The 115,343-nt window shown below is 71.4% G+C and carries 89 protein-coding genes and 1 riboswitch (2 of these 90 only partly in view); of the genes, 35 read left to right on the top strand and 54 right to left on the bottom strand.

The features are described 5' to 3' along the window. The 9 genes from B5D60_RS08465 to B5D60_RS08425 form a co-directional block, all read right to left on the bottom strand. On the bottom strand, positions 1 to 1,491 hold the 5' portion of the coding sequence (locus B5D60_RS08465) for a sugar ABC transporter ATP-binding protein (protein ID WP_078699747.1). 153 nt of this gene lie to the left of the window's left edge; the window shows 1,491 of its 1,644 coding nt (coding positions 1-1,491); the start codon lies at positions 1,489 to 1,491; its stop codon lies beyond the left edge, outside the window. A 13-nt stretch (positions 1,492 to 1,504) separates the two neighbouring features. After that, complete coding sequence (locus tag B5D60_RS08460) at positions 1,505 to 2,470, bottom strand: sugar ABC transporter substrate-binding protein (RefSeq protein ID WP_078699746.1); 966 nt, start codon at positions 2,468 to 2,470, stop codon at positions 1,505 to 1,507. Further along, the gene (locus B5D60_RS16940) at positions 2,467 to 2,658 is read right to left on the bottom strand and encodes a hypothetical protein (protein WP_078699745.1); all 192 of its coding nucleotides are present in this window, start codon (positions 2,656 to 2,658) and stop codon (positions 2,467 to 2,469) included. The genes B5D60_RS08460 and B5D60_RS16940 overlap by 4 nt, the downstream gene beginning before the upstream one ends. Further along, a complete protein-coding gene (locus B5D60_RS08450) occupies positions 2,655 to 3,464 on the bottom strand; it encodes an SDR family oxidoreductase (protein WP_078699744.1) in 810 nt (269 codons plus the stop codon). The genes B5D60_RS16940 and B5D60_RS08450 overlap by 4 nt, the downstream gene beginning before the upstream one ends. Further along, the gene (locus tag B5D60_RS08445; RefSeq protein WP_078699743.1) at positions 3,461 to 4,969 is read right to left on the bottom strand and encodes an AMP-binding protein; all 1,509 of its coding nucleotides are present in this window, start codon (positions 4,967 to 4,969) and stop codon (positions 3,461 to 3,463) included. Before B5D60_RS08445 ends, B5D60_RS08450 begins: the two co-directional genes overlap by 4 nt. Positions 4,970 to 5,195: 226 nt before the next feature. Beyond that, positions 5,196 to 6,179, bottom strand: a complete 984-nt coding sequence (locus B5D60_RS08440; RefSeq protein ID WP_078699742.1) for a sugar ABC transporter substrate-binding protein — start codon at positions 6,177 to 6,179, stop codon at positions 5,196 to 5,198. Positions 6,180 to 6,336: 157 nt separating this feature from the next. Beyond that, positions 6,337 to 7,095, bottom strand: a complete 759-nt coding sequence (locus tag B5D60_RS08435; protein WP_078699741.1) for an SDR family oxidoreductase — start codon at positions 7,093 to 7,095, stop codon at positions 6,337 to 6,339. A gap of 16 nt (positions 7,096 to 7,111) precedes the next feature. After that, on the bottom strand, positions 7,112 to 7,780 hold the full coding sequence (locus B5D60_RS08430) for a histidine phosphatase family protein (protein WP_172806305.1): 669 nt from the start codon (positions 7,778 to 7,780) through the stop codon (positions 7,112 to 7,114). Between the two features lie 4 nt (positions 7,781 to 7,784). After that, positions 7,785 to 8,756, bottom strand: coding sequence for an NADPH:quinone oxidoreductase family protein (locus B5D60_RS08425; RefSeq protein WP_078699739.1), 972 nt, complete (start codon positions 8,754 to 8,756; stop codon positions 7,785 to 7,787). Between the two features lie 71 nt (positions 8,757 to 8,827). On the opposite strand from B5D60_RS08425, the gene B5D60_RS08420 reads away from it, so the two are divergent. Beyond that, positions 8,828 to 10,228: a hypothetical protein gene (locus tag B5D60_RS08420; protein WP_078699738.1), complete on the top strand. Its 1,401-nt coding sequence runs from the start codon at positions 8,828 to 8,830 to the stop codon at positions 10,226 to 10,228. Positions 10,229 to 10,316: 88 nt separating this feature from the next. Then, the gene (locus B5D60_RS08415; protein ID WP_078699737.1) at positions 10,317 to 12,131 is read left to right on the top strand and encodes an endonuclease/exonuclease/phosphatase family protein; all 1,815 of its coding nucleotides are present in this window, start codon (positions 10,317 to 10,319) and stop codon (positions 12,129 to 12,131) included. Here the strand turns inward: B5D60_RS08415 and B5D60_RS08410 are convergent. The 7 genes from B5D60_RS08410 to B5D60_RS08380 all read right to left on the bottom strand — a co-directional run bounded on the left by B5D60_RS08410 (position 12,118) and on the right by B5D60_RS08380 (position 18,239). Next, positions 12,118 to 12,867 carry an enoyl-CoA hydratase-related protein gene (locus B5D60_RS08410; RefSeq protein ID WP_078699736.1) on the bottom strand — a complete coding sequence of 250 codons (750 nt, stop codon included), beginning with the start codon at positions 12,865 to 12,867 and terminating at the stop codon, positions 12,118 to 12,120. The genes B5D60_RS08415 and B5D60_RS08410 overlap by 14 nt on opposite strands. Next, the gene (locus B5D60_RS08405) at positions 12,864 to 13,730 is read right to left on the bottom strand and encodes an alpha/beta fold hydrolase (RefSeq protein WP_078699735.1); all 867 of its coding nucleotides are present in this window, start codon (positions 13,728 to 13,730) and stop codon (positions 12,864 to 12,866) included. Before B5D60_RS08405 ends, B5D60_RS08410 begins: the two co-directional genes overlap by 4 nt. Next, entirely contained in the window at positions 13,727 to 14,404 is a 678-nt protein-coding gene (locus B5D60_RS08400) for a nitroreductase (RefSeq protein WP_078699734.1), read from the bottom strand. Before B5D60_RS08400 ends, B5D60_RS08405 begins: the two co-directional genes overlap by 4 nt. A 67-nt stretch (positions 14,405 to 14,471) precedes the next feature. After that, on the bottom strand, positions 14,472 to 14,915 hold the full coding sequence (locus tag B5D60_RS08395) for an OsmC family protein (protein WP_078699733.1): 444 nt from the start codon (positions 14,913 to 14,915) through the stop codon (positions 14,472 to 14,474). Between the two features lie 41 nt (positions 14,916 to 14,956). Then, a complete protein-coding gene (locus B5D60_RS08390) occupies positions 14,957 to 15,214 on the bottom strand; it encodes an HPr family phosphocarrier protein (RefSeq protein ID WP_078699732.1) in 258 nt (85 codons plus the stop codon). A gap of 11 nt (positions 15,215 to 15,225) precedes the next feature. After that, complete coding sequence (locus B5D60_RS08385; protein WP_078701348.1) at positions 15,226 to 17,286, bottom strand: PTS fructose transporter subunit IIABC; 2,061 nt, start codon at positions 17,284 to 17,286, stop codon at positions 15,226 to 15,228. Positions 17,287 to 17,297: 11 nt separating this feature from the next. Next, entirely contained in the window at positions 17,298 to 18,239 is a 942-nt protein-coding gene (locus tag B5D60_RS08380) for a 1-phosphofructokinase family hexose kinase (protein WP_078699731.1), read from the bottom strand. Positions 18,240 to 18,404: 165 nt separating this feature from the next. Here B5D60_RS08380 and ptsP point away from each other — a divergent pair, with 165 nt between their 5' ends. The 4 genes from ptsP (at position 18,405) to B5D60_RS08360 (ending at position 25,226) form a co-directional block, all read left to right on the top strand. Further along, complete coding sequence (gene ptsP, locus B5D60_RS08375) at positions 18,405 to 20,054, top strand: phosphoenolpyruvate--protein phosphotransferase (RefSeq protein ID WP_078699730.1); 1,650 nt, start codon at positions 18,405 to 18,407, stop codon at positions 20,052 to 20,054. 219 nt (positions 20,055 to 20,273) lie between these two features. Then, positions 20,274 to 21,230: a hypothetical protein gene (locus B5D60_RS08370; RefSeq protein ID WP_078699729.1), complete on the top strand. Its 957-nt coding sequence runs from the start codon at positions 20,274 to 20,276 to the stop codon at positions 21,228 to 21,230. A gap of 176 nt (positions 21,231 to 21,406) precedes the next feature. Next, positions 21,407 to 22,867, top strand: a complete 1,461-nt coding sequence (locus tag B5D60_RS08365) for an SDR family oxidoreductase (RefSeq protein WP_078699728.1) — start codon at positions 21,407 to 21,409, stop codon at positions 22,865 to 22,867. A gap of 259 nt (positions 22,868 to 23,126) precedes the next feature. Then, the gene (locus B5D60_RS08360) at positions 23,127 to 25,226 is read left to right on the top strand and encodes an MMPL family transporter (RefSeq protein ID WP_078699727.1); all 2,100 of its coding nucleotides are present in this window, start codon (positions 23,127 to 23,129) and stop codon (positions 25,224 to 25,226) included. A gap of 22 nt (positions 25,227 to 25,248) precedes the next feature. Here the strand turns inward: B5D60_RS08360 and B5D60_RS08355 are convergent, their stop codons facing one another. Next, positions 25,249 to 28,518, bottom strand: coding sequence for a BTAD domain-containing putative transcriptional regulator (locus B5D60_RS08355; protein ID WP_172806303.1), 3,270 nt, complete (start codon positions 28,516 to 28,518; stop codon positions 25,249 to 25,251). Positions 28,519 to 28,679: 161 nt separating this feature from the next. On the opposite strand from B5D60_RS08355, the gene B5D60_RS08350 reads away from it, so the two are divergent. Next, positions 28,680 to 30,101, top strand: coding sequence for an FAD-binding oxidoreductase (locus B5D60_RS08350; RefSeq protein ID WP_231948686.1), 1,422 nt, complete (start codon positions 28,680 to 28,682; stop codon positions 30,099 to 30,101). 100 nt (positions 30,102 to 30,201) lie between these two features. Then, complete coding sequence (locus B5D60_RS08345) at positions 30,202 to 31,659, top strand: amino acid permease (protein ID WP_078699725.1); 1,458 nt, start codon at positions 30,202 to 30,204, stop codon at positions 31,657 to 31,659. Here B5D60_RS08345 and B5D60_RS08340 read toward each other — a convergent pair. Both B5D60_RS08340 and B5D60_RS08335 read right to left on the bottom strand, forming a co-directional pair. Then, complete coding sequence (locus B5D60_RS08340; protein ID WP_078699724.1) at positions 31,638 to 32,501, bottom strand: aldose 1-epimerase family protein; 864 nt, start codon at positions 32,499 to 32,501, stop codon at positions 31,638 to 31,640. The two genes, B5D60_RS08345 and B5D60_RS08340, sit on opposite strands and share 22 nt — an antisense overlap. A 68-nt stretch (positions 32,502 to 32,569) precedes the next feature. Continuing rightward, entirely contained in the window at positions 32,570 to 34,006 is a 1,437-nt protein-coding gene (locus tag B5D60_RS08335; RefSeq protein WP_078699723.1) for a polysaccharide biosynthesis tyrosine autokinase, read from the bottom strand. A gap of 83 nt (positions 34,007 to 34,089) precedes the next feature. Here B5D60_RS08335 and B5D60_RS08330 point away from each other — a divergent pair, with 83 nt between their 5' ends. Further along, positions 34,090 to 34,608 (top strand): arsenate reductase/protein-tyrosine-phosphatase family protein, encoded by a 519-nt coding sequence (locus B5D60_RS08330; RefSeq protein ID WP_078699722.1) that lies wholly within the window; start codon positions 34,090 to 34,092, stop codon positions 34,606 to 34,608. Here B5D60_RS08330 and B5D60_RS08325 read toward each other — a convergent pair. After that, positions 34,605 to 36,386, bottom strand: a complete 1,782-nt coding sequence (locus B5D60_RS08325; RefSeq protein WP_078699721.1) for a DUF4012 domain-containing protein — start codon at positions 36,384 to 36,386, stop codon at positions 34,605 to 34,607. The two genes, B5D60_RS08330 and B5D60_RS08325, sit on opposite strands and share 4 nt — an antisense overlap. Positions 36,387 to 36,441: 55 nt before the next feature. Beyond that, positions 36,442 to 37,023 (bottom strand): LPXTG cell wall anchor domain-containing protein, encoded by a 582-nt coding sequence (locus tag B5D60_RS08320; protein WP_172806301.1) that lies wholly within the window; start codon positions 37,021 to 37,023, stop codon positions 36,442 to 36,444. Positions 37,024 to 37,202: 179 nt separating this feature from the next. Between B5D60_RS08320 and B5D60_RS08315 the strand changes: the two genes are divergently transcribed. Next, positions 37,203 to 38,708 (top strand): sugar transferase, encoded by a 1,506-nt coding sequence (locus B5D60_RS08315; RefSeq protein WP_172806300.1) that lies wholly within the window; start codon positions 37,203 to 37,205, stop codon positions 38,706 to 38,708. Between the two features lie 61 nt (positions 38,709 to 38,769). On the opposite strand, the gene B5D60_RS08310 is transcribed toward B5D60_RS08315, so the two are convergent. From B5D60_RS08310 to B5D60_RS08300, 3 genes are all read right to left on the bottom strand, one after another. After that, a complete protein-coding gene (locus tag B5D60_RS08310) occupies positions 38,770 to 40,962 on the bottom strand; it encodes a 3-hydroxyacyl-CoA dehydrogenase NAD-binding domain-containing protein (protein WP_078699718.1) in 2,193 nt (730 codons plus the stop codon). A 32-nt stretch (positions 40,963 to 40,994) separates the two neighbouring features. Continuing rightward, positions 40,995 to 42,209, bottom strand: coding sequence for an acetyl-CoA C-acetyltransferase (locus tag B5D60_RS08305; RefSeq protein ID WP_078699717.1), 1,215 nt, complete (start codon positions 42,207 to 42,209; stop codon positions 40,995 to 40,997). A gap of 118 nt (positions 42,210 to 42,327) precedes the next feature. Next, a complete protein-coding gene (locus B5D60_RS08300; protein ID WP_078699716.1) occupies positions 42,328 to 42,843 on the bottom strand; it encodes a VanZ family protein in 516 nt (171 codons plus the stop codon). 50 nt (positions 42,844 to 42,893) lie between these two features. Between B5D60_RS08300 and B5D60_RS08295 the strand changes: the two genes are divergently transcribed. The 5 genes from B5D60_RS08295 (at position 42,894) to B5D60_RS08280 (ending at position 47,989) form a co-directional block, all read left to right on the top strand. After that, positions 42,894 to 43,607, top strand: coding sequence for a MerR family transcriptional regulator (locus B5D60_RS08295; protein ID WP_231949004.1), 714 nt, complete (start codon positions 42,894 to 42,896; stop codon positions 43,605 to 43,607). 96 nt (positions 43,608 to 43,703) lie between these two features. Further along, positions 43,704 to 44,792, top strand: a complete 1,089-nt coding sequence (locus B5D60_RS08290; protein ID WP_078699715.1) for a polysaccharide pyruvyl transferase family protein — start codon at positions 43,704 to 43,706, stop codon at positions 44,790 to 44,792. A gap of 37 nt (positions 44,793 to 44,829) precedes the next feature. Further along, positions 44,830 to 46,140, top strand: coding sequence for a lipopolysaccharide biosynthesis protein (locus B5D60_RS16720; protein ID WP_153302934.1), 1,311 nt, complete (start codon positions 44,830 to 44,832; stop codon positions 46,138 to 46,140). Continuing rightward, positions 46,137 to 46,766 carry a CatB-related O-acetyltransferase gene (locus B5D60_RS16715; RefSeq protein WP_153302933.1) on the top strand — a complete coding sequence of 210 codons (630 nt, stop codon included), beginning with the start codon at positions 46,137 to 46,139 and terminating at the stop codon, positions 46,764 to 46,766. The genes B5D60_RS16720 and B5D60_RS16715 overlap by 4 nt, the downstream gene beginning before the upstream one ends. Further along, complete coding sequence (locus tag B5D60_RS08280; protein WP_153302932.1) at positions 46,766 to 47,989, top strand: hypothetical protein; 1,224 nt, start codon at positions 46,766 to 46,768, stop codon at positions 47,987 to 47,989. The genes B5D60_RS16715 and B5D60_RS08280 overlap by 1 nt, the downstream gene beginning before the upstream one ends. Here the strand turns inward: B5D60_RS08280 and B5D60_RS08275 are convergent. From B5D60_RS08275 to B5D60_RS08240, 8 genes are all read right to left on the bottom strand, one after another. Then, positions 47,972 to 49,018: a CgeB family protein gene (locus tag B5D60_RS08275; RefSeq protein ID WP_078699713.1), complete on the bottom strand. Its 1,047-nt coding sequence runs from the start codon at positions 49,016 to 49,018 to the stop codon at positions 47,972 to 47,974. The two genes, B5D60_RS08280 and B5D60_RS08275, sit on opposite strands and share 18 nt — an antisense overlap. Then, the gene (locus B5D60_RS08270) at positions 49,015 to 50,151 is read right to left on the bottom strand and encodes an NAD-dependent epimerase/dehydratase family protein (RefSeq protein WP_078701344.1); all 1,137 of its coding nucleotides are present in this window, start codon (positions 50,149 to 50,151) and stop codon (positions 49,015 to 49,017) included. The genes B5D60_RS08275 and B5D60_RS08270 overlap by 4 nt, the downstream gene beginning before the upstream one ends. A gap of 142 nt (positions 50,152 to 50,293) precedes the next feature. Next, complete coding sequence (locus tag B5D60_RS08265; protein ID WP_172806299.1) at positions 50,294 to 50,722, bottom strand: VanZ family protein; 429 nt, start codon at positions 50,720 to 50,722, stop codon at positions 50,294 to 50,296. A gap of 80 nt (positions 50,723 to 50,802) precedes the next feature. Continuing rightward, on the bottom strand, positions 50,803 to 51,366 hold the full coding sequence (locus B5D60_RS08260) for a hypothetical protein (protein ID WP_078699711.1): 564 nt from the start codon (positions 51,364 to 51,366) through the stop codon (positions 50,803 to 50,805). A gap of 90 nt (positions 51,367 to 51,456) precedes the next feature. After that, positions 51,457 to 52,446, bottom strand: coding sequence for an alpha/beta hydrolase (locus B5D60_RS08255; RefSeq protein ID WP_153302931.1), 990 nt, complete (start codon positions 52,444 to 52,446; stop codon positions 51,457 to 51,459). 19 nt (positions 52,447 to 52,465) lie between these two features. After that, on the bottom strand, positions 52,466 to 52,831 hold the full coding sequence (locus tag B5D60_RS08250) for a VOC family protein (RefSeq protein ID WP_078699709.1): 366 nt from the start codon (positions 52,829 to 52,831) through the stop codon (positions 52,466 to 52,468). Between the two features lie 39 nt (positions 52,832 to 52,870). Further along, complete coding sequence (locus B5D60_RS08245; protein WP_078699708.1) at positions 52,871 to 54,013, bottom strand: acyl-CoA dehydrogenase family protein; 1,143 nt, start codon at positions 54,011 to 54,013, stop codon at positions 52,871 to 52,873. Continuing rightward, on the bottom strand, positions 54,013 to 55,176 hold the full coding sequence (locus B5D60_RS08240; protein WP_197684430.1) for a CaiB/BaiF CoA transferase family protein: 1,164 nt from the start codon (positions 55,174 to 55,176) through the stop codon (positions 54,013 to 54,015). The genes B5D60_RS08245 and B5D60_RS08240 overlap by 1 nt, the downstream gene beginning before the upstream one ends. Positions 55,177 to 55,346: 170 nt before the next feature. On the opposite strand from B5D60_RS08240, the gene B5D60_RS08235 reads away from it, so the two are divergent. Further along, positions 55,347 to 56,180, top strand: coding sequence for an alpha/beta fold hydrolase (locus B5D60_RS08235; protein WP_172806298.1), 834 nt, complete (start codon positions 55,347 to 55,349; stop codon positions 56,178 to 56,180). 73 nt (positions 56,181 to 56,253) lie between these two features. Here the strand turns inward: B5D60_RS08235 and B5D60_RS08230 are convergent, their stop codons facing one another. From B5D60_RS08230 to B5D60_RS08220, 3 genes are read right to left on the bottom strand one after another with little or no spacing between them, the layout of a single operon-like run. Then, positions 56,254 to 56,985: an amino acid ABC transporter ATP-binding protein gene (locus B5D60_RS08230; protein WP_078699705.1), complete on the bottom strand. Its 732-nt coding sequence runs from the start codon at positions 56,983 to 56,985 to the stop codon at positions 56,254 to 56,256. Further along, a complete protein-coding gene (locus B5D60_RS08225) occupies positions 56,985 to 57,848 on the bottom strand; it encodes an amino acid ABC transporter permease (protein ID WP_078699704.1) in 864 nt (287 codons plus the stop codon). Before B5D60_RS08225 ends, B5D60_RS08230 begins: the two co-directional genes overlap by 1 nt. A gap of 4 nt (positions 57,849 to 57,852) precedes the next feature. Then, on the bottom strand, positions 57,853 to 58,728 hold the full coding sequence (locus B5D60_RS08220) for an ABC transporter substrate-binding protein (RefSeq protein WP_153302930.1): 876 nt from the start codon (positions 58,726 to 58,728) through the stop codon (positions 57,853 to 57,855). A 94-nt stretch (positions 58,729 to 58,822) separates the two neighbouring features. Between B5D60_RS08220 and B5D60_RS08215 the strand changes: the two genes are divergently transcribed. Next, positions 58,823 to 59,362 carry a PadR family transcriptional regulator gene (locus B5D60_RS08215; protein WP_078699702.1) on the top strand — a complete coding sequence of 180 codons (540 nt, stop codon included), beginning with the start codon at positions 58,823 to 58,825 and terminating at the stop codon, positions 59,360 to 59,362. Here B5D60_RS08215 and B5D60_RS08210 read toward each other — a convergent pair. Next, the gene (locus B5D60_RS08210; RefSeq protein WP_078699701.1) at positions 59,331 to 59,561 is read right to left on the bottom strand and encodes an SCO4848 family membrane protein; all 231 of its coding nucleotides are present in this window, start codon (positions 59,559 to 59,561) and stop codon (positions 59,331 to 59,333) included. The two genes, B5D60_RS08215 and B5D60_RS08210, sit on opposite strands and share 32 nt — an antisense overlap. A 33-nt stretch (positions 59,562 to 59,594) precedes the next feature. Between B5D60_RS08210 and B5D60_RS08205 the strand changes: the two genes are divergently transcribed. From B5D60_RS08205 to B5D60_RS08185, 5 genes are all read left to right on the top strand, one after another. After that, complete coding sequence (locus B5D60_RS08205) at positions 59,595 to 60,008, top strand: nuclear transport factor 2 family protein (RefSeq protein WP_153302929.1); 414 nt, start codon at positions 59,595 to 59,597, stop codon at positions 60,006 to 60,008. Next, positions 60,005 to 62,026: an NADPH-dependent 2,4-dienoyl-CoA reductase gene (locus B5D60_RS08200; RefSeq protein ID WP_078699700.1), complete on the top strand. Its 2,022-nt coding sequence runs from the start codon at positions 60,005 to 60,007 to the stop codon at positions 62,024 to 62,026. The genes B5D60_RS08205 and B5D60_RS08200 overlap by 4 nt, the downstream gene beginning before the upstream one ends. A gap of 35 nt (positions 62,027 to 62,061) precedes the next feature. After that, on the top strand, positions 62,062 to 62,586 hold the full coding sequence (locus tag B5D60_RS08195) for a DUF1697 domain-containing protein (protein ID WP_078699699.1): 525 nt from the start codon (positions 62,062 to 62,064) through the stop codon (positions 62,584 to 62,586). Between the two features lie 71 nt (positions 62,587 to 62,657). Next, complete coding sequence (locus B5D60_RS08190) at positions 62,658 to 63,122, top strand: hypothetical protein (RefSeq protein ID WP_153302928.1); 465 nt, start codon at positions 62,658 to 62,660, stop codon at positions 63,120 to 63,122. Further along, positions 63,119 to 63,901 (top strand): Sir2 family NAD-dependent protein deacetylase, encoded by a 783-nt coding sequence (locus B5D60_RS08185; protein WP_078699697.1) that lies wholly within the window; start codon positions 63,119 to 63,121, stop codon positions 63,899 to 63,901. The genes B5D60_RS08190 and B5D60_RS08185 overlap by 4 nt, the downstream gene beginning before the upstream one ends. A gap of 4 nt (positions 63,902 to 63,905) precedes the next feature. Here B5D60_RS08185 and B5D60_RS08180 read toward each other — a convergent pair whose 3' ends face one another. The 3 genes from B5D60_RS08180 to B5D60_RS08170 form a co-directional block, all read right to left on the bottom strand. Beyond that, a complete protein-coding gene (locus B5D60_RS08180) occupies positions 63,906 to 71,048 on the bottom strand; it encodes a DUF5979 domain-containing protein (protein ID WP_153302927.1) in 7,143 nt (2,380 codons plus the stop codon). A 90-nt stretch (positions 71,049 to 71,138) separates the two neighbouring features. Next, positions 71,139 to 72,383 (bottom strand): phosphoglycerate dehydrogenase, encoded by a 1,245-nt coding sequence (serA, locus tag B5D60_RS08175; protein WP_231949003.1) that lies wholly within the window; start codon positions 72,381 to 72,383, stop codon positions 71,139 to 71,141. A 51-nt stretch (positions 72,384 to 72,434) separates the two neighbouring features. Further along, positions 72,435 to 72,522: riboswitch (ZMP/ZTP riboswitch) on the bottom strand. Between the two features lie 53 nt (positions 72,523 to 72,575). Further along, the gene (locus B5D60_RS08170; protein ID WP_078699694.1) at positions 72,576 to 73,004 is read right to left on the bottom strand and encodes a PaaI family thioesterase; all 429 of its coding nucleotides are present in this window, start codon (positions 73,002 to 73,004) and stop codon (positions 72,576 to 72,578) included. A gap of 94 nt (positions 73,005 to 73,098) precedes the next feature. On the opposite strand from B5D60_RS08170, the gene B5D60_RS08165 reads away from it, so the two are divergent. The 4 genes from B5D60_RS08165 to B5D60_RS08150 all read left to right on the top strand — a co-directional run bounded on the left by B5D60_RS08165 (position 73,099) and on the right by B5D60_RS08150 (position 76,337). Continuing rightward, on the top strand, positions 73,099 to 73,392 hold the full coding sequence (locus B5D60_RS08165; protein ID WP_078699693.1) for a metal-sensitive transcriptional regulator: 294 nt from the start codon (positions 73,099 to 73,101) through the stop codon (positions 73,390 to 73,392). A 2-nt stretch (positions 73,393 to 73,394) separates the two neighbouring features. Continuing rightward, positions 73,395 to 73,622, top strand: a complete 228-nt coding sequence (locus B5D60_RS08160; RefSeq protein WP_078699692.1) for a heavy-metal-associated domain-containing protein — start codon at positions 73,395 to 73,397, stop codon at positions 73,620 to 73,622. Next, entirely contained in the window at positions 73,622 to 75,775 is a 2,154-nt protein-coding gene (locus tag B5D60_RS08155; RefSeq protein WP_078699691.1) for a heavy metal translocating P-type ATPase, read from the top strand. The genes B5D60_RS08160 and B5D60_RS08155 overlap by 1 nt, the downstream gene beginning before the upstream one ends. Before the next feature lie 145 nt (positions 75,776 to 75,920). After that, a complete protein-coding gene (locus B5D60_RS08150; protein WP_078699690.1) occupies positions 75,921 to 76,337 on the top strand; it encodes a hypothetical protein in 417 nt (138 codons plus the stop codon). 73 nt (positions 76,338 to 76,410) lie between these two features. Here the strand turns inward: B5D60_RS08150 and B5D60_RS08145 are convergent, their stop codons facing one another. Beyond that, positions 76,411 to 83,940: a DUF5979 domain-containing protein gene (locus B5D60_RS08145; protein ID WP_078699689.1), complete on the bottom strand. Its 7,530-nt coding sequence runs from the start codon at positions 83,938 to 83,940 to the stop codon at positions 76,411 to 76,413. A 228-nt stretch (positions 83,941 to 84,168) separates the two neighbouring features. Here B5D60_RS08145 and B5D60_RS08140 point away from each other — a divergent pair, with 228 nt between their 5' ends. The 3 genes from B5D60_RS08140 to B5D60_RS08130 are packed head-to-tail and all read left to right on the top strand — an operon-like array spanning position 84,169 to position 87,847. Beyond that, positions 84,169 to 84,459, top strand: a complete 291-nt coding sequence (locus tag B5D60_RS08140) for a YbaY family lipoprotein (protein ID WP_153302926.1) — start codon at positions 84,169 to 84,171, stop codon at positions 84,457 to 84,459. 4 nt (positions 84,460 to 84,463) lie between these two features. After that, a complete protein-coding gene (locus tag B5D60_RS08135; RefSeq protein WP_197684429.1) occupies positions 84,464 to 86,440 on the top strand; it encodes an ABC transporter ATP-binding protein in 1,977 nt (658 codons plus the stop codon). 60 nt (positions 86,441 to 86,500) lie between these two features. Then, entirely contained in the window at positions 86,501 to 87,847 is a 1,347-nt protein-coding gene (locus B5D60_RS08130) for a nitrogen regulation protein NR(II) (protein ID WP_078699687.1), read from the top strand. A 66-nt stretch (positions 87,848 to 87,913) separates the two neighbouring features. On the opposite strand, the gene B5D60_RS08125 is transcribed toward B5D60_RS08130, so the two are convergent. Further along, positions 87,914 to 93,940: an Ig-like domain-containing protein gene (locus B5D60_RS08125; protein ID WP_078699686.1), complete on the bottom strand. Its 6,027-nt coding sequence runs from the start codon at positions 93,938 to 93,940 to the stop codon at positions 87,914 to 87,916. A gap of 317 nt (positions 93,941 to 94,257) precedes the next feature. Continuing rightward, positions 94,258 to 95,655 carry an NAD-dependent succinate-semialdehyde dehydrogenase gene (locus tag B5D60_RS08120; RefSeq protein ID WP_078699685.1) on the bottom strand — a complete coding sequence of 466 codons (1,398 nt, stop codon included), beginning with the start codon at positions 95,653 to 95,655 and terminating at the stop codon, positions 94,258 to 94,260. Positions 95,656 to 95,708: 53 nt separating this feature from the next. On the opposite strand from B5D60_RS08120, the gene B5D60_RS08115 reads away from it, so the two are divergent. After that, positions 95,709 to 97,385 carry an alpha/beta hydrolase gene (locus B5D60_RS08115; RefSeq protein ID WP_078699684.1) on the top strand — a complete coding sequence of 559 codons (1,677 nt, stop codon included), beginning with the start codon at positions 95,709 to 95,711 and terminating at the stop codon, positions 97,383 to 97,385. Positions 97,386 to 97,459: 74 nt separating this feature from the next. Here the strand turns inward: B5D60_RS08115 and B5D60_RS08110 are convergent, their stop codons facing one another. Further along, positions 97,460 to 100,444: a purple acid phosphatase family protein gene (locus B5D60_RS08110; protein ID WP_172806297.1), complete on the bottom strand. Its 2,985-nt coding sequence runs from the start codon at positions 100,442 to 100,444 to the stop codon at positions 97,460 to 97,462. A 149-nt stretch (positions 100,445 to 100,593) separates the two neighbouring features. Further along, positions 100,594 to 101,235 carry a DedA family protein gene (locus B5D60_RS08105; protein ID WP_231949036.1) on the bottom strand — a complete coding sequence of 214 codons (642 nt, stop codon included), beginning with the start codon at positions 101,233 to 101,235 and terminating at the stop codon, positions 100,594 to 100,596. A 68-nt stretch (positions 101,236 to 101,303) separates the two neighbouring features. On the opposite strand from B5D60_RS08105, the gene B5D60_RS08100 reads away from it, so the two are divergent. Together B5D60_RS08100 and B5D60_RS08095 are read left to right on the top strand one after the other, a co-directional pair. Then, positions 101,304 to 102,674 carry a hypothetical protein gene (locus tag B5D60_RS08100; RefSeq protein ID WP_153302925.1) on the top strand — a complete coding sequence of 457 codons (1,371 nt, stop codon included), beginning with the start codon at positions 101,304 to 101,306 and terminating at the stop codon, positions 102,672 to 102,674. Positions 102,675 to 102,704: 30 nt separating this feature from the next. Further along, positions 102,705 to 103,061, top strand: coding sequence for a hypothetical protein (locus B5D60_RS08095; protein WP_153302924.1), 357 nt, complete (start codon positions 102,705 to 102,707; stop codon positions 103,059 to 103,061). A 77-nt stretch (positions 103,062 to 103,138) separates the two neighbouring features. On the opposite strand, the gene B5D60_RS08090 is transcribed toward B5D60_RS08095, so the two are convergent. The 4 genes from B5D60_RS08090 to B5D60_RS08075 form a co-directional block, all read right to left on the bottom strand. Further along, positions 103,139 to 104,212 (bottom strand): cohesin domain-containing protein, encoded by a 1,074-nt coding sequence (locus tag B5D60_RS08090; protein WP_078699679.1) that lies wholly within the window; start codon positions 104,210 to 104,212, stop codon positions 103,139 to 103,141. Further along, a complete protein-coding gene (locus B5D60_RS08085) occupies positions 104,209 to 106,047 on the bottom strand; it encodes an amidase family protein (protein ID WP_197684428.1) in 1,839 nt (612 codons plus the stop codon). The genes B5D60_RS08090 and B5D60_RS08085 overlap by 4 nt, the downstream gene beginning before the upstream one ends. Before the next feature lie 172 nt (positions 106,048 to 106,219). Next, positions 106,220 to 106,972, bottom strand: a complete 753-nt coding sequence (locus B5D60_RS08080) for a hypothetical protein (RefSeq protein ID WP_078699677.1) — start codon at positions 106,970 to 106,972, stop codon at positions 106,220 to 106,222. A gap of 53 nt (positions 106,973 to 107,025) precedes the next feature. Further along, positions 107,026 to 107,601, bottom strand: coding sequence for a uridine kinase family protein (locus B5D60_RS08075; protein WP_078699676.1), 576 nt, complete (start codon positions 107,599 to 107,601; stop codon positions 107,026 to 107,028). Positions 107,602 to 107,694: 93 nt separating this feature from the next. On the opposite strand from B5D60_RS08075, the gene B5D60_RS08070 reads away from it, so the two are divergent. Further along, positions 107,695 to 108,168 carry an SRPBCC family protein gene (locus B5D60_RS08070; protein ID WP_078699675.1) on the top strand — a complete coding sequence of 158 codons (474 nt, stop codon included), beginning with the start codon at positions 107,695 to 107,697 and terminating at the stop codon, positions 108,166 to 108,168. A 171-nt stretch (positions 108,169 to 108,339) separates the two neighbouring features. On the opposite strand, the gene B5D60_RS08065 is transcribed toward B5D60_RS08070, so the two are convergent. Together B5D60_RS08065 and B5D60_RS08060 are read right to left on the bottom strand one after the other, a co-directional pair. Beyond that, the gene (locus tag B5D60_RS08065; protein WP_078699674.1) at positions 108,340 to 108,999 is read right to left on the bottom strand and encodes a helix-turn-helix domain-containing protein; all 660 of its coding nucleotides are present in this window, start codon (positions 108,997 to 108,999) and stop codon (positions 108,340 to 108,342) included. Then, entirely contained in the window at positions 108,996 to 110,177 is a 1,182-nt protein-coding gene (locus tag B5D60_RS08060) for a sensor histidine kinase (protein WP_078699673.1), read from the bottom strand. Before B5D60_RS08060 ends, B5D60_RS08065 begins: the two co-directional genes overlap by 4 nt. 67 nt (positions 110,178 to 110,244) lie before the next feature. Between B5D60_RS08060 and B5D60_RS08055 the strand changes: the two genes are divergently transcribed. After that, entirely contained in the window at positions 110,245 to 111,087 is an 843-nt protein-coding gene (locus B5D60_RS08055; RefSeq protein WP_078699672.1) for an MOSC domain-containing protein, read from the top strand. A gap of 24 nt (positions 111,088 to 111,111) precedes the next feature. Here B5D60_RS08055 and B5D60_RS08050 read toward each other — a convergent pair whose 3' ends face one another. Genes B5D60_RS08050 through B5D60_RS08035 form a run of 4 tightly spaced genes read right to left on the bottom strand, consistent with a single transcriptional unit; the run spans position 111,112 to position 114,405 of the window. After that, the gene (locus tag B5D60_RS08050) at positions 111,112 to 111,801 is read right to left on the bottom strand and encodes an NAD-dependent deacylase (RefSeq protein ID WP_078699671.1); all 690 of its coding nucleotides are present in this window, start codon (positions 111,799 to 111,801) and stop codon (positions 111,112 to 111,114) included. Next, positions 111,798 to 112,577: an inositol monophosphatase family protein gene (locus B5D60_RS08045; protein ID WP_078699670.1), complete on the bottom strand. Its 780-nt coding sequence runs from the start codon at positions 112,575 to 112,577 to the stop codon at positions 111,798 to 111,800. The genes B5D60_RS08050 and B5D60_RS08045 overlap by 4 nt, the downstream gene beginning before the upstream one ends. 35 nt (positions 112,578 to 112,612) lie before the next feature. Further along, the gene (locus tag B5D60_RS08040) at positions 112,613 to 113,227 is read right to left on the bottom strand and encodes a GyrI-like domain-containing protein (protein WP_078699669.1); all 615 of its coding nucleotides are present in this window, start codon (positions 113,225 to 113,227) and stop codon (positions 112,613 to 112,615) included. Then, complete coding sequence (locus B5D60_RS08035) at positions 113,224 to 114,405, bottom strand: PucR family transcriptional regulator (protein ID WP_078699668.1); 1,182 nt, start codon at positions 114,403 to 114,405, stop codon at positions 113,224 to 113,226. Before B5D60_RS08035 ends, B5D60_RS08040 begins: the two co-directional genes overlap by 4 nt. A 90-nt stretch (positions 114,406 to 114,495) precedes the next feature. On the opposite strand from B5D60_RS08035, the gene B5D60_RS08030 reads away from it, so the two are divergent. After that, a protein-coding gene (locus tag B5D60_RS08030) for an FAD-binding dehydrogenase (RefSeq protein ID WP_078701341.1) crosses the window boundary here: on the top strand, positions 114,496 to 115,343 show its 5' portion. The gene runs 817 nt beyond the window's last position; only the first 848 of its 1,665 coding nucleotides appear in the window; it begins with the start codon at positions 114,496 to 114,498; its stop codon lies beyond the right edge, outside the window.

Raw genomic sequence — 115,343 nt, 5'->3', positions numbered from 1 at the left:
CTCGAAGTCGCTGGAGATGACCAGGACCGAAGTCCCCTCCGAGGCCAGTCCGGTGATGATGCGGTAGATCTCGGCGCGCGCGCCGACGTCCACCCCGACGGTGGGCTCGTCCAGGACGAGCAGTCCGGGATTGGTCCGGACGTACTTGCCGACGACGACCTTCTGCTGGTTGCCGCCGCTCAGGTGGTGGGCCGTGTCCCGGATGGAGCGGGCCTTGACGGAGAAGCGCTCCATCAGGGCCTGCCCCGTGGACCGCGACGACTTCGGCCGGAACCGCGCCCGCATGCTCGGCGCCGATCCGTGCTCGGCCATCGCCAGGTTGTTCTCGACCGTGTCGGTCAGGACCAGACCCTGGCTGCGACGCTCCTCCGGCACCAGCGCGATGCCGGCCCGCAGGGCGTCGTGGGGCGACTTGGGCGCGTATGGCTCTCCACCCAGCGTCATGGTGCCGGCGGTCGCCCGATCGGCGCCGATCAGCAGCCGCGCCAGCTCGGTGCGGCCGGCGCCGACCAGGCCCGCGATGCCCACGATCTCGCCCTCGTGGACGTCGAACGAGGCACCGAGGACCCGCGGGGCGCGGCTGAGGCCACGCACCCCCAGGCGCACCGGACGGGTCTCGGCGACGCTCTCGTCGGCCTCGGCCTCCAGGCGCGACACCAGCTTCTCGACCTCGCGGCCGACGATCTGGGTGGTCAGCTCCTGGCGGTCGGTCTCGGCCGAGTCCAGCGTGGCGACCTTCTGCCCGTTGCGGAACACCGTGATCGTGTCCGACACCTGCAGGACCTCGTCGAGGCGGTGCGAGACGTACAGGATGCCCACCCCGTCGGAGGTCAGCTCCTCGATCACCGCCATCAGCTTGCTGGCCTCCTCGTCGGTGAACGAGGCGGTGGGCTCGTCCATCGCGATGAACCGGGCGTCGCGCATCAGCGACCGCCCCAGCGACACCATCCACCGGTCGGACACGGAGAGCTGCTCGACCTCGATGTCGAGCGGGATCTCGAAGCCCAGCCGCTCCTGCACCGCCTTCGCCTCGCGGCGCAGGCGGCGCAGGTCCAGGATCCCGAACCGGCCGGGGTGGCCCGATCCCATCGCCATGTTCCGCAGGACCGAGAACTTCGGCACCAGGTTCAGCTCCTGGTGGATGAAGCTCAGGCCCAGGTCGGCGGCGTCACGCGGGTTGGCGACCTCGACGCGCGCGCCGTCGAGGAGGATCTCGCCCTCGTCGGCGCGCTCCAGGCCCGCCAGGATCTTCACGAGGGTCGACTTCCCCGCGCCGTTGGCGCCGCACAGTGCGTGCACCGAGCCGGGTCTCACCTCGATCGAGACGCCGTCCAGAGCCCGACTTCCGCCGAACGACTTGGAGATGCCTCGCATCTGGAGCAACCCGGACGTCACGGGTGCCGGGTCTGGCCCGACGCCTGCTGTGGAACCGGTCATGGTCTCCTCCTCGTCGCCCTGCGCGGGCACGTCGAGCTCTGGACGGATCGTCATGTCAGCCAGCCCCTCAGGACGCGTCCGCGCCGGGGTTCTCCGCCAGGTACTCGTCCAGCGTCTCCGGCGTGATGATCGGGAAGGGGATCTCCTCGGTCTTCGGCTCGGCACCGGGGCCGCCCTCGATGACGTCCGGCGTCGCGTCGAAGAGCATCTGGGCAGCACCGGTGGTGTCCGGAGCGGCGGTCGCCGCGAGCTGACCGTCCTTGAGCGCCTTCAGCGCGGGCGGCGTGCCGTCGTAGCCGTAGATCTTCACGTCGTCACGGCCCGACTGCTTCGCGGCCACGATGGACCCCATCGCCGGGTCGTCGAAGCACGCCCAGATGGCGAGCGGCTCGGAGCCCTTCGGGTTCTTCGCGAGCCACGTCGTGGCGAACTTCTGGCCCGACTCCAGCTGGCCCGGGATCAGGACCTCCTGGCGATCGACCGTGATGTCGGTGCCCTCGACGGTCTCGTTGAAGGCGTCCTCACGCAGCTGGCACGGCAGGCCCGGCTTGTAGCCGAGGGCCAGGACGCGGCCCTTGCCGCCCATGTTCTCGACCATCGCCTCGGGGACCTCGACGCCCGGCGAGACGACGAGGTCGAAGGTGACCCCGTCGGCGCCGCCACCGGCGATGGAGGCCACGGGGATCCCGGCGGCCTCGGCCGACTTCAGTCCGGCCGTGAGCGACTTCGACTCGATGACCGAGACGATGATCATGTCGACGTCCTTCTGCACGAAGTCCTGCATCGCGCCGATGGCCTTGTCGACGGCCCCGTCGGGGTTGGCGGTCGTGACCTCCCAGCCCTCGTCCTCGGCCATCTCCGTGTACTTGTTGATCACCGCTTCGGTCGTCACCTCACTGGGTGCGAAGCGGACGATGCCGACCGAGAAGGCGTCGTCGCCACCGTCGGAGCCGGAGGACGAGCCTCCACAGGCGGCGGCTGTCGCGAGGGTGAACGCCAGGGTGGTGCCGAGTGCAACGCGTCGAAAATTCATCGAGCCTCCTCAAGCTCAAGCCCACTCGAGGTTGAGTGGTGCTTCTGGTCCCCCGAGAGTCGCCCGCGGGCGACTGTGGCGGCGGCGGCGTCCGCGTGGACCCCACCACCCATCACGAGGCGTGGTGCCACGGCGATGTTCTGGGTGAGCTCGCCGGTGGCGACGAGCTCGCTCTTCCTGGCCGTCATGCCAGGGAGTCCTGGTAGCGGCGCATGCCACGCAACCAGCGGTCGTAGTCCGATGCCTTGCGGCGGTAGAACTCGAGGACGTCGGGGTGCGGCAGGATCAGGAACTCGTCGGTGGCGAGCGAGGCGACCACGATGTCCGCCACCTCGAGTGCCTCCAGGACGAGCCCGGCCTGCGTGACCGCCTTGGCGCCCTGACGTGCCGCCTCGCTGTCGGAGTCCGCACCGCTGTTGAGCATCGCGGTGTTGACGCCCATCGGGCACAGGCAGCTGACGCCGATGCCGCGCGACCCGTAGGTCACGGACAGCCACTCCGCGAACGCGACGGCCGCGTGCTTCGTGACCGAGTAGGTGGCCGAGCCGATCTGCGTGAGCAGGCCCGCGGCCGAGGCGGTGGACAGGAAGTGACCGCTGCCCCGCTCCAGCCAGCCCGGCACGAGCAGCTCGGCGGCCCGCACGTGGGCCATGACGTTGACGTCGATCGAGGTCTGCCAGTCCGACGGCGTCGCGTCGAGGTTCTCCCCCAGCCCGACGCCGGCGTTCGCGGCGTAGAGGTCCACCGGACCGAACGCCGACTCCGCCAGGGCGATCGTCGCGCGGATGTGCTCGACGTCCGAGCAGTCGCCGGCGAGCGCCTCGATCGTGCCGGGGTGGTCCGCGGCGATGGCCTCGACCTCGCTCTTCAGGCGCCCCTCGTCGAGGTCCGTGGCGACGACGCGCGCACCCTGCTCGACGAACCGGCGGCACAGCGCCGCGCCGATCCCGCCTCCGGCGCCGGTGACGATCGCGACGCTTCCCTCGAGGTTCATGCGCGGCCGCCCTGAGCGGCCACGGAGCGCAGCTCGTCCCGGTCGATCGCCCGCTTGAGGATCTTCCCGGTGGCGCCCTTCGGCAGGGCGTCCACGAACGCGAACAGACGAGGCACCTTGTAGGCCGACAGGCGCTCCTTGGCCCAGGTGCGGATGCTCTCGGGCGTCGCGTCCGAGCCTTCGGTCAGCACCGTGACGGCGGCGATCTCCTCGCCGTAGTGGTCGTCCGGGACGCCGACGACCGCGACCTCGACGATGTCGGGGTGCTCGTACAGGACCTCCTCGACCTCGCGCGGGTAGACGTTGTAGCCACCGCGGATGATCAGGTCCTTCACGCGGTCGACGATGCTGAGGTAGCCGTCCGCGTCGATCGTGCCGATGTCGCCGGTCTTGAGCCAGCCGTCACGCAGGTCCGCGGCCGTGGCGTCGGGCCGGTTCCAGTAGCCCTTCATGATCGTGGGACCGGTGACGTAGACCTCGCCGGGCTGGTCGGGACCCAGGACGTTCCCGTCGGGGTCGCGCACCTCGATGCGGGAGCCGGGAAGCGCGGGCCCGACCGTCCCGGTCCGCTGCTCGCGGGTGATGTCGTTGAACGTGGCCGCGCCCGTGGACTCGGTCAGGCCGTAGCCCTCGAGGATCGCGCAGTCGAAGCGGTCCTTGAACGCCCGGATCACCTCGACCGGGAGGCTGGCGCCGCCCGACGTGGCCAGCCGGAGCGCCGCGAAGTCCTCGGGGGTGTGGTCGCCCTCGGCGTGCAGCATCGCGTTCCACATCGTCGGCACGCCGGCCATGGTGGTGAGCTCGTCGGCCACCATCACGTCGAGCATGACCCGGGGGTCGAACGGGTGGACCAGGGAGAACGAGGCGCCCGTCGCGAGCGCCGTGTTCATGCACACGGCCTGGCCGTAGACGTGGAACAGGGGCAGGCCCGTGCCGAAGCGGTCGTCGGGGCTGATGCTGAGGACGGGCTGGAACGACGTGACGGTGTCGACGAGGTTCGCCGCGGTGAGCTCGGCGCCCTTCGGCCGGCCCGTGGTGCCCGACGTGTAGAGGATCAGGGCGGTGTCCTGCGGCGCGTGGTCGTGCGGCTCGGTGAGCGGCTCGGCATCGAACGAGAACCCGGGATCGAGCTGCCAGAAGTCGAGGCCTCGGTCGGCGGCCGCCGCCCGGGCGTGGCCTGCGCACTCGTGCCAGGCGATGACGAGCGTGGCGCCCGAGTCGTCGAGCACGTAGCCGATCTCCGGCTCGGTCGACATCGTGTTCATCGTGATGACGGTGACGCCGGCGGCGTGCATGCCGTAGTAGACCTCGGGGAACTCCGGGATGCTCGGCGCGATGAACAGCACCCGGTCCAGCGGCGAGAGTCCGGCGGCCCGCAGGGCTCCGGCGACCTGCTCGTTGGTGCGGCGCAGCTGACCGAAGGTGATGGTGCGCGGCGAGCGGATCGCGACTCGATCGGGCTCGGAGCCGGCGTGGGCCCAGACGTCTGAGGCGATGTTGACCATGTGGGGGACCTTCCGATGCTGCGTGTGACCTATGTCACCGAGCAACGTATGTGAAACCGATCACAGGTTCAATAGGAATCTGAACTCAATTTCAGAATTCTTTTCGGGCCATCCCTGGGGGCCCGATGGGCCATGGCGCACGCCGGGACACGCGGAAAGGCCCGGCACCGCAGGGCGGTGCCGGGCGTTCCGGTCGAGTCACGGACGTGACGGAGCGAGCAGTGACCTACTTCACCTCGTCCGGGTACTTCTTCGCGAACTCGTCGTAGGACTCCTTCGTGACCACGAAGGTGGGGATGGGGATGTCCTCGGGCTCCGCGTCGACGCCGCCCTCGATGACGTCGGGCGTGCGCTCGGCCAGCTCGCGGCCGGCCCCGGCGACGTCGATGAACGCCGTGGCGCGCATCGCGCCGGACTGCACCGCGGTCACGGCGGCCGGCGTCCCGTTGATGCCGTAGACCTTCACGTCGTTCCGGTCCGCCGACCGCAGAGCGCTGACCGCACCGAGCGCCGGGTCGTCGAAGCACGCCCAGATGGCGAGGTTCCCGCTGCCCTCGGGGTTCTTGGCCAGCCACGCCTGCGTGAACTTCGTGCCGCTCTCGACCTGGCCGGGGATGGCCACCTCCTGGCGGGTGACGGTGATGTCGCTGCCCTCGAGGGCGTCGTTCAGCGCCTCCTCGCGGCCGATGCACGGCAGGCCGCTCTTGTAGCCCAGCAGGAGCAGCTCGCCCTCGCCGCCCATGTCGTCGACCAGCTGCTTCGAGACGTCGGTCGAGACCAGCGCGCCGGAGTCGGCGTTGAGCGGCACGCCCTCGCCGGAGCCGCCGCTGAACGAGATGATCGGGATGCCGGCCTCGGTGGCCGCGCGCACGCCGCCGGTGATCTGGTCGGTCGGGAAGACGGTGACGATGATCAGGTCGACGCCCTTCTGCACGAAGTCGTTCACCGCGCTGATCGCCTTGTCCACCGAGCCCTGCGGATCGACCTTGGTGGTGTTCCAGCCCTGTTCGTCGGCGTAGTCCACGTAGGAGTTGATCGCCTTCTCGGCGGTCTCGTCGGTGGCCGAGAACTGGACGATGCCGATGTCGTAGGACTCGTCTCCCCCGCCCCCGCCGTCCCCGTCACCGTCACCATCTGAGTTCCCACAGGCGGCGGCGGTCATCAGGACCGCGGCCATCGTCGCCCCGAGCGCCATGCGTCGAATGTTCATCGAGCCTCCTCAAGCTCGAGTCCGCCACCGACGGGCGGACTCACGACCTCCTCCGAGGACGTCGGAGCGACGTCGATGTGAGGTAAGTCACGATGAACTTAAGTGAAGCCAAACTCAACTTCAATAGTGCCGACGGGTGATACGCCGTCTCGTCGTCTCAGACGAGCTTGCGCACCACCGACAGCGGCGCGTGCTTCATGACCTGCCCGATGGGGGCCCAGGGCCACGCGGGCACGGCGGCGTCGACGACTTCCTTCTCGATGTACTTCACCATCGCGGCGGTGCCCGTGGCGGTGTCGACCATGAGCCTCTGCTCCTGCTCGACCTGCGCGTTCATCTCGCTGGCGATGTAGCCCGGGTAGAGCGTCGTGACCTTGATGTCGTGGCCCTTGCGGCCGATCAGGTCCGAGCGGATCCCCTCGGCGAGGTGCGCGACCCCGGCCTTCGTGGCCGCATAGGTCGTCATCGACGACGGCATGCCGCGCATCGCCGACATCGACGAGATCAGCACGAGGTGACCGGCCCCGCGCTCGTAGAAGTGCTCCATGGCCGCCTCGGCCTGCGCGAGCGCGGCGACGAAGTTCGTCATCGCGGTCTCGCGGTTGGCCTCGAACTTCCCGGTGCCGATGCGACCACCCTTGCCGAGACCGGCGTTGACGATCACGCGATCGAGACCACCGAGGGCGGCGGCCGCCTCGCCGAAGACGCGGAAGACGGCGTCGTGGTCGTTGACGTCCAGCGCGTGCACCGAGACCTCGATGCCCGGATGGGCCGCGACCAGCTCGGCCCGCAGCGACTCGAGCCGCTCGACCCGCCGGGCCGTGATCGCCAGGTGGTGCCCCGACGCGGCCAGGTGGCGGGCCATGCCCTCGCCCAGGCCCGAGCTCGCGCCCGTGATCAGCGTGTTCCGTCGCATGTCGCTCCTCGTGGTGTCAGCGGAAGGTGACGTCCGCGGCACGCAGGTGACTGTGGTCGTTGAAGGTCAGCACCCGCGGCCCCGTGCCGCCCACCATGAGGGTAGTGACACTGCTGTTGACCACGACGTCGTTGAGCTTCTGGAACGCCGAGTCGTCGCCGGTGATGAGGTGCGACGCGACCATCGCGATCGGCCCGCCCGAGGTGAACACCAGCACCCGGCGTCCCTTGCCCGACGCGAGCTCGACGGCCTCCTCGAAGCCGGCCATGACCCGCTCGCGGAACAGCGCGTACGGCTCGGCGAAGTCGCCCTCGCCGCGGCGCCACACGTCGATCGCCTCGTTGAGCGCGGCCTGGAACTCCTTGGAGTTCTTCGTCAGCGCACCCGGGTCGAAGGCCGTGGCGACGGCCAGGTGGTCGTACTCGTTCCAGCGCGCGTCGACCTCGTAGCCCGAGAGGCCGGGATCGGCGTCCTCCTCACCGAGTCCGCTGGCGTCGATCGCCGCGATGGCGGTCTGGGCGTGGCGCAGCATCGCACCGGCGACGGCATCGGTGAAGACGGCTCCGCCCGCCTCCCAGCCGGCGCCGAGCGCCGCGGACTGCCGGGTGCCCAGCTCGCTGAGGCGGTCGTAGTCGTCGGTCCCGAAGGACGCCTGGCCGTGACGGACCAGGTGCAGGGTTCCCACGTGCTCAGAACTCCAGCACGAGCTTGCCGGTGGCCTGCGCCCGGTCGAGCGTGAGCAGCGCCTCGGAGGCCTGCTCGGGGGTGAACGACTGGCCCACGACGGGCTTGAGCGCACCCGACGCGAGGTGCTCGGCCATGGCGTCCCACTGCTGCTTGATCAGGCCCGGGCGCTTCATCGCGTACGCGCCCCAGCCGACGCCGACCGCCGACAGGTTGTTGAGCAGCAGGCGGTTGGCGGCGATCTTGGGGATCTCGCCCGCGGTGAAGCCGATGACCAGGATGCGGCCGTCGTCGACGAGGCAGCGCAGCGAGTCGGTGAAGCGGTCGCCGCCGGCCGGGTTGCCCACGGGGTCCACGACGATGTCGACGCCACCGGACGCCTTGACCGCGTCCTTGAAGCCCTCGGAGAGCACGTACTCGTCGGCGCCCGCGGCCACCGCGATCTCGCCCTTGGCGTCGGTGGAGGTGACGGCGATGACGCGACCGGCGCCGAACGCCTTGGCCACCTGGATCGACGCGGTGCCGATGCCGCCGGAGGCGCCGTGCACGAGCACGCGCTCACCCTCGGCGAGGCCGCCGCGGTTGACCAGGCCGAAGTACGCGGTGCCGTAGTTGAACATGAAGGACGCGCCCTCGGCGAACGACACCGAGTCGGGCAGCTTGAACGTGAGGAGCTGGTCCGCGACGACTTGCTCGGCGAACCCGCCGAGCATGGGCAGGGCGGCCACGCGGTCGCCCGGCGCGAACTCGGAGCCGGCGGGAGCCTCGACGACGACGCCGGCCACCTCGGCACCCGGGGTGAAGGGCAACGGCGGCTTCAGCTGGTAGAGGCCGCGGCTCTGCAGCAGCTCGGGGAACGCCACGCCGGCGGCCTTGACGTCGATGAGGACCTGGTCCTCGCCACGCTTCGGGGCCTTGACGTCGACGAGTTCGACGGCCTCGGGACCGTCGAGGGATGTGATCTGGATCGCTCGCATGCCCTGAGCGTAGCGGATATCTAAGCGCTTGCTTAGTGCCTGTCCGTGAACTTGAGGATATCCTCAGGTTCATGGCCACCGGAGTCCGCTTCCCCACCGACAGTTCCACCGCCACCGCGCGCCAGGTCGTGGCCGACGCGCTGCGCAAGGTCGACCCGGTGGGCGCGCAGGCGGCCGAGCGCGAGACGAACTGGCGCCGTGGCTACCTGATCCACTTCTCCCGACTCCTCGAGGCGGGGCTCGCCACGCCCGAGGACGCCGTGACGATCGCGACCGAGGGCCTGCGCAGCATCCGCGAGCAGATGCGCTGCGGCGACGGCTCGCTGGCCGACGCGCTCGACTCCCGCGCCGCCGGTCACGACTGGTCCACCGTGGACATCACCGGCGAGGCCGAGCCGGAGACCGAGCTGAGCGTCCCCTATCGCGGCCGGAGGCTCACCGGCGCCGATCTGGACGACCAGCTCGACGACTGGGTCCAGCGCGGTGTCGTCGAGCCGACCTTCTCCGAGGCGATCCGCGAGGTCGCCGCCCATCCGGAATGGCTGCGGCTCGAGGGCGACACCGTGGTGGTGCTGGGCGCGGGAGCCGAGATGGGGCCCTACCGGTCCCTGCTGCGCTGGGGCGCCGACGTCATCGCGGTCGACCTGCCGCGCGCCGACATCCAGAAGCGCATCCGCGACCACGCCCGCGAGGGCGCGGGCCGGGTCAGGCTGCCGGTGGGCGGCAAGGAGACGGGCGCCGACCTGCTGCACACGCTGCCCGAGCTGGGCCGCTGGCTGGATGACCTCGAGGGTCGCCTCGTCCTCGGCACCTACTGCTACGCCGACGGGGCCACCCACGTGCGCGTCTCGGCCGCCGCCGACACCCTCGCGGCCCGGCTGCTGTCGCAGCGTCCCGACACGGCGCTGGCGTACCTGGCCACCCCGACGGACGTCTTCGCCGTGCCCGCCGGGGCCGTCACGACCTCGAACGACGCCTACGAGAACGGCCGCCGCCTGCTGCGTGCGCCGTTCCGGACCCTCAGCGGCGGACGCCTGCTGCAGCGCAACTACCCGCCGGACGTGGAGATCGGCGTGTGCGACTCGCTCGTGCCGCAGCAGGGCCCGAACTACGCCCTCGCCAAGCGCGTGCAGCGGTGGCGCGCGGCGGTGGCCCGTCACGACGGCGCGACGGTGTCGTTGAACGTCGCCCCGGCGACGCGGACGGCATCGGTCGTCAAGAACCGGGCGCTCGCCGCGGCCTACGCCGGGGCGCACCGCTTCGGCGTCGAGGTCTTCGAGCCCGCCACGAGCAACGTCCTGATGGCCGCCCTGCTCGTGCACGACCTACGCAGCGACCGGGTGCCTGCGGAAGAGCCTTGGCGCGAGGAGGCGTACGCCGCCGCCCACGGTGGGCTCTGGACCGCCGGCTACCACCCGCGGTCCGCCCTGGGGCTGGCCGCGGTCCTGGGCTTCGCCGGCTCCCGCGCCTGACCGACGCGGCGCCGGCCCTGCCACTCGCCGAGCGGCGGGCGAATCTGCGCCCTCGCGGGGAGGGGTGGGGAGCCGGTAGAACGGGGACATGAGTCGCCTCGGTGCCGCCCCCGTCGTCCACCTCGCCGCCGGGACGTGGCTGCTGATCGACCTGTGGCGGGCGTGGACCCCCACCCTCATCACGATCTTCGGGCAGGCCGCGTCGACGCCGCCCGAGCTGATCGGCGCGTTCGCGTTCGGGTGCGTGCTCGTCCCGGTGGTGCTCGTGGCCGTCGCGCGGCGCCTCGGCCGCGAGGGCGCCCTCGCCCCGGCGGTGCTGGTCGTCGCACTGGCGGGCCGGGTCGCGCTCCAGCTCACCGACGGCGGCCACCTGCACCTGGTCGTCGCCTCCGTCGCGGGGATCGCGGCGATGACCTGGCTCGCCCTCGCCCTCCCCCGGCGCCGGGAAGTGGCCGTCACCGGCGTGGTCGCCGGCCTCGCCGTGTCGGTCACCACCCACGCCGCGCTCGGCACGTGGGGCGCGGTCTGGCGCGACGACGCGTGGGCCTGGGTGCTGCTGGCCGTCCAGCTCGTCGCCTGCCTCGCCACGCTGCGGCACTCCGCGGACGGCCGAGGCGTGGGGCGCCGGTTCGCCCTGACCGTCATGCCGGGCCTGTTCCTCGCCGGCGTGATCGTCGCGAACGCCGGCCGCGCCTCGGCCACCCTGGACGAGGCGGGTCTCGCCGCGGTGGCGTTCGGCGCGACGGTCGCGGTCGCCGCCACCCTCGTGCCGGCCACGCGGGCCTCGGCCGTCGTGGCAGCGGTCGTGCTGACGGGTGCGGTCGCGGCCTCCGCCGTCGTCACCGACGCCGACGGGCTGCTGCCCGCCTGGACCGTGATCGCGTTCGTCGTGGGGATGCCGGCACTCGCCCACCTGTGGCGCGCCGCCGACCACGGCGAGCGCGGCACGTCACTCACGCTGGCGCTCGGCGGTCTCGTCTGGGTGGCCCTGCTCTTCGCGTACTACGCGGGCTACGACCTGGGCTATCGCGCCGACTGGCTGCTGGTGGGCGTCGCCCTGCTCATCGGCGTCGCCGCCGTGACCGCTCCCCCGGCGCCCGCCACGGTTGCGTCACCCCGGGTGCTGGCCGCCATCGGCGTGACGGCCCTCGCGGCGGGGCTCGTGGCCGCGACGGCGCCCGCACTCACGGTGCGCCCGTTCGACACCACCGAGCCGCGGGACGACGAGGTGCGCGTCGTCGCCTACAACCTGCGGATGGGCTACGGGATGGACGGCGTGTTCCGCCCGAAGGCCGTCGCCGCGATCCTCGTCTCGGCCGACGTCGGGCTCATCAGCGAGATCGACCGCGGCTGGTTCCTCAACGGCGGCCAGGACCAGCTGGCGATCCTCGAGCGACTGACCGGACGGACCGCCTGGTTCGGCGCCGCGGCGGACCCGGTGTGGGGCGACGCCGTCATGCTCGACGCGAGCCGGGCCCGCGTCGAGCGGCGCGCCCTGCCGTCACACGGTGCGGTCACCGGTGCGCAGGCGATCGCCGTGCAGCCGGAGGGCCCGTGGGAGTCGACCTGGTTCGCGTCGACCCACCTGCAGCCCGTGGGCAGCGACGAGGGCGTCACCGCGCAGTCGGCCGACCTCGCCGCGTGGCTGCGCGAGCTCGGCGGCCCGATGATCCTGGGCGGAGACTTCAACCTGCAGCAGGGCAGCGCCGCGTACGACACCGTGACCGACGTGGGGCTCGTCGACGCCGCTCCCGGCGGCGCCGACACGAGCCCGGCCGACGCCCCCGTGAAGCGGATCGACTACCTCTTCTCGACGCCCGACCTGGTCGCCTCGGACGTCGAGGTGCCGGGCCTGCGGGCGTCGGACCACCTGCCGGTGGTCGCGACGTTCACGCGCCGGTGAACTTGGCCTGACGCTTCTCGGTGAACGCGGCGACGCCCTCGGCGAAGTCGTTCGAGGCGCCCAGGACGCCCTGCTCGACCGTCTCGGCCGCGAGGGTCTCGTCGAGGTGCGCCAGCGCCGCGGCGTTGATCGTGGACTTGATCCGCGCATAGGCCATCGTGGGGCCGGACTTCAGCCTGTCGACCAAGCCGTCCACCGTGGGCTGCCACTCGCCGGCGGGCACGCAGTGCGTGATCAGGCCGGCGGCGTACGCCTCGGAGTTCGGCAGCTTCTCGCCCAGCATGAGCAGGCGCGTGGCGCGGGCCCTGCCGATCGAGGCGGCGATGAGCTCGTGCGCGGCGCCGTCACCCATGAGGCCCACGTTGACGAACGCCTGGAGGAAGTAGTCGTCCTCCTGGGCCACCTGGAAGTCCGAGGCCAGCGCGAGCGAGGAGCCGATGCCGGCGGCCAGGCCGTTGAGCGCCGCGACCACCGGGAACGGGGCCTGCGTGAGGGCGTGGATCAGGCGGTCGGCAGCCTCCAGGATGCCGGTGTTCGTCGCGCCCGGGGCCATCACGGCACCGGAGCAGAACGCCCGGCCCTCGCCGGTGATGACCGCCACGCGGACGCCCTCGGCGTCCTCGAGCGCGTCGCTCATCTGCTCGAACATCTCGGTGGTGACCGAGTTGAGTCGCTGCGGGGCGTTCAGGGTCAGCGTCAGGACGCCGTCCGTGCGGTCGACCAGTAGGTCGGTCATCGTCTCCTCCATTGTCCGAGCAGGGTCTGCAGCACCGCGATGAGCGCGGTGGGCTGGTCCAGCATGATGTGGTGTCCCGAGTCGGGGATCACGGTGACGGGCACGTTGCCGCCGAGCCGCGACCGGATCTCCTCGGTGATGTCGGTGGTGGCCATGCCCCGCTCACCGCGCAGCAGCGCCACCTCGCACGCGCTGCGGGCGACGTCGCCGGGCTCCATCATCGATCGCAGGAAGACGCGCGGGTCGAACTTCCAGGTCCAGCCCGAGCCCTCCTCGCGCACGACGTGCTGGATCGAGCCGCGCGCGATGTGGTCGCGGATGTACGGCAGGCAGGACGGGTCCTCGGGCAGCGTGCGGAAGCGGGCCACCATCGTGCGCGCGTCGGGGTAGAGCGGCATCGTCAGGTCGGCGCGGTCGGCCCGCCACGAGCGGGCCTCGGGCGACACCGCCTGGACGGGCGAGTCGATCGCAGCCGCGCCGAGCATCCCGGCGCCGTGCTCGCGGGCGGCGGTGAGCGCGACGAAGCCGCCCATGCTGTGCCCGAAGACCACGGGCCTGTCGGTGGACTCCGAGGTGGCGACCGCCATGACCTCGCGGGCCCAGGCCTCGAGCGTGTAGGCCTCGCGACGGCCGCTGTCGCCGTGCCCGCTCAGGTCGAGCGCCAGGACCCTGTGGTCGACCGCGAGGTGCGGGGCGACATGGTCCCACCAGCCCGCGTGCGCAGCGCCGCCGTGCACGAGCACCACCACCGGGTCGCCCGGCCTGCCCCAGGCGCGGTACGAGATCGGCACGCCGTCGACGTCGATCTCCAGGTGCTGGGGCTTCTGGTCGAGCGCCCACGTGAACCAGTCGGGAACGGTCATCGGTGGAACCTCGTCACGTCGTCCAGGCGGGCTCGGCCGGCCCGGAACGAGTTCGCCGGGTGGTCGGGGTCGGCGTGGCCGAAGGAGATGCCGCAGACGATCAGCCGGTCCAGCGGGAGCTCGAGCCACGTGCGCAGGAAGTCGGACTTCTGGGCCAGCGCGGCCTGGGCCACGGTGGCGACGTCCCGCGCCTGCGCGGCGAGCAGGAACGACTGGACGAACAGGCCGCAGTCGATCGCGGCGTAGACACCGAGCGACTCGGGTGCGGAGATCACCGCGACGTGGGGGGCGCCGAAGAACTCGAAGTTCCGCAGCATCTCGCGGGCCGAGGCCTCGCGGTCGCCCTTCGCGACCCCCACGGCCTCGTAGAGCTGCCAGCCGACCTCGCGGCGACGCTCGGCGTGCACTCCCTCGTAGCCCGGCGGGAACGGGTAGTCCGAGCCGAGCGAGGCGTCGGCCATGAGGTCGCCCCTCAGCCGGGTGAGGGCCTCGCCGGAGACGACGTCCACGTGCCAGGGCTGGACGTTGCACCACGACGGCGTGCGCGCGGCGGACGCCAGGATCGCGCGGATCTCGTCCTCCGGGACGGGCTCGTCGGTGAATCCGCGACAGCTGAAGCGGGAAGCCAGCAACTGGTCCAGGACCTGCGCCTGTGCCGGTGCCTCGTCGATCATGGGGACACCGTACCGGCCGGGAAACTCCCGTCGACCGTGACGTTTGCTCCCGAGGTGACGGGTGGGCTCACGCCTCGGAGGAGCGGACCTGCACCACGCGGACGGGCGAGGGCAGCTCGACCGTACGGCTGACGGTGCACAGCTTCTGGTGCGACTTCTCCATCGCATCGGTCACGCGCTCGGCCATCTTCTGCCCGATCTCGTCGTTGTCGAACGCGATGTCGAGGGTGACCAGCAGCTTCTCCAGCAGGTTCGCCCCGCTGGGATCCTTGACCTTGTGCCCCTCGACGGCGATGTCGAACCGCCTGGGCTCGGCGCGCTTCGTGAGGGCCTCGACGGTCAGGCCGGTGCACCCGCCGAGGGCGACCAGCAGCAGCTCCACCGGGGTGAAGTCGGTGTTCTGGCCCTCACCGATCGAGATGACGCCACCGCGCCCGTTCTCGGCGCGGTACTCCATCGCGCCGGTGCGGACCAGGTGGACACTGCGCAGGGTGGAGGATTCGTCGCTCATGCCTCGACAGTAAGCGCCTGCGCACCGGCGCGCTCAGCGGGTCAGGCGTCGAGATCGGCCTCGACGAGGGCGGCGATCTTGGCCAGCGCCGCCTCGTCCTCGCTCTCGACCGTGACCTCGGCACCCTGGCCCGCGCCGAGCGTCATGATCATCAGGGCGGAGCCGGCGTCGACAGGCTCGCCGCCGGCGGTGGCGAGGGTGACGGGCACGCCGGACTCGGCGACGGCCGCGGCGATCGTGGCGGCCGGACGGGCGTGGAGGCCGACGGCCGATCCGACGGTGACGGTCTTGCTGGGCATGGAGTGTCCTCTCAGACGGTGACGGGTTCGTCGGCGGTCTCAGCCGCCTGCTTGGAGTAGCTGACCTGCTTGAGGGCGGTCACGAGGAATCCTGCCACCAGCGTCCCGACGATGAGGGACACGAAGAACCACAGGACGTTGTCGACGGCGAAGAACACGAAGACTCCGCCGTGCGGAGCCACGCAGGTGACGCCCAGCGCCATCGACATCGCGCCGGTGACGACGCCGCCGGCCATCATCGCCGGGAGCACGCGGAAGGGGTCGGCGGCCGCGAACGGGATGGCGCCCTCGGAGATGAACGAGGCACCGAGCAGCCACGCCGCCTTGCCGTTCTCGCGCTCGGCCGGGGCGTAGAGCTTCGGGCGCAGCGCCGTGGACAGGGCCATCGCCAGCGGCGGCACCATGCCGGCCAGCATCACGGCCGCCATGATCTTGGACTGCGAGGAGCCCGGATCGAGCGCACCCGTGGTGGACAGGCCCGTGACGGCGAAGACGTAGGCCGCCTTGTTCACCGGGCCGCCGAGGTCGACGCACATCATCAGGCCGAGCAGGCCGCCCAGCACGATCGCCGAGCCGCCGGTCATCCCGTTCAGCCCGTCGACGAGAGCCTCGTTGAGCCACGCGAGCGGCTTGGCGAGCACCAGGATCATCGCCATGCCCACGACGAGCGTGGAGACGAGCGGGATGATCACCACCGGCATCAGGCCAGCCAGCCAGCGCGGCACGGGTCGGCTGGCGAACCACGCGGCGACGAGTCCCGCCAGCAGGCCGCCGATGATGCCGCCCAGGAAGCCCGCGCCGCTCTGGTTGGTCTCGGTGACGCCGATCTGGGTCGCGGCGTAGCCCATGACGAAGCCGGGGGCAATGCCCGGACGGTCGGCGATCGCGTAGGCGATGTAGCCGGCCAGGGCGGGCACCAGGAAGCTGAAGGCCCAGGAGCCGAGCAGGTAGACCAGCGCTCCGACGTAGTAGAGGAACGCGCTGTCGAACAGGGCGTGGTCGCCGGCCGCGGGCAGGTTCGTCAGCGAGTTGGTCGCCAGGATCTCGTTGGCCGTGTCCGTGATGTCGTAGCCGGCCAGCAGGAAGCCGAGCGCGATCATCAGGCCGCCCGCCGCCACGAACGGGATCATGTAGCTGACGCCCGTCAGCAGCCAGCGCTGCAGCTTCTTGCCGACGTGGTCGTTGTCACCGGCCCCAGCACCCGCGCTGGCGTCGGCGTCGCCCTCGACGCGGCGGGCATTCGGGTCGCTCGCGGCCGCGAGGGCCTCGTCGATCATCTTCGCCGGCTCGTTGATGGCGCGCTTCACGCCGCTGCGGATCACCGGCTTGCCGGCGAACCGCGACTGGTCCTTGACGCCCACGTCGGTCGCGAAGATCACGGCGTCGGCCGCGGCGATCTGCTCCGCGGTCAACGGCGTCACACCGGAGGAGCCCTGCGGCTCCACGGCGAAGTCCACCTGGGCGTCGCCCGCGGCCTGGGCCAGGGCGTCGGCGGCCATGTAGGTGTGCGCGATGCCGGTGGTGCAGGCGGTCACGGCGACGACCCGCCGACGCGGCGCCTCCGTCGTGGTGGTGTCCTCGGCGGGCGCGGGCGCGGCGGGAGCGGGCTGCTTGACGTCGACCCCCGAGGTGGCGTCCTCGACGAGCGCGATCACGTCGTCGGGGGTCTGCGCGTCACGCAGCGCCTGGGTGAAGTCGGCCCGCACGAGCGCCCGGGCGAGCGACGAGAGCAGCTTCAGGTGGGCGTTCCCCGCGCCCTCGGGCGCGGCGATCATGAAGACGATGTCGGCGGGGCCGTCGGGCGCGCCGAAGTCGGCGCGGTTCGTCAGCCGCGCGAACGCCAGGGTGGGCGCGGTGACGGTGGCGGTGCGGCAGTGCGGGATGGCGATGCCGCCGGGAACGCCCGTGCCGGCGAGCGCCTCGCGAGCCTTGGCGGCGTCGGCGAGCTCCTCGACCGAGCCGGCCCGGCCGGCGGCGACGACCTGCGCGGCGAGGGCCTCGATGACGTCCGACGCCCCAGCGCCGAGGTCGACGTCGAGTGACACCAGCTGAGGGGTGATGAGCTGTTCCATGTTGGCCTCCATCAGGCGGGATCCACGGTCTCGACGTGGGGTGCTTCGGGCAGGTCGGAAGGACCGGGCAGGCGCGATCCGGGCAGGGCGGCCGCGGCGGCGCCGTGGACGGCGGCGCTGGCCAGGCACTCGGCGGGCGAGCGACCCGCGACGTGGGCCACCAGGTAGCCGGCGAGCGAGGAGTCGCCCGCGCCCACGGTGCTGCGCACGGTGACCGGTGCCGGCGGGCAGAACCACGAGCCCTCGGCGCTGGCGAGCACGGCACCCGCTCCCCCGAGGGTCAGCAGCACGGTGCCGACGCCGTGATCCTCGCGCAGCTGGTGCGCGCGGGCGGCGGCGTGGCGACGGTCGCGCTCGATCTCGTCGGGGTCGCAGTCGAGCAGCTCGGCCAGCTCGTCGGAGTTGGGCTTCATCAGGTCGGGCGAGGACTGCTCCACCGTGAGGCCCAGTGCCGCGCCCGAGGTGTCCACCGCGACGCGTGCACCCGCCTGCTGCAGCCGGCGGGTGGTGGTGGCGTACCAGTCGAACGGCACACCGGGCGGCAGCGAGCCGCTCAGCACCGCCCAGTCGCCGGGGCCGACCGCCGCGGCCAGCGCGTCGGTCAGTGCGGCGAGCTCGGCGTCGTCCAGGCGCGGGCCCGGGGAGTTGACCTTGGTGGTGACGCCCTCGGGCTCGGCCAGCGTGAGGTTCACCCGCAGGCGTCCACTCACGGAGACGGCGCGGTGGTCCAGGCCCAGCGCGACGAGCGCGGCGAGCAGCGGCTCGTCGGCTGCGGCGGGGAGCACGGCGGTGACGGGCACCCCCGCGGCGTGCAGCACGCGGGCGACGTTGATGCCCTTGCCACCGGGATCGTCGTGGGCGATCTCGCTGCGCACGACGGCGCCGCGCTCGAGCGGCTCGAGGAGGCTCACGAGCCGGTCGATCGCCGGATTCGCGGTGACGGTGACGATCACAGCCCGCTCCTTCCGATCCTGGGTACCAGCGTCACACGTCGGGGGTGCACGTGCGATGTGGGTTTGTGTGGCTTTGAATGTTGTCTTGTATTGATTTACGTCACATCGTGGGACATTGTCAAGACCCCGGTGTCGCGTGGATCACGCGGGCGTTACGGTCGAGACGTGACCAGCGTGTACTCCGGAACCGCCGTCGTCCCCGGGATCGGGGTCGGCCCGGTGGTCCGCCCGGCCCCCCGTCCGACCGCTCCGGAGCACGAGGAGGCCGGTGACCCGAGCGTCACCACCGTCGCCTTCGGCACGGCCGCCGCCGAGGTGGCGCGTCGCCTGCGCGCCCGGTCCAAGGCGGCCAGCGGTGCGGCCTCCGAGGTCCTCTCCGCAACCGCCACACTCGCCGAGGACCGCGGCCTGGCCACCTTCGTGACGAAGCACGCCACCCAGGGCGCCGGCCCCGCCACCGCCACCACGGCGGCCATCGAGGAGCTCGCGGCCATGTTCACCGCGGCGGGCGGCCTGATGGCCGAGCGCGTCACCGACCTCTACGACGTCCGCGACCGCATCGTGGCCGAGCTGCTGGAGCTGCCCGAGCCCGGCATCCCCGTGCCCGACGAGCCCTCCGTGCTGCTGGCCGACGACCTCGCCCCCGCCGACACCGCAGGTCTCGATCCCGCGCGGATCGTCGCGATCGCCACCGAGCTCGGCGGGTCCACCAGCCACACCGCGATCATCGCCCGCCAGCTCGGGATCCCCTGCGTCGTCGCCGTCACCGACCTTCACGACGTCACCGCGGGCGATCGCGTGGCGGTCGACGGCAGTCGCGGCACGGTCACCGTCGATCCCGACGAGGCCCAGGTCGCTGCGCTCGTCGAGGAGGACCGTCGCACCCGCGAGGCCGCAGCCGGCTGGACCGGACCCGGCCGCACCGCCGACGGTCACGAGGTGCAGATCCTCGCGAACGTGCAGGACGGCGCGGGCGCCCGTGTCGCCGCCGAGCAGCCGATCGAGGGCGTCGGCCTGTTCCGCACCGAGCTGTCCTTCCTCGACCGCTCCACCGAGCCGACCGTCGACGAGCAGGCCGACATCTACGCCGCGGTCTTCGAGGCGATGGGCGACAAGAAGGTCATCGTGCGCACGCTCGACGCGGGCTCGGACAAGCCCCTCGCGTTCGCCAACCAGCCCGACGAGCCCAACCCGGCGCTCGGCGTGCGCGGCCTGCGGATCGGCCTGGCCGACCCCGCGATGCTCGACCGTCAGCTCGACGGCATCGCCGCCGCGCAGGCGCGCACCGGTGCCGACGTGCGGGTGATGGCGCCGATGGTGACCACGGAGGCCGAGGCGCAGTGGTTCGCCGAGCGCGTGCGCGCCCGCGGCCTGCTCGCCGGGATCATGATCGAGACCCCCTCCACGGTGCTGCTCGCCGACCGGATGTTCCGCCACCTCGACTTCGTCTCGATCGGAACGAACGACCTCTCGCAGTACACGTTCGCCGCCGACCGCATGGCGCCGACGCTCAGCGACCTCACCGACCCCTGGCAGCCGGCGCTGCTCGCGTCGATCAAGCTCGTCGCCGACGCGGGCCGCAGGGCCGGCAAGCCGGTGGGCGTGTGCGGCGAGGCCGCGGCGCACCCGCTGCTCGCGTGCGTGCTGACCGGACTCGGCGTCACCTCGCTGTCGTGCGCCGCCACCGCGGTGCGCCCCGTGGGCGCCAAGCTCGCCCAGGTCACGCTGGCCCAGTGCGAGGCGGCCGCCGAGGCCGCCCTCGCCGCCCCCGACCACGCCCGCGCGGCCCAGGCCGCCGCCGAGCACCTCGCCTGAGCTCCACTGTTCACCGTGGCCAGGGGTTCAGCCGCCCCGAGCCAACTTTTGTGACGGGATTCCGCCGCCGAAGGGCTAGCCGGCCTAACAGCGTCACAAAAGTTGCGTCAATGGGCGTTAGCAGCGCCACCGTCCACAGGCTCGGGCGATGGATCGCGTCGTCCACAGCCGCTCGGCGAGGGGTTCTCACCGGCCCCCCTCGAATCGCAGGGTTCAGCGATGGCGTCAATCCCTCCCGCACTGCGCGGCCGCCCCTTCACCACCTCCGAGGCGTTGGCGCTCGGCGTCACGAAGCATCGGCTCTACGGGCCGGCGTTCAAGCTCTTGCACCGCGGCCACGGCGTCTGGTGCGCGGCCGACGAGCCGCGCACGCTGGCACTTCTCCTCGCTGCCGACCGGCTGATGCTCCCACGTGACGCCGCCGTCAGCCATGTCACGGGGTTGTACCTGCACCTGCCTGCGGACTTCCCTGAGTCACCAGGGCTGCACGCGCCGCGCCATTGGTCGACGAACTCCGCCACGCAGGTCCGATCCCCTGCCGTCACGCTGCATCGCCGACAGTCCGGACTGCGCCCCGGAGCGGTCGGTCACCTTCCCGTGCTCAGCCCGGAGCGCTGCCTCGTGGACGCAGCGATCTCGCTCAGCCAGGCCGAGATCGTCCGCTTCGGCGACGCCCTCGTCAGGGCCGGTCACCTGACGCCGGAGGGCTTCGCGGGGTTCGCGTGGACGCACCACCTCCACGGCGTGCGGCGATCGCGGATGACCGCATGGCGCATGCGGGAACGCGTCGGCTCGTTCATGGAGACCGACGCGCGGTTGATCATGGCGGCGTGCGGACTTCCCGAGCCGGAGACCAACGGCGCGATCACCGTCGCGGGTGGCCCCACCTGGCACGGCGACCTCGTCCTGAGGCGGTGGCGCATCGTGGTGGAGTACGACGGCTGGTACCACGAGCGCTCCTCTTCGCAACGGCGGATCGACATCATCCGGCGCGAATCGCTCGAGGCCGACGGTTGGCTCGTCGTCGTCCTGACTGCCGACGACCTCCGCTCCCCGCCCACGCTGGTCGCCCGGGTCTGGCGCGCCCTGGTGTCGCGCGGCTGCACCGCTCCCGCGCCCACCCACGCCACCGCGGAGCTCCGCGAGCTGGCGCGCTTGCCGAAGCCTCGCCTCTGACGGACCTGCCGGCTCCCGAGCGCAACTTTTGTGACGGGAATCGGTCAGCAGGGGGGCGGCACGCCGAAACGTGCCACAAAAGTTGGGCGAGGAGGAGCAGGCGGGCGGGAAAGCGGGCGGGAGGCAACCCGTCTCAAAAGTCGCGGGGGCGCGCGGCGCACCGTTGACTGAGGGGCATGCGCACTCTCGTGACGGGATCCACCGGGTACGTCGGCGGCAGGCTCGTGCCACAGCTGCTCGACGCCGGCCATGTGGTGCGCGTCCTGGTGCGCGACGAGCGCAAGGCGCGGGCGCACCCGTGGGCCGACCGCGTCGAGATCGTCGTGGGCGACGCGACGAAGGCCGAGGACGTGCGCCGCGCGTGCGAGGGCGTCGACGTCTTCTACTACCTGCTGCACTCGATCGGCTCCGGCGGCGACCTCGTGCGCACCGAGCACGAGATGGCCGCGACGATCGCCGAGGCCGCGAAGGACGCGGGCGTCGGGCGGATCGTCTACCTCTCGGGCATGGTGCCGAAGGACGAGGAGATGTCCGAGCACCTGCGCTCGCGCGACGAGGTGGCCCGGGTGCTGCTGGACTCCGGCGTGCCCACCGCGGTGCTGCAGGCCGGCATCATCATCGGCTCGGGCTCGGCGTCGTTCGAGATGCTGCGCTACCTGACCGAGCGGCTGCCCGCGATGATCACACCCCGCTGGGTCGACTCGCGCACCCAGCCGATCGCGATCCGCGACGTCCTGCACCTGCTGGTGGGCTGTGTCGACCTGCCCCCGGACGTGAATCGTCGCTTCGACATCGGTGGCCCCGACGTCCTGACCTACCTCGAGATGATGCAGGGCTACGCGAAGGTCGCGGAGCTGCCCCGACGCCGGATCCTGCGCGTCCCGGTCCTGTCACCGAGCCTCTCGAGCCACTGGGTCGGCCTCATCACTCCCGTGCCCGCGGACCTCGCACGGCCTCTCGTGGAGAGCCTGCGCAACACCGTGGTCGCGCAGGAGGACGACATCTGGCGCTACGTCCACCTCCCGCCCGGAGGGCTGACCGGGTTCGAGCGGGCCGTGGAGCTCGCGCTCACGAAGATCCGGAACCTCGACGTGCCCACGCGGTGGACGTCGGCGGCCACCCGCGGCGCCCCCTCCGAGCCGCTGCCCGAGGACCCCGACTGGGCCGGCGGCTCGCTCTACACCGACGAGCGCACCCGCGAGGTGGCTGCGTCGCCGGAGAACCTGTGGGCCGTCATCGAGGGCATCGGCGGCGACCACGGCTGGTACTCGTGGCCACTGGCCTGGGAGGTGCGCGGCCTGATCGATCGCGCCTTCGGCGGTCCGGGCTTGCGTCGCGGGCGCCGCGACCACAGCAGGCTGGTGGTGGGCGACGCCGTGGACTTCTGGCGGGTCGAGGAAGAGGTCGAGGGAGAGTTCCTGCGGCTGCGGGCCGAGATGAAGGTGCCCGGCCTCGCGTGGTTGGAGCTGCGTGTGGGCTCGGACGACTCGGGCACGACCTCGTTCCACCAGCGCGCGCTGTTCCACCCGCGCGGCCTGCTGGGGCACCTGTACTGGTGGGCGGTCGCGCCCTTCCACGGCTTCATCTTCGGAGGCATGCAGCGCAACGTGGCCAAAGCCGCCGAGTCGCGCTCCTGAGGTTCGGAACCGACCCCCCGGCCCGACTTTTGTGACGCCAGTCGGCCCGCGGGCGCGCTGGCGGCCGAACCGCGTCACAAAAGTGGGGAGAGGCGGCACAAAAGTGCGGCGCGTGGGGTGCGCGCGTATCAGGGCGGGGGCCCGCGGTTCATGGGAGGTCGTGCCCGATCGGGCTCCAAGTCACCCCCAAGTCGGGCGCAAGGTCTCGGGCCGACTCTCGGTGGCAGGAACCATCCCCCCACTGAAGGAACCGAGACAGATGTCCTCCCTCCTGTACCGCTTCGGCCGCACGACGGCCCTGCACCCGTGGCGCACGCTCGTCGGCTGGCTGATCCTGGCCTCGCTCGTGTTCGCCGCCAGCTCCGCGTTCGGTGGCTCGACCCAGGACGACTGGAACGTCCCTGGCGCCGAGTCCCAGCGCGGGATCGAGCTGCTGCGCGATCACCTGCCCGACGCCGGCAACGCCTCCGCGAACGTCGTGGTCCACGATGACCGCGCGATCCCAGCGGCCGTCCTCACCACGCTCGGCGAGCGTCTCCAGGACGTCGCGCACGTCTCGAGCGTCAGCCCGCCCCGCATCAGCGCCGACGGCCACACGGCCGTCGTGCACCTCGCGTACGACACCGAGGTCACCCACCCCGACCTGATGGGCGACATCGAGCCGCTGGAGAAGGCGGTCGAGGCCACGCAGGACGCCGGCTACCAGGTCGAGCTCGGCGGCGACCAGCCGGCGACCGCCAGCGCCCCGATCAAGGGGTACGGCGAGCTTATCGGCGTGGGCGCGGCCGTGCTGATCCTGCTGATCGCCTTCGGCTCGGCCGTCGTCGCGGGACTGCCCGTCCTCGTCGCGGTCGCCGGACTCGCGGTCGGCTCGGCCGGCGTCACGCTCCTGGCCGCCACGATGGACGTCTCGACCTCGGCCCCGATGGTCGCGTCGATGGTCGGTCTCGGCGTCGGCATCGACTACGCCCTGCTGCTGGTCAGCCGGCACGCCGAGTTCCTCGCGCAGGGCCACTCCGTCGAGGAGGCGGCCGGGCGCAGCCTCGCGACCGCCGGCAAGTCCGTGGTGTTCGCGTCGCTGACCGTGCTGATCTCGCTGCTGGGCCTGGGCCTGACCGGGCTGCCGACGTTCGCGACGTTCGGCTGGGCCACCGCGATCGCCGTCGTGGCGGTCATGCTCACGGCGCTGACGATGGTGCCCGTGCTGTGCCGGTTCGCCGGACGCAAGGTGCTCTCCCGCGGCGTGCGCCGTGGCCGGGCTCGCACCGGGCGGCCCCTCACGGCCCGCTGGGCCGAGGGTGTCACGCGGCGCCCGCTGCTGTGGGCGCTCCTCGGCACGACCGTGATGATCGCCCTGGCGGCCCCCGTGCTCGACATGCGCACGTGGCCCCAGGACGACGGCAACCAGACGACCGAGGCGACCACGCGGCGCGCGTACGACCTGACGGCCGACGCGTTCGGGCCGGGAGCCACCGGGCCGATCTCGATCGTCGTCGACCACGCGCGGCTCGCCCCGTCCGAGGTGGCTGCCGTGCGCGAGACCCTCGAGGGCAACGACCAGCTGGTGTCCGTCTCCCCGGCGATGGCCTCGCCGGACGGAGCGATCACCGTGCTGACCGCCGAGCCGGCGTTCGGTCCGGCCGACGCCCGCACCTCCGGGCTGGTGGACGACCTGCGGGCCGACCTCCCGGCCGGGGTCGAGGTCACCGGCCAGACGCCGATGTTCGCCGACCTCGCGGAGATGCTGTCGCACCGGCTGTGGATCGTCATCGGGTTCGTCGTGGCGGTCTCGGTGCTGCTGCTGATGCTCGTGTTCCGCTCGGTCGTGATCCCGCTCAAGGCGGCCGTCATGAACCTGCTGTCGATCGGCGCCGCCTATGGCGTCATGACGGCGGTCTTCCAGTGGGGCTGGGGCGCGAGCCTGCTCGGCATCGACCATGCCGCGCCCGTGTCCAGCTGGGTGCCGATCCTGATCTTCGCGATCCTGTTCGGCCTCTCGATGGACTACGAGGTGTTCCTGCTGAGCCGCATCCGTGAGAAGTGGCTGGACACCGGCGACGCGACCGCGAGCATCGTGCACGGCCTGGCCGCCTCGGGCAAGGTCATCACCGCCGCAGCGGCGATCATGGTCTTCGTGTTCCTCGGCTTCGCGACCGAGGGCGACCTCGTCGTCAAGATGCTGGGACTGGGCATGGCGACCGCCGTGTTCCTCGACGCGACGGTGGTCCGGATGATCCTCGTGCCGGCCACGATGACTCTGCTCGGGAAGTGGAACTGGTGGCTGCCGGCGTGGCTCGACCGCGCCCTGCCGCAGGTGGACGTCGAGGGCGACGAGCGCGAGCTCGTCACCACCCGGTGAGGTCGCTCAGAATCCGCTCTGCTCAATAGCCGAAGTGGTCCCGCTGGTCGCGCAGTCGCTGCGCGGCCAGCGGGATCTGCCACTGCTCGCACAGCTCCTCGGCCCGGTCGGCGTGGGCTCGCGCCGCCGCGAGGTCGCCGAGCGCCGCGTGGGCGCACGCGATGTAGTGGTCGACGGGGCCCGAGGCGTTGCCCGACCCCGCTGAGCAGCTGAAGCCGGGGAACGGCGCGATCCGCGCCAGCGCGTCGGCGGCCAGCGTCCGGTCGCCGACGTACAGGGCCGCCTCGGCCGCGTTGCACCACGCCAGCATCGAGAACCAGTCGTCGTGGTCGAGGTCCACGGTGTACCGCCGCAGGTGGTCGCGCGCGTCGTCCACCCGGCCGGCTCGGCAGAGCAGTGCAGCGGTCACGGAGGTCAGGGGAAGGGGGTCGGTCTCCTCCATCGCCACGAGGAGGTCGACGACGTCCTCGGCGTGCCCGCTCCACACGGTGAGGACCAGCTCGGCGCCGAGGATCGCGACGTCCGACTGCGGGAGCGTGACCGTGCGCTCGAGGCGGCGCATCCGCTCGAGCGCCGCGGCGCACGCCTCGAACTCGCCCGCCATCGCGAGCCACGGGATCTCCAGCCCGTCGAGGACGAGCTGCGCGTAGGCCAGCCGCAGCCGGTCGGCCTCGACACGGGCCGGCGCGATGACCTCGCGCATCTGCAGCGGACGGCCCGCCTCGCCGAGTGCGACGGCCTGCAGGGTCGTCGAGATCACCACGTCGCGGTCGCGGCCGAGATCGCGGGCGAGCCGGGCGGACTCCTCGGCCCACGCGGCGCGCTCGAGGGCCGTGCCCGCCGTCCACAGGGCGGCCACCCCGACCTGCGCGACGTCGACCACGAGGCCGGGGTCGCCCAGATCGTCGGCCATGGCCCGCGCCCGGGCGACCAGGTCGGCGCGCTCGGCGAAGGGCGCGGTGTAGTACTGCTCGCTAGCCAGCGCGGCCATCACGCGACACCGCAGGGCCGACGGATCGGGAGGCAGGTCGGCGAGCGCCTCACGCAGGGCCGCGACCACGTCCTCGTTCACCTGCCCGTGGTGGCTGGACTGCCACAGCGCTCCCTGGGTGGTGGCGAGCGCGGCCCGCGCGAGCAGCTCGGGGTCGCCGAGCGAGCGGGCCTCGCCGATCGCCTCGGCGACGTCGGCCGCGAGCTCGGTCCAGCGCGCCGACCAGCGGTGGGCGTCGGCCAGCTCCATCAGCGCGTCGAAGCGGTCCCGGGTCGTGGCACCGGGGTCGGCCGACATCGCCCCGAGGGCTGCCGTGAGCAGCTCGGCGCGGTCCTCGTGGGCGTGCAGCGCGCGGGCCGCCTCCGCCGCGCGCTCGGCCGCGCGCCAGGCGGTGGCCGCATGGGCCGGACCGGCGGCCAGCCAGTGCCGCGCCTCCTCGGACGGGCGGTCCGCACCCGCGATCGCGGCGGCCACGATCGCGTGCCGGCGGGCGCGACGCGACGCCGAGAGTCCCGCGTAGAGGCTGTCGCGCACGAGCGCGTGGGCGAAGGAGTACCGGTCGATCCCCTCCTCCCCGACGAGACCGGCCTCGACGGCCGGCTCGAGCAGGTCCAGCACGCCCTCGTCGTCCGTGCCGAGCACGGCACGGAGGGTCGGACCGTCGAACTGCCGGCCCACGACCGCCGCGGTGGCCAGCGCCGCCCGGGTGTCCTCGGGCAGCCGGGCGAGCCGGCGGGTGAGCACGTCCTGGACCGCTCGGGGTGTGTCGTCCTCGGCGAGCAGGGCCGCCAGGTCACCGCGCTCACCAGCCAGCCGCGCGTACTCGACGAGGAAGAAGGGGTTGCCGTCGGTGCGCTCGTGCAGCGCCTCCACCTGGGCTGGCGAGGGAGCCGAGTCCGCGACCCCGACGACGACCTCGGCGACCTCGTCGGGACCGAGGCCCGACAGGTGCAGCCGCACCGCGTGGCGGCGGGCGAGCGCCTCGGCCGCGTCGGCGAACAGGCCCGACGGCTCGGGATGGTCGCGCCACGTCGCCACCACCAGCAGGCGGGCGTCCGTGACCGACTCGGCGAGCAGCATCAGGCAGCGCAGGCTCGCGGGGTCGGCCCAGTGCAGGTCCTCGAGGACCACGACCACCGCGTGCCCGCGGGCCTGCTCGCGCACGGAGGCGAGGATCGCCTCGCGCACGCGGAAGTCGTCGGCGGCGTCGGTGACGTCGGGGAAGTCGAGTCCGAGCTCCTCGAGCACGGACCGCCACGGCCACAGGGGTGGCGCGCCCTCGTCGCTGGAGCACCGGCCCACGGCGACCACGGCACCCGCCGCCGCGGCCCGAAGTCCGAGCTCTGTGGCGAGCCGGCTCTTGCCGATCCCGGGCTCACCGGTGATCGCGGCGAACGAGGTGGTGCCGGCGAGAGCGGCGTCGAGACTGCGCGCGAGGGCCGCGAGCTGCTGGTCGCGCCCCACCATCGGCCACGGCGCTGAGGCCGGCGAGCCCTCGTCCGCGGGCTCCGGGGGCGGATTCCAGTCCAGCGCGGAGTCCTGGCGCAGCAGTGCCGTCTGCAGGTTTCGCAGCTCCGCCCCCGGCTCGATGCCGAGCTCGTCATCAAGCACGGAGCGCACCCGGCGCAGCACCTCGAGCGCCTCCGCCTGACGCCCGGATCGCGCGAGGGCGAGCGCGCGCAGTGCCCAGAGCCGCTCCCGGAGGGGATGGGCCGTCGTCAGCGCCTCGAGCTCGGCCGCGGCCGTCGCATGGCGGCCCAGGGCGAGCGCCGCGACCGCGCGGTCCTCCAGCGCGACGAGCCGCAGCTCCTCGAGCCGCGCGCGCTCGGCCACGGCGGCCGGTGCGTCACCGAGTTCCGCGTAGGGACGGCCACGCCACCGCGCCAGCGCCGTGCCGAGCATCGCGTCCACCTCCTCGAGCGCGGCGCGGGTCGGCAGGGCCGACTCCAGCAGTCGGTTCGCGTCGGCGACCTCGCGCTCGAAGGCGTGGGCGTCGACGTCCTCCTCCGACACGTGCAGGGCGTAGCCGGGCGCGACCGTGACGAGCACCTCCGCGGGCGCGCGGCGCGCACGGCCGGGCTCGAGCACCTTGCGCAGGCCCGAGACGTAGGCCTGCAGCGTCGTCGCGACACCGGCCGGCGGGGCGTCGCCCCACACCAGGTCGACGATCGTGTCGACGCCGACCGGCCGACCGCCGGAGAGCGCGAGCGCGGCGACGAGCGTGCGCTGCCGGGGCGTGCCGAGATCCAGATCGACACCGTCCGCCGAGACGGCCACCGGCCCCAGCACCGTCAGCTCCACAGTCGAAGCATAGGGACGCTCCCGGGCCACCGACAGGGATCGGCGGAATGGGCGAATCCCCCGCAGTCCCGGGACTCCAAGCCAGATCCCAGTCCGTATCAAGCGCTGCGACCGATGCTCTCGGGGACAGGAAGCGAATCCCCCCACCAAGGAGCACCACCGTGTCCATCAACGAAACCCTCGACCAGCTCGAGCGCCCGGCCGACCGCCTGCGCGGACTGGCCGGCGGCGCCATCCACCTGCCCGGCGATCCCGGGTACGACGCGGCACGCGCCGCCTGGAACCTCGCCGTCGACCAGCGTCCCGCCGCCGTCGCCGTCCCCCGCGACGCCGACGACGTCGCCCGGATCGTGCGCGCCGCGCACGCGGCGGGCCTGCGGGTCGCACCGCAGAGCACCGGCCACAACGCGGGCCCCCTCGCGGCCGGCGGCCTCGACGACGTCGTCATCGTCCGCACGAGCGAGCTGAACGACGTCAGCGTCGACCCCGAGCGCCGGATCGTCCGCGTCGGCGGCGGCACCGTGTGGCTGCCCGCCGTGAAGGCGGCGGCCGAGCACGGGCTCACCGTCCTGCACGGCTCCTCGGTCGACGTCGGCATCGCCGGCTACAGCCTGGGCGGCGGCATGGGCTGGTACGCCCGCAAGCTCGGGCTCGCGGCGAACAGCCTCACGGCCGTGGAGATCGTCCTCGCGAACGGCGACCTCGTGCGCGCCGACACCGAGCACCATGCCGAGCTGTTCTGGGCGGTCCGCGGAGGCGGCGGCAACTTCGGCATCGTCACGGCGCTGGAGTTCCGGGCGTACGACTTCAGCACCGCCTACGCCGGCCTGCTGATGTGGGACGTCGAGATGGCTCCGCGCGTGCTCGACATGTGGCGGGCGTGGGCGCCGGTCGCCCCCGACGAGGTGACCACGTCGTTCCGCATCCTGCGGATCCCCCCGATCCCCGAGATGCCGGACTTCCTCCGCGGCCGCACCATCGTCGTGATCGACGGCGCGGTCCTGGCCGACGACGAGCGAGCCGCCGACATCCTGGCCCCGCTGCGCGCGCTGGAGCCCGAGCTCGACACGTTCGGACGGGTCCCGAGCGAGACCCTCGTGCACCTGCACATGGATCCGGAGGAGCCGGCGCCCGGCATCATCCGCTCGACGATGCTGCGCGAGCTGGACGACGCCGGCGCGGAGGCGTTCCTGGGGCTGTTCGGCCCCGGCGTCGAGACGCCCCTCATGATCGCCGAGCTGCGCCAGCTGGGCGGCGCGCTCGGCCGGCCCCACGAGGGCGGCGGCGTGCTGACGCACCTCGAGGGCGAGTTCGCCCTCGTGTGCGGGGGCATGGCGCCCACGCCCGAGCTGGGCTCGATGATCGCCTCGGCCGGCGAGCGCGCCGTCGCGGCCCTCGGGCCGTGGTCGAACGGGCGGTCGTACCTCAACTTCGCCGAGGAGCCGACCGACACCCGCACGGCCTACGCGGACGAGGTATGGCTCAGGCTGGCCGCGGTCCGCTCCGCGGTCGACCCCGACGGCGTGTTCGTCGCGAATCACGCGATCCCGCGGCTGTACGAGAACGGTCGGCCCACCCGCTGACCCGCCACGCCGCCCGAGCCCGCCGAGACCCCCAGTCCCGGCGGGCTCAGGCGGTGGGCATCGGTTGCAGGCGCGTGGGCGGAGGGCCAGAGTCGTGGCCATGAGCCTGTTCCGCACGAAGACCGTCGAGCAGTCGATCGCGGAGACCGACGAGCCCGAGCACCGCCTCAAGCGGGACCTCAGCGCCCGCGACCTGATGGTCTTCGGCATCGGCGTCATCATCGGCACCGGCATCTTCGTGCTGACCGGCCAGGAGGCGCACAACCACGCCGGGCCCGCGATCGTCATCAGCTTCCTCATCGCCGGAGCCGTCTGTGCCCTCGCCGCGCTCTGCTACGCCGAGTTCGCGGCCACGGTCCCGGTGGCGGGCAGCGCGTACACGTTCAGCTACGCCACCCTCGGCGAGTTCATCGCGTGGATCATCGGCTGGGACCTGCTGCTCGAGCTGGCCCTCGGAGCGGCCGTGGTGGCCCGCGGCTGGTCGGGCTACCTCCAGGAGCTGCTCGAGCTGCCCACGCAGGTGGCCGGCGACGAGGCGGTCGTGGACGTCGCCGCCATCGGCATCGTCATCCTGCTGTCGTTCCTGGTGATCGCCGGCACGAAGCTGTCCAGCTCGGTCACGAGCGTGTTCGTGCTGATCAAGGTCGCGGTCGTGCTCTTCGTGGTCGTGGCCGGCCTGTTCTTCATCAAGGCCGCGAACTACAAGCCGTTCATCCCGCCCGCGCAGGAGCAGGAGCTGGCGAAGGGCGCCGACCAGCCGCTCATCCAGGCCGTCTTCGGCATGGCCCCGACCGCGTTCGGCGTCATGGGCATCGTCGCGGCGGCCTCGGTGGTGTTCTTCAGCTACATCGGCTTCGACGTGGTGGCCACCACCGCCGAGGAGACCAAGAACCCCCAGCGGGACGTGCCTCGCGGCATCCTGGGCTCCCTGCTGATCTGCACGGTGCTCTACATGGCCGTGTCGTTCGTCATCACCGGGATGCTGCCCTACACCGACGACCGGATGAACACCGGCGCCCCGCTGGCCGAGGCGTTCTCGGCGAACGGGATCGAGTGGGCGGCCAACCTGATCTCGCTCGGCGCGGTCGCCGGCATGACCACGACGATCCTCGTGCTGCTGCTGGGCCAGTCGCGCATCCTGTTCGCGATGTGCCGCGACGGGCTGCTGCCGCGTGGCCTGGCGAAGGTGCACCCCACCTTCGGCACGCCGCACCGGATCACGATCATCACCACCGCCTTCGTGGCGATCCTCGCGGGCTTCGTGCCGCTGGCCGAGCTGAGTCACCTGGTCAGCATCGGCACGCTGTTCGCGTTCGTGCTGGTCTCGGCGGGCGTGCTGATCCTGCGGCGCACCCGGCCCGACCTGGAGCGGGCGTTCAAGGTCCCGTTCGCGCCGCTCGTGGCGGGCGGGTCGATCCTGACCTGCATCTGGCTCATGCTGAACCTGTCGCTGCTCACGTGGGAGCGCTTCGCGATCTGGATGGCCATCGGCATCGTCATCTACTTCGCCTACGGCCGCCGGCACTCGCGGCTGGCTCAGAGCAGCTCGACGCGGTAGGACAGCTCCTCGCGCCCGCCCGGCGCCACCACGGCGTTGCCCGGCTTGCCGGCGAACTGGCCCACGTAGTCGGTCGGCGCGGGCCGGCCGCGCCACGGCTCGATGCACACGAAGCGTGCGCCGGGCACCGACCACAGCGTGATCCCGGTGAACCCCTCCCACGTCAGCCGCACCTGGCGACCGGCCCCGGAGGAGTAGACGAGGCCGCGACTGGCGACCTCCGGCATGATCACGGCGCCGTCGGTGAACCAGGCGTCGTTGAGCGTCATCACGCGGTCCCAGGCGGGGTTGTCGAAGCGCTCGTCGGTGAGCAGGTTGTCGACGACACGGCGCACGGGGGCCGTCTCGGGTTCGTCGAACCGGACCTGGTGCATCGAGCGGGGCTGGTCGTCCTCGAGCGGCCAGACGAACGCCGGATGGGAGCCGAGGTCGAACGGCATCGGCTCGTCGCCGCGGTTCTCCACGGTGTACTGCACCGAGAGGCTGCGCCCCTCCACCGAGTAGGTCACCGCCAGCGCGAAGTCGAAGGGGTAGTACCGCCGCGTCTCCTCGTCGGCGACCAGCACGAAGGACGCACGATCGTGGGCGCTGTCGACCACGCTCCACTCGCGATCGCGGGCGAAGCCGTGCTGGGGCATCGGGAACGTCTCGTCGCCCACCCGGATGCGGTCGTCGGGCACCCGGCAGATGACGGGGAACAGCACGGGGGCGTGGCGACGCCACGGATCGTCGCCCGACCAGAGGTACTCGTGGTCGTCCTGGTCGCGGATCGATACGGGCTCCGCCCCGTGGTGCGACAGGGCGACGGTGATCTCGCGGTCGTGCAGGACGAGGGGGGTCATGTCACCGACGGTAGACACCGAACCCCTCCCGCCGCACGCCAAACGAACCCGACATCACCAAGGTCACATCAGACGGAGGCGTCGCCACGGTCGCGGAGCAGCGACCGCTTCCGGGCCCGGCGCGCGGTCTCCGGCTCGTAGCCGTACCCGTATCCATAGCCGTATCCGTAGCCGTATCCGCGCCGGCGCTTCCTCGGCTTCGGGGACATCGTGACGACGGCGCCGCACAGGCGCGCGTCCACGCTGGAGAGGCGGTCCAGGGCCGACGCGTACTGGTCGGTGGTGGTGGATCCGTGCTTGATGACCATGATCGCGCCGTCGGTCGCGGCGGCCAGCGGAGCGGCGTCGGTCACGGGCAGCAGCGGCGGGGCGTCGATGAGGACGATGTCGTAGTCCTGGCGCAGCCGCTCGATGAGCTTCAGCATCTCGGGCGACCCGAGCAGCTCCGCGGGGTTCGGCGGGATGCGGCCCGACGGCAGCAGGTCGAGCGTCCCGCTGACCTTCTGGATGGCGTCCTCGGGGTCGACGCGGCCGAGCAGGATCGTCGTCACGCCGACGCTGCCCTCGAGCTTCAGGTACTCCGCGAGCTTCGGGCGGCGCAGGTCGGCCTCCACGAGCAGCACGCGCTGGCCGCTGTCGGCGATCACCTGGGCGAGGTTCGCGGCGGTCGTGGACTTGCCCTCCGACGGCACGGCGCTGGTGACGACGTAGCACTTGTGGCTCGTGCCGGCGTCGATGAACTGCAGGTTCGTGCGCAGGACGCGGAACGCCTCCACGCGTGGATCGTGGCCGGACCGCCCGCGCACGAGCGGCTCCTTCACGGCGTCGCGGTCGAAGTTGATGTCGCCGAGCACGGGCACCTCGCGGCCGGAGACGGCCGTGATGTCCTCCTGGGTCCGGATCCCGTTGTCCATGAGCTCGCGCAGGATGGCCAGGCCGAAGCCGAGCAGCAGTCCCAGCACGAGGGCGAGCCCGAGGTTGAGGAGGGGCTGGGGCGAGACCGGCGAGTCCGACACGGTGGCGCGATCGACGATCGACGCCTTCACCGGCGCGTCCTCCTGGCCGTCGGGGGTCTCCAGCTCGCGGACGTAGCCGGCGAACGTCTCGGCAACGGTCTGGGTGAGCTCCTGGGCGCGCTCCGGCGAGGGGTCGCTGACCGAGACCGACAGCACGACCGTGTCCAGCTCGACGCTCGTCTCGATGCGGTCCATCAGCTGCTGCGGGGTCTCCTCGAGGCGCAGCTTCTCCACGACGCGGCTGGCCACCTCCTCGCCGCGGATCAGGGTCGCGTAGGACTTCACCCGCTGCTGGCTGAACTGGCCGCCCTGCTGCAGCTCGCCGCCGTCGGCGCTCTGCGGCGTCTTGACGAAGAGCCGCGCGGTCGACTGGTACTGCGGCGTGATCGAGACCGTGTAGACGGCGGTGGCCGCGAGGGTCAGCAGCACCACGCACGCGACCAGCAACCACCGGTCGCGCGCGATGCGCAGGTAGTCCTTCACGTCCATGCGGGCCTCCTGGTGGCGGAACGGGAACTGGTGCCGAGGTCGAGCGGGTCGGGCGTGCGGGAGCCGGGGCTAGGCTGCACCGCGTGGGCCACCGCATCCTCGTCGTCTGCACGGCGAACGTCTGTCGCTCCCCGATGGTCGCCGCGATGCTCGGGCACCGGCTCGATCCCCAACTCTTCACCATCGACAGCGCGGGTGTCCGGGCGCCTCGCGGCCGCCCGATGGATCCGGACTCCGCCGACCAGCTGCGCGCCCGCGGCGTGCCCGTCCCGCAGCGCACGGCGCAGCAGCTGACGCGCGACCTCGTGCTCGGGGCCGACCTCGCGCTGACCGCGACGCGGGCGCACCGCGCCGACGTCCTCGACCTCGACCCCCGCGCGCTGCGCCGGACCTTCACGGTGCTGGAGTTCGCCGCCCTGGCCCAGCTCGCGGAGACCGGCGGCGTCGACGACATCGTCAGGGCGGCCGCAGGGCTGCGCACGCAGGGCCCGGCCGACACCGACCTGCAGGACCCGATCGGGCGTCCCCCGGCCGTGCATGCGGAGGTCGCCGAGCGCGCCGGTGGCGCGGTCACCGCGATCGTGGCGGCCTTCGGCGGCTAGGAACATGCGCTCGGCACCTTGACGTCGTTGCTCGACGTGGCGATGCCCGGGGTCTCGAAGTACCGCGCGTCCGCGTCGGCGCCCGGCGCGGTGCGCACCCGCCACGTCACCGAGATCTCGTCCCCGGGCGCGATGGTGAGGGTGCCGTACTGCACCGCGCGCTCCTGGTAGGTGACGTCGCTGGAGGCGAGCGGCTTGTCGGTGCCGTCGATCGTGAAGCCCACGACCTGTCCGCCCCGCGGCGCCAGCAGGCGGTAGGTCAGGAGCTGGTTGCCCTTCTGCGTGCGGTTGCCGCGGCCCGTCACCGACTGCGGCGCCTTCTCCGGGTTCCCGCTGAACTGGTTGCGGAACGAGGTGGTCACGACGATCACCTGGCTGCGATCGGCGGAGCACGTCGTCGCCTTCACGCGCGTGTCGTAGCGCAGGTGGTACTGCATCTTCGACTGCGAGGAGTCGGTGATGTAGAGGCCGACGTACGGTGACGAACCGGGCTGGGCGACCTCGCCCGCGACGGGCGTCCGCGCGATGACCTGCTGCCGCTCGGGGTCGCGGAACCAGATCTGGACCCGGCGCTCCGAGGCGGCCTCCGAGAGCGCCCGGACGATCTTGACCCAGTTGCCGCTGCCGTTCATGACGGCCTGGAAGGTACGGCCGGTGGCGGTCTCGAAGTACTCGTTCTGGTCTTCGGGATCCTCGTGGTCGACGTAGACGCCGTTGAGCAGGCGCGACATCGCGTTGTCGGCGGTGAGGCGGTCGCCGTCGACCTCGATCGCCCCGATCCCCCGCAGCACGTAGGACAGCGCGACGGCGTCGAGGCTGATCACGCCGTCGATGTCGACGTCGTAGGTCCGCTCGGCGCGTCCCGCCCAGATGGACGCCACCCGAGGGAAGTCCGGGCTGATGTTCGTCGAGCGCACGTCGTGACCCATGATCGTGCCGAACGCCGCCCGCTCGTCGCGGCTCAGCCTGGCGTCGGGCAGCCGGGTGCCGTCGGCGGCCAGGTTGAGGTCGCCGGCCGCCGACTGCTCGCTCAGCGTGATCCGGCCGTTCTCGGTCCGCAGCAGGACGAAGGCACCCGCGAGGCCACCCGTGGAGCGGATCTCGGCATTGGTCTGGAAGGCCAGCAGGTAGTGCTGGGCGCCCTCGACGCCGAGCGACTGCACCGCGAGCCGCATCACGCGGTCGGCGGCATCGGCCGACCGGTTCGCGTCCTCGACCTGGCGCTGGAGCTCCAGCACGGGGCGCACGAGGGGACCCACCAGCCCCTCCGCCTCGATCCGGCGGATCCGCTCGGCGTTCTCGCCCAGGACGTCGCCGGCCGTGGAGACCGCGGGCGCCATCGTGCCGAGCGTCTTCACGTCGAGGCGGCCGTCGCTGGGGCGGAAGCTGTCGACGGACAGGGCCGAGCCCGCCTCCACCAGTGGCGGGAGACCACGCACGGCGATGTCGTCGATGGCCGCGGAGGTCACCTGCACGGCCTCGACGTTGCGGCCCAGCCACGGGACCCGAGAGGCCAGGTCCCACGTGCCGCCCCGGCTGACCCGGTGCGCCCGCTCGGTGTCGGCCTGCATCCGGCGCAGGGTCACCGCGGCACCGTCGGCGTCGCCCGAGGCCATCTGCTGCTTCAGGGCCACCGCGCTGTCCTGGGCGCGCACCAGGCTCGAAGCCACGGACCTCGCCTCGAGCACGAACGGCACGAGGGCGAAGCCGGCGACGGCCAGGGCGAATCCGATCGAGAGCCACAGGACTGCGGACCTGCGGGAGATGCGGTTCACCACGGCCGCCGCCGTCCGACGTGCCGGGCGGACCGGCTCGCCGACGTGCCCACTGCGGTCAGGCGGACTTGCGGCGACGAGCCGCGACGGCCACGCCGCCGCCGATCACGACGAGGCCGGCACCGAGAGCGAGCAGCTCCCAGTTGGAGCCGCCCGTGTCCGCGAGCGCGCCGTTGTCGGCCGAGGCCGCGCTGTCGTCGCCGGCGCCCTCGTCGTCGCCGGCAGCGGCGTCGCCGTCCACCACGACGGTGAAGGTCTGCGTCGTCACCTGGTCACGCGCGGCGGCCTGCGTGGCGTCGGCGCTGTAGGCGATCGGACGGAACGGACCCGCCGTGGAGTAGCGGCAGACGACCGTGCCCTCGTACGTGCCGGGATCGGTCGGCGCGTCGAAGGTGGCGGTGTAGTCGAAGCCGATGGCGCCGGGGGCCGTGTCGCCGTTGAAGCGGGCGGACCACGAGCACTCGACGTTGGAGGAGAACGAGACCGAGAACGGCTCGCCCGGCTGGACGACGGTGGTGCCGTCACCGTCGGTGACGATCGCGGGATCGCCGTATCCCTCGGAGGTGGCCGGGGTGGCGAGGGCCAGCAGCAGCAGCGCCCCCAGGCCCAGGACGTAGGAGATGGGTCGGAGCAGTTTCACGAACATGTGGTGGGTTCCCCTCGAAGCGACCAACAGAATGGTGACGCCCTGCAAATGTAAACAGTTACTTACCAGTCTGTCGAACCATCGCCCGATAGTTCTTCGGAACCAGGGTCATATGGCCCAAGGGGTGAGACCCGTGTACGCCGCCGCACCCAAACGCCCCTATCGTGACTCCTGTGGCTGTGGACGACCGGTCCATCGGGATCATTGGCCCATCGGGGGGCCTCACCTGGCCTCGGCTGTTCAAGGCCGAGGGGACTCGCGCTGCCCGCCGTCAGTACGCACGCCGCGTCGCGGTCACCGACCTGCTCGTGCTGCTCGTCGTCATCATCTCGTCGGAGTACATCTGGCTCGGTGGCAATGCCGGCACGATCGGTCCCCAGCTCGGACTGGGCTACACCAAGTTCGGCGTGCTCCTGACGTTCGGCTGGTGGCTCGCCCTCCGCCTGGGTGGCACGCGCAACCGCAACGTCCTCGGGTCCGCCGACGAGTACCAGCGGATCGTGCACGTCACGGTCACGGTGTTCGGCGTCATCGCGATCGTCACGCTGCTGATGAACTTCAACCTCTCGCGCGGCTACCTGGCCATCGCGTTTCCCCTCGGGCTGATCGGGCTGCTGTTCACCCGACGCATCTGGCGACGGTGGCGCCGCCGCGAGATCCTGCGCGGCCGCCTGGTCGAGAACGTCCTCGTCGTGGGCCAGCCCGAGAACGCCCGTGAGATCGCCGGCTGGTTCACGAACCATCCCGCCGAGGGCCTCCGGGTGACCGGGGTCTGGCGGCCGGTCCACGCCACCGAGAGCCAGTGGCTGCGGGTCGGCGAGAACTTCGTCCCCATCATGGGCCAGGCGCGCTCGCTGAAGTCGGCGGTCAAGATGGCCGGCGCGGACGCGGTGATCGTCTCGGCCACCGACGAGCTCGGGCACCACGGGCTGCGGGACCTCACGTGGGAGCTGGAGTCCGCCGGCATCGAGATGCTCGTGTCACCCAATCTCGTGGCGGTGGCCGGCTCGCGCATCGGCATGCGCGAGGTGGCCGGGATGCCGTTCGTGGCCGTGAAGGAGCCCACCTACGCCGAGGCCGGGAACTGGCCGAAGCTGGTCTTCGACTGGTGCGGCGCGATGGCGATCCTGCTGCTGAGCTCGCCGATCCTGCTCGCCACGGCCGCCGCGATCAAGCTCTCCAGCCCGGGTCCGGTGTTCTACCGCCAGGAGCGGATCGGCCGCGACGGCGAGCCGTTCCAGATGATCAAGTTCCGGTCCATGCGCGTGGGCGCCGACGCCGACCTCGCCCGGCTGCTCGAGGAGCAGGGCACCGCCGGCCAGCCGCTGTTCAAGGTCGAGAACGACCCCCGCATCACCGGGGTGGGGCGGTTCATCCGCCGGTACTCGATCGACGAGCTGCCGCAGCTGCTCAACGTCCTGCACGGCGACATGAGCCTCGTGGGCCCCCGCCCCCAGCGCGAGGGGGAGGTCGCGCTCTACGACCAGACGGCCCGGCGGCGCCTGCGGGTGCGCCCCGGCATGACCGGCCTGTGGCAGGTCTCCGGCCGCTCGAACCTCTCGTGGGAGGAGGCGATCGCCCTGGACATGCACTACGTCGAGAACTGGACCCTCATGGGCGACCTGCAGATCCTGGTGCGCACCGTCAGGGCCGTCGTGGCCAAGGACGGCGCCGTCTGACCCACCCACGACGAAGCCCCGGTCCAGGTGGACCGGGGCTTCGTCATCATGCGGAGTGCGATCAGGCGAACTTCTCGCCCTTCTCGGCCTTCTCGAGCAGCAGCGCGGGCGGGGTGAACCGCTCGCCGTACTTCTCGGCCAGCTCCTGGGCGCGCTCGGCGAACGCCTTGACGCCGATCTCGCCCGTGGCGGACTCGTAGCCGTTCACGTACTGCAGCGCGCCACCGTGGACCGGCGGGAAGCCGATGCCAAAGATGGAGCCGATGTTGGCGTCGGCCACCTGGCGGATGACGCCCTCCTCGAAGCAGCGGACCGTCTCGATCGCCATGATGAACGTGAGGCGCTCCTTGATGTCCTCGAGCGGCACGTCCACATCGTCCTTGACGAACAGGTTCCACAGCTCGGGCCACAGGAACTTCTTGCCGCCCTCGGGGTACTCGTAGAAGCCGGCGCCGGCCGCCTTGCCCGGACGACCGAGCTCGACCAGCTTGTTGACGACCTCGGACGCGGGCGTGACGGGCAGCTCCTTGCCCTCGGCCGCGGCGGCCTTGCGGGCCTCGCCCTCGATCTTCTGCTGCAGCGTCAGCGAGACCTCGTCGGACATCGCGAGCGGCTGGCCCGGGAAGCCGGCCAGCTGCGCGGCGCGCTCGATCGTGACCGGGTCGACGCCCTCGGCGAGCATCTCGACGCCCTCCATCACGAGCGTGCCGAACACGCGCGAGGTGAAGAAGCCGCGGCTGTCGTTGACGACGATCGGGATCTTGCGGATCTGCTTCGTGAAGTCGATCGCGCGGGCCAGGGCCTCGTCCGACGTCTTCTCGCCCACGATGATCTCGACGAGCTGCATCTTGTCGACCGGGCTGAAGAAGTGGATGCCGATGAAGTCCTCGGGACGCTGGACGCCGTCGGCGAGGGTGGTGATCGGCAGCGTCGACGTGTTCGAGCCCAGCAGGGCGTCGCCGTTGACGATCGGCTCGAGCTCGGCGAAGACGCTGTGCTTGAGCTCGACCGACTCGAAGACGGCCTCGACGACGAAGTCGCAGCCGGCGAGGTCGGCGTAGTCGGCCGTCGGCTGGATGCGGGCCAGGATCTGGTCCTTCTTCTCAGCCGTGAGGCGACCCCGCTCGACCTGCTTGGTCAGCAGGTTGTCGGAGTAGCTCTTGCCCTTCTCGGCGGCCTCGACGCTGACGTCCTTCAGGACGACCTCGATGCCCGCGCGCGCCGCCTCGTAGGCGATGCCCGCGCCCATCATGCCGGCGCCCAGGATGGCCAGCTTCTCGGCCTTGCGCTCGGCGACGCCCTCGGGGCGCGACCCACCGGCGTTGATCGCGCCGAGGTCGAAGAAGAACGCCTGCGTCATGTTCTTGAACTGCTGGCCGATCAGCAGGTTGACCAGGTAGCGCGACTCGATCCGGCTGGCGGTGTCGAAGTCGACCTGGGCACCCTCGACGACGGCGCTCATGATGTGGCGCGGCGCGATGTACGGCGCGCCCTTGAGCTGCTTCTTGAGGTTGGCCGGGAAGCTGGGCAGGAAGGCCGCCAGCTTGGGGTTGCTGGGCGTGCCGCCGGGGATCTTGTGACCGTGACGGTCCCACGGTTGGGTGGCCGCTTCCTCGTTGCCGGCGTTGGCCTCGACCCACGCACGCGCCGCGGACAGCAGCTCGTCGGCGGGGACGATCTCGTCGATCAGGCCGATCTTGAGCGCCTTCTCGGGCTGGTTGCGCTGGCCCTGCAGCAGGACGTTCATCAGCGCGTCCTGGATGCCGAACATGCGGGTGGTGCGGGTGACGCCGCCGCCACCGGGCAGCAGGCCGAGGGTGACCTCGGGCAGGCCGATCTCGTAGCGACCCTCCGCCGCGATGCGGTGGTGGCACGCCAGCGCGATCTCGAGGCCGCCACCGAGGGCGGCGCCGTTGATCGCCGCGACGACGGGCTTGCCGATCGTCTCGAGCTGGCGCAGCGTGGCCTTGATCGACTCGACGTTGTCGAACAGCGTCTGGGCGTCGTCCGGGGTGGCCTGGGTCATCAGCTTGAGGTCGCCGCCGGCGAAGAAGGTCTTCTTCGCGCTGGTGATGACGACGCCCTTGATGGCGTCGCCGTCCTGGGCGATCTCGTCGGCGAGACGGTTCACCGCCGCCTCCATGGAGGCGCGGTAGGTCTCGTTCATCGTGTTGGCGCTCTGGTTCGGGTCGTCGATCGTCAGGGTGACGATGCCGTTCTCGACCTCGTAGCGCACCGCGTCGGTTGCAGTCATACGTATTCCTTCGTGGTCTGGGGTCGGACGGATCAGATGCGCTCGACGATGGTCGCGATGCCCATGCCGCCGCCGATGCACAGCGTGGCCAGGCCGTAGCGCTTCTCGCGGCGCTCCAGCTCGTCGACGAGGGTGCCCAGGATCATCGCGCCGGTGGCACCCAGCGGGTGGCCCATCGCGATCGAGCCGCCGTTGACGTTGGTGCGGTCGTGCGGGAAGTCGTCGAGGTCGCGCATGAGCTTGAGCGCGACGGCGGCGAACGCCTCGTTGATCTCGAGCAGGTCGATGTCCTCGATCGACAGGCCGGCCTTGTCCAGCGCCTTGCGGCACGCGGGGCCGGGGCCCGTCAGCATGATCGTGGGCTCGGAGCCGATGACGGCGGTCGAGACGATGCGGGCGCGCGGCGTGAGGCCGTGGCGCGCACCGGCGTTCTCGTTGCCGATCAGGACCAGCGAGGCGCCGTCGACGATGCCCGAGCTGTTGCCGGCGTGGTGGACGTGGTTGATCTTGTCCACGTCGACGTAGCGCTGGAGCGCGACGGCGTCGAAGCCACCGAGGTCGCCGATGTCGGCGAACGACGGCTTGAGGCCCGACAGGGACTCGACCGTGGTGCCCTCGCGCACGAACTCGTCGTGGTCGAGGATCGTCAGACCGCTGAGGTCCTTGACCGGCACGATCGACTTGTCGAAGTAGCCGTTGGCGATCGCCTTGGCCGCCCGGGCCTGCGACTCCGCGGCGAACGTGTCGACGTCCTCGCGGCTGTAGCCCTCGATCGTGGCGATGAGGTCGGCGCCGATGCCCTGCGGCGCGAAGCCGGTGTCGAGCGAGGTCTTGGGGTCCATCGCCCAGGCGCCGCCGTCGGAGCCCATGGGCACGCGGCTCATCGACTCGACGCCGCCGGCGATGATCAGGTCCTCCCAGCCGGACTTCACGCGCGAGGCGGCCTGGTTGACCGACTCCAGGCCCGAGGCGCAGAAGCGGTTGAGCTGCACGCCGGCGACCTGCTGGCCGAAGCCGGCGGCGAGCACGGCGGTGCGGGCGATGTCGGCGCCCTGGTCGCCCACGGGCGACACGACGCCGAGGACGACGTCGTCGACCTGGTTCGGGTCGAGGTCGGGGTTGCGCACCTTGATCTCGTCGAGCAGGCCGGTGACCAGCGAGATCGGCTTGACCTCGTGGAGCGACCCGTTCTTCTTGCCGCGCCCGCGGGGGGTACGGATGGCGTCGTAGATGAATGCCTCGGTCATGGATGTCCTCACAACGGATGGAAGCGTTGGCGATGATTCTGACACCATTACTGTCAGAGTCGCCACATACCCCCAGTATTTCATTGCAGGCAAGTGGAATCCACGCCTGCGAACGGCCTCAGTCCCCCGGGATCACCAGGCCGGCCAGGAGCACGCCGAGCACCACGAGCACGACGGCGGCGAGCATCGCGACGGCCGCACGGGCCGCCGGGGAGCCGCTCGATGCGGCCCGCACGGCTCCGAACCCGAGCACCGCGCCCGCCACGTCGGCGACCACGTCGAGGAGCGACGCAGTCCGGTCGAGGGGTCCGAGACCCTGCACCAGCTCGATCACGACGGCGATCGCGAGGCCGGCGGCGACGGCGAGCAGCACCGAGGCCCGAGGCAGCGCCACGGCCACCACCGCACCGACCGGGACGAAGAACAGCGTGTTGGCCAGGACCTCGGCACCGTCGACCACCCGCGAGGCCGGCACGGAGAGCACGTCGGCGATCGTGGTGGTGAGCGGCCAGGCCTCGACGCCGAGCCCGGAGTCGACGTGGCGCGGCCACAGGCCGATCGCGGCGGCCAGCACGACGTAGAGCACGGCGAGCACGAGCACGGCGCGGGGCACCCGGGGCCGGGGCTCTTCCATGGGCCGAGCGTAGGACAGCACCCGTCCGGATCGGGGCTAGTCTCGTGACCGTGAACGACGCCCCCGAGTCGATCGGCATCGAGCAGCTGGCCGAGCGGGTCGGCATGTCCGTGCGGACCGTGCGGTTCTACGCCGGCCGCGGCCTGATCCCGCCGCCGCGACGTGAAGGGCGCAACGGCTACTACGGCGCCGACCACATCGTCCGCCTCGAGCTCGTGCGCGAGCTGCAGGCCCATGGCTTCACGCTCCAGGCGATCGAGGGCTACCTGGAGAAGATCCCCGCCGACGCGGGACCCGACCAGGTGGCCCTGCACCGCACCCTGCTCGCGCCGTGGATGCCCGAGCTGCCCGAGACCCTGGAGCGCCCCGCGCTGGAGAAGCGGGCCGGGCGCGAGCTCTCCGACGAGGATCTCGAGCTGCTGATCGCCCTGGGCGTCATCGAGCCCACGCCGGACGAGGACGTCTTCCGCCTCGCGCCGGCCCACCTGGCCGTCGGCATGGGCTTCCTCGACGCGGAGCTGCCGATCGACGCCGCCCACGCGGCCCGCAAGCTCATCCTCGCCCACGGCACCGCGCTGGCCGACGAGCTGACCGCCCTCTTCCGCACCCAGGTGTGGCCCTACCTCACGTCGTCGGGCCAGCCGCCCGAGATCATCACGTCGATGATCGAGCGCTTCAAACCGCTGACGATCCAGGCCCTCGTGACCGCCTACGAGCAGGCCGTCGACGAGCAGAAGCGAGAGACGGTCCGGCGCCGGAGCTGAGTCCGATGGTGCCCGTGAGGCACGAGTGAAGACGTCGGTAGGCTGGGGGCGACGCCACCGGTCCTTCGGGCCGCCGGCGCGGGATCAGGGGGGTCCATGAATTCTCACGCGCATCCGTCCTCGACGGCGCCGACCGTGGCGCTGGTCAGCGGCTTCTGGGGCCAGAACATCGGCAACGCCTTCTTCAACATGGGCGGCCGGTGGATCCTGGACCAGGTCTACGGCGAGGGTGCCGTGGCCTTCATCCAGGACCAGCCCGGCTACCGCACCTTCCACGACGCGTCGAAGGGCAACCCGGCGAACGACATCGAGTTCCTGAAGTACCTCGACGTCGAGCGCATGGTCCTGCAGGGCCCGGTCCTGTCCCAGCACATCGGCAGGCTGTGGGGACCCACGCTGTCGGCGCTCACCGCTCGCGGGGGCCGCTACGCGCTGCTGGGCGCCGCGTTCTTCAAGTTCACCGACGTCGAGCTGAACGCGGCACGGCAGTTCCTCACGGAGTTCCCGCCCGAGTTCATCGTCACCCGCGACGGCCGCTCGCACGACATCCTCGCCTCCTGGGGGCTCGACGCGCCGCTGCACAACGGCCTCGACAGCGCCTTCTTCGCGCCGAAGTCGTACACCCCGATCCGCACGACGGGGCTGGACTACTACACGTTCAACTTCGACCGCTATCCCGAGCCGACGATCGAGATCGGAGCGCCGACGCAGGACGCGGAGGTGCAGTTCGAGGCGGACGGCGCGACCTGGAGCCTCCGGACCCCGTCCATGACGTCCAAGCTGGCCCACCGCTCGAAGGTGCAGGCCTACCTGGGTCACCTGATCGACCGCCGGTCGCTGCCCGAGACGCTCAACGGGCGGGTCGTGGTGCGGCCCGAGCACCGCTTCAACCCGCACATGACCTACAAGATCTACCAACACTCCAACGCGATCGCCTCGGACGAGCCGTGGACGTACTTCACGACCTACGCGAACTCGCAGCTCACCCTCGCGGACCGCGTGCACGCGTGCGTCATCTCGCTCGCGTACGGCACGCCGGCCATGCTCTTCACCCCCTCGCCCCGATCGGCGCTGTTCGACCGGGTCGGCTGCGGCGACATCCGCAAGCACCCCGTGACGCTCGATCCGGACTTCCTCGAGGCCGAGCGTGCGGCCGAGGTGGACTGGCTCCGCGCCCATGTCTGATCGCCGCGCCGCTCCCCCGTCGGCCCAGGAGTAGACCGTGGCACCCGGGGCACTGCGCCGACTGCTCGGCGTCACCACGCTGATCGGCGTGCGCGTCGCCGGCGCGGTCATCGCCGGCGGCCTGGCGGTGTACGTGGCCCGCGTCCACGGAGCCGAGTTCTCCGGCACCTTCTTCGTGCTCGTCTCGACCCTGACGATCCTCAGCGTCCTGACCCGGCTCGGCGCCGAGCCGTACCTCACCGAGCAGATCGCCCACCGCGACGGACGCGACCGCTCCGACGCCTCATACCTCGCCTCGACCGCGTGGGCCGTGCTGGCGATGCTCCTCGGGGCCGGTGCCCTGCTCCTCGCACTCGAGATCATCGCGCCCGAGGTCTCCGAGAGGCTCCTCGGCGGCCTCGACCTGCCGCTGCTGCTGTGCGCGGTGCTCGGCCTCAACCTGCTCTGGCTCACCACGGCCTACTGCCGCGCGAAGGGGGCGGCCGGCCTCTCGATCTTCCTCGAGACGAGCGTCTGGTCGATCTGGCTGTGGGCCGTCCTGGTCGTCTCCGAGCTGGCCGGCAGGACTCCGGACACGACCGCCGTCGCGGTCGGCGTGGCCCTCATGGTGCCGACGTTCCTGCTCCTGCTGCTGCCCACCTTCGTGCGCAGCCGCGAGAACCCCCTGCGTCCCCGCGGGTTCCGGGAGGCGATCAGCGGCGTCACCGCCTTCGGCGCGCTGACGGTCACCAACGGGATCTTCGCGCTCATCCCCCTGCAGCTCCTGGGCTGGTACGGACTGACCGAGGAGGCCGGCGTCTACAACGCGGCGCTGCGGGTCTCGATGATCATCGGGGCCTCCGGCGTGATCATCAAGAGCATCGTGGTGCGCCAGGCCGTGCACGGCGAGGGCCTAGATCCCGACGCCCGGCGCGCCCACGTGCGACACACCTGCTGGCTCGCGCTCCCGTGGCTGGCGATCTCCCTGCTCATCGCCTGGCAGGGGGACCTGCTCTCGGCCCTGTTCGGGTCCGAGTTCGGCCAGATCGAGTCGATCGTGCTGATCATCCTGATCGCGCAGTCGATCAACGTCGCCTGCTTCTACCTCGAGACGCGCGCCGTCCTGGCGGGCCAGCGGCGCCTGCTCAACATCACGTCCGCCACGCTCCTGGTGCTCTCGCTGGGCTTGAGCCCGATCCTGGTCGCGCAGTACGGTCTCACCGGCGCGGCGTGGGCGTTCGCCATCCCCATCGTCACCAGCCGGCTGCAGCTCGCGTGGCTCTACCTGCGCAGCCCGGCGACTCCCGCCGCGGGAGCCGAGGCCGGCGACACGACCGAAGATCGACTCGAGTCCGAGGAGCTGACGTGAGGATCCCTGACCGCGCCGCGGCCAAGCTGCTCGCCCACCGCCTGATCACCCGGTGGAAGCTGGGCGAGCCCGCCGGCCACCGACGCGTCGCGCACGACTGCAAGATCTCCGGGCCCGTCACGATCGGGGACTACACCTACATCGGCGGCCGCTCCGAGATCCGCGCGGTCCTCAGCTCGATCACGATCGGCCGGTACTGCTCGATCGGCCGCGACGTGAAGGTCTTCTCGTCGGGACAGGCGCACCGCTTCGACGGCCTGTCGACCTACCCGTTCTACGTGATCGACCGCGAGGTCGAGCGCCGCCACTACAACGTCGAGACGACCGACACCACGATCGGGAACGACGTCTGGATCGGGTCGAACTCGATCATCCAGGCGGGCGTCACGATCGGCGACGGCGCCGTGATCGGTGCCGCGTCGGTGGTGACCCGCGACGTCGCGCCGTACTCGATCGTCGCCGGGGTCCCCGCGCGGCAGATCGGGACCCGCTTCGACGACGGCGTCGCGGCGGCGGTCGCGGAGTCGCAGTGGTGGCTGCTGGACCATGACCGTCTGATGGGACGGGCCGGCCACCTGCTGCGCACGAACGCTGCGCTGCGCGATCCGGAGCAGCTGCGATTCTGATGCGCGGAGGCAAGGAGTCTGCCGCGATGCTCGTGCTGCTCGGTCTGGCGGCATGGGACCTCAACGACGCGTCGGGGCCCAAGGCCGTGCCGAGCGCCACCCTGTTCCTGGGGATCGTCGCGGCGTGCTTCGTCGCGGCACTCGTCCTGTCGCGCCGCTCCGCGCAGCCCATCTCGCGCAAGGCCGAGATGCTCGTGGTGGCGTGCATGGTCACCGGGCTGGTGATGATCCCGTTCCGGCCTGACTTCGTGGCCCGCTACGTCGTCAGTGACATCGGGCTGCTGCTGTTCTTCCTGCTGTGCATGGTGGTGGCGTCCACCTTCCTCGACGAGCTGACCGACACGCGGTTCGTGGCCTGGTTCGTCGGCGTCTACATCGTGATCGCCGTGGTGGCCTACGTCGCCGCGGCGGTGAACCTGCGGCCCGCGTACTACTGGGGCGGGCGGTGGGACCCGCCGTACTTCATGATGCTCGGCGGCCTGTCGCTGTTCGCCCGCCACGCGAAGACCGCTCCGCGTCGCGGGCTGGCCATCGCGCTCCTGGCGGCGATGCTGGTGCTCGGCCTGACGTCGGGGAACCGCACCCAGTTCGCGCTGGGCATCATCTTCGTCGTGCTGGCCTGGGCCAGCAACGTCGCCGTCATGTACCTGCTGGGCATCGCGACGGTCACGGTGGTGTTCCTGCAGCAGCTGGGCGTCATCAGCGTGGGCTGGCTCGCGTCGTTCTTCGACGACAGCCGGTTCTCCCTGCTCTCCGGCGGTGCCGACGACTCGCTGATGGGCCGCTTCCGCGAGGTCGACGACATCATCTACCACGTCGAGCACCTCAACACCCCGGCCCAGACACTGCTCGGGCGCGGCGCCGGGGCGCTCTGGCACCCGATCACGCGGTCGCTCGACGGCGTCAGCGGCGACGTCTACTACCTCCACGTCGGCCCGGCCCACCTCGGCTACCGATTCGGCATCCTCGGGCTCGCGCTGTTCGCGTACTGGTGCTGGCTGGCGCTCTCGAACCTGCGGATCGCGCTGGAGACCGAGTGGACCCTGGGCGAGAAGTTCTGGTACCTCGGCGCCCTCGGCTTCTGCCTGAACTTCTTCCTCCAGAACAGCCTCAACGACCCGCCCGCGACGCTCGCGATGGCGGTGCTGATCGCGATCACGGCTCGGGACCAGGCCCGACGGAGACAGCCGGCGGAGACGGCCGGGTCACTCGACCCGGTCTGACCGCCCGCTCCCGGGCCGCTCGCCTGCGACGCCCGCGGCGACCAGCTGGCGGACGAACGACTCGAGCGAGTAGGCCTCGAACCCCGGCGGAGCGCCCGCCGGTGCGCCCGCGGCGACGACGTCGGCGAGCAGCTGCGCGGCGTCGGTGGTCCGCCCCTCGTCCGGGAGGATCACGACGCGACGCGGGTCGTAGAACGGCTCCTGCGCGATCGACGGGTTCGTGGTGACGAGGATCGAGCCGGACGCCAGCACCTCGAGCGTCCGCATCGTGAGTCCGGACTGGCCCGGCCGCTGCATGTCCAGGACGGCCACCGAGTGGCGGAACACCTCGGCGATCTGCGCCCGGGTGAGCGGGGTGAACGACACGTCGCGCCACGGCACGCTGCGGTTCTCGCGCGTGACGTACTTGGTCAGCGCGAAGTACCACCGCGCCTGGACGTAGAAGAACGTGAAGTCGCCCTCGCCGTCGCCGATCAGGCGCCGGACGAACGCGTAGCGGCCGCTGTGCAGCGTGCCCACGAAGGCCCAGCGGTGGCGCCGGCTCCCCGCCGCCTGCTCGGCCGGGAGCGGCCGGAACTCGGGCGTGTGGAACAGCGGCAGGTAGCCGAAGCCCGCGTGGGCCTCCACGTCGTCGCGGTCGAAGCTGAGCCGGGCGTCGAACTGGTCGAGCAGGCCGAGGCAGTTGGGCGAGTTGCCCACGGCGTCGTAGGCGTAGAACACGAAGGCGGCGCCGGGGTTGAGCGCCCGCAGCTCGCGCAGGAACCACGCCGGGACCACCTCGCCCTTGATCACCACGACGAGGTCGAACCGTTCGCGACGCAGCCGGTCGAGCGTGGACCGGTAGTGCGCCTGGATGAGCCGTCCCAGCAGCGAGCGCCGCACCCGGATCACCGCGCGCATCAGGGCGCTGTTCGACGGTCGCTCGTCGACGAAGACGGTGTCCCACCCCTGGCGCTCCAGCTCCGCGGCGATGTCCCGCTCGTAGCCGAAGAACGCCGGACTCACCAGGAGTGCGCGGCCCGTGCTCACTTGAGGAGGTTCTTCCGCTTCATCTCCTCCAGCGACGACTCGTAGCCGCCGTCGGTGAGCTCCTGCGCCCGGACCCAGCCGACGAAGGCGTCGACGCCCTCCGCGAAGCTCACCTCGGGGGCGAAGCCCAGCACCTGCGAGATCCGCGTCAGGTCGGCCACGTTGTGCCGGATGTCGCCGAGCCGGTAGTTCCCGCTCACCCGCGTGGGCACCTGCGTGCCGAAGGCGCGCTGCAGCTCGGCGACCACCGTGTTGACCGTGGTGGCGACGCCACTGCCCACGTTGAGCACCTCGCCGTCCGCCCGCGGGTCGAGCGCGGCGGTCGCGGTGGCCCTCACGACGTCGTCGATGAAGACGAAGTCGCGACTCTCCTCGCCGTCCTCGAAGATGTTGATCTCGCGACCCTGGCGGATGAGCGTGGAGAAGATCGACAGGATCCCCGTGTAGGGGTTGCTCAGCGACTGGCCCGGACCGTAGACGTTCTGGTACCGCAGCGCCACCGGCGCGATGCCGATCGTGGGCGCCACGTTCCTGATCAGCGCCTCCTGGGTGTGCTTGGTGATCCCGTAGACCGAGGAGGGATCGATCAACGAGTCCTCGGTGGTCGGCACGACCTCCAGGCCCGAGACGTCGCCCTCCACCGTGGGCTCGAAGCATCCCGCGGTGAGATCGGACTCGCGGCGGCTCCGCGGGTGGACGTGGCCCAGCTCCCGGCTCAGGTAGCGGCCCTCGCCGTAGATGGACCGCGACGACGCCACCACGATCTTGCTCACCGTGCGCTCGAGATCGTTGGCCAGGATGTCGAGCAGGAGCGCGGTCCCGCCGACGTTCACGCGGCTGTAGCGCTCGATCTCGTACATGGACTGGCCCGTGCCGGTCTCGGCGGCCAGGTGCACGACGACGTCCTGCCCGCGCAGCGCCGGCTCGAGGTCCTCGCGGGACGTGATGTCGCCGACGATCACCTCGGCATGCTCGCGGACGCGCCGGTAGAGGACGCTGCGCGTCGGGTCCTCTCCGTGGACCTGGGGCAGCAGGCTGTCCAGCACGGTGACCTCGCAGCCACGCCGGACCAGCTCCTCCACCAGGTTCGTGCCGATGAATCCGGCTCCGCCGGTGACGAGGACTCGTGTCATGGGCTCCATCCACCTCTCGCTCGCGTGCTCGACCGGGCCGAGCATGACCGGACGCACCCCCCGAGGTGGACCGAGGCGACGTGACACTCACGTCACTCCTGCCCCATCCTTCCGTTCAGTGGGGCTCCGCGGGATGGCGGGGTCACATCGTGGACCGGCGCGTCCACCGGACGACGCCCACGCCGAGAAGGGCTCCGAGCGCGGCACCGCACGTGTTGGCGACCACGTCGCCCACCGACGGCGTGCGGTCGATCGGCAGGACCGCCTGCAGCAGCTCGAAGGCGACCGAGGTGGCGAGGCCCGCGAGCACCGTGCGCACCACCGGTCGGCGGGTCAGCACGAGAGCCAGCGCGAACCCGAACGGGACGAACAGCGCCACGTTCGAGCCGATCTCGATGATCGTCCACCACTGGGACTGCGGGACCCCGAGCCAGCGCAGCGGCGCGGTGGCCGGAGCGGTCTCATCCAGGCCGAACCACGGGTCGACGTGCTGGGGCCACAGCAGCAGGGTCAGGCCACCGACGACGTACGCCACCACCACGAGGGTGGACGCCGCGCGCTTCCAGGGCACGCGAACAGTCAAGCGCAGCACGCGTGCCGGGAACGCTCCGGGACGGGGAGACCCTCGTCACGGTGCCGCCCTGGAGTTCCTCAGGTGAGGGCGGGAACGCGCAGGCGAGCGAGCAGCAGCATGCTGACGTCCTCGGTGGCGAGGTTCATGGGCTCGCGGATCGGGCCGGGGCCGGGCGGCAGGTCGCCCAGCACGAGGTCGATGCCGTCGGACAGCACCACGCCACCGCGCCGGTCGGCCAGCGTGCACGCCAGCCAGCGGCCGGGGGTACCGGGACTGCCCGTCGCGATCGAGCCGATGAGGGCGGCGGCCGCCCGGGCCGGGGGGACGAACGCGAACCGGCGCCAGCCCAGGGCGTCCACGGTCTCCACGAGGGTCTCGGACCCGGCGGTGGCGTACCAGTGCATCGTCGCGCCGTGCATGAGCGTGATGTCGTCGGCCGACGTCTCGTAGAGGCTGAGCGGGGTCACGTCGGCCACGGTCGCGAGCACGTCGGGGAGTCGTTCCCACAGGGTCCGGTCGCCTTCACCGGGCTGGACGCGCTCGCGGTCGACGAACCGGGCCGTGCGGACCGATCGGGGTCCGATGTCGCCGTCGGGCGCCACGAGGACATCGGGGGTCGCAGTGTGCCACCAGGTCTGCATCCGGATCACCTTCTCCGACCGGCGCGAGGTGCGCCGTCCCCCATGAGACCGGGCAGGGGCGCGTCCATGACGCGACTCGCCCCAGGAGTCTCAGGAGTGCCGTGCCGTCACGCGGGCGAGGAAGTCCACGGAGGCCGCCAGGACCCGCCGCGCCTCGGGCCGGGTGAGGTCGAACTGGAACTCGTGGTTGAGGCCGGGATGGAAGTGCGTCTCATGATCCACCCCCAGCTCGGCCAGGCGTGCGGCGAAGGCACGACCCTGGGCCGTCAGCGGGTCGTCGTCGCCCCCACTGAGCAGCGTGGGCGGGAACGCGGGGGTCGCGTGATCGAGGATCGAGGACTCGCGCACGCGGGGGTCGGCGAGGTCCTTCGTGCCGAGGTACGCCCAGCCCACGGTGCGCACGAACCAGCCGCCGAAGCCCGTCGAGTGCATGGCCGTCGGCGGGTCGTAGGGCCCGCAGTGCAGCATCGCGCCGGCGAGGTGGCCCGGCTCCAGGCTCGGCTCGATGCCGACCAGGCTCGCGTAGCCCGGATCGGTCACGAGTGCCGCGTACTGACCCGCGATGTGCGCGCCGGCGGAGTCGCCGGCCAGCACGACGCGCTCGGGATCGACGCCCAGCTCGTCGGCGTGGTCGCGGACCCAGGCGAGCGCCGCGCCGAGCTGGCGCACGGGCAGCGGGTAGGGATGGTCGGGCGCGAGCGAGTAGCCGATGCCGATCCCGACGTAGCCGTGCTGGGCGAGCAGGCGCAGGTAGGGCGCGGGCTGCGACCGGTCGCCCCCGATCCAGGCACCGCCGTGCGCCCACACGACGACCGGCAACGGTCCGGAGACTCCCTCCGGCGACCAGACGTCGAGGACCTCGTCAGGGCCGTCGCCGTAGGCCAGGCCGGTGCGGCCGACGACGCCGGTGGCCTCCATCCCCTTCACCTCACCGGTGTCGGTCAGCGAGAAGAGCCAGTTGATGAGCGCGACCCCGGGCCGCGGGCTGACCCTCGCCCACACCAGGACCGCGCCGAGGACGGCGGCCAGGGCGAGGGCCGCACGGCCCACCCACCGGCCGAGGACTCGAAGGAAGCGCACGCGCCGAGCCTAGGGCCGATCAGCTCGCTGCGGCGCCCAGATGCACCACGAAGCCCCCGGGATCGCGCACCTGCGCGACCCGCTCGCCCCACGGCATCTGGTCGGGCTCGGCGATGCTCGTCGCGCCGGCCTCGATCGCCTGCCCGTACGCCGCATCGACGTCGTCCACGTAGAGCCACAGCGCGGCACCGAGGGGCTCGGCCCGAAGGTCCTCGTCGAGCCCGAGGCCGAGCGCCGAGTCACCGATGCTCAGCGCGACGTAGACGTCGCGGCCCCCGGCCTCGAACGCATAGGTGCGCTCGGCGCCGAAGGCGTCGCGGTAGAACGACTCGAGTCGCGGGAGATCTCGCGTCGACAGGATCGGGAAGCTGCTCCGTACCCCCATGGAGGCATCGTACGAAGCCCCCGGGTCAGATGCCCAGCGTCAGATGCCCAGCGACCGGCCGACGATCTCCTTCATGATCTCGGTGGTGCCGCCGTAGATCGTCTGGATGCGGGTGTCCCGGTAGGCCCTGCTGATCGGGTACTCGCTCATGTAGCCGTAGCCGCCGTGCAGCTGCAGGCACGCGTCGACCGTCTTCTTCTGCAGCTCGGTGGTCCACCACTTGCCGGCGGCCGCGTCGTCGATCGAGAGGGTGCCCGCGTTCAGGGCCTCGATGCTGCGGTCGACGAACACCTGCGCGATGCGCTGCTCGGTCTCGAGCTCGGCCAGCACGAAGCGCGTGTTCTGGAACGACCCGATCGGCTTGCCGAACGCGTGGCGCGACTTCACGTACTCCAGCGTCATGTCGATCGCCGCGCGGCACGCGGCCGCCGCGACCACCGAGATCGTCAGTCGCTCCTGCGGCAGCTTCTCCATCAGGTAGACGAAGCCGCGGCCCTCCTCGCCGAGCAGGTTCTCCACCGGCACGCGGACGTCGTCGAAGAACAGCTCGGCGGTGTCCTGCGCCTTCAGGCCCAGCTTGTCGAGGTTGCGGCCGCGCTCGAAGCCCTCCATGCCGCGCTCGAGCACGATCAGCGAGACGCCCATCGCGCCGGCGTCGGGATCGGTCTTGCACGCGACGATCACGAAGTCGGCGTTGATGCCGTTCGTGATGAAGGTCTTCGCGCCGTTGACGACGTAGTGGTCGCCCTCGCGGACCGCCGTCGTCTTGATGCCCTGCAGGTCGGACCCCGTGCCCGGCTCGGTCATCGCGATCGCGGTGATCATCTCGCCGGTGACGAACTTGGGGAGCCAGCGCCGCTTCTGCTCGTCGTTGGTGTAGCTGAGCAGGTAGCCCGACACGAGGTCGGTGTGCAGCGCGAAGCCGACACCGCTGGCACCGATGCGGGTGAGCTCCTCCTGGAGCACCGCGTTGTAGCGGAAGTCCGAGACGCCGCCGCCGCCGAACTCCTCGGGCATCATGAAGCCGAGCAGGCCCAGCTCGCCGGCCCGCGTCCACACCTCGCGCGGGACGATGCCCTGGCGTTCCCACTCGTCGTGGTGGGGCACGACCTCCTTCTCGAGGAAGAGGCGCACGGTGTCGCGGAACGACTGGTGCTCGGGCTCGAACAGGGTGCGTTCCATCAGTTCTCCTGGTCCTGGACGGCGACCTTGCTCTCGATGAGGTCGTCCACGTCCTCGATGCCCCACGCGGCCAACGCCTCGCGAGTGCTCGCGCCCGGACGTTCCGGCGCGCGGTGGATTCCGGTCTCCGTCGCCGAGAAGCGCGGGGCGGGAGCGGGCTGGGTGACGCCGAACGCCGAGACGTAGGTGCCGCGGGCGACGTTGTGCGGGTGCTCGAAGGCCTCCTCCGTCGGCATGACGGGTGAGACGCACGCGTCGGTGCCGGCGAAGAGGGTGGTCCACTCCTCCTGGGTGCGGCTGAGGAACCACCGGCGCAGGGTGTCGCGCAGGTCGGCCCAGTTCTTCGGGTCGTTGCGATCGGGCAGGTCGCCCAGTCCGATGGACGCGAAGACCTCCTGCATCGCGTACCAGAACTGCGGCTCGAGACCGCCCACGCTCATCCAGTAGCCGTCCGAGGTCTCGTAGACGTCGTAGAACGGCGCGCCGGTGTCGAGCAGGTTCGTTCCGCGACGCGGCGACCACGCCCCCGACTGCTGCATGCTGATCGTCATCGACAGCAGGTGTGCCACGCCGTCGGTGATCGCCGCGTCGACAACCTGGCCCTGTCCGGTGCCCCGCGCGTGGGTGAGCGCGGCCAGCACGCCCGTGACGAGGTACATCGACCCGCCGGCGAAGTCGCCGAGCAGGTTCAGCGGCACCTGCGGGGGTCCGTCGACGCGGCCGATCGGGTCGAGCCCGCCGGCGACGGCGATGTAGTTGATGTCGTGGCCCGCGGCCTGGGCGAGCGGGCCGCTCTGGCCCCAGCCGGTCATCCGCCCGTAGACGAGGCGCGGATTGCGGGCGAGGGCGACGTCGGGCCCGAGCCCGAGGCGCTCCATCACGCCGGGGCGGAAGCCCTCGATCAGGATGTCGGCGCGCTCGACGAGGTCGAGGACCGTCGCGACGCCCTGCTCGTGCTTGAGGTCGATGGCCACGCTGGGCCGGTTGCGGCCCAGGACGTCGCGCTCGGGCGGCGCGACCTGCAGGGCGTTGCCGCCCGGTCGATCGATGCGGATGACGTCGGCACCGAGGTCGGCGAGCAGCATGGCCGCGAACGGGCCCGGGCCGATCCCGACGATCTCGACGACGCGCACCCCGGCGAGTGGTCCTGTGCTCTGGGTCACGCCGTGATTCTGACACCAACGCTGTCACAGTCGCAAGCGGGATGCCGCGGCCTGCCCGGTCGCGCCCGCGCGGTCCCGTTCACAGCCGGCGGAATCTGTGCGATGCTGCATGCGACATCGTCGATGTCACATCGGACGGGGCGTCCGGTGGGTGGACCCGAGGAGTTCCCATGCTGAGCGAGATGGCCTACACACGACGCGGGCAGGGCGAGCCGCTCGTCCTGCTGCACGGCATCGGCCACCGCCGGGCCGCGTACGAGCCGGTCCTCGACGAGCTGGCGCGTCACTACGACGTCATCGCCGCCGACCTGCCCGGCCTCGGCGACTCGCCGCCGCTGCCCCACGGCACCGGCTACTCGGCCGAGAACGTCACCGCCGCGATCACGGAGAACTTCGCGGCCTGGGGCGTCGACCGGCCCCACGTCGTCGGGAACTCGCTCGGCGGACTGCTCTCGATCGCGCTGGCCCAGCACGGCGACGTGCGGTCGGCCACGTGCCTGTCGCCCGCGGGCTACTTCCGACCGTGGAGCCTCCTGCAGGCCACCGTGACCCTGCTGCCGCTCAAGCTCGGCTCCTACCTGCCGAAGGCGGTCCTGCGGGCAGTCTCGCGCCTGCCGATCGGCCGCCGCCTCATCGGCTTCGCGCTCTACAGCCACCCCGACCGCTACTCCGCCGAGCGCGTCTACGGCGACGCCCTCGCGATGAGGCACGGGCAGGGCTTCTGGCGGTACTTCGTCCGCTGCATCCCGCTGGGCTTCACCAGTCCCGAGTCGTTCCGGGGCTCGGCGAAGGTCCCGATCACGATCGCGTGGGGCGACAAGGACCTCATCCTGCACCAGTCCCAGGCGAAGCTTGCCGCGAGGCGGATGCGCGGCGTGGAGTTCGTGACACTCGCCGACTGCGGCCACGTGCCCATGGGCGACTCCCCCGAGCAGGTCATCGCGGCGATCCGCGCCACCACCGCCCGCGCCACCGTGGCCCACGACGACTCCTCCGTCGGCTGAGCCTCCGCCTGGTCTCGATACGCCGCTCGTTCCTCGCGAACTACTCGACCACCGGCCGGGCCGGTGAGTTCCGTCAGCGGGCGCCGGAGTGGCGTGCCAGGAAGGCCGCGGTGCGCGGGTCGCGCGGAGCGGTGAACAGCTGCTCGGGCGGGCCGGACTCGACGATCCGGCCCTCGGCCAGGAACACGATCCGGTCGGCGCACTCGCGGGCGAAGTCCATCTCGTGCGTCGCCATGACGATCGTGCGGCCCTCGTCCTTGAGCTCGCGGACCACGTCGAGCACCTCGGCCACGAGCAGCGGGTCGAGCGCGGAGGTGACCTCGTCGAGCAGGAGCAGCTCGGGATCCATCGCCATCGCCCGAGCGAGCGCGACGCGCTGCTGCTGACCACCGGAGAGCGAGTCGGGGTACGCCGCCGCCTTCGCGTCGAGCCCCACGCGAGCGAGCAGCTCGTGGGCCCGGCGGGTGGCCTGCGACCTCGAGACGCCCTTGACCCGGCGCGGTCCCAGCACGAGGTTCTGCAGGACGCTCAGGTGCGGGAACAGGTTGAACGCCTGGAACACGAACGCGATCCGCGCCCGGGCCGCGTTCTCGTCGATGGCCGGGTCGGTGAGCTCGAGGTCGCCCAGGAAGATGTCGCCGTCGTCGGTCAGCTCGAGCAGGTCGATGCAGCGCAGCAGCGTGGACTTGCCCGAACCCGAGGCTCCGATGAGGCACACGACCTCACCGCGGCCGACCGTCAGGTCGATGCCGTCGAGCACGACGTGGTCGCCGAACGACTTGCGGACTCCCTCAACGCGCAGCATCACTGGCCTCCCTGGCGACGCATGGACCGGATCGTGAGCCAGTCGGTGAACCGAGCCAGCGGGATCGTCACGACGATGAAGAACAGCGCGGCCACGCACAGCGACGTGACGTTGAACGTGCTGGCCTGGTAGACCGAGGCCGCGCGGAGCGCCTCGACCAGGCCGATCGTCGACACCAGCGCGGTGTCCTTCTGCAGCGAGACGAAGTCGTTCATCAGCGGCGGCGTGACGTTGCGGACGGCCTGCGGCAGGATCACCCGCGTAAGCGTCTGCCCGTACCCCAGGCCGAGCGCGCGCCCGGCGGCCCACTGGGTGGGGTGCACCGACAGGATGCCGGCTCGGATCACCTCGGCCACGTAGGCGCCGTAGCTCAGCGTGAGGGCGATGACGCCGAGCCAGAACAGGCTGGTGGGGACGCCGGCCAGGCCGAGCGCCGGGAATCCGAAGCCCACCAGCATCACGACCAGGATCGTGGGGATGCCGCGGAACACGTCGGTGTAGGCGGCGGCGAGGAACTTGAACGGCGCCATCGCCGGAGCCGGGATCACGCGCACGACGGCCACGAGCAGGGCGAGCGGCAGCACGAGCAGCTCGACCGTGAGGAAGAGCCGCACGTTCAGCCAGAACGCGTCGCGGATCGCGGGGAACGACTCGCGCGCGTGGTAGCCGCTGAAGAACGTCTCGCGGACCCGCGGCCAGCCGGGCGCCGACGTGACGACCCAGGCCAGGAGGCCCAGGACGACGAGGCTCGAGACCGTCCCCACCGCCACGCGGCGCAGCGTGCGATGGCGCCGGAAGGCGTTGCGCTGCTGCTGCCGCGCGGACGGAGGGGGAGGGCTCGCGAGCCCCGCGTCGTGGGTCACCGGGTCACTTCAGGACGGGGACGTCCTGCGACGCCGACAGCCACTTCTCCTCGAGGTCGGCGAGCGTGCCGTCCTCGGTGAGGGCGGTGACGGCCTGGTCGACGCACGGCGTCAGCTCGCTGTCCTTCTGCAGCAGGAGGCCGAACTGCTCGGGCTCACCGCCGTCGAACTCGAACTGGCCGGCGATCGTGGCGTCCTCGAGCTCGGCGGCGACGAGGTAGAACGCGCTGGGCAGGTCGGCCACGATGCCGTCGACCTGGCCGTTGGCGAGCGCCAGCGCGGCCTTCGTGGTGTCGTCGTAGACCAGCGGGGCGTCCTCGGTCTCGAGCGACTCGATCGCCTTGAGCGAGGTGGTGCCGATCTGGGCGCCGAGGCTGGCGGTGCGGAAGTCGGCGAGGCTGGAGGCGTCGGCGAACTCGGAGTCCTCGCGCACGATGATGGCCTGCGCCGCCGAGTAGTACGGCTTGCTGAAGTCGACCGCCTTCTGGCGCTCCGTCGTGATCGAGATCTGGTTGATGTCGAAGTCGAAGGCCTTCTTGCCCGGCTGGTACGAGACGTTGAAGGGGACCTTCGTCCACGTCACCTGGTCGCGAGTGAAGCCCATCTCCTCGGCCACCGCGTAGGCCACGGCGGACTCGAAGCCCTCGCCGTTGCTCGGGTCGTTGTCGGTGAACCACGGCTCGAACGCCGGGTCGTCGGTGGCGATCGTCAGCTTGCCGGAGGTGGTCAGCGGCAGCTGGTCGACGGCGCACTCGCCGCCGGCGGAGGCGGAGGCGGTGGACTCGGACGCCTTCGCGTCATCGGAGTCGTCGGACGGCGCGCAGCCGGCCGCGACGGAGAGCATGAGCGCCAGGGGGACGGCGAGCAGGGATCGCTTCATGGTGCCCATCGTAGTGGGCACGAGACAGCGTCTCGCCTTGCGGATATGTATGAACCTCGTTGCATATGGTCCGGCCGAGCCCTAGGCTCCCCGCATGGCCCTCGACCACGCGATCCTGGTGTCGCTGACCGAGCGCGCCGCCAGCGGCTACGACCTCGCCCGGCGCTTCGACGCGTCCATCGGCTACTTCTGGCCGGCCAGCCACCAGCAGATCTACAAGGTGCTGGCGAGGATGCAGGAGGCCGGCTGGGTGGAGAGCACCCTGCAGGAGCAGGACGGCCGCCCCGACAAGAAGACCTACGCGATCACTGCCGACGGTGCCGCGGAGCTCGACCGGTGGGCCGCGCAGCCGACCGAGCGCGAGGCCCTGCGCAGCGACTTCGCCGTGAAGCTGCGCGCCTTCCGCGACGCCCGGGCCCTGCTCGCCGACACGCGCGCTCGGCGCGCCGCCCATGCCGAGCGGCTGGCGGAGTACGAGGCCAGCGAGGCTCGCTTCTACCCCGACCCCTCCGCACTGCAGGGACCCGACCTCGGCTCGTGGCTGGCGCTGCGCGGGGGCATCCTCGGCGAGCGCCAGGGCATCGCCTGGTGCGACGAGATCCTCACTGCCCTCGAAGGGCGCGGATCCCGATGACGAGCACGATCACGCCCAGCGTCATGGCCGTCCCGATGAGCACCAGGTGGACCCAGAAGAACGCCTGCGGGTCCTGCCACTTCTGCGAGCCGCCCCACGCGCGGTCGTCGTCGACGATCGCCTTGAAGAAGCGGGGCCAGATGACGACGTTGAAGACGCCGGCCGCGATGAGCAGCCAGGACGCGAGCTTTCCGATCACCCACCCATTGTCCCCACCGAAGGGAACCCGCCCATGAAGGCCTTCCGAGAACTCGTCGAGCGCAGCATCGCGACCGGCTCCCTGGCCGGCGTCGAGGACCTGCTGGCCGACGACGTCGTGTTCCGCAGCCCCGTCGCCCACAAGCCGTACCCCGGCAAGGCCATCACGACGGCGATCCTCAACGGGGTCGCGCGGGTCTTCGAGGACCTCCACTACGTCAGCTCCATCGAGGAGGAGAACCGCAGCGCCCTCGTCTTCGAGGCGCGGATCGGCGACATCACCGTGAACGGCTGCGACTTCATCACGACGAACGACGAGGGCCTGATCACCGAGTTCACCGTGATGGTGCGCCCGATGTCGGGCGCCACGGCCCTCATGGAGGCCATGGGCGCGCAGTTCCCCCAGATCCAGGCCGACGCGGTGGCCTTCGCGGAGCAGCAGCGGTGAGCGAGTTCCCGCACCTGCTGAGCCCGCTCGACCTCGGCTTCACCACCCTGCGCAACCGCGTGGTGATGGGCTCGATGCACACCGGCCTGGAGGACCATGCGAAGGACCTCCCGAAGCTCGCGGCCTACTTCGCCGAGCGCGCCAAGGGCGGCGTCGCCCTGTCGATCACCGGCGGCTTCGCGCCGAGCTGGCGCGGCTGGCTGCTGCCGTTCGGCTCGGAGATGTCGCGCAAGCGTCACGCCGACAGGCACCGCCTCGTCACCGACGCCGTGCACGAGCACGACGGCAAGATCGCGCTGCAGATCCTGCACGCCGGGCGCTACGGCTACTCACCGTTCAAGAAGGGCGTCTCGTCGGTGAAGTCGCCGATCACGCCGTTCAGGGTGTCGCCGATGTCGACCCGGGAGGTCGACCGCACGGTCACCGACTTCGCCCGGACGGCCGCCCTGGCGAAGCGGGCCGGGTACGACGGCGTCGAGATCATGGGCTCCGAGGGCTACCTGATCAACCAGTTCCTCGCGGCGCGCACCAACACCCGCAGCGACGCGTGGGGCGGCTCGGCCGAGAGGCGCATGCGGTTCCCGGTGGAGATCGTGCGCCGCACCCGCGAGCTCGTGGGCGAGGACTTCATCGTCCAGTACCGGATCAGCCTGCTGGACCTCGTCGACGACGCGCAGTCGTGGGAGGAGACCGTCGCTCTCGCGAAGGCGCTCGAGGCCGAGGGCGTCACGATCCTCAACACCGGCATCGGCTGGCACGAGGCGCGGATCCCGACGATCGTCACGAGCGTGCCGCGCGGCGCGTTCACGTGGGTCACCGCGAAGCTGCGTGCCGAGGTCTCGGTGCCGGTCGTCGCGTCCAACCGCATCAACACCCCCGAGCAGGCCGAGGCGATCCTGGCCGCCGGCGAGGCCGATCTGATCTCGATGGCGCGGCCGTTGCTCGCCGACGCCGACTTCGTGAACAAGGCCGCCGAGGGACGCTCCGACGAGATCATCACGTGCATCGCGTGCAACCAGGCGTGCCTGGACCACACGTTCAAGAACCAGCGGGCCAGCTGCATGCTGAACCCGCGCGCCGGCCACGAGACGGAGCTCATCCTGCTGCCCACGCGGTCCGCCCAGCGGATCGCCGTCGTGGGCGCCGGTCCGGCCGGGCTCGCGGCCGCCGTCGAGCTGGCGGGCCGCGGCCACGCGGTCGAGCTGTTCGAGGCGCTGCCCGAGATCGGCGGCCAGTTCCGGCTCGCGATGCAGATCCCCGGCAAGGAGGACTTCGCCGAGACCGTCCGCTACTACTCGGTGATGCTCGAGCGCCGCGGCGTGAAGGTGCACCTGAATCGCTGGGCCTCCGTCGAGGACCTCAGCGGCTTCGACGACGTCGTCATCGCGACCGGCGTCGAGCCGCGCATCCCGGCGATCCCGGGCGTCGACCACCCCTCGGTCGTGACCTATCAGCAGCTGATTCGCGAGCAGGCCGTCGCCGGCGAGCGCGTGGCCGTGCTCGGTGCCGGTGGCATCGGCTACGACGTCTCGGAGTTTCTGCTGCACGAGTCCGGCGAGTCGCTCGAGCACTGGATGTCCCGCTGGGGCGTCACGGATCCGGCCGTCGAGCGCGGCGGCCTGGCCACCAAGACCGAGGCCCCACCGCGGCGCGCGGTGACGCTGCTCCAGCGCAAGGGCACCACCTTCGGCAAGGACCTCGGCAAGACCACCGGCTGGGTGCACCGCACGACGCTGAAGGACTCGGGCGTCGAGTTCGTCGGGGGCGTGCGGTACGACCGCATCGACGACGACGGACTGCACGTGACGATCGGCGCCGACGGTGACTCCCCCGAGTCTCGCGTCATCGCCGCCGACACGATCGTGCTGTGCACCGGCCAGGAGTCGGTGCGCGACCTCGTCGAGCCGCTCGAGGCCGCAGGGGTGCCCGTGCACGTGATCGGCGGCGCCGACGTCGCCGCCGAGCTCGACGCGAAGCGCGCCATCCGGCAGGCCACCGAGCTGGCGGCTCGCCTTTGACGGAATCTGTCGACGGGTCGCAGCACACTGGAGGCATGGCGAGACGAGTGGTGCTGCTGCGGGCGGTGAACGTCGGCGGGTCGAAGCTGCCGATGGCGGAGCTGCGCGAGGTCGCGCAGGAGCTCGGCGCGCGGGACGTCTCCACGTTCATCGCGTCGGGGAACCTGCTGTGCGACGTCGATGACGCCGAGGCGTTCGACCGCGCGCTCGAGCAGGCGATCGAGCAGCGGTTCGGGTTCTTCCGCGAGGCGATCAGCCGCTCGCCGCAGGAGCTGCGCGCCGCGCTGGAGGCCCACCCGTTCCCGATCGAGGGCGAGCGGAAGGCGCACCACGTCTACTTCCTGCTGGAGCCGCCGACCGAGCAGCAGGTCGAGGCTCTCCTGGGCCGCGGACTGCCCGACGGGCTCGCGGTGATCGGTCGAGACCTGCACATCCGGTACGCCGAGGGGGTCGCGCACACGAAGCTGACGCCCGCGCTGATCCTCAGGACGCTCGGCAGTCACGGCACCGGACGCAACCTCAACACCGTGGAGAAGCTGAGCGCCCTCGCCGCGGAGTGAGCCTGTGGACGAGTGGATGCGTCCGGCCGACCTGTGCTGACATCGTCACCGGCAGCCGTCACACTGGAGGAGTGCCCGTCATGGACCTGGAGTCGACCATCACGCTGGTGGGGTTCGCCGCGTTCGCCGTGGCCCTGCTCGGCTACCTGGCGGCGATGAAGCGCGACCTCCGGTCGGAGATCGCGGCGCTCGGCACCGGCCTCGCCGAGCGCTTCGACACCAAGCTCGACGCCTCGATGTCGCTGACCGCGTCGCGGTTCGAGGCCGTCGACGCGCGCTTCGGGACGCTCGAATCGCGCATGGACACCCGCTTCGAGGCGCTGGAGTCGCGCATCGACGCCCGCTTCGAGGCGCTGGAGTCGCGCATCGACGCCCGCTTCACGACCGTGGATGCCCGGATCGACGGCCTCGACGCACGGGTCACCGACCTCCGTGACGACGTGCGCACGGGCTTCGCCGCCGTCGATGCCCGGCTGGTCACCCTGGAACAGCGCACCTTCGACATCGGCGCGCGGCGCCGTCCGGGGGCCGGGTGAGCGACTGGTTCGAGCGCCGCTGGCTGGTGCTCACCGGCGCGGGCGTCAGCACCGACTCCGGCATCCCCGACTACCGCGGCCCCGAGTCCGTGCCACGGCAGCCGATGACGTACCAGGACTTCGTCGCCACGCCGGCGAATCGGCAGCGCTACTGGGCCCGGGCGCACCTCGGCTGGAGCCGGATGGGCGGCGCCGAGCCGAACTTCACCCACCGCTTCCTCGCCGAGCGCCAGGACCGGCTCGTCGGCCTCATCACCCAGAACGTCGACGGACTCCACGAGAAGGCCGGCTCGCTCGACGTGGTCGACCTCCACGGCCGGCTCGACCGCGTGATCTGCCTCGACTGCGGCGACGTCACGAGCCGGGCCGAGGTGCAGGCGCGGCTCGACGCACTCAACCCCGGATGGACCGATCAGCAGGTCACGATCGCCCCCGACGGCGACGTCGACCTCGAGGACACGGCGGGCTTCGTGGTCGCCGACTGCACGCAGTGCGGAGGCCGGCTCAAGCCCGACGTCGTGTTCTTCGGCGAGTCGGTGCCCAAGCCGAAGGTGAACCACTGCTTCGACCTCGTGGAGCGCGCGGGGCGCGAGGGTGCGGCGCTCGTCGTGCTCGGCTCGTCGCTGCAGGTGATGAGCGGCCTGAGGTTCGTCCGGCGGGCGGCCAAGGACGGCATGGAGATCGTGATCGTCAACCGGGGGCCGACGCGCGGCGACGAGCTGGCCACGGTGCGGATCGACGACGGGGTCGCCGAAACACTGCGGCGCCTCGCGACCTGAGCCGTCACTCCCGGCGGCGACGAGCGGTGCGGATGATCATCAGTCCCGCACCGAGCGCGGCCAGCCCCGTCGCGAGCATCGGCAGTGTCCAGGCCGGACCGCCGGCGTCGCTCAGGTCCCCTCCGGGGCCCCCACCCGCATCGGCGGCATCGGCTGCGTCGGCCTCGAACGTGTTGACGACGCTCAGGCTGACCGTCGTGCCCTCGCCGACCACCGCCGTGCCCACCTCGGGATCACCGTCGTTGGGACTGATCTCGACGACGTCCGCTCCGCCGTCGTCGGACTCGCGCAGCTCGCACTCCGCGCCCGCGGGCAGGTCCTCGTAGGTCGCGGTGAAGTCCCCGTCGCTGCTCAGGGTGCGCGTGGCGCCACCGGGGACGTCGACGTCGGTGGCCACCCCGTCGACGTCGCGGAAGCAGCTCAGCGCGACGTCGAAGCGGTCCGGCCCCTCGCCTCGCACGGTCTTCACGACCTCGAGCGAACCGACGTCGAAGGTGTTCGTGACCTCGAACTGCAGCGACTCGGTCAGGCTGTCGACGGTGAACTCGGACACCTCGTTGCCCTCCACGTCGGTGATCGACACGGCGTTCGCGCCGCCGCTGCCGGTCTCCTCGATCCGGCACGTCGAGCCGAACAGCAACGGCTCGAAGGTCGCCGTGTAGTCGTTGTCGGCCGACAGTGTCCGCATCGCACCTCCGGGCGTGTTGAGGGGCTCCTGCTCGCCGTCGACGCCGGTGTACGTGCACTGCAGCGTGACCTCGAAGGGACCCGCGCCGTACAGGTCGGCGCCGGCACCCTCGCGGGTCTTGGTGATCGTCGCCGCGGCGCCACCGAAGAGGTTGACCGCCCGGACGGCGACGGTCGTGTCGTCACCGATCGTCACCTGCTGGGGAGTGACGATGCTCGTGGTGGCGTCACCGGGGTCCGGCTCGGTGGTGACGCAGACCGCTCCGGTGGCGATGTCGTCGATCGTCGCCTCGAGCGGCTGAGGCCCCTCCAGCACGATGTCGTCCTCGTAGACCACGGCTCCGTCCGGATGGGACGCATCGGTGAGCGTGCACCTGACGTGGAGGGTGAACGGACCCTCGCCTACCGGGAACTCCTCCACCGCCTGCGGCAGGACGTACTTGCGCAGGTACAGCGAGCCCGTCGCGAAGGTGTTGGTCACCGTGACGGCCTGCACGTCGCCGGCTGAGCCGTCCTCGCCGCCGATCGTGACGGTCTCGTCAGAGATCGTCACGCCCGCGGCATCCGCGTCGTCCGGCTCGGTCGTGGTGCACGTGGCGCCGATCGGCAGGCCCGAGATCGCCCACGTCTCGCCGTCGACGATCTCGTGGCGCATCGGGTTCAGGGGGCCGTACCCGTCGCCGTACACGTCGCCGCCGAGGAAGGTGCACTCGACGAGAACCACGAACGGGCCGTAGTCGATCGCGGTCCCGTCCTGGTCGACCGCCTCGGAGCTCACCTGCTTGGTGACCTGCATCCCGGCCACGTCGAACTCGTTGGTCACGGTGACCAGGCCGATGTCGTCGTCCGGACCGCCGACGGTGGCGGAGTCGGCGTCGGACGACGTCTGTCCCTGAGCGCTCTCGGTGGCGGTGCACTCGGCGCCCCACGGCAGGCCGTCGATCTCGACCGGATCGCCGTTCGACTCGAGCGTGACCTCCTCCAGGCCTTCGATCGGCTCGCCTTCGATCGTGCAGACCGGCTGCACGGTGAACGAGTCCGGCGCGAAGCGCGCGCCGTCGCCGGTGACGACCTTCCGGAGCTGCAGCGGCCCGGTCGGGTACGTCACGCCGACCTTGCGGCCCTCGGTGGGCGTGACGGTCGCCCGCGTGCCGCCGTCGTTGGAGACGCCACCGGTGGCCACGGTGTTCCACGCGACCGGGAACGCGCTGTCGCTGGCGGACTCCGGCGTCGTGCGGCTCTGCGCGTCGATGGTCAGGCTCTCGCCCGGCTGGAACAGGGAGCCGTCCGGGAAGGTGGCCACGGTCTTGAGCGCCCTGACGTCCTCGTTCGGGACCGTGACCGGGTCGTAGGGCAGCCAGTCGCCCGGCTCGCAGGAGTCCGTGAGCGGCGTGAGGTCGTCGGTGCAGGCGTCGTACGTGTCGGTGTAGAAGATCTGCACGTCCGCACCGCCCGGGGCGTCGAACAGCCTCAAGCCGCCCGCGAAGGTGGGCGTCCACTCCGAGCCGCGCGGCGCCGGGACGATCGTCCCCGTGTCACCCACGTGGGGCAGCACGTCGACGGAGACGAGCTCGTCGAGGGGCAGCGTCCCCACGTTCGTGATGGTGTACCGCCAGGTCTCGGTGTCCCCCGGGTAGGTCACGGGCACGCACGGCGCGCGGTAGAAGCCGTCGGCATCCGCGGCGGTGTCGCAGTAGTCGTCGGGGAGCTCGACGCCCTCGGGCACCACGTCGCGATCGAGCCACACCTCGGGGATCCCCGATTCGTCCACTGGGACGTCGGCCTTCACCGACTTCACCGTGCGCAGTGCGGCGACCCGGACGGGCGAGATGACGGTGTCGTCCTCGCACCGGCCGGTGGCCGTGTCGTAGGTCGTGGCGCAGGCGGCCGGGTCGAACGGCTCGTCGGCGTCGATCGTCGCGGTGTTCGTCAGCTCGTCGTCGGGGGTGAGCCCGGGACGCAGCATGAGCTCGATCGTGATCGTGTAGGTCTGACCGGGCTCCAGCACCGTGCCCTCGGGCATGGCGAAGGTGATCTCGTCGCCGTCGTCGTTGGTCGCGATCGTGATGTCGTCCTGGTCCGTCGGCAGCGGATCGCCGTTCGGCGGGTCGGGGGCGTCGCCCTCCAGCTCGAACGAGTACGGCGAGCTCACGCTGGGATCGGACTCCGGATCGAAGATGAGCATCGGGCCGTCGGCGTCGCTCGGCAGCTCGTCGGTGAACACCGGGTCGGTGAGCGGCGACTCGCCGGTGTTCGTGAACTCCAGCGTGAAGGGGATCACCGTGCCCGGCGGGACCTCGCCGGTCGGCGTCTTCTCGACCTCGACGCCCACCGTCAGGTGCTCGTACGTGTAGTCGTCCTGGGCGGTGTCCGTGTCCGAGAGCCGGGTGTCGGCCCCGATCAGCACCGACTGACCCGCGACGTCGACCGTGTCGACGAAGACGCCGGCATCGGCCTCACCGGGCGCGGCCGTCTGGTCCGAGCGGGTGGTGGGCACGGGTCCGCCCGAGCGAAGGTCGTCGCGACGCACGACCTCGAACGGGACCTCGATCAGCGGGTTCGACGGGCTCTGCCAGCCTGCGTCCGAGCCGGCCATGAACCGGAACCGCAACCCGTGGATCGGCACCGTCGCGGCCGCCGTGTCGATGAAGCTCCGCGCCGCTTCGAGCGTGAGGTCGCCGTCGGCGAACGGAGGTCCCGGCGGCAGGGCCTGGCATGTCCAGGTGCCGCCCACCACGTCGCCCGTGACGTTCGTCGCCGTGAAGTCGCCGCCGGACAGGTAGCAGGCCTGCACGTGCTCCACGGGTTGCGGCAGGGTCCAGGACGGGTCCATCCGCTGGAGGTCGAAGGCGTTCCAGAAGGTGGCGTCGTCGTCGGTGATCTCGTCCATGTACGGCACCGCGGTGCCGGTGTTCCGCGCCGAGACCGTCACGGTGACCGGCGAGTCGTCGCCCTCGACCTGGCTGGCCGCCTCGATGCTCTTGCCCGCCACGATCCCGAAGGTCGGGTTCACGATCTCGATGGTGGCCGGGTCCTGCGCGCAGGCGTAACGCGCATCGGCGGGGGGCGGGCAGTCCTGGATGGCGTCGACGTCCGCGACGACGCCCTGGGCGGTGTTCAGCACGGGGCTGTCGGCGGGCGTGATGGGCGCTCCCGTGCCGCGGTGGGTGGCCCGCAGCCGGACGTCGAGCGCGAGCACGCCGCTGGCGGCGCTCGCGATCCGGCCGTCGAACAGGACCTCGATCCCGGTGACGGGACAGGGCATCGCCGTGAGCGCCAGCGCCTCGGCGCGGGTGTAGAAGCCGGGAGGAGCCGACGGCCGGGTCGTGCCGTCGGCGCACGTCAGCACGACCTGTGTCGTCGTGGCCCCCGTCGGGACCGTGATCCCGGCGATGCGGACGACGTCGACGTAGTCGAACGGGTCCTGCTCGGTGGTCGATCCCGGTGCCGGGTCGACGATCCTGAGCTGGTCGACCCGGGCCGGCGTCGTGTTCGTCGTCGTGACCCGGATCCGGCTGCGGGGATAGCTCTCCGCCGGCGTGCCCGCGGCCGGCAGGGCCAGTGGGCCGCCCAGCCAGTCCTTCGTGGTGGTGGTGGTGATCGGGACGTCGAGGATCGTGACGTCGTCCACGTCGTTCGTGCTGATGTCGTCGCCATCGAACGGGTGGCCCGTCGCGTTGACCTGGTTGCGGACGACCCCGGGCTCGTCGAGGTTGTAGGTGTTCTCCTCCAGGACGGGAGAGCCGTCGGACCGCTTCTCGTCGCGGACCCGCCACACGAGGCTGAGGTTTCGGTCGTTGCCGAAGGAGCGCGCGACGCCCGAGCCCACGGGCGGGGCGGCCGGGTCGTCGCCGGCGGTCGTCGCACGGTTCGGGCTCTCCTCGAAGACGAGCCGCACCCCGAGCGTCGAGGCCTGCTCGTCGGCCGTCAGGTCCATGCCGGGGAAGGTGCCGTCGCAGGCCTGCGGGCACGGATCGTTCTCGGCGTCGTCCCAGGAGTCCCCGTCCCACAGCTGCACGCTCGCGATGCGGTCGTACTGCAGGAGCGGATCGTCGGTGGCCGAGATCGCCGCGACGCGGGCCAGGTCGAACGCGTCGTAGAGACTGTCCTCGACCTCGGTGCCCTCCGGGTCGGCGATATCGGTGATGTCGACCGTCTCGAGGCCCGAGTACCCGCCGGTGGACCACGACAAGGTCGAGGGGATCGTGTCCCCCGACCGCGCGATCACCGACTTGTCCCCGCCGGAGCTGGACGTGCCGAACTCCTTGTCGACGAGATCGCCCACGCCCTGCCCGTCGGTCGGGATGATCTCCACGTCCGGGCAGCCGCCCGGCTCGCCCGGGTCCATCGCGGCGTCCCCACTCGTGCCGTTCGTCTCGTTGCTCGCGCTGCTCTGGGCACAGTTCGGGACGAGGGTGTTCGGCTGGTCGGGATCGGTGTTGTAGGGCGGGCTCTCCTGGTCGTACCGCCCGATGTCGCGCAGGCTGCTGGTGAACCGGGGCGCGAAGTCCGTGCCGGGCGGGAAGCCGTCGGCGTCCCCCGTGTAGTCGTAGACGAAGCGCACGCCGCCGGCGACGTCGGAGATGTCGTCGGGGACGTCGGAGGAATAGACGTCCGGGCCGGCGATCGGACCGTCGAGCACCTCCCAGCTGCTCGTGGACGTGTCGTAGTAGTACACGGTCAGCTCCGCGTCGGCCGGGATGGGCGTCTGCGTGATCGCCTCGAGGTCGAACGCGTTCCACCACGCGTTCCCCTCGATCGGATCGAGCGGATCCTGGATCACGACCTGCTCGGCGTCGCCGGTCGACCCGGTGGTCGTCTCCGGCGGATTCGGCAGCTCGGTCGTGCCGCCCTCGAGCGCCACGGTCACGACCTCCCCGGGATTGGCGAGGATCTGGGACGGGTAGATGTTCTTGCCGATGTACGGCTCGAGCACCTCGCCGTAGATGTAGAGGTCGTCCTCTGCGGTGTCGTCGTCGATGGCGCCGTCGTTCTCGCCCTCGACCGCGACCTCGTTCGTCACCGTGTTCGGAAGCCCTGAGGCATCGGCATCGGTGGTGACCTCGAAGGGGATCACCGCCGTGGCGCCCGCCGCGATCTGCCCCTGGAACTCGATCGAGAACGACGTGACCGAGGCGGCTCCGGCGGCCGGCGGCGGAGGCGTCTCATCGGCCGTGAAGGTGAACTGCTCACCCGAGGGCTGGTAGGTGACCGTGGCCGACGTGGCGCCCGTGGGGAACGTGACCGGACCCGTGAACCCGCCGAAGGCGTAGTCGTCGGGGAACGACCCGGACGACGGCTCGGTGACGGTGAGCGAGTCGATGGCGATCGCCGAGTCGTTCGCCGCGTCGAGCCGCACGTCGCTGGACTGGCCGGCCACGACGATGTCGGGGTCGAACGCCTTCCCCGCGCTCACGTCGATCGCGTTCGCCTGGATCACGAAGTCCGCCGTAGCGTCGTCGGTGGCCTCCTCGCCGTCGCGCGTGACCTGCGACTCGACGTCGTTCGCGACCGTCGTGTCGTCGGTGACCGACGCGGCCGCGTCGGTGGTCTCCAGGTCGAGGTCGACCGAGGCGTCGGCGCCGGCCGGGATCGCACCGGTGAAGGTCACGCGCGTGCCGCGGACGTCCGCCGGGTCGACGCCCGCCGGCAGCTCGCCGTCCGGGCACACGACCCACGCCCCGTCGACGTAGACCTCGTAGGTCGTTCCCGTCGTACCCTCGGGCGCGGAGACGTCACCGAAGCCCTCGAAGCCGAGGTAGGTGAATGGGCTGGGGTCGGCATCCGGGTCGGTCGGATCCTGGATGACCAGGGACTCGACCGTCGCGTTGGAGTCGTTCGAGCCTGAGAGGCCGGCCGTGACGGGGGTGCCCGAGCTGGCGAGCGCGGACGCCGGCTCGAAGGACTTCCCAGCCGTGGTCTCCAGATCAAGCGGGACGTTGATCGTCACCTCGGCCGAGGCGGGGTCGTCCGCGGCGTTGGTGGCCTCGCCGACGGCGGTGTTCGTGATGGTCTGGCCGTCGTAGTCGTAGGAGACGTCCTCGGGGACGTGGGCCGCGATGGTGATCTGGCTCGTGGTGTTGTCGAGCATCCCCGTCGCACCGCCACCGATGTCCTCGACCCAGGTCACCAGCACGTCCTGGCCGTCGACCTCGGGCGTGGCGGCGGCGTTCGGCCCCGCCGGCGTCACCGAGTCGATGACGAACGGCTCCGGAACGCTGTCGGTCGTCACGGCGCCGCGGCAGCCGACGTCGGAGATCGCCGAGCAGCCGATCGAGATGGTGAACGTCACCGAGTCGCCGGGCCCCACGGTCGCGGGCGCGACGGACTTGGAGACGTCCAGGACCGCCGTGATGTCGGAAGGATCAGGATCGGGAAGGGCCTGGGCGACAGCAGGCGACAGCACGCCCGCGGCGAGCAACAACGCCGCACCCGACGCGACCACACGTCGAAGGACCATCCGAGAACCCCCGCTCGGCAGACAGTGCTTCGACGCTAGGCCATAACTGTCGTTCGCACCATAGGCCTCATGAGGGCCGCTTGACCCCCGTCAGCTGAGCTGGCGCAGGCGCACGGTCTCGGGCAGCGCGGCGAGCTCCTTGAGCACGTCGGCGCCGACCTCGGCCGAGACGTCGGTGACGACGTAGCCGAGCTCACCGCGGGTGGCGAGCTGCTGGCCCTCGATGTTCACGCCGTGGTCGCCCAGGATCGTGTTGATCGTGGCGAGTACGCCCGGGGCGTTGTGGTGCACGTGCGCGAGGCGGTGCCGGGCCGGATCGCTCGGCAGGTTGAGCTCGGGGAACGTGACCGACAGGTTCGTCGTTCCGGCCTTGGCGTAGGCGCGCAGCTTCGACGCGACGAAGCGGCCGATGTCCTGCTGGGCCTCCTCGGTGGAGCCGCCGACGTGAGGCGTGAGGATCACGTTCGGCACGCCGCGCAGCTCGCTCTCGAACGGGTCGCCCTGGGCCTTCGGCTCCACGGGGAACACGTCGAGGGCGGCGCCGGCGATGTGGCCCGACTCCAGGTGGCGGCGCAGCGCCGAGGTGTCGACGGCGATGCCGCGCGACAGGTTGAGGAACAGCGAGCGCGGCTTCATCGCGCGCATCTGCTCGTCGCCGAACAGGCCCGCGTTGCCGGGGCGACCGTCGACGTGCAGCGAGACGACGTCCGAGATCGCGAGCAGCTCGTCGATCGTGGCGCACTTCTTCGCGTTGCCCAGCGCGAGCTTGTCGTCGATGTCGTAGAACACGACCGACAGGCCGAGGGCCTCGGCGATGACCGAGAGCTGGCTGCCGATGTTGCCGTAGCCGACGATGCCGAGCGTGCGGCCGCGCACCTCGTGGCTGCCGGCGGCCGACTTGTTCCAGACGCCGCCGTGCATCGCGGTGGACTTCTCGTGCAGGCGGCGGGCCAGCGAGATGATCTCGGCGATCGCCAGCTCGACGACGCTGCGCGTGTTCGAGTACGGGGCGTTGAAGACGGCGACGCCGTGACGCTTCGTGGCCGCGAGGTCGATCTGGTTCGTGCCGATGCAGAACGCGCCGATCGCGAGGAGGTCGGGAGCGTTCTCGAGGACCTTCTCGGTGATGTAGGTGGTCGAGCGGATGCCGAGCAGGTGGACGCCCTTGATCGCCTCGATGAGCTCGTCCTCGGTGAGCGCGGCGCTGCGCGTCTCGACCTGGTAGCCCTTGTTGCGCAGGAAGTCCGCGCCGTCGGCGTGGATGTTCTCGAGGAGCAGGACCTTGACGTCCTGGTCGTCGATCGTGGTCATCGGTTCGTGAACGTCAAAGCTCATGCTCATCATCGTCATCGTGTGTGGCCTCCGGGTCAGCGGTCGATCGGGCTGACGCGGGGCCCAGGCGAACGGTCCCGTAAGTCGTGCTGTCCACGGCTCCCTGGTGGTAGCCACCTCAACGCCAGTCGCGCGCGGACTCATCCATCCTAGCGGCTCGGGCCAGATCTCCCGATCTCGTCCATCACGGACGCGTCAGCCCGGGAGGTTGCCCTTCATCGCCTCGACCGCCTCGGGCGGGACCTCCTGGTCGAGGTTGGCGAGGCGCACCTGACCCTGGGCGATGAGCCTGCCGTCCTGGTTGACCGAGTCCAGGTGCCACAGCTGCTGCGTGCGGCCGCGGTGGATCGGCGTCGCCGTGGTGGTGATCGTGTCGCCGTTGCGCGCCTGGCGCAGGAAGTCGGTCGAGTTGTTGGTGCCGACGACGACGCCCTTCGTGCCCAGCCAGATCTGGCCAGCCATGCTCGCGGTCGACTCGTGCACCGCGCAGTAGATGCCGCCGTGCGGGATGCCGAACGGCTGCAGGTGGCGGTCGGTGATGGTGAAGCGCACCACCACCTTCTCGGGGGTCAGCTCGACGTGCTCGACACCTAGCACTCCGTCCAGTCCGGGAACTTCGCTCATGCAGGGGACTCTAGGCGAGGCCACTCGGCGTTGGTCCGGCGAGTGGGCGAAGCCAGGACTTGATACGGGTACCCCCTAGGGGTATGTTGAAGGCATGAGCCACAACCACCCCGGATACGCCGAGGACAAGGCGGCCGTCCTGAAGCGGCTGGCGCGGATCGAGGGCCAGGTCCGCGGGATCAACCGCATGGTCGAGTCCGACACCTACTGCATCGACGTGCTGACCCAGATCAGCGCGACCACCAAGGCACTCGAGGCGGTGGCGCTGAAGCTGCTCGACGAGCACCTGGCCCACTGCGTCGCCGATGCCGCCGCGAAGGGCGGCCCCGAGGCCGACCTGAAGATCAAGGAAGCGTCCGACGCCATCGCGCGTCTCGTGAGGAGCTGAGCATGAGCACCACCACCTACACCGTCAACGGGATGACCTGCGGCCACTGCGCCGCCGCCGTCACCGAGGAGATCTCGACCCTGCCCGGCGTCGAGGACGTCGCGGTCGACGTCGCCTCCGGCGCGGTCTCCGTGACCAGCACGGCCCCGCTCGACGACGCCGCGGTCGCGGCCGCCGTCGACGAGGCCGGTTACGCCCTGGCAGGTCCGCGCGACCTGCCGCTGGCCTGATGACCACGCACGAGACCGAGGTCGAGCCCACCACCACCTACCGGCTCGACATCGGCGGCATGAGCTGCACGTCGTGCGCCGCGCGCATCGAGAAGAAGCTGAACCGGCTCGACGGCGTCGAGGCCACGGTCAACTACGCGACCGAGAAGGCCACCGTCCACGCGCACCACGCCGTCAACCCGCAGGAGCTGGTCCAGACCGTGGAGAAGACCGGCTACACGGCGCAGGTCCACGATCCCCACGCCGGCCACGACGCGCACGCCGCCCACGGCGGCCTGCACTCGGCCGAGTCGATGCGCCGGCGCCTGATCGTCGCCACGATCCTGACGCTGCCCGTCCTGGCGATCTCGATGGTCCCGGGCCTGCAGTTCACCGGTTGGCCGTGGGTCGCGCTCGCGCTGACGACGCCCGTCGTGCTGTGGTGCGCCTACCCGTTCCACTGGTCGGCGGTCCTCAACCTGCGCCACGGCGCCGCCACGATGGACACGCTCATCAGCATGGGCGTCACCGCCGCGTACGCCTGGTCGCTGGTCCAGCTGTGGATCGGCGTCACGGGTCACGGCGTCGAGCACGGGCACTACTACTTCGAGACGGCCGCCGCGGTGACCACGTTCATCCTCGCCGGCCACTACCTCGAGGCCACCGCGAAGGGCCGGTCGAGCGCCGCCCTGCGGGCCCTGATGGACCTCGGCGCCAAGCAGGTCACCCTCCTGCGCGACGGCCGCGAGGTCGAGGTGCCGATCGAGCAGCTCCACGCGGGCGACACGTTCGTGGTGCGTCCCGGCGAGAAGATCGCCACCGACGGCGACGTCGTCGACGGAGCCTCGGCCGTGGACGAGTCGATGCTGACCGGCGAGTCCGTCCCGGTCGACGTCGCCGCGGGCGACACCGTCACGGGGGCCACGGTCAACCAGTCGGGCCGTCTCGTCGTCCGCGCCACCGCGGTCGGCCAGGACACCCAGCTGGCCCAGATGGCCCGCCTCGTCGAGGAGGCCCAGGAGGGCAAGGCCGAGGTGCAGCGGCTCGCCGACCGCATCTCCGCCTGGTTCGTCCCGGGGGTCATCGCGATCTCGGCGGTCACGCTGCTCGTGTGGCTGCTCGTCGCGCCGGGGATCGGTGCCTTCGAGGCCGCCGTGGCGGTGCTGATCATCGCCTGCCCGTGTGCGCTCGGGCTGGCCACGCCCACCGCGCTGATGGTGGGCACGGGCCGCGGTGCCCAGCTGGGCATCCTCATCAAGGGCCCGCAGGTCCTGGAGTCCACCCGGGCGATCGACACGATCGTGCTGGACAAGACGGGCACGATCACCACCGGCACGATGACCGTCGCGCACGTGGACCCCGCCCCGGGGGTCGACGCCGAGGAGCTGCGCCGGCTGGCAGCATCGGTCGAGGCGGCCTCCGAGCATCCCGTGGCGCGGGCGATCACCGCCCTCGCCGAGCCGCTCCCCGTCACGGCGTTCCGCAACCACGCGGGACAGGGCGTCGAGGGCACGGTCGACGGCCACGTCGTCCGTGCGGGCCGCCCGGGCTGGATCGGCGCCGACGACCGACCCGACCACACCGGCACCGTCATCGCGGTCTCCCGCGACGGCGAGGTCCTGGGCACGATCACCGTCGCCGACCGGGTGAAGGAGTCCTCCCGCGAGGCCGTCGCCGACCTGCGGCGCCTGGGGTTGGAGCCGATCCTGCTGACCGGCGACAACGAGCGGGTGGCCACGGCCGTGGCGGCCGAGGTGGGCATCGATCGCGTGCACGCCGAGGTGACCCCGCAGGACAAGCTCGACGTCGTGCGCGAGCTGCGTGAGCAGGGCCGCGTCGTGGCGATGGTCGGTGACGGCGTCAACGACGCCGCGGCGCTCGCCGGGGCCGACCTCGGGATCGCGATGGGCACCGGCACCGACGTGGCGATCGCCGCGAGCGACCTCACGCTCGTGCACGGCGACCTGGCCACGGCCGTCACCGCGGTCGAGCTGTCGCGGGCCACGCTGCGCACGATCAAGGGCAACCTGTTCTGGGCGTTCGCCTACAACGTCGCCGCGATCCCACTGGCCGCCCTCGGGTTCCTGAGCCCGATGATCGCCGGCTTCGCGATGGCCGCGAGCTCGGTCTTCGTCGTGACGAACTCGTTGCGACTGCGCCGCTTCGGTCGTTGATCACTGCCGTCCGGCCCCCCGATTCCGGGGGGCCGGACGCCGCCTTCGGCGGCCCACGCAGACCGATGACGCCTCCGCATGACACGATTCCCGGAGAAACGCGGGCGACCGTATCGGGACGGCGCCGCACCGACGAGGGGAAAACATGAACGTTCGCAAGCCTGCCGCCGCACTCGCCGCCGTGGTCCTGTCCCTGGGGCTCACCGCCTGTGGTGGTGGCGGCCAGTCCGTCGAGGACGCCTGCAAGGTGGCCGAGAAGGAGGTCAAGGACGCGATGGGTGACCTGAGCGGCATCGACCCCACCGACAGCGACAAGGCCACCGAGACGATCGCCTCGATGGGCGACGCTCTGCAGAAGACGCAGAAGAAGCTGGACAACCAGGAGGTCAAGGACGCCATCGCCGCGCTCTCGGCCGAGTTCGACAAGCTCGAGGGCGCCTTCGCCGACCTCAAGGCCGCCGGCCAGGACACGACGAAGCTGCAGGAGGTGTCCGAGGAGATGAGCACGCTCTCCACCGACATCCAGAAGAAGGGCGAGAAGCTCGACGAGCTCTGCGGCTGATCACCAGCCCCCACGCCTGAACGGGTGAGCCCGGCCGACCGGAAGGTCGACCGGGCTCACCCGTTTCTGCGCGTCAGGCCGCGTCGGCTCGCGATCGGCGTCGAGCCCCCGCGACGGCAGCACCGCCGGCCAGGAGGCTGAGCAGTCCCACGCCCAGCGCGAGGGGCGAGACGCCCGACCCGGAGTCGGCGAGCTCGCCGTCACCAGCCGTGCCGCCGTCGCCGCTCTCGGACTCCTGGCTCCAGACGTCCTCGTCGAACACGTTCGTCACCACGATCTCGAGCTGCGCCGTCGTGTCGACGGACTCCACCGTGGCGCCACCGGCGAAGTCGGGGTGGCTGACCCTGACCTCGCTGGCCCCGCCGTCGTCGGTCTCCTCGGCGAAGCACCGGGTGCCGGTGGGCAACAGCAGCGGCTCGCCGTCGGCGCCCGTGAAGGACTTCGTCCGATCCGGTCGCAGAGTGAAGTCCGCCTCGAACACCGTGCCCAGCACGCTCGCTCCGGACGCGTCCTTCGTCTCCAGCTGGCAGGTCAGAGTCATGGCGAACGCGGTCCGCGCCAGCTCGGGCCGATCCGCGAACCGACCCTCGACCTGCTTCGTGACCTCGACCGCTCCGGCGCCGTAGGTGTTGGTGATCGTGGCGACCACGGACTCCTCCTGCGTTCCGGCGGCGATCACGACCGTCGCCTCACGCGTCGATCCGTCGGCGTCGCCGTCCTCGGTCTCGACCACGTGGCACGAGGTGCCGGTCGGCAGGGGGCCGATCGCGTCGGACCACAGCGACGAGCTGCCGCCCCGGCGATCGAGGGTCACCTCGTCCTGCAGGACCGTCTCACCCGCGAGCGTGCACGCGACATCGAACTCGTACGACGCACCGTCGTGCAGACCGGCACCGGGACCGTCGATGAGCTTGTTGACGCGCAGGAAGCCCGCGTCGAAGCGGTTGTCGACGACCACCTCGACGGGCTCCTCGGTCTCGGTGTCGCTCACGACGACCTCGCCGCCCGCCGGCGTCATCGTGACGCCCTGCGACTGCGGCGTGCTGGACTTCTCGCTCACCGTGCAGGTGGCACCCGTCGGCAACCGGTCCCACTCGGCGGTTCCCGCACCGGTGATGGTGCGGTCCGCGCCTCCGGGGATCGTCACGGGCGTGCTCGTGCCGTCGACCTCACGGACGCACTCGAGGGACATCACGTAGGTGCCGTCGGCCACGACCGGGAACTGCGCGCCGTCGCCGGACAGGGACTTGCGCACCTGCACTACTCCCTGCTCGAAGTAGTTCTCGACGCCGACCTCGACCGCCTGCCCACCCGAGCCGACCGTGAAGTCCTGCGGGTCGATCGTGGTCTGGTTGGCACCACCGTTGCGCGGCTCGCTCACCGTGCACGCCGCCCCGGTCGGCAGGTTCTCCACCGCCCAGGTCAGGTCGTCCGGTGCGGTCAGGACCGCCGAGTCGTCGAACACCGTCTCGGGCGCGCCTTCGCCGTCCAGGTCCAGGGTGCACACGAGTCGCACCTCGAACTCCTGGTCGTCCCAGCGGTCCTTGCCGGGACCGGTGATCTGCTTGGTGATGTTCACCGCGCCCACCGTGTAGGTGTTCAGGTGGGCCACCGAGACCGTGGTGTCGTTGCCGATCGTGAACTCGGCCGGGTTGTCGGCCTCCTCACCGTCGATCTGCACCGTGACGCTCGCGCCCGCCGCGTCGGTCTCCTCGACCGAGCACGACGCGCCGGTGGGCAGGCCCGAGTACGCCCGGGTCCCCGCGTCCTCGAGCTCGATGCGCTCGTCGAGGATGGTCGCCCCGAGGTACGCGCACGTGACCTCGAAGTCGTAGGTGCGGTCGTAGACGATCGCGCTGCCGTCCTGGTCGACCGCACCGCCGTTGTCGACGCTCTTGGCGACCGTGAAGCCACCCGCGGCGTACGTGTTCGTGGCGGCCACGGTCGGACCGTCGGTCTCCCCCTCGTACGGGTGGCTGATCTGCGTGATCGAGCTCAGGCTCGCGTCGGCCACCGCCGTCCGGTCAGCCGGCGACCACGTGACCTCGACCCCGGCGGGGATCGGGTCCTCCGCGACCGTGCACCGGGCGAACAGCGGGATCGACACCGGCGCCGTGCTGGTGTTCACCACCGTGCTGCCTCCGTCGTCGTCGACGGAGACGACGACCGTGCCGTCGACGACCGTCCCCGCAGCGTTCCGCAGGACGACGTCCGTCCCGTCGAGCGTGCAGGACACCCGGAACGAGTACGTCCCGGGGAGGTCGACGGGCACCGAGAAGTCCGGCGCCTCGACGACCTTGTCGATCGTCAGCCGGCCCTGGGCCGTGGCGATGCCGACACGCGTCGGCTCGAGGACGATCTCCGCGCGCTCGGGCTGGGTGACCGTGGCCACCGACCGCGCCGAGCCGGCGAAGGAGTTGTACGCCGTCGGGAGCGCGGTGGCCTGGTCGAACGCGCGCGGCAGGTTGACCGGGGTCCGCGTGCTGAACGTGACTCCGGCCGTCTCGCCCGGACGCAGTCCCGCACCCTGGCCGGCCGAGGTCCAGTCCAGGACGAACTTGACCGACTGCGCCGCGGCCAGCTGGGCGTCAGGGGTGCTCTGGTCGTACTCGGTCCAGCCGAATCCGCAGCCCGCGAGGGGCGCGGCGTTCGCCGTGTGGACCTGGACGGCGTTGGTGTTGCACGCGATGCTCGCGCGCTGCGTCGAGAAGAACGCCCGCAGCGTCGCGCCCTGGTGCTGGACGGCCGCGAGATCCGCAGCCGCCGAGTGCAACAGCCTGACGTCGAACTGCGACCCGCGGGCCGCGGAGGTGATGACGCCCCGGTCGCCGACGGCCGGCAGCGTGTCGACGAGGACGACGAGCTTGGCGTTCGTGTTGCCGGTGTTGCGGAAGGCGAGCTTCCACGAGGCCTCGCCGCCCGGTCGCGTGACCGGGAGGCACGTACCACGGTGGTAGCCGTCCTCGTCGGGCTCCGCACAGGCGGACGCGGGTCCGGCGGTGTTCACGACACCGAGGTCGTCGTCACCGGAGCCGGGCTCGCCCGCCTCGACGCCCTTGACGCCCTTGACCATCGCGAGAGTGGCGCTCGACCGGGGCTGCACGTGGGTCGTGGCCGTGCAGCTGTCGACGTTCGTCCTGTTCGCCTGGGTCACGGCGTCGACCGTGTACTGGCACACCTCGAAGTCACGGTCCGACGTGGCCGTCACGGAGTTGCCCACGATCTGGTCGGCTTCGATGCTCGACTTGAGCACGAGCGGCGCTTGGACGGTCAGCACCCACCCCGGCCTGAACTCGAAGTCGTCCGGAGTCGTCACGGCGAGCAGACCCGTCTCGGGACCGAGGCTCGCCGCGAACGTCGGAGTCGGCGACGGCACCGGGTTGCTCTGGTTGGTGGTGGTGAGCGCGAAGGAGTACGCGGTCGGGTCCGGCTCCCTGACGGGGACCTCACCGCCGACGAGCTCGATCTGGTCGCTGACCTCGAAGCCCGTCATGGCCCACTGGCCCGTGTTGGTGACGCGCAGGACGTAGGGGATCGTGCCGTTCGGCGTGAACTGCGGCGGCGTCGAGGCGTTGCCCGGCGTCTTCTCGACCCGGATCCGGTTCGGCCGGTGCAGCACCTGGGTCGTGTCCGCCGCGCTCGCATCGTCGGTGAACGTCTGGGTGGCGCCGAACTGCGCGTCGCCGTGCACCTGGAGGTCGTCGGAGATCAGGCCCGGTGTGCCCTCACCCTGGTTCGGCGCCAGGCCCGGCAGCGTCGTCGAGACCGGTTCGCCGTTCTCGCGCTGGGTGTCACGACGCTCGGTCCTGAGGCTCACCACGATGTTGGGGTTGTAGGGACGCTCCCACTGCACCGCGCGTCCTCCCGCGTCGAGCTGACGGAAGCTGAAGCGCACGCCCTCGACCACGGACGCATCGGTCACGCCCGGGGGAAGCGCGAACGTGAAGTTCGCAGGGGCCGACAGCGAGTTGACCCACAGCCCCTCGACCCAGACGTCTCCGACCTTCGCGTCCATGCGCACGCTGTTGATCGGCCGGGGCAGGTTGATCGAGGCCGAGGTGAGGTTCATCGTGTTCCAGAACGTCTCGGTCTCGTCGGTGAGCCGCATCAGGGTCGTGCGGGCCGATCCGAGCGGCTGGCCTCGCAGCGAGGTCGTGTAGGTCGTGGCCTGGTCCTCGTAGACGGTGTCGCCCGTGGGGTTGGCATCGGGACGGATGACCTTCTGGGCGGTGATCGAGTAGTTCGCGGACACGATGTTGAACTCGTCGTCGGCGTCGTCGTAGCCCGTGGAGCAGGCCGTCGCCGGGCACGCGATGCGTCCCGGGCTGTCGATCTGGACCGAGGCCTCGTTGAGGATCGGGACGCCGCCCGGGCTGGTGGCCTCCACCGGACCGCCACTGCGCTTCTCGGCGCGCAGCTGCCAGGTGAGGGCGACCTCGCCGGTCGCGGCGCTGAGAATGAGCGGAGCACCTTCCGCGCCGACGAACGACACGGTGACGCCGGTGACGTCGGCCAGCTCGGCCGAGGTGAGTGCGAGCGCCTCGTCGTACCCGTAGTCGGTCGGCGTGCCAGAACGGTCGAGCGTCACCGTGACACCCGCCTGAGCGGCGCCCGCGGGGATCGTGATGCTGTCGATGTCGTACAGGTTCGCCACGTCGTAGGTCGTGGTGTCGGTCGACGTCACGCCCGGATCGCTGATCACGAGCGACGACAGCTTCGAGGCCGACGCGTTCGTGGCCCTGAGGGTGGCCGAGATGAGGGGGAAGTCCCCGGGATCGACGGCGTTGTCGGGGCTCGGCAGACCGATCACGGACTGGTCGAACTCCTTGGTCAGGTCGACGTTGAACGGGGCGTCGAGGATCGTGATGCGGTCGCCGTCGCTGGACGAGAACTCACCGGACCTGCCGCCGGACCCACGGGCGTTGACCGTGTTGTCGACGACGCCGGGATCGCTCGTGTTGTACGTGTGGTCGTGGTAGTTGCCCAGAACGTACTCGTCGGGATCGCTGCGCAGGTTGTCGCGCACCGCGAAGTCGAGGTCGAGCGGGCGGCGGTCGACGCTCGAGCCCACGCCCTCGGCCGCCTGCCGTTCGGTGTACGTGATGCGCACGCCGGTCGTGCCGCTGCGCTGCGCGGCACTCAGGGTGTGGCCGGGGAACCGGCCCGCGCACACGGCCGCCGACGGGCACGCCTGGGACGTGATGTCGGTCCACGTGCCGTCCAGGTACAGCTCGACCTTGCTGATCACGTCCTCGACGATCAGTGGATCGGTCGAGGCGGTGATCGGCTTGATCGCGACGAGGTCGAACGCGTCGTAGACCGAGGTCTCGATGCCGGGAGAGTCCGGACCCAGCTCCGCCGGCGACGCCGGATCGGTGATCGTCACGTTCGCGAAGTTCAGTCCCTGAGTGCTCCAGTGGATGCGCGCCGTGCGCGTCTGACCCGACAGGGCCGGGACGGTGGGCTGCAGCCATTCCTTGTCGACGAGGTCGGGGCCGTCACCGTCGATCGGCCGCAGCGTGACGTCGTCCTCCGCGAGAGCCGTGTCGCCCTTGTCGATCTGCTGGTTGAAGACCTCCGACCGGACGTCGTTCGCCACGACGAGCTCGTCATCGAGGTCCACGCCCGCCTGGACCTCGACCTCGAAGCTCGGGATCACGTTGAAGCCCGCGGGCAGCAGCTGCGGGCAGCCGTTCACCGTCAGCGGCGTGAACTCGAACTGGATGCCGCCGATCTCGTCGCGCAGCGCAGCCGGGATCGTGTAGCTCCAGTTCGCCACGTTGCCGGCGACGTTCTCGGCGCCCGGCAGGGCGACCCAGGAGGCGCCGTCCCAGTACCGGACGGTCAGCTGTGTGCAGCCGGGGATCTCCGTGTTGGAGATGGCTGTCGGATCGAAGTGGTCGTCGAAGAACTCGCTCCCCGCGGCAGGGTCGGCCGGATCCTGGATGACGAGCCGGTTCGAGCCGATCGTGGACTCGCTCGACACGCTTCCGGGCACCGAGACCGTGGCCTCGGCACCGGGGACACCGAAGATCGCGCCGGGAGTGATGCGCTTGTCCACCTCGGTGAGGACCTCCAGCGGCCGGACCTGGAAGGAGGCATCGGCCTCGTCCGTACCGCGGGCGCCGTCGACGTTCGCGACGACCACGTCGACCACGTTGGTCGACTGGAGCGTGTCCTCGAGATCGGTCAGTGCCGTGAACTCCAGACCCAGTTGCGCGTAGGCGGCGGCCTGGATCCCGTCGGAGCCGTCCGCCGCCGAGTACGTGACCGTGAATCCTTCGACGATGCACCCGGCCCGGGGCGCCGGCAGTGTGTCCTCGGTGGTGGTCGAGCCGGTCGTGGAGGCACAGTCGGCATAGGTGTAGGTGATCTCGGCGGACTGAGCGTCGACCGGCCACTCCACGTCACTGAAGCCGGTGAAGGCCAGGCCCTGCTCGGTGAACGTCGACGTTCCCGCGGACGGCTCGTTGATCACGAGTTCGTGGACGTCCTGCTCGCCGACCGTGGCCGTGACGGTGGCGGTGACGCCCTGCCCGACGACGAGCGTGGTGTCGGAGAGGCTCTTCTCGATCGAGACCGTGGGGTCGGAGGCCTGGATCCTGGCGGTGGCCTCGTCGGTGGCCGGATCGCTCACGTCGTCACCGACCTCGACGGTGGCCGACGTCTCGTTCTCGATCGCGACGGTGGTACCGGGCTCGATCGAGGAGACCGTCGCGTTGGTCACCGTCGCGACGCCGACGCGCGCCTCGGTGCCCGGCGCGTAGGTGCCCTCGTACGTCACCCGCACGCCTTCGACCGTGGCGAGGTCGCTCGGCTGGTCAGTCGTCCAGGTCCCTTCGACGAGGTACTCGACGGTCGTGTCGTCGGTCGACTCGGGGGCGGGGTCGGTCGTGATGCCGGCGAAGTCCAGGTGGCTCCAGTTCGTGCCGTCGAAGCGATCCTCGACGACGATCCGGTCGACGGTCTGGTTGGACTGGTTGCTCGGCTCCAGCGTCCAGCTCACCCGCTTGCCGGGTGTGGCCGGGACGGTTCCGGGCGTGACCGACTTCGAGACGCCCGCCTCGAGCGTCGTCTCGACCTCGAGCGTGACGGCCGCCGTGGACCTCTGCTCCTCCGCGTTCTCGGCCACGACCACCGCGGTGTTGAGGATCTCGTCGCCGTTGAAGTCCGCTGACACGGTGGTGGGCACGCGCACCTGCACCGTGACCGTCATCGAGCTGCCGGCTCGCAGGCCGACCCGGTCGCCGACGGGATGCCGCGGCTCGACCGTGAACGAGTCACCGTCGACGGAGACACCGGCCGGCCCGGCCGGCGAGAGCACGGCGGTGACCGGGTTGGCGAACGCCGGATCCAGTTCCAGCGGCTCCGGCAGCGCGTCGGACAGCACGGTGTCGAAGCACCCCGCCTCGTTCGTCGACGAACAGCCGACGACGATCGTGTAGGCGAACGTGTCGCCGGGGCCGTACGGCCCCGGGGAGTCGACCGACTTCTGGATCTGCAGGTCCGCCGTGACCGCGGCAGCCGTGGCGGGGACGCCTCCGGAGACCAGGGCCATCAGCGTCAACAGCAGGGCGGACAGGACGACGAGCGCGCGGCGCATCGATCACCTTTCGTCGGCGGACTGACCGGACCGACTCACCTGTCCCGCACGTGCGTACGCCAAGAAACCCCAGCCCGAGAAATCTTCAACCACCGACGGTACCAAGCAAGATGAGGCTTGACTCATGTTTTGCCGAGAACGCCCATGTGACCTGCACCGCAGCGCCTCCCGCCGGCCCCGAGGCCTGACCACGAGGTGGCGACGTGCCTGCCGGACTACCCTGACGTCATGTCGATGCTGACCGTCTCCGGTTCCCTGTCCGTCCGCGAGAAGATCGCGTTCCCCCCGGGTGGGGTGGCCACGGTCAAGGTCGTCGACGCCGACGGCGAGGTGCTCGCCGCCACCGCGCTGCCGGCCGACGGGGTGCCCGTGGAGTTCAGTCTCGACATCGACGAGCAGCTGGTCACCAGCGAGCTGTTCGTGTGGGCGTTCCTGCGCAACGAGGTCGGCGGCTGGGGCACCCTCGAGCTCGTCCCGGCCGACCTCGGAACGGTCGACCTCACCCGGATCGGCGACTGACGCCGTGCCACGACCGGGCCCGTCCGTCACGCACCTGAGCGATGCCGAGATCGCTGCGGACAACCGCCCGGTGCTGCGGCGCATCGCCACCCTGCTGCGCCCCTACCGCGGCAAGATGGCCTCGGTCGGGGTCATCGTCGTGCTCGCAGCGCTGCTGACCTCGATCGTCCCGTTCCTCACCCAGGCCGTCTTCGACGACGCCCTCTTCGGCGACGGAGGTCCCGACCTGGGCCTGCTGGGCTGGCTCGTCGCCGGCATGTGCGTGCTGCCGATCCTGGCGTCGATGCTCAACATCGCGCAGAACTGGCTGACGTCCACGATCGGCAACTCGGCGATGGCCGACCTGCGCAGTGAGCTGTTCGCCCACCTGCAGAAGATGGAGCTGGCGTTCTTCACCACCACGAAGACAGGCGCGATCCAGTCGCGCCTGGCCAACGACGTGGCAGGGGTCCGCACGGTCCTGACCGACACGGCCACCTCGATCCTGCAGAACACCGTCACGGTCACCGCGGCGTTCATCTCGATGGTGATCCTGTCGTGGGAGCTCACGATCCTCACGCTCATCCTGATGCCGCTGTTCGTGTGGCTGCAGCTCAAGGTCGGGCGGCGCCGCCAGCAGCTCGCGCGGCGCACGCAGGAGAGCCTCTCGGAGATGACCGCGATCACCGAGGAGTCGCTCAGCGTCTCGGGGATCCTGCTCGCCAAGGTGTTCAACCGCAGCAAGTCCGAGGCCGAGCGCTACCGCACGGCGAACCTCGAGCAGACCCGCCTGCAGGTCGAGCAGGCGATGACCGGCCGGCTGTTCTTCGCCACGGTCCAGACCTTCTTCGCCATCACCCCGGCGATCATCTACCTGTTCGCCGGCTTCATCATCGCCGGGCGACTCCCGGGCGATCCCGCCTCGCTGACCGCGGGCACCCTGGTCGCGTTCACCACGGTGCAGGCCCGCCTGCAGATGCCGCTGCTGCAGCTCATGCGCGTCTCGCTCGACGTGCAGACCTCGCTGGCGCTGTTCCGCCGCATCTTCGAGTACCTCGACCTGGAGCCCGCGATCGTCGACCGGCCCGGGGCGCGCGACGTGAGCCCGGCCGACCTGCAGGGCACGATCGAGTTCCGTGACGTGTGGTTCCGCTACCCCGAGCCGCGCACGCTCACCGGCGAGTCCGTCAAGGACCGCTTCGGCGACTCCGCCGGCACCATCGACGCCGAGTCCACGGCGCAGGAGGACGCGTGGGCGCTGTCGGACCTGTCGTTGCGGATCGAGGGCGGCCAGCTGGCGGCGATCGTGGGTCCCTCGGGCTCGGGCAAGACCACCGCCACCTACCTCGTGCCGCGCTTCTACGACGTCGACCGCGGCCAGGTGCTGATCGACGGCATCGACGTGCGCGACATGAGCCTGTCGTCGCTGGCCGACTGCGTGGGCATGGTGACGCAGGAGCCGTACCTCTTCCACGGCACGATCCGCGAGAACATCGCCTACGCCAAGCCCGGGGCCACTCCCGAGGAGATCGTCGCGGCCGCGACCGACGCCAACATCCACGACCGGATCATGAGCTTCCCCGACGGCTACGACACCGTCACGGGCGAGCGCGGCTACCGGCTCTCCGGCGGCGAGAAGCAGCGCATCGCCATCGCTCGCGTCCTGCTGAAGAACCCGCGCATCCTGATCCTCGACGAGGCCACCAGTGCACTGGACAACGAGACCGAGCGGCTCGTGCAGGAGGCGCTCGAGCGGGCCACGTCCGGCCGCACCACGCTCGCGATCGCGCACCGGCTCAGCACGATCCAGAACGCCGACGTGATCTTCGGCCTCGTCGACGGCCGTGTCGTGGAGCAGGGCACGCACGCCGAGCTCGTCGACGACCCCGACGGTCTGTACGGCCGGCTGTACCGCGAGCAGTTCTCCGCGCGCCGTCCCGCGTCGGACTCACCGCGTCCCGTGGGGGCCGTGGGGCCCCTGCGCGCCGATGTCTGCCTCTGACACCAGGGGGACGCGACAAAGGCGTGGTCACCGCCCTCGAGGACTGCCAGAATTCTGGCCATGACCACCGCCTACCTGGTGACCTCGGCAGTGCTGCTGCTGTCGGTCCTGGCGGTGAGGCACCATCGGCCCGCCGTCTCGGTGCCCGTGGTCATCCTCGTGCTGTCGGTGGCCTGCTGGAACCTGCTGCGGGCGCTTCGCGGACCCGACGACCTCGCGCCGAGCCTGCTCGTGGCGATCAACGTCGTGGTCGTGCAGGTCAGCGCCGTGAGCTTCTTCGTGGCCGCCCGACGACTCGTCCACGGGCGCTGGGTGGTCGCGCCCTGGCTGTGGATCGCCGCGGCGACGATCGCCGCTCTCACCTTCGCCGGCATGGTGCCGGCGGTCGGCATCACCGACGGTGACCGCTACTACGACAGCCCGGTCTACGCGGCGCACCTGATCTACGCGTTCGGACTCCTCGGCGCCGGCGTCCTCACGCTGAGCACGCGCCAGCACGACCCGTCCAGGCACGTGCGCCGGGTCGTCCTCGCGGCCGAGGTCGCAGGCCTGTTCGTCGTGTCCTTCCAGGTGCTCGTTCCCGCACTGACACCGCTGGCCATCGCCGCCATCTGCCTCGTCCTGGTGTGGACGACGAGCCACGTCGGGTCGTGGTCTCGGTCGGCCTCGCGGGCGGACCGCCTGATGAACTCGATCGGCGTCTTCATCTTCGTGATCGACCGCGCCGGGCGGCTGCAGGACTGGAACGGCCCGGCCGCCAGCCTGCTGCGCCTGATGGGTCGCACGGCGTCGCACGGGATGGACCTCACCGCTGCCCTGTCGATGCCTCCGCGGTTCGTGGACGGAGCCACCGTCACGCTGTTCATCCAGGGCGGTGAGCTGCGCACCACCCTGTCGGTGCACTCGGTGGACCCGCTCGACCTCGACGGCGACCTGGTCCTGATGTTCCGTCCCGTGCGCTCGTCGGTGGAGGGTTCGTCCTTCCCCACCGTCTCCGGTGCCCTCAAGGGCCACGACCCCGGCACCCAGACGCTCGGACGCAAGGCCGCCCTCGAGGTGCTGAGGACCGTCGCCGCCGAGGGTGGCACCGTCATCCGGCTCGTCGTCACACCGCGCGACCCGCAGCGCACCGACGAGGTGATGTTCCTCATCGCCCGGCGCATGGAGGCCCGTGCGGCGGAGGCCGGCTACCCCGACGTGGAGTGGGCCCGGCTCGATACGTGGACGTTCGTCACCGAGCTGGTGGACCACGACTTCGACGCCGTCCCGGGCCACGTGCCGCTCGAGGACCTCCAGGTCGACATGGAGGTCACCTTCCACACGCCCGTGCCGGGCGAGTCGTCCGCCGCGTTCATCCGGCGCGTGAGCGACGCCGCCTACGGCCGCGACACCGCGCACGGCAGCTGAGCCCGGCACTTCGGGACCGGACGTGACTCGCCCGGGGCCCTGTCGGACCCCGGGCGAGACGCGTGGTCAGGCGCGGCGGCGGCGTGCCATCACGATCGCGAGCGCGCCGAGCGCGAGCGCGCCGAGTCCACCGGCCAGCGCACCGAGGGTGGCATCCGAGCCCGTGTCGGCCAGCGGCGAGCCGTCGGACGCGCGGTCGTCGCCCTTCTCGTCACCACCCTCGTCGCTGCCGTCGACGCTCTCGTCGTCACCCGCGACGTCCGGGTCGTCGCCCGGCTCGGCCGGCGCCTCGGGAGCCGCCGTCACGTCGACCGTGACGGTCGCCGTGTCGCAGACGGGCACCGGAGTGGAGTCGTCGCAGCGCTCGTACTCGAACGAGTCCGTGCCGACGAAGCCCTTCCGCGGCGTGTACCGCACGGTGCCGTCCTGCAGGACCTCCGCCACACCGTTCTTCGGCTGCGCGGTGACCCGCGCCGCCGTGAGCGGGCGGCCGGTCCGGCTGGTGTCGTTGCCCTCGACCTGAACGACCACCGGGCGACCCTCGCGGGTCGTGGCCTTGTCGTCACCGGTCACGACCGTGTTGGCCCGCACCTTCACGGGGATCGTCACGGTGTGGCACTGCACGGGCTTCGACGTGTCGCACACCCGGAGGTCGAACGCGTCGTCACCGGAGTAGCCGTCGTCCGGCGTGTAGGTCACGGCACCCGTCTGGGCGTCGACCGTGACGTCGCCGTGGGCCGCACGCCCGATGACCTCGACCGACTCCGGATCCAGCGCCGCACCCGCGGAGCTCACGATGTCGGCCAGCGGGACCGTCAGCGCCTCGTCCTGGTCGGTCTCGACGCCGTCGGAGACCGCGGGCGCGTTCGTGAACGCGTTCGTGACGGTCACCGTCACCGTGGCGGTGTCGCACACCGCGGTCGGCGTCGACGTGTCGCACACGCGGTACTCGAACGTGTCCTCACCGGAGAACCCGGCCTCGGGCGTGTACGTGACCTTGCCGTCGGAGTCGACCACGGCGGTGCCGTGGGCCGGAGCCGTCGTGACCGTCGGGTGCGCCAGGTCCTGGCCGGAGGCCGAGCTGTCGTTGTCCGTCACGTCGACGTCGACCTCGGTGCCGAGTGCCGTCGTGGCCGAGTCGTCGGCCGCGGCGACCGCGTTGGCGGACACCTCGACGCCGATCGTGACGGTGGTGCACTGGGCCGGGCTCGAGGTGTCGCACACGCGGACCTCGAACTCGTCGTCACCGGAGTAGCCCGGATCCGGCGTGTAGGTCAGCTCGCCCGTGACCGGGTCCACCGTGACCTCACCGTGCTCGGGACCCTCGGGGATGGTGACCGTCGTCGGATCGAGCGGCTGGCCCGAGGGCGAGACCACGTCGTCGAGGGGGATGTCCTTCGGCGTGTTCTGCGGGGTCGCGACACCGTCCTCGACCGCGGTCTCCTCGGTGAAGACGTTGGTCACCGTGACCGTCACCGTGGCGGTGTCGCACACCGCGGTCGGCGTCGAGGTGTCGCAGACGCGGTACTCGAACGTGTCCTCACCCGAGAAGCCCGCCTCGGGCGTGTAGGTGATCCGGCCGTCGGACTCCACCACGGCGCTGCCGTGAGCCGGAGCCGTCGTGACCGTCGGCGCCGCGAAGGGCTGGCCCGAGGCGCTGTCGTCGTTGCCACGAACGTTGATCGTCCGGGCCGTCTCGACAGGAGTCGTGGCCGAGTCGTCATCGGCGGTCACGGTGTTCGCCTCGACCGTGACCGTGATCGTCACCGTGGTGCACTGGACCGGGGCCGACGTGTCGCACACGCGCACCTCGAACTCGTCGTCACCGGCGTAGCCGGTCTGCGGCGTGTAGGTCAGCCCACCCGTGACCGGGTCGACCGTGACGGTCCCGTGCTCGGGCGCGACGGGGACGGTCACCTTCGTCGGGTCGAGCGCGCGGCCCGAGCTCGAGACCACGTCGTCCAACGTGATCTTCTCGGCCGTGTTGTGCGGCGTCGAGACGCCGTCCTCGACCGCGCTCTCGTCACTGAAGACGTTCTCGACCGTGACCGTCACCGTGGCGGTGTCGCACGCCGCGGTGGGCGTCGACGTGTCACAGACGCGGTACTGGAACGTGTCCTCACCGGAGAAGTCCGCCTCGGGCGTGTAGGTGATCCGGCCGTCGGACTCCACCACGGCGGTGCCGTGCGCCGGAGCCGTCGTGACCGTCGGCGCCGCGAACGGCTGGCCCGAGGCGCTGTCGTCGTTGCCGCGGACGTTGATCGTCCGGGGCGTCTCGACCGGCGTCGTGGCCGAGTCGTCGGCCGCCTCGACGGCGTTCGCGCCGACCGTGACCGTGATCGTGACGGTGGTGCACTGGACCGGGTTCGAGGTGTCGCAGACGCGCACGTCGAACTCGTCGTCGCCGGTGTACCCGTCGTCGGGGGTGTAGGTCAGCTCGCCCGTGGTCGGGTCGACCGTGACCTCGCCGTGGTTCGGCTCCCCGGAGACCGTGACCTTCGTGGGGTCGACGGGCTGGCCCGTCGACGACACCACGTCAGCGAGCGGGATGTCCTTGGCGGTGTTCTGCGGCGTCTTCACGCCATCCTCCGCGGCCGACTCCTCGGCGAAGACGTTCGTCACGGTGACCGTCACCGCGGCGGTGTCGCACACCGGCGTGGGCGACGAGGTGTCGCACAGGCGGTACTCGAACGTGTCCTCACCCGAGAACCCGTCCTCCGGCGTGTAGACGATGCGTCCGTCCAGCGTGATGGAGGCAGTGCCGTGCGCCGGAGCCGTCGTCACGGACGGCAGCGCGAGCGCCTGGCCCGAGAGCGACGTGTCGTTCTGGCGGACCAGCACCGCGATCGGCGTCTCCACCGAGGTGGTCGCGATGTCGTCGAAGGCCTCGACGGTGTTCGCACCGACCGTGACCGAGATCGTGACGGTGGTGCACTGGGCCGGGTTCGAGGTGTCGCACACGCGCACGTCGAACTCGTCGTCGCCGGAGTAGCCCGGATCCGGCGTGTAGGTCAGCTCACCCGTGACCGGATCGACCGTCACCTCACCGTGGTCGGGACCCTCGGGGATGGTGACCGTGGTGGGATCGAGCGGCTGGCCCGTCGGCGAGACCACGTCGTCGAGGGGGATGTCCTTCGGCGTGTTCTGCGGGGTCGAGACGCCGTCCTCGACCGCGGTCTCGCCGCTGAAGACGTTCGTCACGGTGACCGTCACGGTGGCGGTGTCGCACGCCGCGGTGGGCGCCGACGTGTCGCACACGCGGTACTGGAACGTGTCCTCACCGGAGAAGCCCGCCTCGGGCGTGTAGGTGATGCGGCCGTCGGACTCCACCACGGCGGTGCCGTGCGCCGGAGCCGTCGTCACCGTCGGCGCCGCGAGCGACTGGCCCGAGGCGCTGTCGTCGTTACCGCGGACGTTGATCGTCCGGGGCGTCTCGACAGGAGTCGTAGCCGAGTCGTCATCGGCGGTCACGGTGTTCGCGCCGACCGTGACGGTGATCGTGACCGTCGTGCACTGGACCGGGTCGGACGTGTCGCACACGCGGACATCGAACTCGTCGTCACCGACGTAGCCGGCATCCGGCGTGTAGGTCAGCTCACCCGTGGTCGGGTCGACCGTCACGTCGCCGTGGCTCGGGTCCTCGGTGACGGTGACCTTGGTCGGGTCGAGCGGCTTGCCCGTCGCGGAGACCACGTCGTCCAGCGGGATGTCCTTCGCCGTGTTCTGGCGGGTCGTCACACCGTCCTCCGCGGCCGTCTCCTCGCTGAAGACGTTGGTCACGGTGACCGTCACGGTGGCGGTGTCGCACGCCGCGGTCGGCGTGGAGGTGTCGCACACGCGGTACTGGAACGTGTCCTCACCCGAGAAGCCCGCTGCCGGGGTGTAGGTGATCCGGCCGTCGGACTCCACCACAGCGGTGCCGTGCGCAGGAGCCGTCGTCACCGTCGGCGCCGCGAACGGCTGGCCCGAGGCGCTGTCGTCGTTGCCACGAACGTTGATCGTCCGGGGCGTCTCAACCGGCGTCGTGGCCGAGTCGTCGTCAGCCGTCACCGTGTTGGGCGACACCGTGACGGTGATCGTGACCGTCGTGCACTGGACCGGGGCGGACGTGTCACACACGCGCACGTCGAACTCGTCGTCACCGGTGTACCCGGCATCCGGCGTGTAGGTCAGCTCACCCGTCACCGGATCCACCGTCACGTCGCCGTGCTCGGGAGCACCGGGGACCGTGACCTTCGTCGGGTCGAGCGGCCGGCCCGACGGGGAGACGACGTCGTCCAGGGGGATCTTCTTCGCGGTGTTCTGCGGCGTCGTCACGCCGTCCTCGACGGCGGTCTCGTCGCTGAAGACGTTGGTCACCGTCACGGTGATCGTCTGGGTGACCTCCTGGTCGGAGGCGTCCCGCAGCGTGTAGGTGAAGCTGCCGGTCCCGGAGAATCCGGCCGCCGGCGTGTAGGTCACGACGCCCTGGTCCAGGGCGACCGTTCCGTGCTCGGGCGAACCGACGCCGACGAGCGTGAGGTCCGTGCCCCGGCCGAGCGCCTCGAGGGCGGCTGCCGAGACCTGGACCGGGACCCCCGTCTGCGTCGTCCGGGTGTCGGGGTCGGCCTGGGGCGTGACCTGGACCAGGACGGTCACGAGAGTTCCGTCGGCGGCGCGGTACGTGAAGGAGTCCGAGCCGGAGAAGCCCGCCGGGGGCGTGTAGGTGTAGCGGCCGCCGGCGTAGGCGATCGTGCCGCCCTTCGCCGAGGTGCGGTCGTACGTGCCGTTCGACGAGTCGGTGACCGTGGCCGGGACGTTGACCTCGGTGGCGATGACGACCTGGGTCTCCGCCGTGGCCGGCGGGGCCGGGTCCGGATCCTCGTTGCCGATCGCCTGGGCCCTGTTGATCAGCGGGCCCGGGGTGGAGGGCGCGGTGGCGCTGACGTTGACGACCGCCTCGGCGCCGACCTCGAGGTAGCCGCCGTTGCAGGTGGCGATCTTCTGCGTGGTGCCGGTCACGACGCACGACGTGTCGGTGCTGGTCACGCTGACGTTGGCGAGGTTGTTCGGGAGCACGTCGTTGAGGACGAAGCCCGACGTGTTGCCCGGGCCCTCGTTCTTCACCACGACGCGCCACGTGATGGTCTTGCCGACGACCACCGTGGCGGGGCCGGTCTTGGTCACGCTGAGCTTGGACTCCAGGGCGGTGGCGCAGTTCGTCGCGTCGCTGCGCTGGTTCGCCGGAGCGGTCACGCGGCTGATCAGCTCGAACGTCGGCGTCGCCTGGTCGGCGTTGCGGATCGCGATCTGGTACATGAAGCCGTTGGTCGCGATGAGCGCGAGGTTGCCGTTCGTCATCGTGAAGGCCGAGCCGTACGAGTTGGTCGGCATGATGCTGGTCGGCACCGTGAAGGTCGTGACGGCACCGGTGGAGGGGTTGATGCGATAGAGCTCCGACGCCTGACCGTAGTTGGCGGCCCACAGGTAGCCCTTGAGGAACGTCAGGTCGGCGAAGCGGATGTTCCGCGAGAGGGTGATCGTCGTGCGCGTCGGACGCGGGGTGCTCGAGGTGCTCGTGACGTTCTTCAGGCCGGCGATCCTCTGGATCGTCGTCGTGCCGGCGTTGCCCGAGGCGACGTAGTAGTTGCCGCTGGAGTCGAACTCGCCGCTGTCCCACAGGGTGCTCGCGGGCGCGCCGAGCGCCGTGGTCGCGTCGCCGAGGGGCGTCACGGCACCCGAGCGGTTGATGCGGACGAGGGAGCCACGGACGTTCGCGCCCGAGGTCTGTCCGTAGAACGTTCCGTAGAGGTACTCGTCGGTCGGGTTGAACGCCAGCGCGTTGAACACGTTCGCGCCGGTGTAGTTCGCTCCGATCTGGGTCCACTGGGAACCACCCGAGGTCGTGTACGAGCCGGTGTTGAGCTTGACGGTGCCCACCGGCTCCTCCGCCTGGGCGAAGAAGCGCGGAACGGTGCAGTCGAACGCGGGCGCGGGTGCAGCCTCGGCGGCCGGTGCGGGCGCCAGGACCGTCATGGTCCCGGCGAGGCTGAGTGCGATCAGGGTGAAGGCTGTTGCACAGATGAGCAGCCGGCTGTGCAGACGGAACGCCATGGAATACGGGACCTCTCGAGAATGGGAGCGTCAGAGCACACGAAGGCAGGACGACATCGGGCCCGACCGGTGCGGTCTGGCCCGTCGTTGCTGAGGTCCCGAGGAGCGAGTCCGACTCCCTCCAGACCGCTCGCCGAGGAGATTACCTGTGACGGTTGTGAACTTCTGGGGTTTGGGGGTCCGCTGGGCCAGGACCCCTCGAAGAGGGTCCCAAAGAACTACGCAGGGGGGACCAAAGTGTCATGACGCATGCCACACGAGTCCCATGAGGCGATGTCCGAAGCACCCGCGCGCCTCGCGGCGTCGGGTTCAGGGCATCAGGGCGCCAGGCCCACGTACTTCGTCTCGAGGTACTCCTCGATGCCCTCGTCGCCGCCCTCGCGACCGAAGCCCGACGCCTTCATCCCGCCGAACGGCGCGGCCGGGTTGGAGACGACACCCTGGTTGATGCCGACCATGCCGGTCTCCAGGCCCTCGTACACCTTGATCGCGCGGGAGTAGCTCTGCGTGAACGCGTAGGCGACCAGCCCGTACTCGGTGTCGTTGGCCATCCGCAGCGCCTCGTCGTCGTCGGAGAACGTGAAGATCGGCGCGACCGGCCCGAAGATCTCCTCGCACCAGACGCGGGCCTCGCGGGGGACGCCGGTCAGGACGGTGGGCGGGTAGTGGTAGCCCGCACCGTCCGGGACCTCGCCACCGGTGAGCACCGTGGCGCCGTGCTGCTTCGCGTCGTCGACCAGCTCGGCCACCTTGTCGCGCTGCTTGGCCTCGACGAGCGGGCCCACCTCGGCCTGCTCCATCCGCTTCGCGAAGCGCGTGGCGAACTCCTCCGCGAGCGACTCGTGCACGATGAAGCGGTTCGCGGCGGTGCAGGCCTCGCCGATGTTGCGCATCTTGGCCAGCATCGCGCCGTCGACCGCCTTCTCCAGGTCGGCGTCCTCGAAGACCAGGAACGGGGCGTTGCCGCCGAGCTCCATCGAGACGCGCAGGACACCCTCGGCCGCCTGCTCGATGAGGGAGCGGCCCACCTCGGTGGAGCCGGTGAACGTCAGCTTGCGCAGCCGGGGGTCACGGATGATCGGCTCCATCACCTTGCCGGTGCTCTTCGTCGTGACGATGTTGAGGACCCCGTCGGGCAGGCCGGCCTCGGTGAGGATCTCGCCCAGGCTCAGCATCGTGAGCGGCGTCAGGGAGGCGGGCTTGACCACCATCGTGCAGCCGGCGGCGATCGCCGGGCCGATCTTGCGGGTGCCCATCGCCAGCGGGAAGTTCCACGGCGTGATCATCAGGCACGGGCCCACGGGCTGCTTCAGCGTGAGCAGCCGGGTGGCGCCGTTCGGGGCGACGGAGTGGCGGCCGGCGATCCGCACGGACTCCTCCGCGAACCAGCGGAAGAACTCGGCGCCGTAGGCGATCTCGGCCTTCGACTCGCTGACGGGCTTGCCCATCTCGGCGGTCATCTGCTCGGCCAGCTCGTCGGCGCGGTCGGTGATGATCTCGAAGGCGCGCCGCAGGATCTCCCCGCGGTCGCGGGGCGCGGTCCGCGCCCAGTCGGCCTGGGCGGCGACCGCAGCGTCGAGCGCCGCTCTCCCGTCGGCCACGGAGGCGTCGGCCACCGTGGCCAGGGTCTCCCCCGTCGCGGGGTTCTCGACCTCGAAGGTCGCGCCGCCCTCGGCGTCGCGCCACTGTCCTGCGATGAAGAGCTGATGGGCCATGCTCCTGACGCTACCGCGCCCGGAGCATCCCTTCGACCTGTCAGACTTCGGCCATGCACGACCGCCTGCGCGAGTGGATCCGGCTCACGCTGCCGGGCCTCATCGGCGCCTTCGCCTTCGCCCTGCTGTCCCTGACCCCGTCACTGCTCCCCCGGCCGGCCCTCTTCCAAGGACTGGTCACGGGCGTCACGGCGGCGATCGGGTACGGACTGGGCGTCGCCCTCGCCTGGGTCTGGCGCGCCTTCGCCGACCGCGAGGCGCGGCAGCCGGGCCGTCGACTGTGGGGCTGGACGATCGGCGTCGGGCTCGTCGCCCTGGGGATCGTCGACGTCCTCAGCGTGCGCCAGCAGGACCGGGTCCGCGAGCTCATGGGCATGGGGGACGCGAGCGCGTGGCGGCTGATCACCGTGCCGGTCGTGGCCGTGCTCGTGTTCGCCCTGCTCGTCGCGGCGGGCCGCGGACTGCGCCGTCTCGCGCGGTGGGTCTCGGCCCTCCTGGCCCGGCGGATCGGCGCGCAGGCGGCCCGCGCCACCGGCGTGGTCCTGGTGGCCGTGCTGACCTTCTTCACCCTGAGCGGCGTGGTCTACGACAACGCGATCGCCGCGGTGGACTCCTCCTTCGCGCTCGGGGACCAGCAGGTCTCGTCGACCCTCGAGCCGCCCACCAGCGCCCTGCGGTCGGGCAGCCCGGAATCGGAGCTGGCCTGGGAGGACCTGGGCCGGCAGGGGCGTCGCTTCGTGGCGCGTGGCCCGAGCGGTGAGGAGATCGCGGCGTTCACCGGCCGGCCGGCCCTCGACCCGATCCGCGCCTACGCCGGGACCGCCCATGCCGAGGACGTCGAGGAGCGGGCGCGCCTGGCCGTGGAGGACCTGGAGCGAGCCGGCGGCTTCGACCGAGCCAACCTCCTGGTGGCCGGGACGACGGGCTCGGGCTTCATCGAGCCGAGCGCGTCGAACTCGTTCGAGTACCTCACCGACGGCGACTCGGCGATCGTGTCGATGCAGTACTCCCACCTGCCGTCCTGGGTGTCGTTCCTGGTCGATCAACGGGCGGCGCGCCATGCCGGCCGTGCCCTCTTCGACGCCGTCTATGAGCGGTGGAGCACCCTGCCGGCCGACGAGCGGCCGCGGCTGTACCTCTTCGGCGAGAGCCTGGGGTCGTTCGCGCTCGAGACCGCCTTCAGCGGCGAGGCCGACCTGCGCAACCGGACCTCGGGCGGGCTCTTCGTCGGGCCCCCGGGGTTCAACGCGCTGTTCACCGAGTTCCGCGAGCAGCGCGATCCCGGCAGCCGCGAGATCGAGCCGATCTTCCGCGACGGGCGCACGGTGCGCTTCACGAACGACCCGTGGGGTCCGACCATCCCCCTCACCCGGCCGTGGGACGGGCCGCACCTGCTCTACCTGGTGCACGCCTCCGACCCGATCACCTGGTGGAGCCCCGACCTGATCTGGGACAAGCCCGACTGGCTCTCCGAACCGCGCGGCTCCGACGTCGCGAACGCGATGCGCTGGTACCCGATCGTCACGTTCTGGCAGACCTCGGCCGACATGGCGGTGGGGATGGCGGTCCCGTCGGGACACGGCCACGACTTCGTCGGCGAGCACGTGGCGGCCTGGGCCTCGGTGCTGCAGCCCGAGGGCTGGACCAGCGCCGACCTGCGGCGCCTCCAGCAGCAGATCGTCGACGCCGACGCGGAGAACGCCGGCGTCCCGCCGTCGCTGCGCGACTGATCGACGAACGCCCGAGGCCGGACCCGTCCAGTGGACGAGCCCGGCCCCGAGGCGTCAGCGTGACGGTGTCCGCTTCACCGCACGGACTTCACCTTGACCTTCTTCACCACGCGCGACGGGGCGTGGTCGACGCCGGCCGGCGTGAGCGTCACCGTGATGGTGGCCCGGCCCTTCAGCCCGCGCGGGAGCGCGGACCCAAGCGTGATCCGGCGTGCCGAGTTCCGGCCGACCTTCGCGGTGGTGCTCCAGCTCCGCTTGCCGGCCGTCACGCGGACCCGCACGGTTCCGGCCACCGAGCCACGGACCTGCACGACCGGCCGCTGGCCGGCCTTCAGGCTGGCACCGCCCACGCGCACGCTGGTGGCCTGGCGGCGAATCCGCACGGTGGTCGCGGCGGACGTGACCTCGTGGGACCCGGCCGTGGCGACGGCCCGGTACTGCCGGCGATCGTCGCGCACCTGGCGGAGCGTGAGCGTCTCCCCGGTCCGGCCCGTCAGGTCGACCCAGGAGCTGCCCGCGCGCTGCTGCCAGCGGTAGCGGACCGTGCCGTTGGAGGTGGCCTTCACCCGCAGGGTCAGGTCCTTCCCGGAGTTCACGGTGGTCGTCGCGGGCAGGTTCTTCGCGAAGACCGGCGCAGCGGTGTCGTCGACCAGGACCGTCTCGGTCGAGGTCACCGACTTGGTGCCGGCCGTCACGACCACGCGGTAGGCGGTGCCGAAGTCCTCGGCGATGACCCGGCCGAGCGTCAGCGTGGCGCCCGTGGCGTCCTCGACGTCGGACCAGTCGCCGCTCCCGGTCCGCGACTGCCACTGGTAGGACAGCTCGCGGTCGGCCTCGGCCTTCACCGAGAGTCGCACGCGGTCGCCGGGCAGGGCGACGGTCTCGGCCCCCAGGTCGGACGTGATCCGCGGAGCCTCGTTGAGATCCTCGAACTCCGGGGCCTCGACGCCGGCCTCGACGACCGCCTTCTGGCCGTGGTCGGTCTTGTGCACCGTGAACGAGTCCCACAGGTCGCCCACCTTGAACGCGTCGGCGGCGAGTCGCTCGCCGTCGCGGAAGAACTGCGGCGTCCCGGCGATCTCGGCGATGTAGGACTTGTACGTCAGGGTGTCCTCCGCGACCTCGACGACCTGGTAGGTCGTGATGTTGGCGGCCTTCTGCACCTGCGTGGCGCCGTTGTTCGTCCACACGTTGCGCTCGTCGGTCTCCAGCGCGTAGTGCTTGGCTCCGGAGTTGGACACGATGTAGACCGGACCGTCCGTCACGCCCTCGGTCGCGGTGGCGGTGGTGTCCTTGAACCCGCGGGCGTACGTGTGGTCGTGGCCCATCTGCACCAGGTCGACGTCGTGCTTCTCGAAGACCGGGACCCACTGCTCGCGCAGCACCGGCTCGTTGCGGCCCGCCGAGGTCGAGTAGACCGGCTGGTGGAACGTCACGACGTTCCACTTGCTGTCGCTCTCCTCCAGGACGTGGTCGAGCCAGGCCGCCTGGTACTGGATCCACAGGTTCGACCGGTTGTTGACCGGGCACTCCGCCGCCGCGCACGTCGGCAGGTTGTCCGGCGTCAGGAACGCGCTGTCGCGGGTGGCGTTGATCGTGATGAACCGCGTGTCCTGGTAGTCGGCGTAGTAGACGGTCTCGGCCGCGAAGTCCGACCAGTGGTCGAACAGCGCCCGGTACTGGCGCGCGACGTCGGTGTCACCGACGGCCAGGTCGGCCATCTTCCCGATCGTCGAGTCGTTCGGGTTGTTCTGCGGGTACTCGAAGTGCGCCTTCCACGCCGTCATCAGCTTGTCACCGGAGTACTCGTGGTTGCCGGGGGCGGCGAAGACGTTGGTGGTGGCCGCCGCCGCCTCCATGCCCTTGAACCAGTTCTGCCACTGGGTGTCGTTGCTGCTGGTGTCGATCAGGTCGCCGGCGTGCACCGACCCGATCGCCTCGGGTGCCTTCTCCAGCGCCGCGTCGACGACCTTCGGCCACGTGGTGTCCAGGCCGATCTGCGCGTCGCCGTAGTAGAGGTAGGAGAACTCCTTCTCGTCGTGGTCGGCGGTCTCGAAGGTCTTCCACGCGCTCCACGCGCCGCCGGACGACACCCGGTAGTCGTACTCCGTCGCGGGCCTGAGGCCGGTGATCGTCCCGGAGAAGTGCCCGAAGTCGTTGCTGACGGACTTCGGCTGCAGCGGTGCGCGCACCTGCTTGAGCGCCCCGCCGGCCGTCGGCCGGAACTGCACCCGACCGGTCGTGTCCTCGAGCGTGGCGCCCTGGAACGTCACGTTCTGGCTCGTGTACGGGTCCTCGGTCGGGGTCAGGATGATGCGCGACGGCTTGGCCGTGGCCTCCTCGACCGTGAGCGGCGTGAGCTCGGAGAGGTCGAACCAGATGTCCGAGCTGCTCGCGCGGTCGTTGTGCACCTCGACGGCGATCGTGTTGGCGCCGGCCACGAGGTGCTCGAGCGGCACCGTGAACTCCCCGGAGTCCAGGCTCGTCGACGAGCCGGAGGCGTAGCTCAGGCCCTCGGAGCCCGCCGGCACGTCGCCGCGGAAGACCTCGTGCCCGTTGACGTAGACGATCGCGCCGTCGTCGAACGCGAGCTTGCCGCGCAACTGGCCCAGGTCGGCCAGCTCGGCCGCCGTGATCTCGAAGCCGGCGCGGAAGAAGTAGGTGCGGACGCGGACGTCCTGACCGGGCGCGTTCATCTCCAGCTGGGTCGTGGCCCGCTGGCTGGCGCTGTAGTCCGGCGACTGCACCCCGTTGGCGATCTTGCCACCGAACGTGCCCTTGGCGGACTTCCAGCCCGCGTCGTCGAAGCCGGCCTTCGTCCAGGCCAGCGCATCAGCGTCGCCCGCCGAGGGGAACGTGTCGTTCTCCAGGTAGCGCCACGTGGTGTCGGCGGTCGAGATCACCGGACTCGCGGCCCGAGCCGCGGCAGCACCCTGCTGCGCGGCGGTGGGCTCGGCGTACGCCGTCAGCGGCGCGGTCATCCCCCACGTGAGGACCGCGGACACCGCGAGCCCCACGGCACCGACACCTCGTCGGGCCGGCATGCGAACTTGGAACACGATTGAACCTCTCACTGTGCGACCGGCACCGTGACCGGTGCCGGGGCGTGCCACCACGCCCTCCCTCGATCGAAGGGCAGCGCGGTGAACCCCACGTGAAGCCCCGGGCACCAGCCGGGGCCCGTGGTGAGAAGAGTCCGCTGGCGGCGTCAGCGCTCGCGGGGGTCGCGGAGCTCGCGGACGCGAGTGACGACGAACCAGCCGCAGACCACGAGGACGGCCAGGATCACGAGGCGCTGGAACCAGTCGGCCCAGGGCTCGATGACGTGCCAGTTCTCACCCAGCGTGTAGCCGGCGCCGACGAAGATCGAGTTCCAGATGAGGCTGCCGAGCGTCGTCAGCAGCAGGAAGATGCCGAAGGACATCCGCTCCACGCCGGCCGGGATCGAGATGAGGCTGCGGAAGATCGGCACCATCCGGCCGAAGAAGATCGCCTTCGTGCCGTGCTTGGCGAACCAGGCCTCGGTGACCTCGAGATCGCGGACCTTCAGCAGGGGCGTCCGCTCGAACACCCGCGCGGTGCGGTCGCGTCCGAAGAGGCGCCCGAGCCAGTACATGATGCAGGCGCCGATCACCGAGCCGGCGGTGGTGGCGAACAGCGCGCCGGCGAGCGAGAAGCGGCCCTGGCTCGCGGCCAGGCCCGCCATCGGCAGCACGATCTCGCTGGGGATCGGGGGGAAGAGGTTGTCCAGGCCGACCGCGAGGGCGGCCCCGAAGAGCCCCATCCGGTCCATCAGGTCGACCATGAAGCCCGCGAGCCCGTCGATCTCCTGGTCGGTCGCCTGAATCATCACCCGGCAGAGCATAACGAGCGGCGCTCAGCGTGTCGCCGTTCCGAGGCGCCGGGTACCGTCGCCGGGTGCACCCGTTCCGCCGACTCCTCGCCGCCGCCGGCGCCGTCGTCCTGCTGACGACGCTGCTGACCGCGTGCGAGGGCGAGGACTCCGGACCGGACGCCGAGACCGTCCGGGCCGCCGAGCCGACCGGGCTCTCCGCGGCGCCGGCCGGCGACGTCGTCGCCGCGTCGCGCTTCCTGCTCGCGTCCGCATCGGCCGTCGTGCTGGTGCCCGCCGAGGAGCCGCAGGCGGCCGTCGATCGCGCGCTCGACCTCGGTGTGCCGGCACTGCCGGACACCGACGCGGGGCGGGCCGAGGCGAAGCGGCTCGGCGCCCGCGTCCTGGCCGAGGACGACGAGGCCGGCGCCAAGGCTGAGCCGATCGAGCGCGCCGCCCGCGCCACGATCGCCGCCACCGGGAAGCCGTCCCCCGAGCTGCTCGCGATCGCCGACCTGGGCGACGCCGACCTCGTGCGCATCGCCACCGACCCGCGCCGCCACGCGCCCTCGGCGAAGCTGCTGCGCCGCGACCCCGACGGGCCCCTGCTCGCCCTCGGCGCCGACGACTACGCCGTGCGGGTCGTGCGGGCGAACGCCCAGACGGTCGGCGGTGGCTGGTTCGCCACCCGCGGCAAGCACCTGCTGGCGATGTACGGGCACCCCTCCGGGCCGGCGCTCGGCGTGCTCGGCGAGCAGGGCCCGAAGGCCTCGGTCGCCCGCGTCCGCCAGCTCGTGCGCAAGTACCGGAAGGTCGCGCCGGACGAGCACTTCGTCCCCGCCTTCGAGATCATCACGACCGTCGCGGCCGCGTCGAAGGGACCGCACGGCGACTACTCCGCCCGCACCGAGGTGTCCGACCTCGAGCCGCTCGTCGACGCGGCCGAGAAGGCAGGCGTCGTGGTGATCCTCGACCTCCAGCCGGGGCGCACGTCGTTCCTGTCCCAGGCCAAGGAGTACGAGTCGCTGCTGCGCCGCCCGCACGTCGGCCTGGCCCTCGACCCCGAGTGGCGGCTCGGGCCGAAGGGGAAGCCGCTGCAGCGCATCGGGCACGTCGGCGCGAGCGAGATCAACCGCACCTCGGCCTGGCTGGCCGCCCTCACGCGCAAGCACGCGCTGCCGCAGAAGGTCTTCGTGCTGCACCAGTTCCAGACCCAGATGATCCGCCACCGCGACCGGGTGCGCACCGACCATCCCGAGCTCTCCACCGTCATCCACGTCGACGGGCAGGGCAGCCCCGGCGCGAAGTTCGGCACGTGGGGCGTCATCCGCCAGGACGCCCCCGCGAACGTCGGCTGGGGCTGGAAGAACTTCGTCGACGAGGACGAGCCGATGCTCGACGTGGCCCAGACGTGGCGCCGCGTGCGCCCGCACCCGGAACTCATCACCTACCAGTGAGCGAGGCCTCGACCACCTAGGGTGACACCGGTGAGCGACTACTGGGCTGATCGTGGGGCAGCACTGGTCTGCTCCGGAGTGCAGCTGTCCTGCTACGTCGGGATCTTCATGTTCTATCCGAGCGACCTGGCGTGGGTGGTCGTGTGGTCCGTCGTCGCGGTCGTCACCGTCGTCTGCATCTTCCTGGTGCGCGTCACCCTGGCGAAGTTCGTGTACGCCCTGACGCTGCCGCCCGTGATCGCGGTGATCTGGGTCTGGCTCCAGTTCCTGAACGGGACCGCCACCGACTTCTTCGGGCTCTACATCTTCCAGGCGGGAATCCCGCTGTTCCTCTTCTCTCTCGCCGGCCTGGTGATCGCCCTCGCGGCGCCCGAGCCGCTCGACTAGCGAAGGCGCCGGACGCGGGAAGGCCGCGGACCCGGGGGTCTGTCACCCCGGATCCGCGGCCGCCTGGGACCCCGACGTCAGCGCACGCGCACCTTCACCGTCCGGTGGCTGCCCTCGACACCCGACTGCGGGACGTAGACGAAGCGCACCGCCGAGCGGCCCTTCTTCGCCACGCGCAGCCAGACCGTCGCCGTGCCGTTGCTGACCTTCACGTTCTTCTTGACGAGCCGGCCGCCGACGTAGACCCGGATCGTGCCCTTCGGGCTGACGCCCGAGGCCTTCACCGAGACCCGCGCCTTGAACGTCGCCTTCGCCTTGACCGAGCCGGGCACCTTGACGCCCGTCCGGCTGACGGCCTTCCGCGTCACCGAGATCGCCTTCGCGACGGCGGTGCCGTCCGCGTGGTCGGCCTTGGAGGCCGTCACCCGGGCGGAGATCGCGGCCCGGAAGTCGGCCGGCGCCAGGCGGTACGTCGAGCGCGTGGCCCCGGCGATCGCCTTGCCGTTGCGCAGCCACTGCACCCGCGTCGAGACGCCCTTCACCGACCACGTGCCGGGCGAGACCGCGAGCACCTTGCCGACCTGGGGGCTGCCCGAGACCTTCGGGGCCGTGACGGCGGTCGGTGCCGCGATCCGGTCGACGGCGACGGACGCGCCCTCGACCTCGACCGTGCGCGCCTCCCCGCCGGTGCCGACGAGCTTCAGGGACGGCACGGCGAGCGTCGCCGTGCCGGCCTTGCGTGCCGTGAAGGTCGCCGAGACGAGCGACACGTCGCCCTTCGCGGCGGGCGAGGTGCCGAGCTTGGTGTGCAGCACGACGAGGTCGTCACCCTGCACCGACGCGTACGTCGAGCCGGTCACGTCGGTCGACGCGCTGTCGGCCTCGTAGGACAGGACGGCCGGGTCGAAGTCCAGGGCGAGCTCGTAGGCGAACACGTCCTGCACGTTCTCGGCCGCCACCGTGACGGTGACCTCGTCGCCGACGGCCACGCTCGAGTCCGAGGTCGTCACCGCGAACGTGGGCTCGTCGGCCTGCGCGGGCGTCATCGCCAGCGCACCGCCCAGCAGGGCCACCGAGATCGCCCCGACCGCGCCGCGCCGCATCGTCTTCTTCGTCATCTGTCGTCCTCGGATCGTCTGGTCGCGGTTCACGGTGCCTCCTGCGCGAGCGGGCCGTACAGCGCCGGCGTGGTGCGGTGGCCTGTGGCCTGCTCGTAGTCGTAGGCCAGGCCGAGCAGCGGTCCTTCGTCGAACTGGCGACCCAGGAACTCCAGGTTCATGCCCGCCGAGGGGTCCGCGGCGTCAGCGCCCATCGGCACCGTCACGGCCGGCATCCCGGTGTTCGGGCTGAGCCGCATGTTGGTGCTGTAGGTGCCGTACTGCGTGCCGGAGGGGTAGACCACCGCGTCGATGTCCTGCGCGTCGAGCAGCGCCGTCACCTGCGTGTGACCCAGCGCCAGCTGTGTCGTGTGCGAGCCGTTCGGCCCGGCCCACTGCTGGTAGGTGTCCTCGGTGATGTTGTTCCGCTGGACGTACGTGGAGCGGTAGGCGGGGGCGAACTTGCCGCTGTCGATGATGCCCTGCAGCGTGTTCGCCCCGACCTCGGGCGACAGGTGCGCCGCCATGTACTCCGCGAGGTCGTGCTTGAACTCGTTCGTGCTGCCGCTGCCCTCGTTGAGCACGCGGGTGAACGCGGTGCCCTCCTCGGCGGTCAGCTGCACCGGGACGACCGTGGCGCCCTGGGCCTGGAGGTCGGCCTTGGCCTGCTCGAAGCGTCGCGCCGCGGCGGCCTGTCCGGCGTTCGAGGCGGTCAGCGACGGGACCATCTGCGGGAAGTAGCCGATCCTCTTGCCCTCGAGGGCGTTCGGGTCGAGGTACTTCGTGTACGAGTTCGGCACCTTGCCGACCTGACGCTGCGTGACCGTGTCGTTCTCGTCGACGCCGACCACGGCGTCCATCGCGATCGCGGCGTCGGAGACCGAGCGCGCCATCGGGCCGCCGGTGTCCTGCGAGAGCGCCAGCGGCACGATGCCGTCGCGCGAGGCCAGGCCCACGGTGGGCCGGACGCCGACGAGCTGGTTGTAGCTCGACGGCACCCGGATCGAGCCGCCGGTGTCGGAGCCGAAGCCGAGCGCGGCGAGGTTCGCCGAGATCGAGGCGCCGGTGCCGCCGGACGAGCCGCCGGCGGTCTTCGACGTGGCGTAGGGGCTCGCGACCAGCGTGCTGCGCTGCGTCGTGGTGTCGCCGTTCACGGTGACGCCCTGGAACGCGGAGAACTGCGAGCTGAAGCCGTAGGCGAACTCGTCGAGGCTGGCCTTCGCCAGCACGACGGCGCCCTGGGCGCGCAGGCCCTCGACCATCTCGGCGTCGTCCTGCGTCTGGTTCTCCTCCCAGCACGCGCAGCCCGCGGTGGTGGGCATGCCCTTCGTGTCGTAGTTGTCCTTCAGCGCCACGGGGATGCCGAGCAGCACGCTCGTCATGCCGTTCTCGGCGCGCTCGGCGTCGGCCGCGGCGGCCAGCTCGAGCGCCTCGGGGTTCGTCGAGATGATCGACTTCAGCGGCCGTCCGTTCGCGGCCGGGTCGACCTTCGCGTTGTCGTAGGCCTCGATGCGGTCGAGGTACGTCCGGGTGAGCTCGACCGAGGTCAGCACACCGGCGTTCATCGCGGCCTGCATGTCCAGGACCGACGCCTCGACGAGCTCGAACTCGCCGTCGTCGTAGATCATCGCCTGGGCGAGGCGGGCCACGTCGGTGACCGTGATGGTGTCGTCGCCGTCGTGATCGGCGGCGGACACGGCCGCCCAGCCGTCGTCGGCCGACGTGGTGCCCACGCGGCCGACGAGCAGGTCGACGTCCTCCTGCGTGACGGCGTCGTCGCCAGTGAGGTCGGCGGCGGTGAATCGGGGAGCGAGGTACGAACCGGCGTCGGTCGTCCCCTCGGCGCTGGTGGCCGGAGTGCCGGCGGCGATCAGGGCCGCCCCGGTCATGCAGGCCAGTGACAGGGCTACCCCTGCTCGGATGGGTGTGCGTCTCACCATGTTCCTCTCGACGTGGGATCTCCCCGACGTCGTCACGCTAGGAACGTGATGTTGCGCAGGTGTTTCGTGTGGGTGTGGGGACCGAGAACTGCGGGTCGCCTGCGTTACGAGTGGTGTCGCGTCAGTCGGTGAGCGCTCGCGAGGACTGCCAGGCCGTCTGCACCACGAGCAGCACGATGGCCGCGATCGCGACCACGAGCGCCATCGTCGACTCACCCGCGACCGTCGCGATGATGCCGATCAGCGCCCACACCACGGCGGCCGCGTAGCCCGGGCTCCGCGGCAGCTGCGTGTTCACCGCGAGGGCGAAGACGGCGGCCACCACGAGCAGCGCGATCTGCCAGCCGTGGTCGTCGGGCTCGGCGAGGTCGAGCTCGAGCACACCCGTGCCGAGGTTGAGGAAGACCGCCGCGCTGACCCAGCCGGCGTAGATGCCCGAGGTCGCACGGGCGAGCGAGGTGGTCCACGCGGGATCGACCGGGCGGGCGTGCGCCGCGAGCCGGGCCGCGTCGATGGCGACCGCGGTCATGAACGCCAGCACGAGGAACGTCGCCCAGCTGATGGCGGCCGCCGACACGGCGATCCAGACGGTCGCGCCGACGTAGAGCAGGATCAGGTCGACCACGAACCGTCGCTTCCCGACCCCGTCCCCGCGCCACAGGGTGACGATCGCGTGGGCCAGGGCGAGTCCGTAGATCAGGCTCCAGATCGCGAACGCCCAGCCGGCCGGGGTGATGAGCAGCGAGTCGCTGTCGTCGCCGGGCTGGGAGACGTCGGCGAGGGTCTGGACGACCGGGGCGACGATCTGAGCGATCGCCGCCGCGAGCAGGGCCCAGCCGAGCCGACGATCGGTGTGCACGTCGGTGGAGGTCATGCGTCCACGCTAGGTGCGGCGCCGAGGCCTCGCACGGTGGCGGCGCGAGCGGATCAACGCGTCGGGAAGAGCACGTCGGCCACCTCGCGCGGCGCGAACCGCTCGTCGAAGTCGCGCTCGTTCGGCTCCCAGACCTCGGTCCACACCCGGTCGTGGTCGTTGCCGTCGTCGCGGTCGCGGGCGATCCCGCGCTGGGTCGCGGTCCACAGGTCGATCTCACACCACACCGCCAGGTCGAGCAGCGGCAGCGTCGTGGGGTGGAACAGGCCCACGAGGTCGATCACGAGCACGTCGGCGCGCGGCACCGGCTCGGGCTCGGTGAGGCGTCCGCGGTCCCAGTCGTAGCGCTGGAACTCCCCGGCGACCTCGTCTCGGAACGGACGGAGCACGTCGGCGACGAGCCGATCGCGCTCGACGCCGTCCCAGTCCGCCGAGCGCCGGTGCACCCGCACCGGGTCGAGGAAGTCGTCACCGCGCAGGCGCACGGCGTCGGGCAGGGCGGCGACGAGGCGACGGGCGAGCGTGGACTTGCCCGATCCGCCGAACCCCGAGATGCCCACGACGGTCGGGCGGCCGAGCTCGCGTCGGCGGGCGGTGACGACCTGGACCAGCTCGTCGAGATTGCTCATCGTCGTCCCACCCTCGCCCGGCCGGCAAGGAGTCGCAACACCGCGGACCCGCATCGCTGGTCATCGTGGGGCCTGCGGCCTACGGTCGGGGGCATGACCGACGACGTGGCTCTGCGCTACACCCGCACCTACCCGCTCGAGGTGGCCGAGGCATTCGAGCGGCTGCTCGAGCTCGACCTCACGGCACTGTTCGACCGCCGGTACGCCGCGATCCCGCGGATTGCGGCGGTCCGCGACCAGGAGGGCCCGTGGCGCTCGCCCGGCCAGACCCGCACCATCGTCCTGGCGGACGGCGGCACGATGCGCGAGGAGCTGACGGCGGTCGAGAGCCCCACGCGGTTCACCTACCGGATCTCCGGCATCACCGGGCCGATGAAGCACCTGATCGCGTCGCTCGACGGGGCCTGGACGTTCGAGCCGGCGGGCACCGGCGTCCGCATCGGCTGGACTTGGACGGTGCGCCCGGCCGGGCGCCTCGGCCGCGTCGCGATGCCGGTCTTCGGCCGGATGTGGCGCGGCAACGCACGGCAGGCCTTCGACAACATCGAGCGTCATCTGGTGCGCTGACCGCGAAACCCAGGCACGCATCGACCGGGGCGCGCGAGGCGCGTCCCGGTCGATGCGTCCCCCCGAGTAGGTCCCTCCCGATGGGGCAGGGCCGACGCCATGCGGGCCAGCCCGGTCCCTGTTCCATCCTGAGGGCACGCCGGCGGCCGCGGAACCCCCGGAAGCGGGGGGTCACTCCTCGTCGAGGACGTCCCCCGGGGCGAGCCCGACCGCGCGCTCGATGTCGCCCGGACTGGTGTGCTGCAGGTAGTCGCGCAGCTTGCGGCAGGCCACCCGGTAGTGCTCCCGGGCGGTGTCCTCGGTGATGTAGAGGGTGGCGGCGATGTCGGCCCAGTGCCGGCCGCGGGCGCGGCCCGAGATGACCTCGCGCTGGCGGGTGCTGAGGTCGAGCCGCGCGCCGCGGCGGTCGAGCAGCTCGGTCAGGCCGACGAGCGACTGGGTGACGACGACGCGATCGCTGCGGACGTCCTCGACCGCCTGCATCGTGACGTGGGGCGGGTCGGCCTTGTGGACCACGCCGAGCGCACCCGCGCGCAGGCACAGCGCGAGCACGATCGGGCGACGCTCGTCGGTGTAGAGGCACACCCGCAGCCCGCGCTCGCGCAGGGCGCGGATCGCGGCCCGGCCCTGCTTCGTGGTGGCGGACGAGCCCTGCGGGCCGCGCAGCAGCAGGTCGAGGACGACGACGTCGCAGTGGACCGGGGCGGCCTCGAAGTCCTCGACGCTGGCGTAGGTCGCCACGACGTCGAGTCCGGGGTGCACGGTGGCGAATCCGCCGCGGATCACGGTGCTGTCGTCGATCACGACCACGCGTGTGCGTCGCTCGGTCATGCGCCCACCTCCGCCACCGGCCCCGTGATGGTCACCGAGGTCCCGTGGCCCGGCGCCGACCTGATGTCCACCGTCACCCCGACGTCGCGCAGCGCCTGGCCGACCTGGGTGTCGAGGCCGAAGCCGAGCGGCTGGTTCTCCTGGTCGAAGCCCACCCCGTCGTCGGAGACGACGACCTCCCACGTGGTGTCGTCGGTGTCGGCGTGCACCACCACCTGGTGGGCCTGGGCGTGCAGGCGCACGTTGTGCAGCACGGTGGTCACCGCCCGGCCGACGGCCGTCCACACCGCGTCGCCGAGCTCCACGTGGGCGCCGAGCGCGACGGCCGGCTCGATCGGCAGGTCCTCGAAGCCCTCGAGCGCCGTCGCCAGCATGGTGCCGACCGTGCGGGCGGCGGAGTCGACCCGCGGCGGCTCGGCGCCGAGGTAGGTGCGCAGGCGCTGGGCCTCACGGTCGGCCTGGAGCCGCAGCCCGGGCAGCACCTCGGCGGGCGTGTCCTCGTCGGACAGCAGCCGCAGGATGCTCGAGGCGTCGTGGACCGTGAGCTGGTACCGCTCCAGCTCGAGGGCGCGTGTCGCGGCGACGGCGTCCTCGCGGGACTGGTCGGCGTCCACCGCGAGGCCGCGCAGGTAGTGGGTCAGCAGCGCGACGACGAGGGCGTAGCCGGGGATCGTGAGCGCGTTGCTGAGGCTGGTCTCCCACGACGTGGTGTTCGCCGTGAGGGTCCAGGCCAGGTACCAGCCGCCGAGCGCCACGCCGTGGACCATCGCCACCCCGGGCGGCAGCCACGCGGCCGCCAGGGCTCCGACGTTGACGGCGAAGCCCGAGGCCCACGCCTCCCACGTGCCCACGACGAACGGGTCGGGCAGCAGCAGGTTCATCGCGGGAACGGCCAGCCACGCCAGCAGGAGGTCGGGCACGTGCCACGCTCCGCGGAGCACCGAGCCCGTGACCAGGCACTGCACGATCAGCAGCAGGGAGACGGCGACGACGGAGAGCGTCAGGGCCCAGTACGCACCGCGATGTTCGGCCACACCGGCGCCGGAGGCCGCGGCGAGCAGGATCTGCACCAGCACGACAGCACGCATCGTGGGGGCGACCAGGGCGATACCGCGCTCGGCGCGACGCGCGGACGATCGCGACGACGCCCGGCTGAGGGCCTCGGATCGACTGTCCACGCCTGACATCGTCGCAGACCTCGGGGACACCGGCCCAGCGCCGCCGTCGCACCCGTAGCCTGATCCGGTGCGCCTCACGTCCCTGCACCGCTACCCCCTGAAGTCCGCCCGGGTCGAGGACCTCGCGGCGGCCGAGGTCGAGCCCTGGGGACTCGTCGGCGACCGCCGCTGGATGGTGGTGGACGAGGCGGGCCACTTCATCTCCGCGCGCGAGTCGCACCGCCTCCTGACCGTGCACCCGCGGCTCACGGACGACGGCCTGCACCTCAGCGCGCCCGGTGCCGCGCCGTTCGAGGTCGCCCGTCCCGACCCGGCGCGCCAGGTGCCGGTCCGGTTGTGGAAGTCCGAGTTCACCGCGGCCGAGGCCACCGACGCGTCCGCCTGGCTGAGCGAGCTGCTGGGCGGGGCGGTGCGCCTGGTCCACCTCGACGACCCCACGCGCCGGGCGATCACCGGATTCGCCCAGCCCGAGGACCGCGTCAGCCTCGCCGACGGCTACCCGCTGCTCGTCGCGACCGAGGCGTCGCTCGCCGCCCTCAACGTGTCGATCGAGGAGGGCGGCGGCGATCCGGTCCCGATGTCGCGGATGCGGCCGAACCTCGTCGTCGACGGCGACCTGCCGTGGGCCGAGGACGACTGGCGCCTGCTGCGGGTCGGCGACGCGACGTTCCGTGCGGTCAAGGGGTGTGCGCGCTGCGTCATCACCACGCTGGAGGCCGACCACGCCTCGGGCGCCGTGGCCGGCGGCAAGGAGCCGCTGCGCACCCTCGCCCGCACGCGGCGCTTCGGCAGGAAGGCGTGGTTCGCGGTGAACCTCATCCCCGAGACGCCCGGCGCCACCGTGCGCGTCGGCGACGAGGTCGAGGTGCTCGAGTCCGTGCCCGCCGGCGGCGGCCCGCTCGGCGCCTGACCGCCCCCTTCGAAGACCGCCGAGTCAGGAGCCCATCAGGTGGTCCACCCAGCGCGGGACGACCTCGGTGGCCGGGCCCTCGTACGTGGTGTGGAAGTCGCTGTTCGGGGTGGGGACGAGGTTGAGCTCCACCGTGGTGGCGCCGGCCGCGTGCGCGTAGTCGACGAACCCGGCCGCGGGATAGACCACCCCGGACGTGCCGATCGCGGCGAACACGTCCACCTCGGTCAGCGCCTCGTGGATCTCGTCCATGCCGTGCGGGTACTCGCCGAACCACACGATGTCGGGCCGCAGCGCGCGACGCCGGTTGCAGGACGGGCAGCGCGGCTCGTCGGCCAGCGTGCCCTCCCACTCGTGCCGGGCCTCGCACCGCTGGCAGCGCACCCGGCGCAGCTCGCCGTGCATGTGCAGGACGCGGCGCGACCCGCCGCGCTCGTGCAGGTCGTCGACGTTCTGCGTGACCAGCAGGAGGTCGTCGCCGAGCGCCTCCTCGAGCCGGGCGAGGGCCGCGTGCGCGGCGTTGGGCCGGACGCGGGCGAGCGACGCTCGACGCTCGTCGTAGAAGCGCTGGACGAGCCTGCGGTCGCGCCGGAACGCGTGCGGCGTGGCCACGTCCTCGGGCCGGTGCCCCTCCCAGAGGCCGTCGGCGTCGCGGAACGTCGCCAGGCCACTCTCGGCGGAGATGCCGGCGCCGGTCAGGACGACGACCTTCACGCCACGCTCCCCCGCAGGGCGTCGCCGATCTCGCGCACGGCGGTGCGCGGCCCCGCGACCGACCAGACGAGCCCGTGGGCGTCGATGCGCTCGGCGGCACCACCGAGGCCGGCCACGAGCGCGGTGCCGGGCAGCCAGTCCCAGTCGGGGGTGCTGTGCTGGAACCAGCAGCCGAGCCGGCCGGTGGCCACCCCGACGAGGTCCATCGAGCCCGACCCGAGCATCCGGATCGTGGCGGGCAGCGCGGCCGCGCGCACCCACGCGTCGAAGCCGGCGCCGCTGCCGATGAAGCCGGGATGGGCGTAGGTCGCCGCCCCCAGGCCGGCGAGCGGCGCGTCGGCGATCGGGGCCATCGGCTCCCCGTTGCGGGTCGTGTGCAGGCCCGGACCACCCACCAGCACGGTGCCGGAGGCGTGGTGCGCGACGGCGCCCAGCAGCACGTCGTCACCCTCGGCCAGCGCGATCGCCGAGCACCAGTAGTCGGACCCGGTGGCGAAGTTGTAGGTCCCGTCGACCGGGTCGATCACCCAGCGCCGGCCCGACGTGCCGTCGCGCGAGGTGCCCTCCTCGCCCAGCAGCCCGTCGGCGGGGCGCTCGCGGTCGAGGCGCTCCACCACGAGGGCCTCGGCGGCGAGGTCGGCCTCGGTCACGACGTCGGACACGTTGGTCTTGGCGCGGGTGCCGAGGTCGCCGGTGGCGCGAATGCCGGCGGCGAGGGCCGCGGCCTCCACGACGAGGTCTCGGGCGAGGTTCGCGTCGGCGGGGGTCACGGTCACGCCTCCACCGTAGGAGGTGCCGCGCAGCCGCCGGCTCAGAGGTCGACGACCGGCTGGCGCAGGATCGTCCGGAGCCTCTCGGGGGCGGCCCGGCGCGGGTCGCTGAGGTAGATCTCGTGGTGCGTACCGCTGCGCCGCAGGCCCTGGGCGGGGATGAACTCGTCGTGCATCTGCTCCAGCACCGGGCCCTCGGCGTCGTACGGACCGACGTGCAGCGTCTGGACGCAGCGGCCCTCGTCGAGCGTCTCCACGCGCAGTGCGTCGAGCCGCGGTGCAGCCCCCTTGCGGGCCACGGTGACCCGCGCCCGCTCGACGTGGGCGTCCTCGACCCAGTCGGGGACCAGGCTCAGCACCGTCCAGCTCCAGCGCGACTTGTCGCGCGCGGTGGTGAACGCGGCCATGTCGTCGGCCCACCACAGCGCCTCCAGTGGCGGCACCACGTAGTCGCGATCGAGCTCCTGCTTGCTGAGGAACTTCAGCGCGTACGCCACGGGATACAGGGTCGTGAGCGCGTCCTCGTACTCACCGGCCTCGTTGGGATCACCGTGCCCGTCGATCATCAGGTACCGCATCGGCGGGACGGTCACGACCTCGAACGCGCCACGCGGTGCCGTGTACGTGGTGATCTGCCTCTTGAGGTCGACCTTCACCCGTCCTCCTGCGACACGAGTCCCGACGCCATCAGCGCCGTCTGGAAGACGTAGCGGTTCCAGGGATCGCGCGGATCGCGTCCGGTCACGGTCGCGATGCGGCCCAGCCGGTAGCGGATCGTCTGCGGGTGCACGTGCAGGTGGGCCGCGGCGGGGGCGGCGCCACCCGACTGCAGCACCGCGTCGAGCGTGCGCAACGCCTCGGCGTCGTCCGCGAGGCGCCCGAGCACGATCCGGGCGGCGCGAACGGGATCGGCGTCGGGGTGCCCCGACGCCAGCGCGACCACCTCGAGGTCGCCTGCGCCCAGGAGCGGGCCGGCCCAGGCGAAGCCCGGTGCGTGACCGACCGCGTGCAGCGCCAGCCGGTGGGCCCGCGGGGCGGTGCGCGGCGTGACGCCGCCGTGGTGCGCGGCCCGGAGCCCCAGTCGCGACAGCTGCTCGGCCAGCGCCGCCGGGTCGGCGTGGGCCAGCAGCACCACCCCGACGCCGTCCATCACGGTGTGGATCGAGGTGATGAGAGGCCCCTCGTCCGACTCGCGCACTCCCGCGACGGCCGCGGCCGCCTGGACCGGGTCGTCGCACGCACCGATGACCACGAGGTCGAAGGACGTGGGCAGTTCGGCCTCGAGCTCGCGCAGTCGCGCCGTGAGGGTTCCGGCGTGGCTCTGGCGCCCGAGCAGCAGGTCGGTCAGCAGCTGGCGCAGCGAGCTCTCGCGGTCGGAGCCGAGGACGCGCCCGGTGGACTCGTATCCGTCGTAGATCGCGTCGGACAGCTCGTCCAGCGCGGCGAACCAGACCCGCACGAGCGAGGTGACGTCATCGACCGACACGTCCTCGCGGAAGCGCCCGGCGACCTCGTCGAGGAACGTGGTCGCTGCCACCCGGTAGGCACGGAGCACCGCCGAGAGGGGGCGGCCGTCGCGGGCACGGACGGCCCCGACGCCACGGAACAGCCGGATGTCGTCCTCGGTGAGCGCGCCGTCCTGCGCCCACAGGTCGAGCACGCGGTGCAGGGTCCACACGATGATCGAGCGGACCTCCTGCAGTTGGCGCTCGTCGAGGGACGCATAGGCGGGGATCTCGCGCGCGAGCGAGGCCAGGAAGGTCTCGACGAGGGTGGTCTCGCCCTCGGTGAGCCGGGCGCTGATCGCGCGGCGGCGGTCCACGGTCTCCGGCACGGCGAACTCCTCGCTCCTGTTGACAACACTTCTTGTCACTGAGGCACAAAGGTACTGGTGCCGGCGCCCGCCGTGCGTCACCGTGACGACATGTCCTTCACCCCCGATGTCATCGTCGTCGGCGCCGGTCTCGCCGGCCTGGTCGCCACCCACGAGCTCGCCCAGGCGGGCAAGCGCGTGCTGGTCCTCGACCAGGAGAACCGCAAGAACCTCGGCGGGCAGGCCTTCTGGTCGCTCGGCGGCCTGTTCTTCGTCGACAGCCCCGAGCAGCGGCGCACCGGCATCAAGGACTCCGCCGAGCTGGCCACGCAGGACTGGCTCGGTTCCGCGGGCTTCGACCGGCTCGACGACGAGGACGTGTGGGGACGCCGCTGGGCCGAGGCGTACGTCGCCTGGGCCGCCGGCGGCAAGCGCGACTACCTGCGGGCCCTGGGCCACCGCGTCATGCCGATGGTCGGCTGGGCCGAGCGCGGCGACGGCTCGGCCACAGGGCACGGCAACTCGGTGCCGCGCTTCCACATCACGTGGGGCACCGGACCGCGCCTGGTCGAGACCTTCGCCGATCCCGTGCTGAAGGCCGAGACCGGAGGACTCGTGCAATTCGCGTTCCGCCACCAGGTGGACGAGCTGCTGACCGAGGACGGCGCGGTCGTCGGCGTCCGCGGCTCCGTGCTGGCGCCCGACGACTCGGACCGCGGCGTGAAGTCGTCGCGTGACGTCGTGAGCGAGTTCGAGCACCGCGCCGCCGCCGTGGTCGTCACCTCCGGCGGCATCGGCCACAACCACGCGCTCATGCGCGCGAACTGGCCCACCGAGCGAATCGGCCCGGCGCCCGAGCACCTCATCTCCGGTGTCCCGGCCCACGTCGACGGCCGCATGCTCGAGATCTCCGAGCGGGCGGGCGGCCGCATCGTGAACCGCGACCGGCTCTGGGCCTA

Source organism: Aeromicrobium choanae, from assembly GCF_900167475.1.
GTDB lineage: Bacteria > Actinomycetota > Actinomycetes > Propionibacteriales > Nocardioidaceae > Aeromicrobium > Aeromicrobium choanae.
The sequence above is the reverse complement of the archived record's forward strand: the minus strand, read 5'-3'. Positions and strand labels throughout refer to the sequence as shown.

What these genes read in the sequence shown, in the direction of transcription:
- B5D60_RS08460 (WP_078699746.1), bottom strand. Translation starts at nt 2,470, where the DNA reads ATGAATTTTCGACGCGTTGCACTCGGCACCACCCTGGCGTTCACCCTC.
- B5D60_RS16940 (WP_078699745.1), bottom strand. Translation starts at nt 2,658, where the DNA reads ATGACGGCCAGGAAGAGCGAGCTCGTCGCCACCGGCGAGCTCACCCAG.
- B5D60_RS08450 (WP_078699744.1), bottom strand. Translation starts at nt 3,464, where the DNA reads ATGAACCTCGAGGGAAGCGTCGCGATCGTCACCGGCGCCGGAGGCGGG.
- B5D60_RS08445 (WP_078699743.1), bottom strand. Translation starts at nt 4,969, where the DNA reads ATGGTCAACATCGCCTCAGACGTCTGGGCCCACGCCGGCTCCGAGCCC.
- B5D60_RS08440 (WP_078699742.1), bottom strand. Translation starts at nt 6,179, where the DNA reads ATGAACATTCGACGCATGGCGCTCGGGGCGACGATGGCCGCGGTCCTG.
- B5D60_RS08435 (WP_078699741.1), bottom strand. Translation starts at nt 7,095, where the DNA reads ATGCGACGGAACACGCTGATCACGGGCGCGAGCTCGGGCCTGGGCGAG.
- B5D60_RS08425 (WP_078699739.1), bottom strand. Translation starts at nt 8,756, where the DNA reads ATGCGAGCGATCCAGATCACATCCCTCGACGGTCCCGAGGCCGTCGAA.
- B5D60_RS08420 (WP_078699738.1), top strand. Translation starts at nt 8,828, where the DNA reads ATGGCCACCGGAGTCCGCTTCCCCACCGACAGTTCCACCGCCACCGCG.
- B5D60_RS08415 (WP_078699737.1), top strand. Translation starts at nt 10,317, where the DNA reads ATGAGTCGCCTCGGTGCCGCCCCCGTCGTCCACCTCGCCGCCGGGACG.
- B5D60_RS08410 (WP_078699736.1), bottom strand. Translation starts at nt 12,867, where the DNA reads ATGACCGACCTACTGGTCGACCGCACGGACGGCGTCCTGACGCTGACC.
- B5D60_RS08405 (WP_078699735.1), bottom strand. Translation starts at nt 13,730, where the DNA reads ATGACCGTTCCCGACTGGTTCACGTGGGCGCTCGACCAGAAGCCCCAG.
- B5D60_RS08400 (WP_078699734.1), bottom strand. Translation starts at nt 14,404, where the DNA reads ATGATCGACGAGGCACCGGCACAGGCGCAGGTCCTGGACCAGTTGCTG.
- B5D60_RS08395 (WP_078699733.1), bottom strand. Translation starts at nt 14,915, where the DNA reads ATGAGCGACGAATCCTCCACCCTGCGCAGTGTCCACCTGGTCCGCACC.
- B5D60_RS08390 (WP_078699732.1), bottom strand. Translation starts at nt 15,214, where the DNA reads ATGCCCAGCAAGACCGTCACCGTCGGATCGGCCGTCGGCCTCCACGCC.
- B5D60_RS08385 (WP_078701348.1), bottom strand. Translation starts at nt 17,286, where the DNA reads ATGGAACAGCTCATCACCCCTCAGCTGGTGTCACTCGACGTCGACCTC.
- B5D60_RS08370 (WP_078699729.1), top strand. Translation starts at nt 20,274, where the DNA reads ATGGCGTCAATCCCTCCCGCACTGCGCGGCCGCCCCTTCACCACCTCC.
- B5D60_RS08365 (WP_078699728.1), top strand. Translation starts at nt 21,407, where the DNA reads ATGCGCACTCTCGTGACGGGATCCACCGGGTACGTCGGCGGCAGGCTC.
- B5D60_RS08360 (WP_078699727.1), top strand. Translation starts at nt 23,127, where the DNA reads ATGTCCTCCCTCCTGTACCGCTTCGGCCGCACGACGGCCCTGCACCCG.
- B5D60_RS08345 (WP_078699725.1), top strand. Translation starts at nt 30,202, where the DNA reads ATGAGCCTGTTCCGCACGAAGACCGTCGAGCAGTCGATCGCGGAGACC.
- B5D60_RS08340 (WP_078699724.1), bottom strand. Translation starts at nt 32,501, where the DNA reads ATGACCCCCCTCGTCCTGCACGACCGCGAGATCACCGTCGCCCTGTCG.
- B5D60_RS08335 (WP_078699723.1), bottom strand. Translation starts at nt 34,006, where the DNA reads ATGGACGTGAAGGACTACCTGCGCATCGCGCGCGACCGGTGGTTGCTG.
- B5D60_RS08310 (WP_078699718.1), bottom strand. Translation starts at nt 40,962, where the DNA reads ATGACTGCAACCGACGCGGTGCGCTACGAGGTCGAGAACGGCATCGTC.
- B5D60_RS08305 (WP_078699717.1), bottom strand. Translation starts at nt 42,209, where the DNA reads ATGACCGAGGCATTCATCTACGACGCCATCCGTACCCCCCGCGGGCGC.
- B5D60_RS08300 (WP_078699716.1), bottom strand. Translation starts at nt 42,843, where the DNA reads ATGGAAGAGCCCCGGCCCCGGGTGCCCCGCGCCGTGCTCGTGCTCGCC.
- B5D60_RS08290 (WP_078699715.1), top strand. Translation starts at nt 43,704, where the DNA reads ATGAATTCTCACGCGCATCCGTCCTCGACGGCGCCGACCGTGGCGCTG.
- B5D60_RS08280 (WP_153302932.1), top strand. Translation starts at nt 46,766, where the DNA reads ATGCGCGGAGGCAAGGAGTCTGCCGCGATGCTCGTGCTGCTCGGTCTG.
- B5D60_RS08270 (WP_078701344.1), bottom strand. Translation starts at nt 50,151, where the DNA reads ATGACACGAGTCCTCGTCACCGGCGGAGCCGGATTCATCGGCACGAAC.
- B5D60_RS08260 (WP_078699711.1), bottom strand. Translation starts at nt 51,366, where the DNA reads ATGCAGACCTGGTGGCACACTGCGACCCCCGATGTCCTCGTGGCGCCC.
- B5D60_RS08250 (WP_078699709.1), bottom strand. Translation starts at nt 52,831, where the DNA reads ATGGGGGTACGGAGCAGCTTCCCGATCCTGTCGACGCGAGATCTCCCG.
- B5D60_RS08245 (WP_078699708.1), bottom strand. Translation starts at nt 54,013, where the DNA reads ATGGAACGCACCCTGTTCGAGCCCGAGCACCAGTCGTTCCGCGACACC.
- B5D60_RS08235 (WP_172806298.1), top strand. Translation starts at nt 55,347, where the DNA reads ATGCTGAGCGAGATGGCCTACACACGACGCGGGCAGGGCGAGCCGCTC.
- B5D60_RS08230 (WP_078699705.1), bottom strand. Translation starts at nt 56,985, where the DNA reads ATGCTGCGCGTTGAGGGAGTCCGCAAGTCGTTCGGCGACCACGTCGTG.
- B5D60_RS08220 (WP_153302930.1), bottom strand. Translation starts at nt 58,728, where the DNA reads ATGAAGCGATCCCTGCTCGCCGTCCCCCTGGCGCTCATGCTCTCCGTC.
- B5D60_RS08215 (WP_078699702.1), top strand. Translation starts at nt 58,823, where the DNA reads ATGGCCCTCGACCACGCGATCCTGGTGTCGCTGACCGAGCGCGCCGCC.
- B5D60_RS08205 (WP_153302929.1), top strand. Translation starts at nt 59,595, where the DNA reads ATGAAGGCCTTCCGAGAACTCGTCGAGCGCAGCATCGCGACCGGCTCC.
- B5D60_RS08195 (WP_078699699.1), top strand. Translation starts at nt 62,062, where the DNA reads ATGGCGAGACGAGTGGTGCTGCTGCGGGCGGTGAACGTCGGCGGGTCG.
- B5D60_RS08180 (WP_153302927.1), bottom strand. Translation starts at nt 71,048, where the DNA reads ATGGTCCTTCGACGTGTGGTCGCGTCGGGTGCGGCGTTGTTGCTCGCC.
- serA (WP_231949003.1), bottom strand. Translation starts at nt 72,383, where the DNA reads ATGAGCTTTGACGTTCACGAACCGATGACCACGATCGACGACCAGGAC.
- B5D60_RS08170 (WP_078699694.1), bottom strand. Translation starts at nt 73,004, where the DNA reads ATGAGCGAAGTTCCCGGACTGGACGGAGTGCTAGGTGTCGAGCACGTC.
- B5D60_RS08165 (WP_078699693.1), top strand. Translation starts at nt 73,099, where the DNA reads ATGAGCCACAACCACCCCGGATACGCCGAGGACAAGGCGGCCGTCCTG.
- B5D60_RS08160 (WP_078699692.1), top strand. Translation starts at nt 73,395, where the DNA reads ATGAGCACCACCACCTACACCGTCAACGGGATGACCTGCGGCCACTGC.
- B5D60_RS08155 (WP_078699691.1), top strand. Translation starts at nt 73,622, where the DNA reads ATGACCACGCACGAGACCGAGGTCGAGCCCACCACCACCTACCGGCTC.
- B5D60_RS08150 (WP_078699690.1), top strand. Translation starts at nt 75,921, where the DNA reads ATGAACGTTCGCAAGCCTGCCGCCGCACTCGCCGCCGTGGTCCTGTCC.
- B5D60_RS08145 (WP_078699689.1), bottom strand. Translation starts at nt 83,940, where the DNA reads ATGCGCCGCGCGCTCGTCGTCCTGTCCGCCCTGCTGTTGACGCTGATG.
- B5D60_RS08140 (WP_153302926.1), top strand. Translation starts at nt 84,169, where the DNA reads ATGTCGATGCTGACCGTCTCCGGTTCCCTGTCCGTCCGCGAGAAGATC.
- B5D60_RS08130 (WP_078699687.1), top strand. Translation starts at nt 86,501, where the DNA reads ATGACCACCGCCTACCTGGTGACCTCGGCAGTGCTGCTGCTGTCGGTC.
- B5D60_RS08125 (WP_078699686.1), bottom strand. Translation starts at nt 93,940, where the DNA reads ATGGCGTTCCGTCTGCACAGCCGGCTGCTCATCTGTGCAACAGCCTTC.
- B5D60_RS08120 (WP_078699685.1), bottom strand. Translation starts at nt 95,655, where the DNA reads ATGGCCCATCAGCTCTTCATCGCAGGACAGTGGCGCGACGCCGAGGGC.
- B5D60_RS08115 (WP_078699684.1), top strand. Translation starts at nt 95,709, where the DNA reads ATGCACGACCGCCTGCGCGAGTGGATCCGGCTCACGCTGCCGGGCCTC.
- B5D60_RS08105 (WP_231949036.1), bottom strand. Translation starts at nt 101,235, where the DNA reads ATGATTCAGGCGACCGACCAGGAGATCGACGGGCTCGCGGGCTTCATG.
- B5D60_RS08085 (WP_197684428.1), bottom strand. Translation starts at nt 106,047, where the DNA reads ATGACCGGGGCGGCCCTGATCGCCGCCGGCACTCCGGCCACCAGCGCC.
- B5D60_RS08080 (WP_078699677.1), bottom strand. Translation starts at nt 106,972, where the DNA reads ATGACCTCCACCGACGTGCACACCGATCGTCGGCTCGGCTGGGCCCTG.
- B5D60_RS08075 (WP_078699676.1), bottom strand. Translation starts at nt 107,601, where the DNA reads ATGAGCAATCTCGACGAGCTGGTCCAGGTCGTCACCGCCCGCCGACGC.
- B5D60_RS08070 (WP_078699675.1), top strand. Translation starts at nt 107,695, where the DNA reads ATGACCGACGACGTGGCTCTGCGCTACACCCGCACCTACCCGCTCGAG.
- B5D60_RS08065 (WP_078699674.1), bottom strand. Translation starts at nt 108,999, where the DNA reads ATGACCGAGCGACGCACACGCGTGGTCGTGATCGACGACAGCACCGTG.